The organism is Plantactinospora sp. B6F1 (assembly GCF_040120695.1).
Taxonomy (GTDB): domain Bacteria; phylum Actinomycetota; class Actinomycetes; order Mycobacteriales; family Micromonosporaceae; genus Plantactinospora.
On record NZ_JBEEAC010000019.1, the window covers coordinates 57339 to 147922 of the forward strand.

At 71.2% G+C, this 90584-nt stretch carries 78 protein-coding genes and 1 pseudogene (1 of these 79 only partly in view); 26 read left to right on the plus strand and 53 right to left on the minus strand.

What is annotated here, in order from left to right; genetic code table 11:
• Together ABNF97_RS22735 and ABNF97_RS22740 are read right to left on the minus strand one after the other, a co-directional pair.
• Positions 1-1195 carry the 5' portion of an MFS transporter gene (locus ABNF97_RS22735; RefSeq protein WP_349339721.1) on the minus strand. 278 nt of this gene lie to the left of the window's left edge, so 1195 of the gene's 1473 nt are visible here — the first part of the coding sequence; its start codon is at positions 1193-1195; its stop codon lies beyond the left edge, outside the window.
• A 105-nt stretch (positions 1196-1300) separates the two neighbouring features.
• Entirely contained in the window at positions 1301-2680 is a 1380-nt protein-coding gene (locus tag ABNF97_RS22740; protein ID WP_130464522.1) for an FAD-dependent monooxygenase family protein, read from the minus strand.
• A gap of 213 nt (positions 2681-2893) precedes the next feature.
• Here ABNF97_RS22740 and ABNF97_RS22745 point away from each other — a divergent pair, with 213 nt between their 5' ends.
• Complete coding sequence (locus ABNF97_RS22745; RefSeq protein ID WP_349339722.1) at positions 2894-3235, plus strand: YciI family protein; 342 nt, start codon at positions 2894-2896, stop codon at positions 3233-3235.
• A 93-nt stretch (positions 3236-3328) separates the two neighbouring features.
• On the opposite strand, the gene ABNF97_RS22750 is transcribed toward ABNF97_RS22745, so the two are convergent.
• Positions 3329-4585 (minus strand): RNA polymerase sigma factor, encoded by a 1257-nt coding sequence (locus tag ABNF97_RS22750; RefSeq protein WP_349339723.1) that lies wholly within the window; start codon positions 4583-4585, stop codon positions 3329-3331.
• 245 nt (positions 4586-4830) lie between these two features.
• Here ABNF97_RS22750 and ABNF97_RS22755 point away from each other — a divergent pair, with 245 nt between their 5' ends.
• Positions 4831-6069, plus strand: coding sequence for a cytochrome P450 (locus ABNF97_RS22755; RefSeq protein ID WP_130464524.1), 1239 nt, complete (start codon positions 4831-4833; stop codon positions 6067-6069).
• Entirely contained in the window at positions 6066-7223 is a 1158-nt protein-coding gene (locus ABNF97_RS22760; protein ID WP_349339724.1) for an epoxide hydrolase family protein, read from the plus strand. The genes ABNF97_RS22755 and ABNF97_RS22760 overlap by 4 nt, the downstream gene beginning before the upstream one ends.
• Before the next feature lie 61 nt (positions 7224-7284).
• Here ABNF97_RS22760 and ABNF97_RS22765 read toward each other — a convergent pair whose 3' ends face one another.
• The 10 genes from ABNF97_RS22765 to ABNF97_RS22810 all read right to left on the minus strand — a co-directional run bounded on the left by ABNF97_RS22765 (position 7285) and on the right by ABNF97_RS22810 (position 22962).
• Positions 7285-8349 carry an NAD-dependent epimerase/dehydratase family protein gene (locus tag ABNF97_RS22765; RefSeq protein ID WP_349339725.1) on the minus strand — a complete coding sequence of 355 codons (1065 nt, stop codon included), beginning with the start codon at positions 8347-8349 and terminating at the stop codon, positions 7285-7287.
• A 79-nt stretch (positions 8350-8428) separates the two neighbouring features.
• Positions 8429-9784 carry a cytochrome P450 gene (locus ABNF97_RS22770; protein ID WP_349339726.1) on the minus strand — a complete coding sequence of 452 codons (1356 nt, stop codon included), beginning with the start codon at positions 9782-9784 and terminating at the stop codon, positions 8429-8431.
• Complete coding sequence (locus ABNF97_RS22775; protein ID WP_349339727.1) at positions 9775-10341, minus strand: flavin reductase family protein; 567 nt, start codon at positions 10339-10341, stop codon at positions 9775-9777. The genes ABNF97_RS22770 and ABNF97_RS22775 overlap by 10 nt, the downstream gene beginning before the upstream one ends.
• Positions 10338-10784 carry a thioesterase family protein gene (locus ABNF97_RS22780; RefSeq protein ID WP_130464528.1) on the minus strand — a complete coding sequence of 149 codons (447 nt, stop codon included), beginning with the start codon at positions 10782-10784 and terminating at the stop codon, positions 10338-10340. The genes ABNF97_RS22775 and ABNF97_RS22780 overlap by 4 nt, the downstream gene beginning before the upstream one ends.
• A complete protein-coding gene (locus ABNF97_RS22785; protein ID WP_349339728.1) occupies positions 10784-16555 on the minus strand; it encodes an SDR family NAD(P)-dependent oxidoreductase in 5772 nt (1923 codons plus the stop codon). The genes ABNF97_RS22780 and ABNF97_RS22785 overlap by 1 nt, the downstream gene beginning before the upstream one ends.
• Entirely contained in the window at positions 16552-17568 is a 1017-nt protein-coding gene (locus ABNF97_RS22790; RefSeq protein ID WP_349339729.1) for an enediyne biosynthesis protein, read from the minus strand. The genes ABNF97_RS22785 and ABNF97_RS22790 overlap by 4 nt, the downstream gene beginning before the upstream one ends.
• Before the next feature lie 6 nt (positions 17569-17574).
• A complete protein-coding gene (locus ABNF97_RS22795; protein WP_349339730.1) occupies positions 17575-19686 on the minus strand; it encodes a CRTAC1 family protein in 2112 nt (703 codons plus the stop codon).
• A 3-nt stretch (positions 19687-19689) separates the two neighbouring features.
• Positions 19690-20664: a DUF1702 family protein gene (locus tag ABNF97_RS22800; RefSeq protein WP_349339731.1), complete on the minus strand. Its 975-nt coding sequence runs from the start codon at positions 20662-20664 to the stop codon at positions 19690-19692.
• Positions 20665-20852: 188 nt separating this feature from the next.
• Positions 20853-21917, minus strand: coding sequence for a carboxymuconolactone decarboxylase family protein (locus ABNF97_RS22805; RefSeq protein ID WP_349339732.1), 1065 nt, complete (start codon positions 21915-21917; stop codon positions 20853-20855).
• 49 nt (positions 21918-21966) lie between these two features.
• Positions 21967-22962: a hypothetical protein gene (locus ABNF97_RS22810; RefSeq protein WP_349339733.1), complete on the minus strand. Its 996-nt coding sequence runs from the start codon at positions 22960-22962 to the stop codon at positions 21967-21969.
• Between the two features lie 183 nt (positions 22963-23145).
• On the opposite strand from ABNF97_RS22810, the gene ABNF97_RS22815 reads away from it, so the two are divergent.
• Both ABNF97_RS22815 and ABNF97_RS22820 read left to right on the plus strand, forming a co-directional pair.
• Positions 23146-23733, plus strand: coding sequence for a hypothetical protein (locus tag ABNF97_RS22815; protein WP_165436841.1), 588 nt, complete (start codon positions 23146-23148; stop codon positions 23731-23733).
• Positions 23734-23739: 6 nt separating this feature from the next.
• The gene (locus tag ABNF97_RS22820) at positions 23740-24270 is read left to right on the plus strand and encodes a copper resistance CopC family protein (RefSeq protein ID WP_349339734.1); all 531 of its coding nucleotides are present in this window, start codon (positions 23740-23742) and stop codon (positions 24268-24270) included.
• A 106-nt stretch (positions 24271-24376) separates the two neighbouring features.
• Here the strand turns inward: ABNF97_RS22820 and ABNF97_RS22825 are convergent, their stop codons facing one another.
• The gene (locus tag ABNF97_RS22825) at positions 24377-25369 is read right to left on the minus strand and encodes a DUF1702 family protein (protein ID WP_349339735.1); all 993 of its coding nucleotides are present in this window, start codon (positions 25367-25369) and stop codon (positions 24377-24379) included.
• Positions 25370-25662: 293 nt separating this feature from the next.
• Between ABNF97_RS22825 and ABNF97_RS22830 the strand changes: the two genes are divergently transcribed.
• The 5 genes and pseudogenes from ABNF97_RS22830 to ABNF97_RS34275 all read left to right on the plus strand — a co-directional run bounded on the left by ABNF97_RS22830 (position 25663) and on the right by ABNF97_RS34275 (position 31002).
• On the plus strand, positions 25663-26232 hold the full coding sequence (locus ABNF97_RS22830) for a DUF5987 family protein (protein WP_349339771.1): 570 nt from the start codon (positions 25663-25665) through the stop codon (positions 26230-26232).
• Positions 26229-27869 carry a GMC family oxidoreductase N-terminal domain-containing protein gene (locus tag ABNF97_RS22835; RefSeq protein WP_349339736.1) on the plus strand — a complete coding sequence of 547 codons (1641 nt, stop codon included), beginning with the start codon at positions 26229-26231 and terminating at the stop codon, positions 27867-27869. Before ABNF97_RS22830 ends, ABNF97_RS22835 begins: the two co-directional genes overlap by 4 nt.
• Before the next feature lie 14 nt (positions 27870-27883).
• Complete coding sequence (locus ABNF97_RS22840; protein WP_349339737.1) at positions 27884-28975, plus strand: carboxymuconolactone decarboxylase family protein; 1092 nt, start codon at positions 27884-27886, stop codon at positions 28973-28975.
• Between the two features lie 358 nt (positions 28976-29333).
• Positions 29334-30074 (plus strand): annotated as a pseudogene (locus tag ABNF97_RS22845) (helix-turn-helix domain-containing protein); the annotation flags it as partial.
• A 214-nt stretch (positions 30075-30288) separates the two neighbouring features.
• Positions 30289-31002, plus strand: coding sequence for a MerR family transcriptional regulator (locus ABNF97_RS34275; protein ID WP_502930541.1), 714 nt, complete (start codon positions 30289-30291; stop codon positions 31000-31002).
• Here ABNF97_RS34275 and ABNF97_RS22860 read toward each other — a convergent pair.
• The 12 genes from ABNF97_RS22860 to ABNF97_RS22915 all read right to left on the minus strand — a co-directional run bounded on the left by ABNF97_RS22860 (position 30978) and on the right by ABNF97_RS22915 (position 41270).
• Positions 30978-31778, minus strand: a complete 801-nt coding sequence (locus ABNF97_RS22860; protein WP_349339738.1) for a TIGR03084 family metal-binding protein — start codon at positions 31776-31778, stop codon at positions 30978-30980. The two genes, ABNF97_RS34275 and ABNF97_RS22860, sit on opposite strands and share 25 nt — an antisense overlap.
• Positions 31775-32224, minus strand: coding sequence for an SgcJ/EcaC family oxidoreductase (locus tag ABNF97_RS22865; RefSeq protein ID WP_130464539.1), 450 nt, complete (start codon positions 32222-32224; stop codon positions 31775-31777). Before ABNF97_RS22865 ends, ABNF97_RS22860 begins: the two co-directional genes overlap by 4 nt.
• A 101-nt stretch (positions 32225-32325) precedes the next feature.
• Positions 32326-32775: an SCP2 sterol-binding domain-containing protein gene (locus tag ABNF97_RS22870; protein ID WP_130464540.1), complete on the minus strand. Its 450-nt coding sequence runs from the start codon at positions 32773-32775 to the stop codon at positions 32326-32328.
• Between the two features lie 247 nt (positions 32776-33022).
• On the minus strand, positions 33023-34009 hold the full coding sequence (locus tag ABNF97_RS22875; RefSeq protein WP_349339739.1) for a nitroreductase family protein: 987 nt from the start codon (positions 34007-34009) through the stop codon (positions 33023-33025).
• Positions 34010-35119 carry a GNAT family N-acetyltransferase gene (locus tag ABNF97_RS22880; RefSeq protein ID WP_349339740.1) on the minus strand — a complete coding sequence of 370 codons (1110 nt, stop codon included), beginning with the start codon at positions 35117-35119 and terminating at the stop codon, positions 34010-34012.
• On the minus strand, positions 35116-35556 hold the full coding sequence (locus tag ABNF97_RS22885; protein ID WP_130464543.1) for a DUF4188 domain-containing protein: 441 nt from the start codon (positions 35554-35556) through the stop codon (positions 35116-35118). Before ABNF97_RS22885 ends, ABNF97_RS22880 begins: the two co-directional genes overlap by 4 nt.
• 3 nt (positions 35557-35559) lie before the next feature.
• Positions 35560-37149, minus strand: a complete 1590-nt coding sequence (locus ABNF97_RS22890) for a phenylacetate--CoA ligase family protein (protein ID WP_349339741.1) — start codon at positions 37147-37149, stop codon at positions 35560-35562.
• 97 nt (positions 37150-37246) lie between these two features.
• Entirely contained in the window at positions 37247-39202 is a 1956-nt protein-coding gene (locus ABNF97_RS22895) for an ABC transporter ATP-binding protein (protein ID WP_349339742.1), read from the minus strand.
• A complete protein-coding gene (locus ABNF97_RS22900; RefSeq protein WP_130464546.1) occupies positions 39199-39747 on the minus strand; it encodes a thioredoxin domain-containing protein in 549 nt (182 codons plus the stop codon). Before ABNF97_RS22900 ends, ABNF97_RS22895 begins: the two co-directional genes overlap by 4 nt.
• A 21-nt stretch (positions 39748-39768) precedes the next feature.
• Complete coding sequence (locus tag ABNF97_RS22905) at positions 39769-40272, minus strand: MauE/DoxX family redox-associated membrane protein (RefSeq protein ID WP_349339743.1); 504 nt, start codon at positions 40270-40272, stop codon at positions 39769-39771.
• 149 nt (positions 40273-40421) lie between these two features.
• On the minus strand, positions 40422-40619 hold the full coding sequence (locus ABNF97_RS22910; RefSeq protein ID WP_130464548.1) for a hypothetical protein: 198 nt from the start codon (positions 40617-40619) through the stop codon (positions 40422-40424).
• A gap of 114 nt (positions 40620-40733) precedes the next feature.
• Positions 40734-41270: a S26 family signal peptidase gene (locus tag ABNF97_RS22915; RefSeq protein WP_130464549.1), complete on the minus strand. Its 537-nt coding sequence runs from the start codon at positions 41268-41270 to the stop codon at positions 40734-40736.
• A gap of 150 nt (positions 41271-41420) precedes the next feature.
• Between ABNF97_RS22915 and ABNF97_RS22920 the strand changes: the two genes are divergently transcribed.
• The 5 genes from ABNF97_RS22920 (at position 41421) to ABNF97_RS22940 (ending at position 43762) form a co-directional block, all read left to right on the plus strand.
• A complete protein-coding gene (locus ABNF97_RS22920) occupies positions 41421-42104 on the plus strand; it encodes a metal-dependent phosphohydrolase (protein ID WP_130464550.1) in 684 nt (227 codons plus the stop codon).
• Between the two features lie 144 nt (positions 42105-42248).
• Positions 42249-42419: a hypothetical protein gene (locus ABNF97_RS22925; RefSeq protein ID WP_165436842.1), complete on the plus strand. Its 171-nt coding sequence runs from the start codon at positions 42249-42251 to the stop codon at positions 42417-42419.
• A 2-nt stretch (positions 42420-42421) separates the two neighbouring features.
• The gene (locus ABNF97_RS22930) at positions 42422-42682 is read left to right on the plus strand and encodes a hypothetical protein (RefSeq protein WP_130464551.1); all 261 of its coding nucleotides are present in this window, start codon (positions 42422-42424) and stop codon (positions 42680-42682) included.
• Positions 42679-43383 (plus strand): hypothetical protein, encoded by a 705-nt coding sequence (locus tag ABNF97_RS22935; protein ID WP_130464552.1) that lies wholly within the window; start codon positions 42679-42681, stop codon positions 43381-43383. Before ABNF97_RS22930 ends, ABNF97_RS22935 begins: the two co-directional genes overlap by 4 nt.
• The gene (locus ABNF97_RS22940; RefSeq protein WP_130464553.1) at positions 43334-43762 is read left to right on the plus strand and encodes a hypothetical protein; all 429 of its coding nucleotides are present in this window, start codon (positions 43334-43336) and stop codon (positions 43760-43762) included. Before ABNF97_RS22935 ends, ABNF97_RS22940 begins: the two co-directional genes overlap by 50 nt.
• A gap of 64 nt (positions 43763-43826) precedes the next feature.
• Here the strand turns inward: ABNF97_RS22940 and ABNF97_RS22945 are convergent, their stop codons facing one another.
• On the minus strand, positions 43827-44015 hold the full coding sequence (locus ABNF97_RS22945) for a DUF397 domain-containing protein (protein WP_130464554.1): 189 nt from the start codon (positions 44013-44015) through the stop codon (positions 43827-43829).
• Between the two features lie 20 nt (positions 44016-44035).
• Positions 44036-45403 (minus strand): NsdA family TPR-like regulatory protein, encoded by a 1368-nt coding sequence (locus tag ABNF97_RS22950; protein ID WP_349339744.1) that lies wholly within the window; start codon positions 45401-45403, stop codon positions 44036-44038.
• 237 nt (positions 45404-45640) lie between these two features.
• On the opposite strand from ABNF97_RS22950, the gene ABNF97_RS22955 reads away from it, so the two are divergent.
• Positions 45641-45784 carry a hypothetical protein gene (locus ABNF97_RS22955; RefSeq protein ID WP_349339745.1) on the plus strand — a complete coding sequence of 48 codons (144 nt, stop codon included), beginning with the start codon at positions 45641-45643 and terminating at the stop codon, positions 45782-45784.
• Positions 45781-47013, plus strand: coding sequence for a helix-turn-helix domain-containing protein (locus ABNF97_RS22960; RefSeq protein ID WP_130464556.1), 1233 nt, complete (start codon positions 45781-45783; stop codon positions 47011-47013). Before ABNF97_RS22955 ends, ABNF97_RS22960 begins: the two co-directional genes overlap by 4 nt.
• A gap of 84 nt (positions 47014-47097) precedes the next feature.
• Here the strand turns inward: ABNF97_RS22960 and katG are convergent, their stop codons facing one another.
• The 4 genes from katG to ABNF97_RS22980 all read right to left on the minus strand — a co-directional run bounded on the left by katG (position 47098) and on the right by ABNF97_RS22980 (position 52479).
• Positions 47098-49311, minus strand: coding sequence for a catalase/peroxidase HPI (gene katG / locus ABNF97_RS22965; RefSeq protein WP_349339746.1), 2214 nt, complete (start codon positions 49309-49311; stop codon positions 47098-47100).
• Positions 49312-49424: 113 nt separating this feature from the next.
• Entirely contained in the window at positions 49425-50930 is a 1506-nt protein-coding gene (locus tag ABNF97_RS22970) for a tripartite tricarboxylate transporter permease (RefSeq protein ID WP_349339747.1), read from the minus strand.
• A gap of 63 nt (positions 50931-50993) precedes the next feature.
• Entirely contained in the window at positions 50994-51455 is a 462-nt protein-coding gene (locus ABNF97_RS22975; protein ID WP_349339748.1) for a tripartite tricarboxylate transporter TctB family protein, read from the minus strand.
• Between the two features lies 1 nt (position 51456).
• Positions 51457-52479, minus strand: a complete 1023-nt coding sequence (locus ABNF97_RS22980) for a tripartite tricarboxylate transporter substrate-binding protein (RefSeq protein WP_349339749.1) — start codon at positions 52477-52479, stop codon at positions 51457-51459.
• Between the two features lie 202 nt (positions 52480-52681).
• Here ABNF97_RS22980 and ABNF97_RS22985 point away from each other — a divergent pair, with 202 nt between their 5' ends.
• Both ABNF97_RS22985 and ABNF97_RS22990 read left to right on the plus strand, forming a co-directional pair.
• Positions 52682-53365 carry a response regulator gene (locus tag ABNF97_RS22985; protein ID WP_130464560.1) on the plus strand — a complete coding sequence of 228 codons (684 nt, stop codon included), beginning with the start codon at positions 52682-52684 and terminating at the stop codon, positions 53363-53365.
• A gap of 6 nt (positions 53366-53371) precedes the next feature.
• The gene (locus ABNF97_RS22990; RefSeq protein WP_349339750.1) at positions 53372-54853 is read left to right on the plus strand and encodes a sensor histidine kinase; all 1482 of its coding nucleotides are present in this window, start codon (positions 53372-53374) and stop codon (positions 54851-54853) included.
• Between the two features lie 181 nt (positions 54854-55034).
• On the opposite strand, the gene ABNF97_RS22995 is transcribed toward ABNF97_RS22990, so the two are convergent.
• From ABNF97_RS22995 to ABNF97_RS23080, 18 genes are all read right to left on the minus strand, one after another.
• Positions 55035-55994: a TAXI family TRAP transporter solute-binding subunit gene (locus tag ABNF97_RS22995; RefSeq protein ID WP_349339751.1), complete on the minus strand. Its 960-nt coding sequence runs from the start codon at positions 55992-55994 to the stop codon at positions 55035-55037.
• 65 nt (positions 55995-56059) lie between these two features.
• On the minus strand, positions 56060-56578 hold the full coding sequence (locus ABNF97_RS23000) for a flavin reductase family protein (protein WP_349339752.1): 519 nt from the start codon (positions 56576-56578) through the stop codon (positions 56060-56062).
• An 89-nt stretch (positions 56579-56667) separates the two neighbouring features.
• A complete protein-coding gene (locus ABNF97_RS23005; protein WP_130464563.1) occupies positions 56668-57678 on the minus strand; it encodes a hypothetical protein in 1011 nt (336 codons plus the stop codon).
• Positions 57679-57681: 3 nt separating this feature from the next.
• The gene (locus ABNF97_RS23010; RefSeq protein WP_130464564.1) at positions 57682-58671 is read right to left on the minus strand and encodes a 3-oxoacyl-[acyl-carrier-protein] synthase III C-terminal domain-containing protein; all 990 of its coding nucleotides are present in this window, start codon (positions 58669-58671) and stop codon (positions 57682-57684) included.
• Positions 58671-59717, minus strand: a complete 1047-nt coding sequence (locus ABNF97_RS23015) for a MupA/Atu3671 family FMN-dependent luciferase-like monooxygenase (RefSeq protein ID WP_349339753.1) — start codon at positions 59715-59717, stop codon at positions 58671-58673. The genes ABNF97_RS23010 and ABNF97_RS23015 overlap by 1 nt, the downstream gene beginning before the upstream one ends.
• 26 nt (positions 59718-59743) lie before the next feature.
• Positions 59744-61051 (minus strand): MFS transporter, encoded by a 1308-nt coding sequence (locus tag ABNF97_RS23020; RefSeq protein ID WP_130464566.1) that lies wholly within the window; start codon positions 61049-61051, stop codon positions 59744-59746.
• A 16-nt stretch (positions 61052-61067) separates the two neighbouring features.
• On the minus strand, positions 61068-63716 hold the full coding sequence (locus ABNF97_RS23025) for an amino acid adenylation domain-containing protein (protein ID WP_349339754.1): 2649 nt from the start codon (positions 63714-63716) through the stop codon (positions 61068-61070).
• A 13-nt stretch (positions 63717-63729) separates the two neighbouring features.
• Positions 63730-64737 (minus strand): 3-oxoacyl-[acyl-carrier-protein] synthase III C-terminal domain-containing protein, encoded by a 1008-nt coding sequence (locus ABNF97_RS23030; protein ID WP_349339755.1) that lies wholly within the window; start codon positions 64735-64737, stop codon positions 63730-63732.
• Positions 64734-65846: an acyl-CoA dehydrogenase family protein gene (locus ABNF97_RS23035; protein ID WP_349339756.1), complete on the minus strand. Its 1113-nt coding sequence runs from the start codon at positions 65844-65846 to the stop codon at positions 64734-64736. The genes ABNF97_RS23030 and ABNF97_RS23035 overlap by 4 nt, the downstream gene beginning before the upstream one ends.
• The gene (locus ABNF97_RS23040) at positions 65839-66111 is read right to left on the minus strand and encodes a phosphopantetheine-binding protein (RefSeq protein WP_130464569.1); all 273 of its coding nucleotides are present in this window, start codon (positions 66109-66111) and stop codon (positions 65839-65841) included. The genes ABNF97_RS23035 and ABNF97_RS23040 overlap by 8 nt, the downstream gene beginning before the upstream one ends.
• Positions 66108-66968: a 3-hydroxyacyl-CoA dehydrogenase family protein gene (locus ABNF97_RS23045; protein WP_349339757.1), complete on the minus strand. Its 861-nt coding sequence runs from the start codon at positions 66966-66968 to the stop codon at positions 66108-66110. Before ABNF97_RS23045 ends, ABNF97_RS23040 begins: the two co-directional genes overlap by 4 nt.
• Positions 66965-70510: a thioester reductase domain-containing protein gene (locus ABNF97_RS23050; protein WP_349339758.1), complete on the minus strand. Its 3546-nt coding sequence runs from the start codon at positions 70508-70510 to the stop codon at positions 66965-66967. Before ABNF97_RS23050 ends, ABNF97_RS23045 begins: the two co-directional genes overlap by 4 nt.
• Positions 70507-70860: a phosphopantetheine-binding protein gene (locus ABNF97_RS23055; RefSeq protein ID WP_130464572.1), complete on the minus strand. Its 354-nt coding sequence runs from the start codon at positions 70858-70860 to the stop codon at positions 70507-70509. Before ABNF97_RS23055 ends, ABNF97_RS23050 begins: the two co-directional genes overlap by 4 nt.
• Positions 70857-71759, minus strand: a complete 903-nt coding sequence (locus tag ABNF97_RS23060) for an NAD(P)-dependent oxidoreductase (RefSeq protein ID WP_349339759.1) — start codon at positions 71757-71759, stop codon at positions 70857-70859. The genes ABNF97_RS23055 and ABNF97_RS23060 overlap by 4 nt, the downstream gene beginning before the upstream one ends.
• Positions 71756-72673 (minus strand): class I SAM-dependent methyltransferase, encoded by a 918-nt coding sequence (locus tag ABNF97_RS23065; RefSeq protein ID WP_349339760.1) that lies wholly within the window; start codon positions 72671-72673, stop codon positions 71756-71758. Before ABNF97_RS23065 ends, ABNF97_RS23060 begins: the two co-directional genes overlap by 4 nt.
• A gap of 1 nt (position 72674) precedes the next feature.
• Entirely contained in the window at positions 72675-73097 is a 423-nt protein-coding gene (locus tag ABNF97_RS23070) for a Rid family hydrolase (RefSeq protein WP_130464574.1), read from the minus strand.
• 16 nt (positions 73098-73113) lie between these two features.
• Entirely contained in the window at positions 73114-74364 is a 1251-nt protein-coding gene (locus ABNF97_RS23075) for an ATP-grasp domain-containing protein (RefSeq protein WP_349339761.1), read from the minus strand.
• Between the two features lie 1359 nt (positions 74365-75723).
• Positions 75724-75984 (minus strand): hypothetical protein, encoded by a 261-nt coding sequence (locus tag ABNF97_RS23080; protein WP_349339762.1) that lies wholly within the window; start codon positions 75982-75984, stop codon positions 75724-75726.
• 147 nt (positions 75985-76131) lie between these two features.
• Here ABNF97_RS23080 and ABNF97_RS23085 point away from each other — a divergent pair, with 147 nt between their 5' ends.
• Positions 76132-77493 (plus strand): RICIN domain-containing protein, encoded by a 1362-nt coding sequence (locus tag ABNF97_RS23085; RefSeq protein ID WP_486484803.1) that lies wholly within the window; start codon positions 76132-76134, stop codon positions 77491-77493.
• A 63-nt stretch (positions 77494-77556) separates the two neighbouring features.
• Positions 77557-80250, plus strand: coding sequence for an RICIN domain-containing protein (locus ABNF97_RS23090; protein WP_130464577.1), 2694 nt, complete (start codon positions 77557-77559; stop codon positions 80248-80250).
• 209 nt (positions 80251-80459) lie between these two features.
• Here the strand turns inward: ABNF97_RS23090 and ABNF97_RS23095 are convergent, their stop codons facing one another.
• Together ABNF97_RS23095 and ABNF97_RS23100 are read right to left on the minus strand one after the other, a co-directional pair.
• Complete coding sequence (locus ABNF97_RS23095; RefSeq protein ID WP_349339763.1) at positions 80460-81965, minus strand: RICIN domain-containing protein; 1506 nt, start codon at positions 81963-81965, stop codon at positions 80460-80462.
• Between the two features lies 1 nt (position 81966).
• A complete protein-coding gene (locus ABNF97_RS23100) occupies positions 81967-83298 on the minus strand; it encodes an endo-1,4-beta-xylanase (RefSeq protein WP_486484975.1) in 1332 nt (443 codons plus the stop codon).
• A gap of 812 nt (positions 83299-84110) precedes the next feature.
• Between ABNF97_RS23100 and ABNF97_RS23105 the strand changes: the two genes are divergently transcribed.
• Positions 84111-84767, plus strand: coding sequence for an HAD family hydrolase (locus ABNF97_RS23105; protein WP_349339764.1), 657 nt, complete (start codon positions 84111-84113; stop codon positions 84765-84767).
• On the opposite strand, the gene ABNF97_RS23110 is transcribed toward ABNF97_RS23105, so the two are convergent.
• A complete protein-coding gene (locus ABNF97_RS23110; RefSeq protein ID WP_349339765.1) occupies positions 84764-86095 on the minus strand; it encodes a helix-turn-helix domain-containing protein in 1332 nt (443 codons plus the stop codon). The genes ABNF97_RS23105 and ABNF97_RS23110 overlap by 4 nt on opposite strands.
• A gap of 482 nt (positions 86096-86577) precedes the next feature.
• On the opposite strand from ABNF97_RS23110, the gene amcA reads away from it, so the two are divergent.
• Genes amcA through ABNF97_RS23125 form a run of 4 tightly spaced genes read left to right on the plus strand, consistent with a single transcriptional unit; the run spans position 86578 to position 90494 of the window.
• Positions 86578-86754, plus strand: coding sequence for a multiple cyclophane-containing RiPP AmcA (amcA, locus tag ABNF97_RS34280; RefSeq protein ID WP_502930542.1), 177 nt, complete (start codon positions 86578-86580; stop codon positions 86752-86754).
• 6 nt (positions 86755-86760) lie between these two features.
• Positions 86761-87729, plus strand: coding sequence for an NAD-dependent epimerase/dehydratase family protein (locus ABNF97_RS23115; protein ID WP_349339766.1), 969 nt, complete (start codon positions 86761-86763; stop codon positions 87727-87729).
• 21 nt (positions 87730-87750) lie between these two features.
• The gene (locus tag ABNF97_RS23120) at positions 87751-88731 is read left to right on the plus strand and encodes a thymidylate synthase (protein WP_349339767.1); all 981 of its coding nucleotides are present in this window, start codon (positions 87751-87753) and stop codon (positions 88729-88731) included.
• Positions 88728-90494 carry a carbamoyltransferase family protein gene (locus ABNF97_RS23125; RefSeq protein ID WP_349339768.1) on the plus strand — a complete coding sequence of 589 codons (1767 nt, stop codon included), beginning with the start codon at positions 88728-88730 and terminating at the stop codon, positions 90492-90494. The genes ABNF97_RS23120 and ABNF97_RS23125 overlap by 4 nt, the downstream gene beginning before the upstream one ends.
• The last annotated feature ends 90 nt before the right edge of the window (positions 90495-90584 follow it).

The following is a 90584-nucleotide window of genomic DNA, read 5'->3' on the forward strand; positions in this document are numbered from 1 at the left end:
CGACCCCGGTGAGCGCGACGATCGAGGCGGTGGTGTGCGCGATGCCCAGACCGAGGCCGAAGATCACGAAGGGGAAGAAGAGGTCGCCGAGATAGTCGCCCCGGACACTGATCATGATCAACATCGCGCAGGCGACGCCGAGCATCACCACACCCGGTACGGCGGCCGGCCGGAACCCGCGCCGGGTGACCACCGCCTGCCCGACGTACGCCCCGACGACAGCCATCACCGGCATGATCGAGCCCAGGAAGCCGTACTCGATGGCCGAGTACCCGAGCACCTGCTGTCCGTAGAGGGAGGAGAGGAAGGAGAGCGAGAAGACCAGCATCGCGACCACGACCATCAAGAGGTTGCCCGTCGCGACGCTGCGCATCCGCAGCGTACGCAGCGGCACCAGCGGCGCGCTGGACCGGGCCTCGATCCCGACGAAGACCACCCCGAGCACGACCACCAGGGCGAGCAGGCCGGTGGTCCGCACGCTCGACCAGCCCGCCGCCGGCGCCTCGGAGATCGCGTACACGAGCGCGACCAGCGCCGCCGTACTGGTCAACGCACCGGCCAGGTCGAACGTCCGCCGCCGCCCGTGGTCCCGGCTCTCCCGCAGCACCAGCGGACTGACCAGCAGCAGGACCAGCACCACCGGGACGTTCACCAGGAACACCGACTCCCAGCCGAGGTTGCTGGTGAGCCAGCCACCGACCAGCATCGCGGCGGTGGCGCCGATGCCGCCGACGGCCGACCACGCGGCGATCGCCTTGTTCCGCTCGGCCCCCTCCTCGAAGGTGCTCATCAGGATGGAGAGCGCGCTCGGCACCATCATCGCCGACGACACGCCGTGCACGGCCCGAGCCGCGATCATGACCTCGGCGTTCCAGGCGAAACCGGAGAGCAGCGAGGTGACCAGGAACCCGACCAGGCCCACCATGAAGATCCTGCGCCGGCCCAGCAGGTCCGCCGACCGGCCGCCGAGCAGCAGCAGGCCGCCGAAGGTGATCAGGTTGGCGGTCAGGATCCACTGCGCCGCGCTGGCGTCGAGGGCCAGCGCCGACTGGATCGCCGGCATGCCGACGATGACGATCTGCGAGTCGAGAATCACCATGAAACTGGCGCAGCAGAGTACGACCAGCGCGGTCCAACGACGTGGATCGCGCTCGTCGCGCCCGGCGGATGTTGCGGTTACCCCGGCTGGTTCCATCTCCGCTCCTCCTCGTTACCCCGATGGCGACGTCGCCGCCGCGAGACGACGACGTCCGGCACGGCGGTCGGCGCAGCGACAGTGCTGGCGGACCGTCCGGCCGGGTCAACCTCCGCTCGACCGGCGCCCGACCTCCCGCGCCCGACGGCCGCCGGTCAGGGTCGGAAACAACACCCGCGAGACCATCGCCGGCCGCATCAGCGCCTCCGGCCGGTCGACGAGCCCGGCCACCCGCATGAAGGCGCGGGCAACGACCGGGTCCTCGGTCGCCGCGGCCTGCAACCTCGGCAGGTACGCGTTTCCCAGCCGTACCTTCACGGTGCGGCGGCCGACGACCCCCGGAAAGCCGAGGTCACCGCCGGCCGACATGTCCCAGGGCGGGTCGATCGCCCGGGCCAGGTCGCGGAAGTACCGCCGCGCATCCCGTGCGCCGCCCGCCAGGTGGTCGCGGAGCACGACCGCCCCGATCGCCGCCACCGTCATCCCCTGCGCGTAGATCGGGTTGAACACGCACGCCGCGTCACCCAGCACGAGCAGCCCCTCCGGCAACCGCGCCAGCCGCTCGTACCGGCGGCGGATGCTGCTGGGAAAGCGGAAGGAGACCGGAGTCGTCAACGGCTCCGCCCGGCGGACCGACTCGAAGATCTGCGGTACCGGCAGCGAGCGGACGTACTCCAGGAAGCCGTCCGGGTCGGTGGGAGGCCGGTCGCCGAGGATCCCGTTGAGCGAGACCGAGTAGCGGTCGGGCAGCCGGGCGAAGGTCGCCCCGCGCGGGTTGCCGGGGGTGGCGACCGAGATGATCGCGATGTCGTCGCCGATGGGATCCGTGTCCAGCGGCGCGTGGAAGTCGCACGTCGTGTAGGTCAGGTCCATCCTGACCTCCTCCTCGACGACCCGCGGACAGCCCAGCTCCGTCAGCCAGCGGGGGGTCCGCGAGCCGCGCCCGGTGGCGTCGACGACCAGGTCCGCCGGCAGCGCCCGTGGGCTGCCGAAACCCTGGGCGTCCCGCCGGTGCACCGAGACACCGGTGATCCGGCCACCGTCAGGGCTCGCGTCGAGTCCGACCACGTCCGTCCGGTCCAGAAAGGAGACATTGGACAGCTCGCCGACCCGGGCGCGCATCCGCTCCTCCAGCAGCCAGCGACCGGGCGAGATGCACACCAGGTCGGTCTCCACCTTGCGGATCATCCGGCCGCCGAAGTGCCAGCCCAGGCTGGTACCGAAGTCCCGGGTCGGCACGCCACCGGCGGCCATCTCCTTGGTGAAGCCCGGGAACAGCTCCTCGATGATCTGCTGGCCGCGGGCGAGCAGGCCGTGGATGTGGTGTCCCTGTGGGACGGCCCGGCGAGGCCCGGTCGCGCCGACCAGCGGGTCCCGGTCCACCACCGTCACGGCGCGGTAGAAGTCCGCGAGTACCCGGGCGGCGAAGAGGCCGGCCACACTACCGCCCAGTACCACCGCCCGGTCACCGACATGCTCGTTCAAGGGGACCTCCCGGGCTCCGCCACCGTTCAGGCGACTGTCACACCGCGGCCGGAGGTCGCGCATCTTCACCGTTGCTGTCACGCGGCTGCGGCGGCACCGGGTCCGTCCGGGGAGCGGCTCGGCACCGTCGACGAGGCCGGCGAAATCCACGGCTCCCCGCCGGAAGCTGATAGCCTCCCGGCGGTGACCTGACGCTCACGAAAGGTGGCGACGGTGAAGTACCTGCTGATGGTCTGCGTCGACGAATCCGTCCAGCTCAGTCCGGAGGAATCCGAGGCCGAGGTCAAGGCCGCCACCGCGTGGGCTCAGCAGATGCAGGCGCGCGGCGTGCGGGTACTCGGCGACCGCCTCCGTCCGACCAGGGAGGCCACCACGGTGCGGATGCGCGACGGTGAGCTGCTGATCTCGGACGGTCCGTTCGCCGAGACGAAGGAGCAGCTGGCGGGCTTCGACGTCATCGAGTGCGCCAACCTCGACGAGGCGATCGAGGTGGCATCCGCCCATCCCGGTGCCCAGATCGGCACGGTGGAGCTGCGCCCGTTCTGGCAGGAGTGACGGCGTGATCGAGCCGTCCTGTCCGGGGTGGACGTCGTAGCCGGGCCGCCCGCTCCGGAGTGGACGACGTAGCCGGCCTCCCTCAGCGCGCCGTTACCGGGCCGGCCCGGCCACCAGGCGCGCCGCCCGGTCCTCCAGGTAGCGCCGCTCCAGCAGACTCGCGGTCCGGCCCGCCGCCAGCCGGTAACACGAGTGCGCGGCCGTGTGGTCGCCCGCCATCTCCAGCAGGTGCGCCCGGGTGGCCTCCAACCGGTGGTGCCCGGCCAGCCGGTCGTCGGCGGCGAGCCCGCCGAGCAGCCCGAGCGCCACCTGCGGGCCGTGCACCATCGCCACCGCGACGGTGCGGTTCAACGCCACCACCGGGCTCGGTGAGACCCGCTGCAACAGGTCGTACAGGCCGAGGATCTGTGCCCAGTCGGTCTCCTCGGGCCGGGCCGCCTCGGCGTGCACGGCCGCGATCGCGGCCTGGAGCTGGTACGGCCCGGCCGGTCCCCTCGGCAGGGTGCTGGTCAGCAGCGATATTCCTTCCCGGATGGCGTCCCGGTCCCACCGGCTGCGGTCCTGCTCGCTCAACGGGATCAGCGTGCCGTCCGCACGGGTCCGCGCCGCGCGCCGGGCGTCGGTGAGCAGCATCAGCGCCAGCAGCCCGGCGACCTCACCGGCCGCCGGCCGCCGGCGGTGCACCTCCCGGGTCAGCCGGATCGCCTCCCCGGTCAGCTCGCCGCGCTGCAACCGCGGCCCGGACGTCGCCGTGTAACCCTCGTTGAAGATCAGATAAAGCACGTGCAGTACGACCCGCAGCCGGTCGGGCAGTTCCCGCTCGGGTGGCAGCCGGAACGGGATGCCGCTGGCCCTGATCCGCTGCTTGGCCCGGCGGATCCGCTGCGCCATGGTCGACTCGCTGGTCAGGAACGCGTTGGCGATCTGTCCGGTGGTCAGGCCGCCGACGGCGCGCAGCGTGAGTGCCGCCTGAGCGGGCGGGGAGAGCGACGGGTGGCAGCAGAGGAAGAGCAGCCGCAGGGTGTCGTCCTGGTCCTCCGGGCGTTCGGCCTCCGGGCCGGGTACCCACTGCTCGTCCGCCGGCAGTCGGGCCGCGGTGGTCACCTCCCGGCGTCGGCGGGCGAGTTCGCTGCGGTACTGGTCGGTCAGGCGGCGACTCCCGACCGTGGTCAGCCAGCCGCGCGGGTTGTCCGGCACACCCTCGCCGGGCCACTGCGTCGCGGCCGCCAGCAGCGCGTCCTGGACCGCGTCCTCGCAGGCGTCGAAGTTCCCGTGCCGCCGCACCAGCGTGGCGAGCACCTGGGGGGTCAGCCGGCGCAGCAGATCGGCGAGATCGCCGTCAAACTCCATGGCTCCATCATGCAACGACCGGCCTGGCCACGGGCCCGGGTCTCGTCGTTCCGGCGGGCCACAAGCCCAGCAAGTTGGAAGAATATTCGAAACTGACCGGCGTCTATGGTGATGACGTGATCGAGCGATCCGGGCATCCGGGCACCGATCGAGCGGCGCAGCAGCGACCACCCGCAATTCTGATTCCCGGTGCCCACCTGCCCATATCCGGTTGATTCGCGGATTAGCCACTGGAGGTACCGAGCATGGAGAAGGCTGTCTGCCCATTCGTCCTCGACCCGGAAGGCCGGGACACCCACGCGGAAACCGAGCGGCTGCGCGAGCAGGGCCCGATCGCCCGGGTGGAACTCCCGGGCGGCGTCCTCGCCTGGTCGGTGCACAGCTACGAGTTGGCCAAGCAGATCCTCATCGACGAACGGTTCTCCAAGAATCCGCGCCGGAGCTGGCCGGCGTTCATCAACGGGGAGATCCCGCCGGACTGGCCGCTGATCACCTGGGCGGTGATGGACAACATGGCCACCCACGACGGCGCGGACCACACCCGGCTGCGCGGCCTGCTGCTGAAGGCGTTCACGACGCGCCGGGTCGAGGCGATGGCACCGCAGTTGGAGACGACGGCGAAGGAGCTCCTCGACGACCTGGCCACCGCCGCCCGGGACGAGGTGGTGGACCTGAAGACCCGGTACTGCCAGGCGCTGCCGGCCAGGATGATGTGCGACCTCTTCGGCGTGCCGGACGAGGCCCGGGCCGACGTGCTGCGCGGCGGGCACGTCAACGTGGACACCCGGATCACCCCGGAGGAGGCGGCCGCCAACGTCGACCAGTGGACCAAGGCGATCGCCGATCTCGTGGTGCACAAGCGGCAGCACCCCGGGGACGACCTCACCACCGCACTGATCGCGGCCCGGGACGAGGACGGCTCGCGGCTCACCGACGACGAGTTGATCGGGACGCTGCACCTGATGCTCGGCGCCGGCTCGGAAACGATGGTCAACTCGCTGAGCCACGCCATCATCGCGGTACTCGACGATCCGACACTGCGTGCCCAGGTGATGGCCGGCGAGGTCTCCTGGAACGAGGTGATGGAGGAGACCCTGCGGGTGGAGTCGCCCGTGGCGCACCTACCGTTCCGGTTCGCCACCCAGCGGTTCGAGATCGGCGGCGTGACGATCGAGCAGGGCGACCCCGTGATGATCGACTACGCCGGGCTCGGGCGGGACCCGGAGCTGCACGGCGAGACCGCCTGCGTCTTCGACGCCACCCGGAAGGACAAGACCCACCTCTCCTTCGGCCACGGCGTGCACTACTGCCTCGGGGCGCGGCTGGCCAAGCTGGCAACTTTGATCATGTTGCCGGCGCTCTTCGACCGCTTCCCGCACCTCGAACTCGCGACCCCGAAGGACCAGCTCGCACCGCAGGGCACGTTCATCATGAACGGCCGCCGCGACGTCCCGGTCCACCTGTGGGGCCGGGTGGCCGCATGAAACCCTTCCGGATCGCGATCCCGCAGGCCGACCTGGACGACCTGGACCGGAGACTGGCCGCCACCCGCTGGCCGACCGAGATTCCGGACTGCGGATGGGACCGCGGCGTACCGCTCGGCTATCTCCGGGAACTGGTCGACTACTGGCGGACCAGCTACGACTGGCGGGCGGCCGAGGCGCAGCTGAACTCGTACCCGCAGTTCACCACCGAGATCGACGGCGCGAACCTGCACTTCCTGCACGTCCGCTCGCCGGAACCGGCGGCCGTTCCGCTGCTCATCACGCACGGCTGGCCGGGCTCCGTCGTGGAGTTCCTGGACGTCATCGGCCCGCTCACCGACCCCCGGGCACACGGTGGGGATCCGGCCGACGCCTTCCACGTGGTCGTACCCGCCCTGCCCGGCTTCGGCTTCTCCGGCCCGACCCGGGAGCCGGGCTGGAACGTCCCCCGGATCGCCGCCGCCTGGGCGCAGTTGATGCACCGCCTCGGCTACCAGCGGTACATCCCGCAGGGTGGCGACGTCGGTGCGTGGATCACCCTCACCCTCGCCGGGCTCGACGCCGAGCACGTGCTCGGGGCACACGTGAACTTCCTCTTCACCGCTCCCCCGCCCGATCCGGCGGCGCTGGCGGGCCTCGAACCCGCCGACCGGGAACGCCTCGAACTGCTGGCGAGGTTCCTCGCCGACGGCTCCGGTTACATGCTGCTCCAGGCCACCCGCCCGCAGACGCTGGCGTACGCCCTCACCGACTCGCCGGTCGGGCAGCTCGCCTGGATCGTCGAGAAGTTCCGGGAGTGGAGCGACTCGGCGAAGGTCCCGGAGGACGCGATCGACCGGGACCGGATCCTCACCAACGTCATGCTCTACTGGCTGACCGCGACCGCCGGCTCCTCGGCCCAGTTCTACTTCGAGACCGCCGACCAGCTCCCGACCGCGGCGACGCCGCCGGCCCCGCCACCGCCGCTGCCCGTACCGCTCGGCGTGGCCGTCTTCCCCCGCGACTCGGCCCGGCCGGTCCTGCGCTTCGCCGAGCCGGCGTTCCCGAACATCGTGCAGTGGCACGAGTTCGACCGGGGCGGCCACTTTGCCGCGCTGGAGGAGCCGGACCTGTTCGTCGACGACCTTCGACGGTTCGCCCGCGCCACCCGCTGACGACAGGTGCGGGGAAGGGCCCCCGCTACAGAAAATGCTGTGCGGGGCCCCTCCCCGCATGTCAGTTGTGCGGCGGCGAGAGGTCCGGTACGGCCGCCGCGCCGGCGAGCCGGTCCGAGACGTGTCCGGCACGGTGCAGCCAGCGGACCGTGTCGCGCAGGGTGGTCTCGAAGGTGGTGCCGGCCGGACCGAGGAGCCGGTCGGTGGCGCTGGTGTCGACGGTGCGGCCGACCAGGCAGGTGTAGATGGCGCCGTACTCCGCCGGGATGTGCACCGGCACCAGCCGCTGGACGAGGCTGGCCAGCGCGCCGACCGGCAGCATGGCGGCGGCCGGGAGGTGGACGGCGGGCAGCGTCCGGCCGGTGACCCGGCGCAGCACCCGGACGAATTCGCGGGTGCCGACGTACCGGCCCTGGGCGAGGAACCGGCGTGGTCCACGGCCCGGGCTGAGCACGGCGGCGTGCAGCCGGGCGACGTCCCGGACGTCGCCGACCGGAAAACCGCCCGACGGCCACATCGGCATGAGACCGCGCAGGGCGTTGCGGACCCGGGCGGCCTGGTCGCCGAGCTTCGGGTCGTGCGGGCCGAGGGTGGCCAGCGGGTAGGTGATGACCACCGGGGCACCGGCCCGCTGGGCCCGCCGGGCGACCGTCTCGGCGCGGGCCTTCGTCGCCAGGTACGTCTCGCGCGGCACGCCGACCGGGGAGTCGGTGCCCAGCGGTTCCCGGTCGGTGGGGAGCAGGGCGGCGAAACTCGACACGTACACGATCGGGTCGGCGCCGGCCGCGCGGGCGGCGTCGAGCACCAGTTCGGTGCCGCGGACGTTGACCGCGCGCATGGCGGCACCGGCCCGGCTGTCGAAGCTGTACACCGAGGCGGCGTGCAGTACCGCGTCGCAGCCCCGGACGGCCCCGGCCACCGCGTCCGGGTCGGTCACGTCGCCGGGGCGGAGCTCGACACCGTGGTGTCGGAGACCGCGAACGCTCCCGCTGCCAGGGCCGACGCCGAGCGGCCCGAGCGCGGGGGCGACCCGGGCCGGGTCACGGACCAGCAGGCGCACCCGGTGACCCGCGCGCAGGATCTCCGCCACCGAATGGCAGCCCAGGAAGCCGGTACCCCCGGTCACCAACACCAGCACGTCGCATCGTCCAGTCCCGGCCGGTCGGCCGCTAGGTCGAACATCCTCGATCCAGCAGAGCGTCGCCTCAGCCGGCGTGCACGGTCATCGGCAGTCCGCCACGGATGCGCAGCGAGAGCATCGGCTCGGCCACCACCCGGCGGCCCGGTACCAGACTCAGCCGCAGGTCACGGGCGACCATGGCGACGACGAAGACCGCCTCCATCATCCCGAGATGGTTGCCGACGCAGAACCGCGGCCCGGCCCCGAACGGGATGTACGCGTACCGGGGCCGGTGCCCCGCACCGGCGCGGGCCGGGTCGAACCGCTCCGGGTCGAAGCGCTCCGGGTCGGCCCAGAACCCCGGGTGCCGGTGCAGGGTGTACGGGCAGATCAGCACGTCGGCGCCGGCCGGAACCCGGTAGCCGCCCACCTCGTCGGCCTGTTGGGCGAGCCGGGAGAGCATCCAGACCGGCGGGTAGAGCCGCATCACCTCTTCGACGACCATCGTGGTGTACCGGAGTTCGCGCAGGTCCTCGTACTCCGGCAGCCGGTCCCCGAGCACCCGGCGGGCCTCGGCGCGCACCCGTTCCCGCACCTGGGGGTGCCGGTCGAGCAGGTGGAAGGTCCAGCCGAGCGTGCTGGCGGTGGTCTCGTGGCCGGCGAGCAGCAGCGTGACCAGTTCGTCGCGCATCCGCCGCCGGCCGACGGCCGGGTCGCGTTCCTCCGACGTGGACGTGATCAGCCGGGAGAGCGCGTCGTCGCCGGACGGATCCCGGGTCCGGTCCCGGACCAGGTCGTCGACGATCCGTTGCAGCTCGGCGCGGGCCCGCCGGAACCGGAGCTGGTGCGGCAACGGCACCCACATCGGGACGGCGCTCATCGACACCATCTCGAACATCGCCTGGTCCTGCATCGCCTCGAAGGCCTGCCCGAGCGTTCCGAAGCCGCCCAGGTCGGCGTCGAGCAGGGTCCGGCCGAGTACGCCGAGGGTCAGCCCGGTCATCTCGCGCACCACGTCGACGGGTTCGCCGCCCTGGCGGGCCCGGAGCCGCAACATCAGCTCCGCCGCCTCCTCGGCGATCACCCCGGCCTGCCGGGCGATCCGGCGGTGCTGGAAGACCGGCTGGATCACCGTGCGCTGCTTGCGCCACAGCTCGCCCTCGCTGGTCAGCAGCCCGTCGCCGAGGGCTCGCCGGGCCTGGGCCAGGCCGAGTCCCTTGTGGTAGTTGCCGGGGTTGTCCGCCAGCACGTACTTGGCGTGGTCGGGGTGGTTGAAGAAGTAGAGCACCTTGGGGCCCATGGCGATCCGGACGGCGTCGCCGTACGCCTCGGCGGCCGAGGACATCAGCCCGAGCCGGTCCCGGACCAGTTTCCACAGCAGGCGGGGCGCGGAGCGGGCCGGTGGACCCGGCGGGACCTGGACGGGGGCGGTCAGGGACACGTCGTGGTCACCTCGCTCACGTCGTTGGTGCGGGCGGCCGGGCCGGTCCGGTCGAAGCGGCCGCGCAGGAAGACCAGCGGGTCGGCGCCGTCCGGCTCTGCGACCGGGAGCTGTGCGGCCGAGAGCACGGTGCCGAGGAAGATGGTGTGGTCGCCGCCGTCGTAGCTGCGCCAGACGTCGCACTCGAAGTGCGCCAGCGCGCCGGAGATCAGCGGCGCCCCGGTCACCGGTCCGGGCCGCCAGTCGACGGAGTCGAACTGCGCGGCGCCGAGCGGCCGCCGCCGGTCGGCGAAGTACCGGGCGACGGCCTCCTGGCGGGCGGCGAGCACGGAGACCCCGAACGACGTCGTGCCGTCGAGGCAGCCGTGCATGATCGCCTTCCGGTCGATGCAGACCAGCAACAGCGGCGGCTCCAGCGACACCGAGGCGAACGAGTTGGCCGTCATCCCGTGTGGCACCCCGCCGCCGACGGTCACCACCGTGACGCCGGTGGCGAACGCCCCACACGCCCGGCGCAACGACTGGGCGTCGACCGTGCTGCGCGCCTCCAGGGTCATGGCTGGCTCCCCGCCGGGAGGTACGCGTCGAGCGCCCGGGCCAGCGCCTCCGGCACCCGGGCCGGCGCGGTGGCGCCGTTCGGCCCCCGCATGCAGGCCACCCGCTGCCGGCCCCGGGCGACCAGGGTCTGCCCGCCGCCCGGGTCGAGCCGGAGGTAGTCGAAGCCGAACTCGAGCTGGGTGTGCGCCAGGTCCACCAGCCGCATCCGGACGGCGAGTTCGTCGAAGGCGGTGATCTCGGCGAAGAACTCGCAGTCGACCTTCAGGGTGAACAGCTTCAGGTCGGCCTGGAGGTCCGCCAGGACGTCCGGGGCCCGCTCCTTCAGGAACATCTCCCGGCACCGGCCCTGCCAGCGCAGGTAGTTGACGTAGTAGACGTTCCCGACCAGGTTCGTCTCCTCGAACCCCACGGTGTGCAGGTACTCGTAGTACTTGTCCGTCATCACGACCACCCGTCGGTGAGTACCGCGACCACCACCGGCGCCGAGACGCCGTGCAGCCGGGTCGCGAGCGTGACGATCCGCAGCGTGCCGGAGGCGAGGACCAGCCAGCCGTCCCGGCGTACCGCGCCCAGGGTGAGCGGGGCGTGCGCCGGCAGGCCCGCCTTGGCCAGGCACTCCAGCGCCGTCCAGATCCGGGTGGCGGCGGTGTCCGGGTCCTCGCCCAGTTCGGTGGCGGTCAGCTCGGCCAGCCCGGCGTGCTGGCCGAGCAGCGCCCGCCAGTCCGCCCGGTCCCGTTCGGCGACCGGCTCGACGTCGCAGCCGAGCGTTCCGGTGGCGGCGACGCAGAGCGTCACCCCCGCGCCGTGCGAGACCGAGACGGTCCGGTCCCCGTCGACCTCGGGCCGGCCGTCCGGGCGGTACCGGAGCCGCGTCGGGGCGCCGAGCGCCCGGCCGGCGGCCACCGCGGTGTGCCGGCGGTCCCGGGCCGTCCGGTCCGCCGGCACCGGCTCCACCGCGACCCCGATCCGGGCGCCGACGACCTCCTCCAGCGCCCGTTCCAGGTACGGGCCGAGCAGCGGTGCCACCCACGGGCCCCGGCCGTCCCTCTTCCGTACGGCGCGCAGCCGCAGCCCGTCCCACCGCTCCACGACCGCACCGTCCGGGGTACGCACGGCGATGTCGTAGACGTACGTGTCGCCGTCGCGGCCGCGTTCGGTGGCGCAGAAACGCACCTCGTCGAGGTCGTCCAGCGCCCGGCCGGCCGGGTGTACCCGCTCGACGCCGGCCGGCAGCAGCGTGGCGTGCGGCACGCAGACCTGGTTGCCGTGCATCAGCGCGTCCCGCATCCCGGGGTCGGCGAGCAGCCGCGCGCCGGGGAGGAACGGCGCGATCCAGTCGACGGTCGCCTCGACGGCCAGGTCGGCGTCGACGTGCCGGGCGGCGGCCCGGTGGTACCGCCGTAGCCGGTGGAACCGCTCGCCCTGGAACAGCGTGTCGCCGTAGAGGTCCCGGGCCGGCTCCAGCGGCACCGGCGGCAGCCCGGCACCCGCCCGCTCCGGCGGGCCGTCGGGGACGGCGGCGTCGGTGAAGCGCAGCCGGGCCAGGAAGTGGTCGACGACGAAGTCGGTCTCCGCGCTGCGGATCGCCACCGCCACGGTGTCGTCGTCGACCACGGTCGCGGCGACCCGGATCGTGGTGCTGCCGTCCGGCGGTACCACGATCGGGCGCGGGAACTCGACCTCCTCCAGCACCGGCACGGTGTCCCGCCCGGTGACCGCGACCGCGGCCTGCACCATGGCCTCCATCCCGAAGACCGCCGGGAAGAGAAGGTTGCCGTCGAGAAGGTGGTCGCCGAGGTAGCGGTCGGTGCCGGGGTTCAGCTCCACCTCGCAGACCAGCTCGACGCCGTGGTAGCGGACGAGTGGACGGTCGACGAAGCGCAGCAGCGGCAGCTCGGGGACGTCCCGGCGTACCGTGTCGATCCCGTCGGTGCGGCCGCTGACCACCACGCAGGTCGGCGCGTCCGGGTCGGCGAGCAGCCGCCGCAGCAGGCGTACGCCGTCGTCGGGGGTGATCGGGGTGATGCCGTCCCGGTACAGGCCCTCCAGCACGGAGAGCCGCTCTCCCATCCCGACGCCGGACCAGACCGACCACTCCAGGCAGAGCGCGCGGCAGCCGGGGTGCCGGGCGGCGACCTCGGCGGTGAGGTCGGCGAGCCACTCGTTGGCGGTGGCGTAGTGCGCCTCGCCGCGCAGCCCGGCCCGGCCGATGATGCTGCCGAAGCTGACCAGCAGCCGCAGCCGGTCGGGGTCGACCGCGTCGAGCAGCGCGCGCAGGCCGTCGACCTTCGGCGCGAAGGTGCGGCGGAACGCGTCGGCGTCGAGGCTGGCCAGGGCCGCCGGTTCGTTGCGGCCGGCGCCGTGCAGGACGGCGGTGACCGGTCCGAGCGCGGCGGTCACCTCGGCGACGGCCCGCCGCACCTGGGTCGGGTCGGTCACGTCGGCGCGGGCGTAGTGCAGCCGTACCCCGGCCGCCGCCATCCGGCTCAGGTTCGCCTCCAGTTCCGGGTCGTCGGCCGGGTCGGAGCGGCCGAGTACCGCCATCCTCGCCCCGGTGTCGGTGGCCAGCGCCAGCGCGCACTCCGCGGTGATGCCCTTGCCGCCGCCGGTGACCAGCAGCACGTCCCCGTCGTCGAGCGGCGGGACGACCCGGGTCGGGCGGACCGGCATCGGGCGCAGCGTCGGTACCCGCCGCACCCCGGCGGCGTCGTAGTACGCCTCGGCGAACCGGGTCGTGCCGCGTACCTCGGCCACGACGTGGTCGACGGCGGCCGGCGTCGGCGGCACGTGCGCGATCGTGGTACGCACGTGCGGCGCCTCCAGCCGGAGCGTCTTCGCCAGCCCGGCCGCGCCCCGGCCGTGTTGCACCAGCACGAACCGGTCACCGGTGGTGCCGGCGGCGGCCGCCTTGGCGCCGAGCAGGGCCAGTTCGAGGTGCTGCTCGGTGCAGTCGGGCGGCAGGCAGACCAGGGTGCCGGCGCCGAGGCCGGCGCGTTCCAGGGCGTGCCGCAGCGGCTCGGCGAGCGGGCTGTCGGCGGGCGCGTACACCCGCCACCGGCCGCTGGCCTCGGGCTCGCCGCGCGGGGGCGGCCCGGTCTCGTCGAGGTCGACCCGGAACGCCCGGGACCAGGACGCGGCCCCGGCGACGACGGCGGGCGGCCCGGCGGCGCCGGCCGGCGCGTTCTCGGCCAGCTCCGCGAGCGCGTCGGCCAGTTCGCGTACGGTCGCGGTGGCGAAGTTCGTCGGCCCCTGCGGGGCGGCGACGGCGACCTGCTGGGCCACCTGGTTGACCAGCTGCCCGACGGTGATCGAGCTGAGGTGCAGGTCGTCGAGGAGCCGGCTCTCCTCACGGACCAGTTCCAGCGGCAGCTCCGCGCGCTCCGCCGCCAGCCGGCGGAGGGTGTCCACTATCGACTCGCCGGGATGCTCCGTCGGGTCCGGTGCGGCGGGAGCCTCGACCGGCGCGTTCCGGCGTACGGCGCTGCGCAGCCGCAGCGGCGGGGCCGCCTCGCAGGGACTCTCGAAGAAGGTGAACTCGGCGCCGACCTGGAGCGGGCGGACGAGACGGCCGTGGAAGAGCCCGGCGTGCACCGGGGCCGCGCCGACGACGTACGCGGCCCCGACCACGGCCAGCAGCCCGGCGAGCGACTCGTCGTCGGTGTCCAGCGGTACGGCCGGCACGTCGGTGGCCGCCGCCGCCAGCCCGCTGAGCACCCGGCCCGGGCCGACCTCCACGAACAGGTCGATGTCCTTCGCCACCAGGGTCACCGCCTGGGTGAAGAGCACCGGATCGGTGATCTGGCGGCGCAGCAGCGCCGGGACGTCGGTCTCGGCCGCCAGCGGCTCGCCGGTGACCGTCGAGACGATCCTCCGCCCGACCGGTCCGATCCGCTCCCCGGTCAGCCGGCCCGCGAAGGCTTCGGCGGCGGGCGCGACGAGCGGCGAGTGGAACGCGTGCGACACCGGTAGGCGGCGCCAGCCGATCCCGGCGGCGTCGGCCCGGCGGCCGACGTCGTCGAGCGCCGCGACGGTGCCGGCGACCACCGTCTGCTGTGGTCCGTTGTAGGCGGCGACCACCACCGGTAGCCCGGTCAGCAGCGGCTCCACCACCTCCGGGGACTCGTTGACCCCGAGCATGCTGCCGGAGGCGCTGTGCTCGGCCATCGTCCGGCCCCGGACCGAGGCGATCCGCAGCAGGGTCTCCTCGTCGAGCGCGCCGGCCCAGTGCAGCGCCGAGATCTCGCCGAGACTGTGCCCGACGGCGGCGGCGGCCTCGACCCCGAGCATCGACAGCGCGCGCAGGCCCGCCGCCGATCCGGTGACGATCCTCGGCTGGGCGACCGCGGTCGCCACCATGTCGCCGCTGCCGGGCAGCGCCGCCGAGGCGTACACCTCGGCCACCTCGGCGAAGCGGCGGCGCAGCGCACCGCCGCTGGTGCCCCGGCCGGATCCCTGGCCCGGGAAGAGGAACGCGATCCGGCCCGGCCCGCTGGCGTGGCCGAGGAAGCCCCGCCCGTCCGCGGTGAAGAGCGTGGTCTCGCCGGCGTCCAGCGCCTCGCGGAGGCCGCGCAGCCGCCGCTGCGCGTCGTCCGGCGAGGAGACCACCACGGCCGCCCGGTACGGCCCGCCGCGCAGCTCCCGGTGCAGGGTGGCGGCCAGGTCGGCGAGCTGGGCGTACGACAGGGCCGGCACGAAGTCGAGCACCATCTCCAACCGGGTACGCAGTTCCGCCGGGGTGACCCCGTCGACGACGAGCAGTTCCACGTCCTGCACCGAGGCGGCCAGCGCGCGGGTGCGGGTGTCGAAGGGCACCCGGCGGGCCCGGTCGGTCTGGTCGAGCACGATGTGCGTGTTGATCCCGCCGAACCCCATGGCCGTGACACCGGCCCGCACGGCGGTACCGGTCGGCCACGGCTCGGCCTGGCGCAGTACCCGCAGCGCCGCCGTCTCCTCGTCCAGCAGTTCGTGCGGTTCGACGCAGCCGACGGCCGGCGGGAGCACCTGGTGGTGCACCGCCATCGCCGCCTTGATCAGGCCGGCCACCCCGGCCGCCGCCTTGGTGTGCCCGATCATCCCCTTGATCGAGCTGATCGCGGCCGGCGGCGCCGCGGAGTCCGCCGCGCGCCGGGCCAGGGAGAGCGCCCTGAGTTCGGTCGCGTCCCCCACCGCGGTGCCGGTTCCGTGCCCCTCGAACAGGCCGACGGTCTCGATGCCGAAGCCGGCCCGCTCGTACGCGCGACGCAGCGCGAGTTGATAGCCGCTCACCTCGGGCCGGGTGATGCCGCCCTTGCCGTCCGAGGAGATGCCCCAGCCGGCGATGGTGGCGTAGACCCGGTGCCCGGCCCGCCGCGCCTCCCGCTCGCGCATCAGCACGACCATGCCGCAGCCCTCGCCCGGCCAGAAGCCGTTGGACCTGCGGTCGTAGATCCGCATCTCGTGCCGGGCCAGGGCGCCGGTCTTGGCGAACCCGACGATCTCGAACGGGTCGATCGAGAGGTCCACCCCGCCGGCGACCGCGACGTCGACCTCACCGTCGACGAGTGTCTTGCAGGCGGTGGCCACCGACAGCAGCGAGGAGGAGCAGGCGCCGTCGACGGTGTACCCGCCGCCCTTGAGGTCGAAGTGGTTGCAGATCCGCCCGGCGATGGTGTTGGAGAGCCCGCCGGCCAGACTGTCCTCGTCGATCGCCGGGAACGGGCTCTTGAAGGTCTCCTCGAAGTCGTCCAGGAAGGTGGAGAGCTGGTCGTCGTCCCAGTCCTGGTCCTTCAGCGCGGCGGCGACCATCCGGCGGACGTACGGCCAGCGCAGCCGTAGCTGGTTGGCCCGGGAGAACTCGCCGGTCAAGGTGTTGCCGACGACCACGCCGGTACGCTCGCGCGGCAGCCCCTCGGCCATCGGGAAGCCCGCGTCGGCGAGCGCCCGGGCGGCGGTGTCCAACGCCAGCCAGTGGGTCAGGTCGGTGGAGCGGTAGGTGCTGCCGGCGATCTTGTAGGCGATCCGGTCGAACCGGTACCCCTCGATGACCGCCGCCATCCGGGCGTAGAACCGGTCCGGTGTGGTGGGGTCGGCGTCCCAGTAGTCCTCCAGCCGCATCCGCTGGTCGGGCAGGCGCCGGAACGCGCGCCGGCCGGCCAGGGCGTTCTCCCACAGCTCCTTGGGCGAGGTGGCGTCCGGGTACTGGCACGCCATGCCGACGACGGCGATCCTGGTCATGCGGTCACCACCTCCTTGCCGGCGGGCTCCTCGTCGGCCCGGTCCCGGCCGTTCGGGGAGGCGACCAGGACGGGGGAGACCGCGGCCGCCGCCGCGGCGGTGGCCGCGGCCTCACGCTGCTCGCGGGCCTGGTTGACGAAGTGGATCGACCAGAGGAAGCCGCCCCGGATCAGGCAGACGATCGCGGTGGCGAAGAAGATCCCGTACGCGATGCCGGCGCCGGTGACGATGCCGTAGACGACCGCCACGCCGGCCCCGAACGCGACCTGGGAGGCCGGGCGGGACGGGCTGGTGCCGGGGTCGGTCACCATGTAGTTGGTGAAGAGTACGAACGCGACGCCGGTCATCATCGCCAGGGCGGCCGTGATCGAGGTGTCCAGGACGATCCCCCGGAAGACCGCCTGGAGGGCGAACGCGCCGAGCCAGCCCATGATCAGCCACATCCGGCCGGTGAGCATGCCGTTGATCATCGTCCCGCCGAGGATGATGACGGCCGGGATGATCCAGTCCACCGGACCGCCGACGTGCTCGGTGAAGTGGTACGGCGGCGCGACGCTCGCCCAGGGGAAGAGCAGCAGGATCACCGCGATCCCGAAGTTCGACGGGTTCATGTAGTGCCGCAGCCGACCCCGTACCGGCGCCCGCAGCACCCACTTGGCGCCGATCGCGACGGCGATGCCGAACATCATCGGCAGCACCCGGTCGTTGACGTAGATCAGCATGTTGAGCGCGAGGCTGGTGATGTGCGCCGGGTAGAGGAACTCGACCATGCCGCGTACCCCGCCACCGAGGAACCGCGGGGACCGCCCTTCCGACCGTGCGCCGATGACCTCCAGGAAGATCTCCACGGTGTATCCGGTGAGGATCGCGATGAACGGCCAGGTCCAGGCCTGCTCGAAGCCGAAGAGCGTGTAGCCGAGGATGTTGAACACCGTGATCGAGATGGCGAAGTTGCGCAGTGCCTTGATCACCTTTGGGTCGTGCCGGGGTGGATTCTTGGTCTTCTCGGCCATCTCCGTCTACCTCTCCCGCGCGTGCGTACCGAGCTCGAGCGCGTGCCAGCCCGGCTCCAGTCGAAGATCCTGTTGGTGCAGCTGCCCGGCGCGGTCCCGCCACCGCAGGTGCACCTGCACGGGCCCGCTGACGTCGCGGCCCAGCCCGATGTGCACCTCGTGGCTGCGCTTGCCGGAGTGCCCGCTGCCGCCGTCCACCCGGCCGAGCAGGGTCCGCCCGTCCTCGGTGGTGACCGTCACCTGCGCCCCCACCACCGGGGACCCGGGTCCGGGGGCGGGCTGCGCCGCACCCGGGACGGGCGACGTCTCCGCGCCCGCCGCAGCCGGCGGTGCCGCGTCGGTACCGTCCGGGGCCGGCGGTGCCGCGTCCGTACCGTCCGGGGTTGGCGACGCCGCGTCGGTACCGCTGCCCGGAGCCGGCGGGGTGTCGGCGTCGGCCGACGCGGCCGGGTGGCGCAGCCGCAGGCCCAGGAAGGCGCCCGGGGACGGGCTCTGGTTGTGGTAGAAGACCGGCGCGTCCCACTGCCGGGCGACCGCGAAGTCGAGCCGGCCGTCGCCGTCGGCGTCACCGGTCGCGATCCCCCGGGTCGGCACCGGAATCGCGAGCCCGAGCTGCCCGGCCACGTCGGTGTAGCGCCCGTCCCGGTTCCGGACGAAGAAGTGCAGGCGCTGGGCGCCCCCGATGTCGTCGCCCGCCTCCAGCCTCGGCCAGAACTCCGGGTGCTCCAGCAGGCCGTCGTTCGTCATGGCCAGCTCCTGGAGCTGGGGCCAGCGGTTGACCTCGCCCTTGAGGAACCCGGTGGTCTGGGCCACCTGCAACTCGCCGCTGTTGTCGAAGTCGGCCAGCTTCACGTCCCAGCCCCAGCCCGACCAGGCGAGTCCGAGCGGCGCGCTGCGATCCTCGAAGGGCGCCCGGCCGTCGCCGAACCGCGCGCGCAGGTCGTCGGCGTTCTTCGCGGTGTTCACGAACGCGAAGTGGCTCTCCTCCAGCCCGAACGTGGTGGTGATGTTGCTGACGAACATGTCGTACAGGCCGTCGCCGTCGATGTCGCCGAAGTCGACGCCCATGCCCTTGAAGGAGTCCGCACCCACCCGCTTCGAGTTGGGCACGAACGCCTGCCGCGCGGCCTTGACGACCGAGAACCTGAACCTCCCCGGTGTGGACTGGTTGTAGAGCAGGCGGTCCGGGCCGAAGTCGTGCGCCAGGTAGAGCTCCGGCAGTCCGTCGCCGTCGAAGTCGTTGCCGCCCGAGGCGAGCGCCCAGCCCTTGGAGACATCGGTCGGCAGGGCGTCCGGGACCATCTCGTAGGTCGCGGTGGGCTGCGCCCCCGAGGTGGCCCCGGTCCACCGGAACAGGTAGTCCTCGCCGCCGTTGAACGCGTGCGACATCGACCGGTTCATCGCCACCCCGCCGGCCTTGGTGTCGTCCAGCACCGGGCCGTGCGGGAAGTAGTTGCCGAGGTAGATGTCGAGGTGGCCGTCGCCGTCGAAGTCGTCGACCGCGGCCGTGTTGGAGTTCCACAGCGGACCGTTGTACTCCGCGCCGCTCGTCCCGGGCACCAGCTCGACGGCCCGGTAGGAGGCCGCGCCGAGGGAGGTGGCCCCGGCCCGCGCCAGGTAGAGGACGGGGGTACGTCCCCACAGGTAGACGAGCAGGTCCATCCGGCCGTCCTCGTTGAAGTCGCCGGGGACGCAGCCCATCGGGGCCGACGCCCGGTGCGTCGGCAACGCCGTCAGGTCCACCGCGAACGGCGGGTACCGGTCCGCCCGTGCCCCCGGCACCGGGGTCACCACCACCTGGTCGATGCGCGGGTCGGTGATGCACAGGTCGTTGGCGAACCCGTCACCGTCGAGGTCGTTCATCGCGACACCGGCGCCGACCGAGGAGATCCAGGCGTCGATGTGCCGGTAGTCCTTGTTCACCCGGCGGATCGTCTGCTGCGGGAAGCCGCCCGGCATCGCCACCGAGTACGGCGTGAACTCGAACCGGCTCGCCAGGCCGTCGAGTTCGGCGGAGGAGGCGGTGGGTAGCCGGGCCGCCTGGAAGAACGTGGCCATCAGGGCCAGCGCGACGATTCCGGGCAGCTGCCTGCGCAGCCAGCCAGCTTTCTGAGCCATGTGCTAGCACCTTCCGATAGAGACGAACTCGTGGGCGACGCGCCGGCGCCACACCTCGTAGCCGGGCACGTCGCCGCGAACGGGGCCCTCCGGGCGGTTCCCGTCGCTGCACCGCGCCGCCTCGGCGGTGGACATGCCGCAGAAGACGCGGGTGGCGACCTCGTTGTGCGGCACGACCAGGCCGGCGCGCAGCCGGGCGGCGGCGGCGAACGCCGCGCCCTGGGCCAACTGGGGCCGACAGTCCCCGGCCGCGTCCCACAGGCTCCTCAGCTCGGACTCGTCCGCCCCGCCCGCGTAGGTGGCCGCCAGGCCGGCTCCGGAGTACAGGTCCGGCCACCGGTGCCGGGGGAACGTCTCGATCGTCCTGACCACGAGCGCCGGGGCGGTGCCGCAGACGAACCAGAGCGCCCGGCCGACGCCCTGGTCCAGCACCCGGTCCGCGTACCACCGTGGACCCTCCACCGGCCAGGGGAACCGCTCGGGCCGGTACCGCTGGTGCACGTACCGCCCGGTGTGGAAGTACGCCTGGTGGAAGCCGTACCCGTCGAGCGCGAGCCAGCGCAGGACCGGATCCGTCGGTGCGATCCGGGACCAGCGGGCCCGGGGCAGCCGCGCCATCGCCCAACCGATGCCCACGTAGGCCATGTAGACGTGCGCCCCGCCCGCTCCGGCGAGGAACCGGGGGATATTGCCGCCACGACTCAACGGAAGCGCGTCACGAATGGCGAACCCCATCGCGGCACCCTCGTAAGCGAATCCGCGAAAGCGCACCGGGATCCGTTCGAGTTCCGATTCCGCCTCGTCGGCGGTACGCGCCTGCGCGGCATGCGCGAAGCCGGTCAGAAAGGTGCTACCAATCTTCTCCAGCAATTCCTTGGAGGCCGCATCCTTCTCGTGGAAGCCGCGTACGTCCAGTCTGGTCGCTGAGGTACTCGGGGTCAGAATGCGCCGCCGCAGCCCTCGCCAAACACTAGTCAACTCTCCCCCCAAGGCATTGGATGGCCGTTGGTCGGTGGTTTGCGCCCAGCTTCGCAGAGCAATCCGGACCGCGTCTTCTTCCGCATTGCTGCGGTCTTCTTCGAAGATGCTTTCGTGATTGCGGTAGGCACACCACAAAACAGCCCCGGCAAGTAATGCCGGCACCTAGGAATTAATTGACGGACGAATCAGGAAACGCGGTCGGCCACGTGGAGTGCGCCGATCCGGCGCGCGGCCGCGTAGCTCGCCCACGCCGCCGCCTCGACCAGCGCGGCGTCCCGCGGCTCGGCCAGCCGGAACTCCCGCACGGTGTCCTCGTCCACCTGGTGCGAAGCGAACGCGGTCAGCAGGGCCAGCCGGCCGGCCGGCCGGTCCGGCACCGGAAGGTCGGCGACGAGCCGCTCGCACCACTGGCGACTCAGGCCCGCCTCCTCACCCCGCCAGCCGGCGAGCCGGTCGAGCACGAGGTGCCGCACCGCCGGCGACAGGGCCCGCTGTCCGGCGCGTTCGAAGGCGGCGAAGGACCGGGCCACCGCCTCCGCGATCTCCGGCTGCCCGGCCGCCCAGCCGGCGTCCGCCGGTAGCGGTGCCGCGGGCAGCAGCCCGAGCGAGCGGCCCGCCGGGAGTACCTCCCGCAGGGACGGACTGAGCATCAGGCTGATCCCGTGCTTGACCCGGCGGCGGGCCCGGGGACCCAGCCTCGGCGGGAGGAGGAAGTTCGCCAGGAAGACGTTGACCATCCGGCCGAGGTAGTGGAAGCCGACGACCACACCCACCAGCTCGGCCCGTTCGGCCGGCGAGAGCGGCGGTCGTGGCGACGCCTCGTCCGGCTGGTGCGCGGTCCGGGCCCAGACCGCGAGGTCCCGGATCCGGGGATCGGCGATCTCGTCCACCCGGTCGCCCGCGACCGCCTCCGCGTCGTGCTCGGTGGCGAGGTCGTAGATGCCGATACTGTGCATGTCGACGCAGTACGGGCAGATGTTGGCCACCGAGACGGCCGCCGCGACCGCCTCCTTCCCGAGCCGGTCGACCGCGCCGCCGGCCAGCAGCGACTCCCGCATCAGCATCCAGTACCCGGCCAGGGTCTCCGGGGCGGGTGAGTGCAGCAGGACCGGTGGCACCACCAGCCGCAGCTCCTCCGCGACCTGCCGGTAGACCGCGGCGACCAGCCCGTCGGCCCTGCCGGGTGGGACGGTCCGGACGTACTTCACCTGCCGCTGCACCACCGACGAGATGACCCGACCGGCAACCATTTCTCCTCCTGCGCCTCGACGACCTGGCGTCCGGCTCATGAGCGGGCCGCTACGACCACGGCGCGGTCGGGTACCAGGGGATGATCTCGCGGCGGGCCAGCAGCCGGACGTCCCAGTAGAGGAACGTGAAGACGCCGGCCACCAGGAGCGCGACCGCCGTGATGGTCGCGACCCGGCTCGGCCTGGCGGCCAGCCACCGCCGCAGGCGCGGGCCGCTGACCAGCGTCACGGTGCCGAGGAGCACCGCGATCACCAGGATGTTGCCGAGCGACTGCAACGTGAACGCCAACGCGCCGTAGAGCGGGTTGCCGCTCTCCGCCGCGTCCCGGAACATCTGCCGAAACAGTGCGAAGGGGCGGCCGACGAGGAACCCGCCGATCAGCGCGCCGAGGACGACCATCGGCGCGTTCGGGAACCGTCGGGAGACCCGGGCGAACGGGTCGGGCACGATGCCGAGGGCGGCGAGCCCCAGGTAGGTCATGGCGAGCCCGATCAGGCCGAACACCACCAGCGACTGGACGCTGCGCGCGGAGAGACCGCCGGCGGTGTTCGCCGCCGTCGAGAACTGCGGCATCGCGGTGCCGACCAGCCCGACCACCGCGCCGTAGCTGGCGGAGACCGCGATCATCCCGACCGACAGCCACCCCAGCGGCCCGAACATGTGCCGCAGCCGGCTCCAGCGCCCGCCGGTACCCAGCACCGGGGCCATCGCGCCGAACGCGGCGATGTTGCAGGCCGTGAAGGTGCCCGCGAGTCCGGAGACGAAGGCGAAGGCCACCCCGGCACCGATCCCGGCGATCGGGGTCCCCTTTGCGTCGTGCCCGAGCAGCGTGTCCGCCACGCTGTCTCCGATCGTGCGGTCGACGAACTCCGCGGACCAGACGACGGTGAGCAGGAAGCCACCCAGCACGCTCAGCCCGAGCACCCACCACCGCCGTCGCGGGAAGTGCCCGTTGACCAGCAGGGACGTGGCGCGTGGCGCCGATTTCGACGGGGCGGCCGTCGCCTCCGTCGGTCCGATCTCGACACTCGTCCGGCGTGCCATCGTGCCTCCCCTGCGGTAAGCCGACCTTCCCGTACCCGAAAGCATGCGACGGCCGGCCGCGGCGGTGTTCTCCCAGGATGCGCAGCAGTCGGCGGGCAGTGAGCAACCTGGAAGAACGAACCCGCGACCCGCCACGACTACGGTCGGCCGGGACCGGTAGTTCACCGCGGGAGGGAGACACCCATGGTCAGCGGTTCGGCGCTCACCCCGCCATCTGGTCCGATCGCCCGGTTGAACGGTGGCCAGCACAGGGCGGCGTTGCACCTGTACCTGTTCGTCGTCGTCGCACACTGGGCCGAACACCTGGTGCAGGCGTACCAGATCTGGGTGCTCGGCATGGCGCGGCCGGAGGCCCGCGGGGTACTCGGATGGTATTACCCCTGGTTGGTCACCTCCGAGTGGCTGCACTACGGCTACGCGATCCTCATGCTGGTCGGCCTCTTCCTGCTCCGCCCCGGCTTCGTCGGCCGGGCGCGGACGTGGTGGACGGTGGCGCTGGTCATCCAGTTCTGGCACCACGTCGAGCACCTGCTGCTGCTCGTCCAGGTGCAGGCCGGCGTCAACTTCTTCGGTGCGGCGCAGCCGACGAGCGTCGCCCAGCTCTTCCTCGCCCGGGTCGAGCTGCACCTCTTCTACAACTCCGTGGTCTTCCTCCCGATGGTGATCGCGATGTACCTGCACCTGCGTCCGAACCGGGCCGAGTTGGCCGGCTACACGTGCAACTGCGTCACGCGCTCCCGGGCCGGCCGGCCCGCGACGTCGGCGGCCTGACCGGTCATGCGCTCCCGCGCCGCCGTACCGATGACGCTGGCCCTGCTCGGTGTCGCCGCCGGCATCCTGCTGGCGACGCCGGGCACCGCCAGCGCCCGGGGCAACCTCGTGTCGAGCGATCCGCCGGACCAGGCGGTGCTCGCCACCGGGCCACCCGGCGTACGGCTGACCTTCTCCCGCCCGCCCGTCGCGGCGGGCTCGCACGTCTCCGTGCTGGACCACAGCGGCGGCACCCTGACCACCGGCCCGCTGGCGGCCGTCCGCGGTCGGGCGGTCTGGCAGCCGATCGCCGTCCAGGCGCCCGGTGACGTGGTCGTCGCCTATCACGTCGCGTTCGCCGACGGCGGTGCCGCCGCCGGCGTCCTGCGCTTCAGCGTCGGTACCGGGGAGCCACCCGCGCGGCTGCGTGCCGCCGTACCCACCGGGGACCATCCGCACGGCGTCGATCCGGTGAGCGCGTTCCTGCTCGTGGTCGACGGGCTCGTCGCGCTCGGCGTACTGGCGCTGCTCTGGCTGCGCCGCCCGCTCCCGCCGTGACCGGGAGTCGTCCCGCACACCCCGACGGGCCCGGCGGTCGGGACGGCTACCCCGGTGTGCCCGGCAGTCGGGACGGCTACCCCGGTGTGCCCGGCGGTCGGGACGGCTACCCCGATGTGCCGGGGAGTCGGGACGCCACCCGTGCCTCGACCCGCTGGCGCCAGACCTCGTAGGCGGGTTCGGGGCCGGGACCGAACCCGTCCGCCGCCACGTCGTCGGCGAGCGTCGCCGCGGCCGGGACGGTCATCCCGGCGAGGACGCCGGTGGCCAGCTCGGTGTGCGCGGGCACCAGGCCGGCGAAGTCCCGGGCCTTGGCCGCGAACACCGCGCCCTGGGCCAGGTGCGGGAGCAGGTCACCGGCCGCCCCGCGCAGCACCGTGAGGCCGGCCGCGTCGCTGCCGCCCGCGAAGGTGGCCGCGAGGCCGACCCCACTCCACAGGTCGGGCTGACGCTCGGTGGCGAAGCGGCCCACCGCCGCCGCCACGTCCGGCGACACTCCACCGTGGATGAACCAGAGGGCGCGGCCGATGCCCTGGTCGACGGCGCGGGGAAAGTAGTCGGCCCGGCCCTGCCAGGGGTACGGCGCGGGGCGGCGCTGCCCGGTGACCCAGCGGTCGGTCTCGAAGTAGGCGCGGTCGAAGCCGTACCCGTCGACGGCCAACCAGCTCATGGTCGGGTAGTACGGCACCCCGGTCAGGTCGGGCAGCACGTTGCGCCAGAGGATCCGTGGCAGCCGGGCCATCGCGAAACCGATCCCGATGTACGTGAGGAAGGTGTGCGGCCGGCCCGGTCCGCGCAGCAGGTCCCGCGCCCGCCCACCCCGCCCGCCCGCCATCGCGTCCCGCACCGTGTAGGCCATCGCGGCCCCCTCGTAGGCGAACCCCCGCAGCTCCGGCTCCACCAACTCCAGCCGGCGCTCGACCTCCCACGCGGTCCGCACCTCGATCGCCCACTCGAAGCCGCAGAGCACCGCCTGGGGAACGGCCTCCAGCCGGCGGGTCGCCTCGGTGGCCCGGACCGGAAAGCCGCGCGCCGCGAAGGTCACCTCGGCGAAGGACGGTGTCAACGCCAAACGGCGCAGCGAACCGAGCATCGGCATAGCGCGCTCCCAATCCGAAACGTGGGACATCCCGTCTCATGGTGCCGCGCCCGACACGAAAATCCGTCTCCTGTCGTGCGCTTCCGGCCCCCGGGGGACCGGTTTCCGCCGCACTCGATCCAGCGCAACTCAGAAGATGATTTCCAGCCTCCGCATCGGAAGAATCGTCGTCTGACGGATCGGATTACGCCACTTCCGTGCGCACCTTCTCCGGAACCATTACCGGCCCGGTCGATCGGGTCATTCCGAGCAGGACGCCTCCGACGGGATCCGTCACGAGAGGAGGAAATGCCGTGCAGCCCGACGGACAGGACGCGGGGCCGGCCCGTACCGCCACCATAGAGGCATTCGCCGACACCATCGTCCCGGGAGCGAAGCGGTCACCCGACGACCGGGCCGTCGCGGGCGCCGACCCGACCGGGGGCGCGGTCGCGGCGGGCGCCCTCGAACTGCTCGAACAGCCCGGCGGCGGGTTGGCCGAGGCGTTGGATTCGCTGTACTACACGCTGAACGACCACGCAGTCGGGTACGCCGCGACGCACGGCCTCACGCTCGACGACGACGTACCCGCCTTTGTCGCGCTCTCGTTCGAGCACCGTACGGCGCTGGTGCGTGAACTCACCGCACCCGAACACCCGGAGAAACAGATGTGGGTGGCTCTCGCACTATTCAGCAACATGGCATTTGACAGCGCCGCACACATCAGCACGACGGAGGCGCTCGCGGCAGGGCATCCGGGCCTGTTGGGAATCGGCTATTTCCGGCCGGATGCCGACGGCCTTTCCCGCTTCCCGCAGTACTCGTACGGACGGGCCCTGGCCCCGATCCACCCACAGACGACGGCGGCAGGTGATCCGACATGACAACAGCCACGGAGTCGACAGATATCGTCGTGGTCGGCAGCGGGTTCGGCGGCGCGATCGCCGCCTACCATCTCGCCGCTGGCGGGGCCCGCGTCGTGGTCCTGGAACGCGGACCATGGCTTCGGGCCGAGGAATTCGACCACGACTACAAACTGGGTTCGTCGTACACCCGCGTCTTCGACTTCGTCGTCGGTGACGGGATGAGCGTGCTCGGCGGCAACTGCGTCGGCGGCGGCAGCGTGGTCTACTTCGCCACGATGCCCCGGGCGCCCCGGTTCGTCTTCGAGCGGCAGGGCAGCATCGGCCGCCGGATGTGGCCGGCCAGCATCGGCCGGGACAGCCTCGACCCCTGGTACGACCGGGTTGTCGAGGCGCTGCCGGTGACCCAGCAGTCCTGGGACCGGGTGCCGTACGCGGGCGGTCTCTTCGCGGCGGCCTGCGCGCACGCCGGCCGCACCGCCAACCCGCCGCCGTCCGCGGTGGACGTGGACGAGTGCGTCAACTGCAACTGGATGATGGCCGGCTGCCGGTTCGACGCCAAGCGGTCGCTGTTGCTCAACTACCTGCCCGGCGCGCTCGCGCACGGCGCCGAGATCCGGCCGCTGCACGAGGTGCAGCGGCTGACCAGGAACGACGACGGCGGCTACCGGGTGCACTACCGGGTCGTCGATGCCGAGGACTACCGGATCCTGCACGAGAGCGACGCGATCGACGCCAAGCTCGTCGTCCTCGCCGCGGGTGCGGGCGCGACGCCGGTGATCCTGCAGCGTTCGGCGGCCGCCCTCGGCCCGATGCCGCACGCGGTGGGGCGGTACTTCTCCGGCAACGGCGAGCGGCTCAACACCGCGGTCTTCGACGAGGACCGGGTACGCGAGGTACTGGGACTGTCGCGTCCGGGCGGGCAGGCGTACGCGGCGTACCAGATCGGGCGCGGGCCGACCGTGGCGAGTTGGGACCGGCTGGACGGCCGGCTGCCGGAGTACGAGCGCTTCTCGCTGGAGCAGTTGTACTTCCCGCCCGGGCTCGGCACGATCCTGGCCCAGGTGCCCGGCGCCACCGGTCCGTCCTGGTTCGGTGTGCAGAAGAAGGAGATGCTGCGGCGCTGGCAGTCGTGGCTGACCGTCTTCACGATGTCCGAGGACGACAACGAGGGCGTCTTCGGGCCACCACCGGAGACCGGCAACGCGCACCGGCTCTCGATGCAGATGTTGGGCGACGGGCCGCTGCGGTACCGGCCCACCCCCAACACCTGGCGCGGCTGGTCGCTCGCGGACGCCGAGGTGAAGGAGATCCTGGAGCGCGACGGCCTGGCCCGGGTGGCGCCGTGGACCAACGACCTGGTCGGGGCCTACACGGTGCATCCGCTGGCGTCCTGCCGGATCGGGGACGACCCGGCGACCTCGGCGCTCGACGACCGGCACGAGCTGCGCGGGCATCCCGGCATCTTCGTCACCGACGGCTCGGCGGTGCCGGGGGCGTTGACGGTCAATCCGGCGCTCACCATCGCGGCGCTGGCGGAGCGGGCCATGCCCGGGATGGTCCGCGCCGCCCAGGAGCGGGGCGTCGCCGTGCGGTACGGCGCTCCCGGACCCGGTGCCGGTGCGGCCGCCCGGGTCCCGACGGCCCAGCCGGCCTGAGCCGGGGGTGCGTGGTGGGATCGCTGTTCGCACGGGTCGCCCGCCGGGCGTCCGCGGCGCACGTCCGGCACGTCACCCCGGTCGTGCCCGGGGCCGAGACCGGGCTGGTGGCCCGGGTGTACCGGCAGATGGAGGCCGACTTCGGCATGGTGGCACCACCGGTCGCCCTGCACGCCCCCGCACCGGAGGCGCTGGCGGCGAGCTGGCTGATGCTGCGGGAGTCGCTGCTGGCCGGCGGGGTGGTCGACCGCTCGGTCAAGGAGGCGGTGGCGGCGGCGGTGTCGGTCGGCAACCGGTGCCCGTACTGCGTCGAGGTGCACGGGGCGGCGCTGGCCGGCCTGTCGTCCGGTGCGGAGGCCGCCGCGATCGCCGCCGACCGGTTCGACGCCGTCGGCGACCCTCGGGTGCGGGAGTTGGCCCGCTGGGCCCGGCTGAGCGGGTTGCCGGAGGCCGGTGGGCGAGCGGTTCCGTTCCCGGCCGACCAGGCGCCGGAGATCATCGGGGTGGTGGTGACCTTCCACTACCTCAACCGGATGGTCACCCTGTTCCTCACCGAGTCGCCGCTGCCGCCGGTGCCGGCGCCGGCGCTGGCGGCGGTGCGGCGGGGAGCCAGGTTCGTCATGGGGAGCCTGGCGCGGCGACGCCCCGCGCCGGGCACCTCGCTGGATCTGCTGCCGGACGCGCCGCTGCCGCCCGAGCTGTCCTGGGCCGCCGGTCGGCCGCCGGTCGCGGCGGCCTTCGCCCGGGCCGCCGCCGCCGTCGAGGAGGGCGGCGGACGCGCCGTGACCGCCGAGGTACGAGGGCTGGTGCTGACCGCCCTGGCCGGCCGGGCCGGCGTCGGGCCGGGGCTGCGCGGGCCGGCCTGGCTGGCGGAGGCGACCGCGGCGGTACCGGCGCGGGACCGGCCGGCCGCGCGGCTGGGCCTGCTCACCGCGTTCGCCCCCTACCGGGTGACCGACGAACTGATCGACGAGGTCGGGACCGTGCTCGACGAGGCGGGGCTGGTCCGGCTGACGTCCTGGGCCAGCTTCGCTGCGGCGCGGGCGATCGGTACGCGGTTGTGGCGGGCTGACTCGGCACCGCGCACGGGGCGGCGACACATTTGACGTGGGACGTTTCCGGACGATGACGGGGCGGCTACCCCGGTGAAGTAGTGCGCACCGCTATCCGATTTTAACTTCACGATTGCTCAGCGGATCGACAACTGCAAATCTCAGTGTTGCTGGGAAGGGTCCGCCTAAGTTAACCTCGACGTGGCGGAACACATCGACGGGGACAAGAGGACTGAAGCACCGGGGGCCTGGAGCTTCGAAAACCTTCTGTTATCTACCATTCGACTCGTGCTGCCGGGCGGCCAACGCCGGCAGGGCCCTGCTCGCTACCCTCTCCGCTGGTTCGACCACTACCGACACGTTTTGGTATCCGAATCAAGGCCTACCATTCGATTCCTCGGGAGGAGCAGGAGTGGACGATCCGATCGAACAGGCCGTGGGTCGCGCTATCGCGGCAATGCGCGAAAACCTCGGAGAGCAGCTCACGGTGGATGACATCGCCCGTGCTGCCATGTTCAGCAAGTTTCACTTTACCCGGATATTCCAGCGCGCGACCGGAGTCTCTCCTGGTCGCTTTCTCTCGGCACTGCGATTGCAACGGGCCAAACATCTCCTGGTGTCGACGTCGCTAAATGTAGCAGACATCAGTGTCCGCGTGGGGTACAACAGCGTCGGCACATTCAGTACCCGCTTCAGCAGGAGCGTGGGAATGTCGCCGACGGCGTACCGCAAGCGCTCCGGATTCGCACCGCACATTCCGGTGGACCCGCGCCTCTGCCCGGACGGCCGCTCGTCCGGCCGGGTCTCCGGGCGCGTCTGGCCGGCCCAGACCGAAGAGGACAGCCTCATCTTCGTCGGGCTCTTTCCCGATCGAATTCCGCAGGGGCGGCCGGTACGGTGCGCGATCCTGTCCGGACTGGGCCGGTACCGGTTCGACAGCGTCCCCTCCGGCACCTGGTACCTGCTGGCGCAGGAGGTGACCGGCGATCCGCGCGCGGCGATCGGCGAGCCGGACGGTGCCGACGGTTCGGTCTCGGTCGCCACCAACGGTCCGCTGACGATCGGGCGGGAGACGTTCATCCAGGCCGACCTGGTACTCAAGCCGGCGGGCACACTGGACCCGCCCGTGCTGCTCGCCCTGCTCGACGCCCGGAACACGGCGCTGGCCAGGGCCACGGAACCCGATTCGCCCCGTGCCGTGCCGGCCCGCGCGGCCGTGGACACCGCCCCGGTGAGCATTCTCATGTCAGGCAACACCATAAGAAACGACACAAAGGGGCGTATTGACGTCGCTGATAATCTTGGCGAGCTGAACCAGGTGCGGCGCGGCACCTCTGTAGCCACAAGCAACGCTTGCGGGGAGCTAGATGCGCATATCCGATCTCAGCCGGCGGACCGGGGTTCCCGTTGCCACGATCAAATTCTACCTACGCCGGGGGCTGCTTCCCAAAGGCGTACCGACGCAGCGGAACCAGGCCGAATACGACGAGAGACACCTGCACCTGATCCGTCTCATCAGGGCCTTCACGAACATCGGACAGCTCGATCTATCCACCGTCGGCGAGCTGCTCGCAGCCATCGATGACGGAAGGCTGTCGGTCCCGGACCTGTACGAGGTCGTCAACCGGGCGCGTTTCCCCGAGCGGCCGACGATCGACGACCCCGGCGGCATGCCCGGCGTACGTTCCGACGTGGACGGGTTCATCCAGCGGCTGGGCTGGTGCGTCGACCCGGAGGTGGCCGGCAGGCTGGCGCACGTGGTGCTGACACTGCGCCAGCTCGGCTGCGAGTGCGACATCGACTTCTTCCGACCGTACGCGGCCGCGGCCGAGCGGCTCGTCGTCCAGGAGCTCGACCTGCTCCCGTCGAGCGCAGCCGGCATCGACCGGGCCGCTGCCGTGGTACGGATGGTTCTGCTCGACGCCGCGCTGGCGACGGTACGTCGGATGGCGCAGGAGCACTTCGTGGCCCAGCGGTTCGACGCGGCGCCGCCGGCCAGGGCGAGCCGGGCGGCTTCAGAAGGTGTGCCCGCGACCGGGGAAACGGAGGCCGTCGGTCACCCCACCCGAGTCGCGAACTGACCGGGGCGACGCCCGGCACCGGCCGGCCCCCGGTAGGCCTGCGCGATGTCGAGCCACCGGTCGGCCTCCGCGCCCGTCGCCGTGAGGTCCAGGTCGTCGCGGTGCCGGCGCCGGGTCACCAGCAGGCAGAAGTCGACCGCCGGACCGCTGATCCGGTTGTCGCCCCCGGCCGGCCCGAACGTCCACACGGCGCCGGACGGCGCGGTCAACTCGAAGCGGAACTCGACGTCCGGGGTGGTCAGGCCACGCGCCTGGTAGCCGAAGTCCCAGGTACGCACCGCGAAGGCGACCAGGTGACCGATCCGGTCGGTGTGCTCACGGCGTACCCCGAGCGCGTCGGCGATGTCCTGACCGTGCCCGAACAGCTCCATCAGGCCGGCCGAGGCGAGCACGGCGGCGGGGAGCGGGCGCACCAGCCAGGGCACGACGCGGTCCGGCGGCACGGCCGCGAGGGCCTGCTCCGCCCGAGCGCGTTCGGCCCGCCAGCGGGTCAGCAGCACGTCCGGCGGTTCGGCCAGGAACTCGGCCAACGCGTGCGCCACGTTCGCGTCGAAGTCGGCACCGAGCCGGGCGGTCATCGCGGTGAACCGGTCCGGATCCGCCACCGCCAACGCCGCCATCCGGAAGGTCGCGGCCAGGTGGGCGATCTGGTGGGCGACCGTCCAACCGGGTGCCGGGGTGGGCAGTCGCCACTGTGCCGTGTCCAGCCCGCGTACCAGGCCGTCGACCTCGTCGCCCTCGGCGACCAGGTCCCGGACCACACCCGAGGCGTTCATGCCGCTGCCACCTCTCCCCCGGGTGCGGCGGGATCGCGCGGGCAGTTGTGGTAGATCGCCAGCAGCCACGCGTCAGCGCGCTTCACCAGGATCCAGGAGGCCCGGATGGCCGCCTCGGCGGAGAGTTCCGACTCGCCCGGAGCCAGTACCCCGCCCACGGTCGTCAGCGCGACCGCGCCGGGCGCGAGCGGGATGACGTCGACGGGCTGGCCGGTCACCCGGGTACCCCGGTAGGCGCCGGCGAATTCCGCGGCCATGAACGCACGGATCTGGTCGCGTCCCCTGCGATGGACTCCCGGAAGAATGAGTGTGCCGTCCTCGGTGAAAAGCTCGGCGAATCCGTCGGGATCGTGCTTCGCCCAGGTTTCCACCATCCGCGCCGGGACCGCCGCTATCGCGGCCCGATCGGCGTCGGTGACAGCTGTCGCCGGTCCGGTGATCGTCATGCCTCGCCTCGCCTTCCTGTCGTTTCTACGTGGGTTGCCGAACCCACCGCCGGTGCTCGCCGGAACGGGCCCCGACCCGGATTCGTGCGTGCTCGGTACGCCTATGTCCGGGGAATGTCGAACAGCTGCGGAAATCTCGCGGTCAGCGCGAGGTCGCCCCTGGTCTTCAGCTTTCCCTTCATCGCCAGCGTCACCGGATGGGCGTTCCCGGTGACCATGCGGAGGAAATCGACCGCGCCGACGGTCAGGGTGAGCTTCGGCTGCCGCAGTGGGGCCGCGGAGAGCGCACAGGCACCACCGTCGATCACGATCTCGTAGACGTCGACGGCACCGTCCGGGCCGTCGCCGATCCTCCAGTGCACCACCGCCGACGTGCCGCCGGCCCGGTCGCCCCGGAAGACGTCCGGCATGCGCCCGAGCACCACGTCCAGCACGGCCCGGCGCCGGCTGCCGCACATCAGCTCGCGCAGCTCGGCGGTCGGAGTCGCCTTGACCAGCAGGGCGAACTCGCGGGCGTCCAGCTTTGCCGGATCGAGGTCCTCGATGGGCATCTCATCCTCCCGGTGGCACGGCCGCACGGAGCGTCGCCCGGCCCGGCCACCGGCCGCCACAAAGCCGTGGCCGGGCCACCGGCGGCGGGCGAGCCGAACTGGTGCCCGTCCATCGTGGTCACCGGCAGGGGCGCCACTCATCTCCTGAGATGCTGTCCTCGGTCGGACCTCCCGGGCTGGGCCGCCCGGCGGCCGACCGGGCCGGTGGACCGCGCTACCCGGCGGCCGAGCCGGCCGGCGGACCGCGCTACCCGGCGGCCGAGCCGGCCGGCGGGCCGACCCGGCGGGCCGAGCGGACCGGCGTACCGGCCGGCGCGCCGACCCGGGCGACGTGCAGCAGCCGGTCCGCCGGCACGCCCAGCGTCGCACCCAGCGCGTCGCCGGTCGCCGGCACGTCGATGAGCTGGCTCAGCGGGTGCGCCGCCACTCCGGCCGCGTGCAGGGTCAGCCAGACCCGCATCAGCACCCGCCCGAGGCCGACCCGGGTCGTGCCGTCCGTCCCGGCGGGTCCGACGAGGACCAGCACCGCACCGCCGAGTGCCAGCGGGTTCCCGGCCGCCGCGGCGAGCAGCCGGGGAATCCCCAGCCGGCGCAGCCCGGGGTACCCGGCCAGGGCGGCCCGCAGCCCGGTCGCCTCGGCCCGGGACAGCCCCAGGCAGCGGTCGGTGAGCCCGTCGGCATGGTAGGCCGGATGTCCCGGCGTCAACCGCAGCCACGAGCGCAGCTCGGCGACGACCGCCGGATCGGCGTACAGCCGCCGGTCGGCGAGCCGGAGCAGCCGGGCCAGCAGGTCGGCGTCCGGCACCACCCGGACCGCCCCGCCGGCCTCCCGGGCCACGGCGTCGACGGCCGCGACGAGGCCGGCCGGCGGGCCCGCGGAGAACCGCCCCCGGTGGGTACGCCGTCCGCGCACCTCCGCCGCACCGAACGGACTGCGGTAACGGCTCGCGGACGCCCGCAACCAGCCCACCCGGCGCTCCTCGGCACAGTGGTCCGGCACGAACCGGACCCGCAGCCCGGCGTCGGCCGCGACGACCAGGCAGGTCTCGACGAACGCGCCGAGCGAGAGCCACAGGTCCCGCCCGGACGGGTCGGCCGCCGGCAGCGCGTCCGCCGGGTCCCAGCCCACCCGGACCTCCCTGGCCCGGTAGTCGAGCCGCCACGGTTGGGTGTTGTGCGCGCTCGGCGCCCGCCAGCAGAGCGGTTCCAGCGCGCGGAACGCGGCGACGTCCACCTACAACGCCTTCTCGAAGAAGGTGTACCCGTGCAGCGGCCGGCCGCCCATCCCCCGGAACTGTGCCGCCGACGCCGGGTTGTCCCGCCCGACGTACGTGCTGCGCAGTGTGTGGTAGCCCCCGGCGTGCAGGTTCCGGTGCAGGTGTGCCGAGAGCAGCCGCTGGTAGCCCCGCCCCTGGTACTCCGGGAGCACGCCCTTGACGATCAGCACCGCCTCCCGCCGGTACCGCCGCCGGGTCGCCAGCAGCCGGAGCTGGTTGACCAGGTTCAGGTTGCCCCGTACCCGGATCACGAACTCGCTGATGTCCGGGATGCAGAGAACGAAGGCCACCGGCCGGTCCGCCCGGGTCAGGTAGAGCAGCAGCGACTCGTCCAGCAGGTACGCCAGCCCGTCGGTCTGCTGGCGCAGCTGCGCGATCGAGATCCCGGTGTAGTAGCCGAGCTGGGCGAAGGAGGCGTTCAGCATGTCGCGCAGCAGGTGGAGCTGCTCGTCGAGCCGCCGCAGGTCGCCCCGGTGCACCCGCAGCAGCGGATCGCCGAGAGGTGAGCCGTCGAGGGCCGGATCGGCGAGGGGCGGGTCGGCGTCGGCTCGGGTGACCGGGCAGATCCAGGTGTCCGACTCGAAGCGGCGGGCGAAGCCGGACGACTCGTAGGCGGTCACGTACCTCGGCGGGTTGTAGGCGCTGTCGACGAAGCCCCGGTCGGCGTAGCCGGAGGTGATGACGCCACCGGCCTCGTTGGGCAGCAACGCCACCGGGCCGAAGAGCGCCTCCCGGTCCCCGGCGGCCCGGCCGGCGGCGGTGATCGCCGCGAAGAGCGGCTCCGCCGCCGGCTCGGTGAACTCGGTCAGCCCGAAGAGCTGGTACCGGCGGCCGAGTTTGGCGTCGAAGCCGGCGTCGGTGTGCAGCGTGGTCCGGGCCACCGCCGCACCGGTGGTGACGTCCCGGAGCAGGTACATCGGCACGCCCTCCCGCCACCAGCGCCGGACCTGTGCGCGCATCGGCGGTACGAAGCGCGGCTCGTCCGCGTACACCCGGTCGGTGAGGGTGAGGAAGTCCCGCAGCCCGCGCCGGTCGACGACGCGTTCCAGCGTCGGGGTGGCGGTCATCGCCGCACCGCCGGGCCGGTCGACTCCGCGCCCAGCGGGGTGAAGGTCGGGATGTGCGCCATCTCGGTGGACTCGGCCCGCCACACCCCGTTGGAGTAGCCGTCCGGCTCGGCGGTGTAGAGCCGGATGAAGCCGGCGGTCGCGTTCCGGGTGCCGTCGGTGATCCAGACCATCAGCCGCCGGTGGTGCCGGGAGCGGGCGAACCGCAGCATCGCGTCCCGGTCGGCGAAGAACGCGACGGTGCCGAGGGTGAGCGGGAACTGCCAGTAGACGGTGTGCCAGCGGTATCCGGACATCCGGCGCATGTCCCGGAGCATCCGGCGCCAGGCCGGCCAGAGCCGCAGCAACGTCAGCGGGCTCCGGTAGCGGGTCGCGCCGATGAACATCGCGCCGGCCCGGGCCTGCGCCGGGGCCTGGGAGAAATCTCGGGTACGCATGCCTCAACCTCCCAGCAGGTAGGTGTTCTTGATCTTCTGGTCCCCGGCGAACGGGCCGGTACCCGCCTCGTGCAGTTCCACCCGCAGCTCACCGGCGGTCGGGTCCTCGGTCAGCGACTGCGCGAAGTCCCGGGAGACGGCGGCGAGGTGCCGGCGTACCCCGTCCCGGCAGGCCGCGGCGAGAGCGTCCCGGACCGGTCCGGCCAGCGGGCGGCGCAGTTCCAGGTGCACCACCGGCCGGGTCTCCAGCCCCGCGTCCTCGACCAGGGCCAGCCGGAACCGGCTGATCTCGGCCGCGTACGGGTTGCCGGCGTAGAGGCCGTACTCGACGTCCTGCGGGTAGAGGTTGGCGCCGAGGTAGGAGACGGTCGAGTCGCGCCGGCCGAAGAGCAGCAGCACCGGCAGGTTCATCCGCTCGCCGGCCAGTGCCGCCGCGCAGTCCGCCCAGCGTGCCGGGTCGGCGCGGACCAGGTCGAGGATCCGCCGGTACGGCAGCAGCACCGCCTCGTCGCCGACGTTGTAGCGCAGCCGGGGCTGGAGCACGTCCAGGCTGGTCACCGTGCAGAGCAGTTCCCGCCGGTCGTTCGTCTCCAGATAGGTGGCCATCGGGTTGTACTGGAACGCCATCGGCAGCCGCTGCTCGTCAGCGCCGAGCACCGCGGCCCGGAAGTCTGAGTCGGTCCAGAGTCGACGCCGCAGCCAGACCGTGAACGCGGTCTCCGCGCCGATCCCGATGGTCAGGTCCGAGGCGCCGTACGCGGACCGTACCCGGAGAAATCGCTCCTCCAGGTAGCTCCGCAGCGCCTCGGTCATCCCCTCCCCGCCGCAGCTCGCCGAGATGCGGTAGCCCGACCAGTCGAAGCCGTCCGCGTCGAGCCGGTCCCGCAGGTGCTTCAGGAACGGCGGATACGCGGTCACCAGGTAGTCGAAGTCCGGGCCGAACTCGCGGAGCGTGTCGACGACCTTGCCGAGGTCGGGGCCGGTGTTCTTCACCACCGCGATCCGGGCCATCGCGGCCCCGGTGGTGGTCCCGGTCGCCCAGGCACCCATCGAGTAGGCGTTGATGACGAAGGGCCGGCGCATCGGGAAGATTAGGCTGGTGTAGCCGGCGATGTCGTGGTGCACCGCGCGCAGTTCCCGCTCCCCGCGCGGCCAGTTGAACGGCCGGCCCGACGAGCCGGCCGACTCGTCCACCACCACACCCCGGACCGGCAACCGGCCGCCCCAGCAGCGCCGGGCGGCGGTGTGCGGTACGACGTAGTTCTCCTTGTCGGTCTCCGGGAAGTCGCCGAGCCGGCGGCGGGCCCGTCCGGCGGTCGGCCGGGCCCGCAGGAACGCCCGGTACGCCGGGACGTCCAGGGCGGCCAGCGCACAGACCGCCCGGGCGTTCGCCGCGGCGATCCGGTCGAGGACCGGGTGGTGCCGGCCGGCCAGCCACCGCCAACCGGCCGGATGGCGCAGGGCGAGCCGGAGCACGGCCGTACGGAGCCGCCCGGCGGCGGAGAGGCGGACCCGACGCCAGCGTTCGCGGAGGGTCAGACCCGGCGACGCGAATGTGGACGGAGCGGGGTACCGGCGCAACGTCTCGGTCATCACAGCAGTGTCGGCCGGTCCGGTCCGGAACACCTGAGTCGTGGTGCCCGACCGGCACTGAGTAGCCGTACCCAGCCCCGACCGTCGGTGATACCCGTCAGCCGATCGCCTCGCGCGGCGCGGGTGTGCCGACGACGTCCACCGTCGATGGCTGGTACCCGCTGGCCTGGAGTTGGAAGAGCCGGGCGTACCGGCCGTCCCGGGCCATCAGCGTCTCGTGTGACCCCTGCTCGACGACCCGACCGCCGTCGAGCACCACGATGACGTCCGCGTCACGGACCGTGGCCAGCCGGTGCGAGATGAGCAGGCTGGTACGCCCCTGCCGGAGCTCCCGCAACCGCCGGTGCACCTCGTGTTCGGCCTCGGCGTCCAGCCCGGCGGTCGGCTCGTCCAGGATCAGCAGGTCCCGCCGGTTCCGGAGCAGGGCACGGGCGACCGCCACCCGCTGCCACTGCCCGCCGGAGAGCGTGACCCCGGCCCGGGGATCCGCCGCGTCCGCGTCGTCGAGGAAGATCCGGGACAGCAGGGTGTCGTATCCGGCAGGCAGCGCGGCGAGCGTGTCGTGACAGCCCGCGAGCCGGGCGGCATCGACCACCGCCGCGCGGTCGTCGATCCGACCCAGGTCGCCGAGACCGATGTTCTCCGCCGCCGACAGGTCGTACCCCATGAAGTCCTGGAAGACCACGCTGAGCCGTTCGCGCAGCCCGCGCACGTCGAACTCGCGCAGGTCCGTGCCATCCCAGCGGACGCTGCCCCGGACCGGATCGTAGAACCGGCACAACAACTTGACCAGCGTGCTCTTGCCGGCCCCGTTGAGCCCGACCAGCCCCACCGCAGCGCCGGCCGGGATGACCAGGTCGACGCCGCGCAGCACCCACGGTTGGCCGTCGGCGTACCGGAACCACACGTCGCGCAGTTCGATGGCGTGCTCCAGCGGCCCCGGCCGCACTCCGGGGCGGGACGGTTCCGACAGGTCCGGAGGAGCGGCCAGCACGGCCCGGTAGTGGTCGAAGAGCAGCAGCGCGTGATGTGTGGCTGCGCCCTGCGCCACCATGCCGCCGAGCGCCGTCTGCACCCCGGCCACCGCGGCCACGAAGAGCATGACGTCGCCGACGCCGAGCCGGCCACTGGCCGCCAGCGAGATCACCCAGGCCAGCCCGCCGGCCGCCACCGCCGCCGCCAGCAGCGCCAGACCCAGCTGGCCGAGCATCTCACGCCGGTCCATGGTGTCCTGCTCGCGGTTGACGTGCCGCAGCTCGCGCAGCAGCCGGGCGTTGAAGAAGTCGCCGAGCCCGAAGAGCCGGATCTCCTTGGCCGCTTCGAGACTGGTCAGCAGCCGGGCGTAGAACAGCTCGCGGCGCTGTGCGTGGCCCAGCCGCCAGGCGAGCGCGGCCCGCTGCCGGCTGAGCCGGATCTCCACCCAGGTGGTCGGCGCCGCCGAGACGATGACCACCAGCACCATCGCCGGGGCGACGGCCAGCAGAGAACCGACGAAGCCGAGCAGGGTCAGGACGCCCTGCGCGACGCCGAGGCCACCGCTGACACACTGGGCCGGACCGAGCCGCCCCGCTCCCTCGGCGAGTTGCAGCCGGTCCCGGAGACGCGGATTCTCCAACCGGGCCAACCCGGCGAACGCGTTCACCGCCGTGTAGAGCCGGCCCGTCACCAGCAGTCGGAGCGCCCGGCCGCTCACGCCGTCGACGTACCCGGCCAGGTGTGGTTGGGCAGCCACCGCCGCCCCGACCACGCCGAGCGCGGCGGCCAGCGCCAGCAACTGGCCGGGGTGCCGCCCGGCCTGGCCCGCCGCCAGCCGGTCCACCACCAACTTGGTGAGCCAGGCCAGCACCACCGGGCCGGTTCCGGCCAGGATCGCGAGCAGCAGTTTGGCCACCGTCGCGGCGGGCGCCGCGCGCCAGGCCAGCCCGAGAGCGTCGACCAGGTACCGCCCGGCGGTCCCGGCACCGAGCCGGGGCGCCGACGGTACCGCCTGCCATGCGCCCGAGTCGCGACCCCGGCCGGCATCGGCACGGCTCGGGTCGGCGGCACCGGTCATGTTGCGGGTAGTTCGGGCAGCCGCTCGACCGCGGTGGCGCTGGCCTTGACCCGACCGTCGCCGTCCAGCACGCACATGGCGGGATAGCCCTGGACCGCGAACGCCTGGTGCAGCGGGCCGTCCTCGATCTCCACCACGACCCGGGCGACCGGTTCCAGCAGGGCCACCAGCTCGCGGGTGGCCTCGGGCGTACCGACGGCGACCGCGAGGACCCGGTCCGAGCCGCTCGCCGCTGCGCGTTCGACGAACCGGGGCGCCTGTTCCCGGCAGGGAGCGCAGTTCGGCGAGAAGAAGCCGACCAGCGTACCCCCGGCCGTGAGGTCATCCGGCCCGATCGGCACGCCGACGCTGGTCGTTACCGGCGCGAACGGGCGCGGTTCGGCACCCGCCGACAGAATGAGCTCCGGTTCTGGGCGGCCACCACCGGCCATGGCGTCCAACCGGGCGGTGTGCTCGCGCAGCCGGCGGACGACACCGTAGGTGAAAATCAGATTGGCTCCGGCGAGGAGTCCCAACAGGACGGTCGCCACGACGAGATAGGACACGACGGATTTCCCCCGGGTCGGTCAGGCCCAGAGCTCGACGATGTCGTCGAGGTGGATGACGAAGGTTGCCAGGATCACGGCGGCGCCCGCCGAGAGCAGCACGCCGGCACCGTCGACGGGCCGGGCCGCCCCGGTCGACAGTGCCGCCAGCAGGCCGGTCCCGCCGACCAGGAACAACGACAGATTGCGTACGACGTGCCGCACGCCCAGCCGGGCCGGACCGCCGCCGAAGCACCGGCAGCGCACCTCCAGTCGACGCCGGACGACCAGCGCCACGCCGGTGGCCAGTACGCCGAGCAGCCCGGTGGCCAGCCCGAACCCCCAGGCGGGTGCTGCCAGCAGCAGTGGCGGCACCAGCGCCTCGGCGACGGTGAGCAGCCCCGCCACCGGCCCGGTACGCCGGACCAGTGGGGCGAGGGAGTCGGCGAACTCCCGGAACGCGGCACGGGAACGCAGCCTGCTGCCGGCCGACCAGCCGAAGACCACGGCCAGCAGTACCCCGCAGGAGATCATCAGGTACGCCACTTCCCGCACCTTTCTCGATCCGCGCCACGCCGGCTCAGCCGGGGCAGCTCGACGGCGCCAGCCCGATGGCGCCAACCCGATGGCGCCGGCTCGGCGGTGCCGGCTCGGGCGTTCCCGTTACCGTGTCGGCACCGCCGAGGCGTCGGTCACTAGCAGCCGGTGGGCCCGCTCCGGGCCTGGCAGCTACAGCTGTATCCGCTGCCCTGAGCGCAGCACCGCTCGTAGTAGAGGTAGCTGGACCGGCAGTAGCAGTAGCTGCCCCACCAGCAGGGTTGGGCCTGGGCTTCGACCTTCGGAACGGCCATCGTCACCATTGAGTCGGCGACTCGGCGGATGAAACTCTTCATCCTGTCCTCCTTTCGCACGATCGGCCCCACGCTAGGCGCCGGCCATACACCCGGCCGTACACCCGGCCGTACAACGTCCGCTCACGGCGGCTGGAGCCGCTGGAGAACGACGGCTCAGACCCGGCGGAGCACGACGCCGAGCAGCCGGTCGGCGGTGACGTAACCGTAGTGCCGCGAGTCGTAACTCGACGCCCCGTTGTCGCCGATCGCGACGAGGTGGTCCGGCGGGACGACCTCGTCGGGCAGCGTGGCCAGTGCCGGACCGGCCTCGCGCGGCACCGGATCACCCGCCACCGCCACCGCCCGCTTGACCAGCCACCCGTCCGAGGACCACGGTTTCCGGGCGCCGGGTCCCCGCGATGGTCCCGGACCTGCCTCCGCCCGGCCGGCCACCGTCATGCCGCCTACCGCGATGCCGCTCAGCTGGGTGTCGACTTCGGCGAAAACGACCAGGTCACCGGTGCGCAGCTGCGCGGCCCTGCGGCGGCGGACCAGGACCCGGTCGCCGTCCCGCATCGTCGGCTCCATGCTCGGGCCGCGTACGGTCACCACCACGAACCGCCGACGGAGCAGGGCTACCCCGGCTACGGCCGCGAGCACGCCCGCGACTCCGAGCAGAACCGCGAGCCCGACCGGCCACGCCCCGTCCATGGCTCCATACTGTAGCCACAGCTACGGCCGTGGTCGGGTGCTGATCACTGGACCATCCTTGGCGCACCCTTCCCGATGCTCGTCGGGGCCGTACGCCGGGAGTCGTCGGGGGCCGTACGCCGGGAGTCGTTCGCCGGGAGGAGGTGCGGGATGCGGGATGTCGGCCGCGAGGCACTGCCCCGGCTCGTGACCGGACTGCCGACCCGGTGGCGTACGGCGGTCGTCGCGGCCGGTGCGACCGGGGACGAGGAGACCATCAGCGCCGCCGGTGCGGAGTTGCTCCGACGGTGGCGTGAACCCCACCGGCACTACCACGACGTGTACCACCTGGCGGCCGTACTCGCGGTGGTGGACGCGGCGGCGGACCACGCCGCCCGGCCCGACCTGGTCCGGCTGGCGGCCTGGTGCCACGACGCGGTCTACGACCCCCGGGCCGGCGGCGACGCCAACGAGCGGGCCAGTGCGGAACTCGGCGCCGCCCTGCTGACCGGGCTCGGCGTACCGGCCGAGGCGGTGGCCGAGGTGGTCCGGCTGGTACTGCTCACCGCCGGGCACCGGGCCGCGCCGGAGGACCGGGACGGCGCCCTGCTCTGCGACGCCGACCTGGCGATCCTGGCCTCCCCCGCCGCCGAGTACGACCGCTACGCCGCCGCGATCCGCGCCGAGTACGCACACGTCCCCGAGCCGATGTTCCGGGCCGGCCGGGCGGCGGTGCTGCGGAACCTGCTCGCCCTGCCGGCGCTCTACCACACCCCGGAACTGGCCCGCCGGGCGGAACAGCCGGCCCGGGAGAACCTGCGCCGCGAGCTGACCGCGCTCGACGTCCCGGACTGACCACGCCCGACACCACCATGGCAGCATCCGTCGCCCTGTCCATCAGACGGGCTACGAAAAGGGACTCATGTTGGGTAGTGTCTCCCTCGCTACTGAATGTAAATAACACCGCCACTCCGCCGTGCACTCCAGCGGAAGGACGACATGGCCAGCGTGGACCAGGTCAGAGCCGCACTTGCTGAAGCAGCCGCACAGAGCAACACGAGGACAAGCCGGTTCCCGGCTGAGCAGGGAAACCGACGGCGGATCAAGCCCGCCACCACCTTCCTGGGCTGCGCCGAGGCGACCCGGCAATACATCGGCGTCGTTGGCTGACCGTGAGCGTCGGCGAGGTCAAAGCCGCGCTCGGAGAAGCGAACCGACTGCTTGACCAGGGTAGGACGACGATCGAGGAAATCGGCGACGACCTGCATCAGGCTGCTGCGCTCCTGCTCGCCACCTTGCATGACAGCCGACGGGACGAGGCCGAGAAGGCTCGCAAAGCCACCGCCGATGCCGTACGCGAGGTGAAGCTGACCCTCCGGGCCATCAATGCCGCCCAGCAGAGTGCGAATGAATACCGGAAGAGGCTGGGATGAGCAGCCTCCTCGCCCAGGCCGTGGCCCAGCTCAGATCGGCCATCGATCAACTGGACGGTCTCGCGGTTCGGGCCACACGCGCCGCCGAGGACGTGGCCCAGGGACACGCCCGATACGCGGACGCTAGCAGGGGAACCGATCATCCGAAGCTCCGGGCCGCAGTAGCCGAAAGCCGCATCGGGGTCGACAAAGCCCGCCGGCTCGCCCGGCTGAGCAGCGAGGCCGCTCGGCATGTCGCGGCCTATCTGAACGCGGTCGCCCCTGGCTCGGCTCCCCAGCCGCTCGCTACCGCGTCGGGGCCACCATCCGGCGAGGACTTGTTGGCCGACAGCGGGCGACGGGATCTCGCGCGTTCCCGGGCGCGGGGGTTCCTCAGCCGCTCCGTCCGGAAGGCCGACGAGTTGCAGGAACAGGCGTCCAAGGCCACCGAGATGGTGCAGCAGTCGATCAAGGTCTTCCGCAATCCCAAGGGACCCGGCGGGACACACTCGACCGGAACAGGTACCCCCACGGCCTCGGGCCTCCCAGCACGGCCGAAGATGGATGGGGCAGAGGCCGCCGGGAATCTCGTGGTGGTTGGTTTGCTGGCCGGTGTGGCCGTGCACAGGATCTCATCAGTGATCGGCGAACGAATTGCGAGGTTCAGAGGACGTGAACGTAGACGCGCTGAGCGATCTGATCCGGGCTCTGGCGAACGCTGACTGGGACACCGCCGACGCCCTGGTCCTAGAAATCGACCGTGGCGGCTGGGCTGGCGGCCTACAGGTCATAGGTGCCGCATTTGCTGTCGCGGTCAACCAGCGCTTCGGACCCGACGCCACCCCGAACGACGTAGCGGCCTTCGTGTCGAGCGCCCGCGCCCAGTACCAGGAGGGAGACACTCTGCCAGCTCTAGAGATGGAAGGGCTGATCCGGGCAGCCCTCGGTGAGCCGGAACTCGCCGACAGCATTCCCGCCGAAACGGCGCTCGGTGCCGAGATCTTCATCCTCGGACAGCTGCTTCAAGAGGCAAAGCTGACCCCCGCTGAGTTGGATGAGTTCGTGGCCGAGGCACGGCAACTAGCTGCTGAGCATCTGTAGCACCGGGTGCCGAGGGCGAGCGCCCATCTCGCAGCAGACCCGATCACCGGGTCCCCAGTGCACATCACCTCTGGCTGAGGTCCGTCCTGATGCCGCTGATGAACGCGTCCCAGGCGGCCGGCTCGAAGCTCAGCATTGCCACGGTGGGTGCCTTGGAGTCGCGTACGTCGACCTGGGCGCCTCGGTCGCGCACCTCGACGCACTGGCCGTTGCTGCCGGAGCGGCTCGACTTACGCCAGATGTTACGAAGCATGCTTGCTCAGCTCCTTGCCTTCAGGTGGTGATGAGGTCCCTCGCGTCCTGACAGAATTGGCGAACAGCGGGCGTACGCCGGTAGGGGGTCAAGGTGCCCACCAGGTTGCGCACGTGCTTGATGCACCGTGCGGAGGTGACCTGGCCGGTCAGCGTCCCAACCGCCTGGTCCCCGAGGGCAAGCGCCTTGTCCAGATCGGGCTGGCTCTGCCGAACGTACGTGGTGGCGAGTAGGGCGTTCCGCAGCGCCCCCTCACGGGTGTACTCGTTGCCTTGCATGCGCAACGCTGTGCGTAGGTGCTCTCGGGCGTGTGACCAGTCTTCGAGCTTGACGTAGCAGTAGCCGGCTTGCGCGTGGGCCTGCGCTTGGTTGATCCAGTAGGACCAGTCCGGGTCGCCGTGGTCTGGTCGGTTGCCCGTGAGCCGGCCAAAGGCGCTGTCGATCGCGCGGTGGGCGTTGACGGCCGACCCCTCGTTGGCGTACGCCTCAGCCGCTCGTAGGTCGAGAATCGCCGACACCTTCGGGCTCGCGCCCGGGTAGCCGGCTCGCGCGGTTTCAGCGAGGGTCACGGCTTGCCGGAGCTGACCAAGGTCCTTGGCCTGGCAGGACATGAAGCCGAGAATGTTTGCGCCGAGTCCACGATCGCCTGCCGCGTTCGCCTGGTAGAGACCGGCGATCCAGAATCGTTGTGCCTGACTGTGTTGGCCGCCATCGAAGGCGAGCCAGCCTGCGAGGCGTAGTAGCTCACCGGCCGTGGCGTGCAGGCGCCGGCCGACCGGGTCGGTGTAACGGCGGTTGCGCAACACGTCAATCACGCTGCTCAAGTGCTGGCGGACCAGGCCCAGGGTTTGACCGCTGCCGAGATGGTCGTCCATGCGTCGGAGGCTGGCTGTCACGGCGTCCATGTGATCGACGACCTCGCCGGAGAGCGGACGACCGGCGGTAGACGCGACGCTCTCGGGAGGCTGAGCGAGCATCCACTCGTGCGCTGGTGACGTCAGTGCGGAACCGAGCAGGGTGAGGAACATCCGCCGGTGCAACATGCCTTCAGACTCGCTGACGACATCAGCCGCCTGCAAGGCCCCCGCCGATGACCAGGGCAGATCCAGGCCCGCAGAGGCCGGCGCAGATTCGAATCCGTCGTCGGGCCAGCCTAGTTCGTCAAGCGTGATCGTCCGCTGCAACTGCTCGGACAACAGCGCAGTCGTCAGAGACGGCCAAGGACTGCGGGGCACGTCGCCTTTCTTCCACTTGTATGGCGTCTTGGGGTGCAGCCGTTCGGCGCGGCCATGCCGTTCGGCGGACTCGTTGAGTCGCCTGGCGAGTTGTTCGGGTTGCCAGCCCACCTCGGCCAGCAGACGGGTGATCGAGTCTCCGCTGGTTGGCACCTTCCCCGATCCTTCATGCGTAGCGGCAACTCATACGCACAGTATCGGACTCACCGATGAGCTGGGGTCCCCCGCACTGATCCGCACCGATAGGCACCGCGCGCACCTACCCCGCCCGCTGCCCCGCCCGAGGTCAACTGGCCCATGCGAATCAGCAACTGGTTCGAGTCGCAGGAGCGCTGGAGGCGGGGTGCGGCAACGCCCGGCCTCCGGCCTCGCCAGAAGGTGAGAGTGACCGTGGTTCTCCGCATCTTGTTGATCGCGCTCGGCGGCCTGCTCCCGGGCTTCGCGCTCGGACTCCTCGCGTTCCGGGCCAAGTCCCGCTGGTGTCCGCGCTGCGGCGAGTCCACCCACGCCATCCACCGGACCCAGACCCGATGACCACACCGGATCCGCCCGACCGCACCGACCTCCCCATCGGGCGCCGCGTCGCCCAACTCCGTACCCGACTCGGCATGACCCAACAGGTATTCGCCGACCGACTCGGCAGATCGAAGAGCTGGGTCGACAAGATCGAGCGTGGCGTGCGTACCCTCGATCGGCTCTCCGTCATCGAAGCCGTCGCCGCCGTCCTCGGCGTCGACCCGGAAGTCCTACTCCCCCATCCCACCCACCGCGCACCCGCCACCGGCCTCACCGTCGCCATCGAACGCGTCCGCGCCGCACTCGCCTGCTACCCCACCCCCGCCACCACCACCGACGAACCCCAGCAACCCTCGCCGCCGGCACACCTCGACAGCCGGCTAAGGCACGCCTGGGCCGCCTACCGACACGCCCACCACCCACAGGTGATGCGGCTGCTACCCGATCTGCTCACCGACATCCGGCACGCCGAGACGACCGCCGGCACCGAACACACCGCCGATCTTCTGGTACGCGTCTACCGCCTCGCCGCCCAAACCCTGGTCAAGCTCGACGCCGCCGACCTGGCCTGGCTCGCCGCCGATCGGGCGATGGCCGCCACCGGAGGCGACCCACGGCGTACCGCCGTCGCCGCCGTCCCGCTCGCCCAGGCACTACGCGCGCTGGACCGGGGACGGCTCGCGATGGCCGCCACCATCACCGCCGCCCACCGCCTCCTCCCCGCACACTCCCGCGCCACCACACCGAACGATCTCGCCCTGGCGGGCACCCTGCTCGCCGAGGCCGCCATCGCCGCCGCCAGCTGCGCCGACGCCACCGCCGCACACGACCTCGCCAACCGCGCCACCCGACTCGCCACCGCCCTCGGCGACCATCCCCGCCCCGACAACGGCGATCTCGGATTCGGCCCCACCACCGTCGACCTCGCCCGCGCCCTGATCGCCACCGAACTCGGCGACAGTCAGCAGGCCATCGCCACCCACCAGCACGCCACCGCCAGCGGCGCCTGGAACCGGCTACCCGCCGAACACCGGGCAGCTCACCTGATCGACATCGTCCGCGCCCACCTCGACGCCGGCGACCCGCAGGCAGCCGGACGCGCCCTCGTCACCGCCGACCGCATCGCCCCGGCCGAGACCCGTACCCGCCCCACCGCCCGCGCCGCGCTGACCGCCGTACTCCGCACCGGCCCCACCCCCGCCGACGTCACCCGACTCGCCGCCACCGTCGGCCTGACCCGACGGTGACCGCAGCACGCCACGACACCCACCAGCTCTTCACCGTCATCGGAAGCACCTGACCCAACGTGCGAACCGACCCGGGCATCGGCATCAGCGCAGGTCGTACCGGTCGAGGTTCATCACCCGGTCCCACGCCGACACGAAGTCCCGCACGAACTTCTCGTCCGCGTCGAAGCTCGCGTAGACCTCCGCGTTGGCCCGGAGCTGGGAGTGCGCGCCGAAGACGAGGTCGACGGCGGTGCCGGTCCACCTGATCTCGCCGGTGGACCGGTCCCGGCCCTCGTAGACGTTCTCCGCCGACTCGGCGACCTTCCATTCCGTACGCATGTCGAGCAGGTTGACGAAGAAGTCGTTCGTGAGCGTCCCGGGCCGGTCGGTGAAGACGCCGTGCGGGGACTGCCCGGTGTTGGCGTTCAGCACCCGCATCCCACCGACCAGCACCGTCATCTCGGGTGCGCTCAGGTTCAGCATGAACGCCCGGTCCAGCAGCAGGGTCTCCGGCGACAGCTTCTCCCCGGCCCGCAGGTAGTTGCGGAACCCGTCGGCCTTCGGTTCGAGCACGCCGAACGTCTCCACGTCGGTCTGCTCCTGTGACGCGTCCGTCCGGCCGGGCGTGAACGGGACCGTGATGTGGTGGCCGGCGTTCCTGGCCGCCTGCTCGACGGCCGCGCACCCGGCCAGCACGATCAGGTCGGCCAGCGACACCTTCCGGCCGCCGGACTGTGCCCCGTTGAAGTCCCGCTGGATCCGTTCGAGTGCCGTCAGCACGCCTGCCAGCTCAGCCGGGTCGTTGACCTCCCAGTCCTTCTGCGGGGCGAGGCGGACGCGGGCCCCGTTGGCCCCACCCCGCTTGTCGGTGGCGCGGAAGCTGGCCGCCGAAGCCCAGGCGGTGGCGACCAACTGGGCGACGGAGAGCCCCGACCCGAGGACCGTCTCCTTGAGCGCGGCGATGTCCTCGGCGGTGACCAACTCGTGGTCCACCTCGGGAACCGGGTCCTGCCACAGCTGCGGCTCCGGAACCCACGGGCCGAGATACCGCGAGACCGGTCCCATGTCGCGGTGCAACAGCTTGAACCAGGCCTTGGCGAACGCCTCCTCCAGCTGCTCCGGGTGCTGCCAGAACCGCCGGGCGATCGGCTCGTAGCTCGGGTCGACCTTCAGCGCCAGGTCCGAGGTGAGCATCATCGGGGCGTGCCGCTTCGACGGGTCGTGCGCGTCCGGCACGGTGCCGTCCGCCGAGGCGTCCTTCGGCCTCCACTGCTTCGCCCCGGCGGGGCTGGTCGTCAGCTCCCAGTCGTACCCGAAGAGGTTCTCCAGGTAGTTGTTGTCCCACCGGGTCGGCTCGGTGGTCCAGGCGCCCTCCAACCCGCTGGTCAGCGTGTCGGGGCCCTTGCCGGTGCCGTAGGAGTTCTTCCAGCCGAGACCCTGCTGCTCGACGGGGGCGGCCTCCGGCTCCGGGCCGAGGTACTGCGGTTCGACGGCGCCGTGCGCCTTGCCGACCGTGTGACCGCCGACGAGCAGCGCCACCGTCTCCTCGTCGTTCATCGCCATCCGGGCGAAGGTCTCCCGGATGTCCCGGGCGGACGCCAGCGCGTCCGGGTGGCCGGCCGGCCCCTCCGGGTTCACATAGATCAGACCCATCTGTACGGCGCCGAGCGGAGCCGTGAGTTCCCGGTCGCCGCTGTAGCGCTCGTCACCGAGCCAGGTGTCCTCCGGACCCCAGAAGATCTCCTCCGGCTCCCAGATGTCCTCGCGCCCGAACCCGAACCCGAAGGTCTTGAACCCCATCGACTCGTACGCGCAGTTGCCGGCGAAGACCAGCAGGTCCGCCCAGGAGAGCTTGCGGCCGTACTTCTGCTTGATCGGCCAGAGCAGCCGGCGGGCCTTGTCCAGGCTCGCATTGTCCGGCCAACTGTTCAGCGGTGCGAACCGCTGCGAACCGCTGCCGCCCCCGCCCCGACCGTCGGCGATCCGGTACGTGCCCGCGGCGTGCCAACTCATTCGGATGAAGAACGGCCCGTAGTGGCCGTAGTCGGCGGGCCACCACTCCTGCGAGGTCGTCATCAGCTCGAAGAGGTCCCGCCTGAGCGCGTCGACGTCGAGTTTCTTGAATTCTTCCCGGTAGTTGAAGTCCTCACCCATCGGGCTGGTCCGGGGCGCATGCTGGTGCAGCACCGAGAGGTCCAACTGGTTCGGCCACCAGTCCCGGTTCGTTCTCGGCCGGGTGGCCTTGACGGTGGGCGCGGGGATTGCCGGGTTTTCACTTTCGCTGACGCTCTCGGTCGCGGCCTTCTTGTCAGACACGTCTGTCCTTCCTGTCTCGGTCTGCTAACTGATTCCCCCTCCCATTGGTTGCTTTGGCCTGGCGCGGTGTCCGTCGGTCCGAGCGACCCTGCCTACTCGTCCTCGGCTCGTTCCTACTCGTCCTCGGCGAAGACGACGTCCCGGCGCTTGCGGATCGCCGGCAGGATGGCGAGGACGAGCGCCGCCACGGTCACGGCCAGCAGCACCGCGGAGATCGGCCGGGTCACGAAGACCGACGCGTCGCCGCGGGAGATGATCAGCGCCCGCCGCAGGTTCTCTTCGAGCAGCGGTCCGAGGACGAAGCCGAGCAGCAGCGGCGCCGGCTCACACCCGCACTTGATCAGGACGTAGCCGAGGATCCCGAAGAACACGATCGCGTAGACGTCGTAGGCGTTCAGACTCAGCGAGTACGTGCCGATCGCCGCGAACAGGATGATCATCGGGAACAGCACCTGGTACGGGATGCGCAGCATGCGTACCCAGACACCGATCAGTGGCAGGTTCAGCAGCACGAGCAGCACGTTGCCGATCCACATCGACGCGATCAGTCCCCAGAACAGCGCCGGTTCGTCGGTGATGACGTTCGGGCCGGGAGTGATGCCGTGCACGATGAAGGCGCCGACCATCAGTGCCATCACCGGGTGGGCGGGCAGCCCCAGGGTGAGCAGCGGGATGAACGACGTCTGTGCGGCGGCGTTGTTCGCCGACTCGGGGCCGGCGACGCCTTCGATCGCGCCGCGCCCGAACTCCTGCGGCCGCCCTGACACCCGCTTCTCGACGGCGTACGAGGTGAACGAGGCCAGCACGTGACCCCCGCCGGGCAGTACCCCGAGGGCGGAGCCGAGGCCGGTGCCCCGCAGGATCGGGCCGACGATCCGGCGCCGGTCCTCCGCGGTCGGCCAGAGGTTCGTCACCCTGCCCACCACGGCCGAGCGGGTCTGCTCGTTCTCCAGGTTCCGCAGGATCTCGGCCACCCCGAACATGCCGACGGCGACCGACACGAACTCGATGCCGCCGTACAGTTCGCGCTGGTCGAAGACGAACCGGGGGGTACCGGTGTAGATGTCCTGGCCGACCGTGCCGAGCAGGACGCCGAGGGCGATCATCGCCAGTGCCTTGAGCGCCGAGCCGCGCGCCAGCGCGATCGACACGATCAGGCCGAACAGCACCAGCGAGAAGTACTCGGCCGGGCCGAACCGCAGCGCGACACTGGCCAGCGGCGGGGCGGCGACGGCCAGCGCGACGGTGGCCACCGTACCCGCGAAGAAGGAGCCGATCGCGGCGACGGCCAGCGCCGGCCCGGCCCGGCCCTGTTTGGCCATCTCGTGACCGTCGAGCGCGGTGACCGCCGCCGACGACTCACCGGGCAGGTTGATCAGGATGGCCGTGGTCGAGCCGCCGTACTGCGCGCCGTAGTAGATGCCGGCCAACATGATCAGCGCGGTCACCGGCTCGAAGCTGAAGGTGATCGGCAGCAGCATCGCCACCGTCGCCGTCGGCCCGATGCCGGGCAGCACGCCGACCGCCGTCCCGAGCAGTACCCCCAGGAAGCAGTAGAGGACGTTCTGGACCAGGAAGGCGGTCGAGAAGCCCAGCGCCAGGTTTTCTAGAAGTTCCATGCCTCGTTCCGGTGATGTGTCAGAACCGGATGGTGCGTCGGACCCGGATGGTGCGTCAGTGCGTCAGAACTGGAGCCACGGGCCCCACAGCGGGATCCGCAACTGGAGTCCGACGACGAAGATGAGCGTGCTGGCGACGGTCAGCACGGCGGCCACGGCCACCGCCGTCAGCGGCCGGACGCGCCGGCTCGCCAGGGTGGTGAGCAGGGCGGTCACCGCCGAGGTCGGGACGAACCCGAGCCGCCGGACCGTGAGTCCGAAGAACACGACCGCGAGCACGATCGCGGCCAGCGCACGCCAGGGAACCGTCCCGAACGAGGCCACCTCGCCTGCGACGAACCCCTTGACGACGATCGCCAGCCCCAGGGCGGCCACGATCGCGCCCACCAGCAGCGGAAAGTAGCCGGGGCCCATCCGCAGCAGGGAGCCCAGCTCGTAGCCGCGCGCGCCCACCATGAACGCGGCGCCGATCAGGACGAAGACTCCCCCGGCCAGGATGTCCGGGAGGGAGCGACGACGCTCCACCTCAGGAGACCCCGACCCCGGCGTCAGCGATGATCTTCGACCAGGTGCCGAGCTGCTCCTCGAGGTGCGCCCGGTGCGCCTGCGGAGTCGCGTCCTCGGCCGGCACCGGGGCGGTGCCGAGTTTGGCCATCTGGTCGATCACTGCCTGGTCGGCCAGGGCCGCCTTCAGCGCCTCGGAGAGCTTCTGGACGATCTCCTCCGGGGTGTCGGCCGGCACGTAGAGGCCGTGCCAGACGCTGACCTGGAGCTGCGGCAGCCCGGCCTCGGCCGTGGTGGGCAGGTCGGGCAAACTCTTCACCCGCTCCGGGGTGGTGACCGCGTACGCCTTCACCTTGCCCGCGGAGATCTGGCCGCTGGTGTTCGTGGTCTGGTCGCACATGAAGTCGACCTGGCCGCCGACGAGGTCGGTCAGCGCGGGACCGGTCCCCTCGTACGGGACCTCCTGGAGCTTGACCCCGGCGGCCTCCTGGAACAGCAGCCCGCACAGGTGGGACGCGGCACCGATGCCGGCGTTGGCCAGGGTGACCTTGTCCGCGTTCGCCTTCACGTGGCTGACCAGGTCCGGCAACGTCGCGGGCGCGAAGTCCTTGCGGGCCACGATCGTCATCGGCACCTCGGTGACGAGCCCGACCGTCTCGAAGTCCTCGACCGGCTTGTAGCCGAGGTTCTTGTACAGGGCGGGTGCGGTGGACATTCCGATGTGGTGCATCAGCACCGTGTAGCCGTCGGGCTCGGCCCGCGCGACCTCGCCGGCGCCGACCGTACCGCCGGCACCCTCGACGTTCTGGATGACGATCTTGCCACCGAGTTGCTTGGCCATCGGGTCGGCGATCATGCGGGTGACGGTGTCCGTCGGGCCGCCCGCGCTGAACGGTACGACGATCGTGATGTTCTGGTCCGGATAGTTCCCGGCGTCGCCTCCACCGCCCGCGCCCCCGTTGTCGGCGCAGGCCGCGACGAGCGAGACGACGCCGATCGCGGCGATCGTCCGCGCAACAGCCCGGTGCCTGGTGGTCGTTCCCATATCGCGGCCTCCTCCGTGCAGCGCGCAACCGTCGGCGGGTACGCGGCCCCAGTCTCGGCCGACATGGCCGCGGATGGTGTCAGAGAAATCCCAAGGAATGCGTCGGATGTCAGAGAAATCCCAAGAACTCGGGAGGGGACGTGAATACCTCCCGGAGTTCGAGGCAGACGCGAGCGTCGATCCGGCCGTACAATCCGCCGGTATGCGGATCACCGTCATCGAGGATGACGACCGCGTGGCGCGCGGTCTGGTGACCGTCCTGGCCCAGGCGGGCTTCGAGGTCCACCGCATCGCCACCGCCGCCGAGGCCGGGCGTGCCGCCTCGTCCGACGTCGTCCTCGTCGACCTGGGCCTGCCCGACGGCGACGGACTCGACGTGATCCGCAGGCTGCGCGACCGGCCGGAGACCGCCGTCATCGCGGTGACCGCCCGGTCCGAGGAGCACGAGCGGGTCCGTGGCCTGCGCGCCGGTGCCGACGACTACATCGTGAAGCCGTTCGGCATCCCCGAACTGCTGGCCCGGATCGACGCCGTGCTGCGGCGCACCCGGGCGGCCCGGGCCATGGGCCACCCCGACGAGCCGCTCGTGCGGGGTCCGCTGCGGATCGGCGTCGGCACCCGCGAGGTCACCGTCGGCGGCACGCCGGTGACGCTCACCCGCAAGGAGTTCGAGCTGATCCTGCTGCTGGCCCGGCGGGCGCCGAACGTGGTCAACCGGGACGCGATACTGGACCAGATCTGGGGCGCCACCTGGGAGTCCTCCAGCCGGACCCTGGACACCCACATCGCGGCGCTGCGGCACAAGCTCGGACCGGAGGTACCCATCCGGACGATCCACGGGGTCGGCTATCGGCTCCTGGCCGACCAGCCGGAGCTGATCGGCTGACCCGCCGTGCACCGTCGCCTGCTCGCCGTCCTGGTGCCCCTCGCGGTGCTGCTCGTCACCGCGCTCGGGGTGCCGCTCGGCATCACCGTCGCCGAGCGGGAGATGCAGGAGACCTACGTCGACCGACTGGGCGACGTCGGCCGGTACGCCTCGCTGGCCGAGACCGCGCTCTCGACCGGGCGTACCGAGGCGCTCCAGCAGGAACTGACGCGCTACCACGAGCTGTACGGCATCCCGGTCGCGGTGATCGACACGTCGGGTACGGTGCTGCTCGGGCCGGCCGGCGCGTACCAGGCGGCGGCGCGCTCCGAGCCGGCGCTGCCCCGGATCGTGACCGCGGCGCTGGCCGGGGCGAGGTCCGAACCGTCCGGGGAATGGGCACCGTGGGACGACTCCGCGCTGGTGGTCGCCGAGCCGGTGGGGCGGGACAGCGAGGTCGTCGGCGCCGTCGTGACGATCTCCGACCTCTCGGCGACCCGCGACCACATCCTGATGCGGTGGGCCCAGCTCGCCGGGCTCGGGCTGCTGCCGATGCTGGCGTTGGTCGCCGTCGCCTGGCCGGTGTCGGCGTGGGTACTGCGACCGGTGCGCGGGCTCGACGCCGCGACCTCGCGGATCTCCCAGGGTGACCTCACGATCCGCGCCGACGCCGAGGCCGGCCCGGTCGAGCTGCGACGGCTGGCGCGGTCGTTCAACACGATGATGGACGCGGTCGAGAACGCCGTACAGCGGCAGCGGGCGTTCGTCTCCGACGCGTCGCACCAGTTGCGCAACCCGCTGACCAGCCTCCGGCTCGCCGTGGAGAGCCTGGAACCGCACCTGCGACCGGACGGCGACGGGCGGCAGGTGTACGACGTCGCCGTCGAAGAGCTGAAGGCGATGCAGCGGCTGCTGAACTCGCTCCAGGCCAGTGCACGGATGGAGAGCATGCGACCGGCGTCGCCGGTGGAGCTGGACCCGGTGCTGGCGACCCGGGTGAACCGGTGGCGTGCGTTGACGTCGACAGCGGGGAAGACGCTGGTGGTCGACGTACCGCCGGGGCTGCGTCTGCTGGAACCGCCGGGTGGGCTGGGCAGCATCCTGGACGAGTTGATCAGCAATGCGTTGCGGCTGTCCGACGCGGAGGTGGTCCAGGTCGGCGCCCGGGTCGTCCCCGGCGGTACCGGCGACGGACCCGGCGACGGCGACGCGACCGGCGGGGTGGTCACGATCGCCGTCCGTGACGACGGTCGGGGCATCGAGGCGTCCGAGCGGGCCAAGGCGCTCCGGAGGTTCTGGCGGTCGCCACGACACCAGAACGTGCCCGGCACCGGTCTGGGACTCGCGATCTGCGCCGACCTGGTCGGGGCGGCCGGCGGCGAGCTTCGGCTGGAGGAGGGCCTGCCGCGCCCGGACGGTTCCGGGCATGGATTCGCCGCGGTGGTCGCGCTGCCGGTCGTACCCCGGGCGACGCCGCCGGCTGCCGCCCCGGCGCCACCGCCGGCATGACCGCGCCGCCGACATGACCGCCACCGCCGGCATGACCGCACCGCCGACATGACCGCCACCGCCGGCATGACCGCACCGCAGGCATGACCGCACCGCAGGCATGACCGCCACGGCCGGCATGACCGCCACCGACGACATGACCGCAGGGCCGGCGTGACCGAGGTCCGGGTTTCGTCGGCGGTCAGCGCTTGTGGTCGCGGAACCAGGCCGTCGCGCCCGGGTGCAGCGGGATCGACGCGGTGGAGATCCCGGTACGCACGTTGATCTGCCACACCTGGGGAAGGGCTTCGGCGTCGCCCCGGCCAGCCGACGTGATCGTGCCGGCGTGCACGAAGACCGTGTCGGTGATGGCGTAGACCAGATCCTCGGGCAGGTCGTCACGGACGAGAAGCACGTTCGGCACGGCGACGGTGCGGGTGGCCTGGACCCCGGAGTAGGCGGTCGCGGTGATCATGGCCGGTGCGTAGGGGCCGGGGTATGCCACGACGAGCCCGTCGGCCTGTTCGTCCAACGGGATCAGCCGGATCGGGTGCCGCTGCGCCAGATCCGTTATGGCGGGTGTCGGTACGCCGGTCAGCGAGAACATCGCGTCGATCTCGCCGTCGCGCAGCGCCGCCGCCGACTCGGCCTGGCTGAGGTACCGGCCCTCGGTGTCCGTCGGCCCGAGATCGAGCACCCGCAGGGACGTGAACTCCGTGCCCGAGTCGCGCGCGCCCAGGGAAACCCGTTTGCCCTCGATCTCCCGGAACTCGTCGATCGTCGAGTCGGCCATCACCACGAGATGCAGGTGACTGTCGTAGAGCCGGCAGATCGCCGAGAGCCCCTCCGGCACCCGGCCGTCGGTGGTGATCACCGCGTCCAGGCTGGACAGCCCGAGCTGCACGTCGCCACCGAGCAGCATCCGGATGTTGTCGGTGGACGCCCCGCTCGGCACGGTGCTCACCGTGGCGCCCGGCACCTGCCGGGTGATGCGTTCGGCCAGCGCACCGCCGATGCGCCGGTACACCGCCCCCGCCGGGCCGGTGCCCAGGCGCAGGTGGACCTCGTCGACCTCGGGCTGCCGCGAACAACCGGCGAGCAGCCCTCCGGCGGCCAACAGCGCCGCCCGCCGGCTGAGCCGCAGCTCCGGGATCAGCTCCATGCCGAGATGGTACGGACGGAGGCTCTCCCTGGCTGCTCACCGCGGTCGCCCACGGCGTCGTCCGGCTACCGGATCTGCCGCGCCGCCACGTGGAACTCCCGGCGGTACCACAGCAGTGGTTGGGCCGACGCCTGGGTACGCACCTCGACCGGCTCACCGAGCAACAGATCGTGATCACCGGCCAGGATCCGGTCCACCCGCCGGCACCGGAACGCGGCGTGGGCGTCGGCCAGCAGCGGCACCATGGTATCGGCGCAGACGAGGAAGTCCTGCTCGGCGAAGCGGTCTATCCCCCGGGTCGCGAACCGGCGGGCAACGTGCTGATGCTGCTCGCCGAGGAGGTTCACCACGAACCAGGGTGCCTCGGCGAGCACGTCGAGGCAGCTCGACTCGTGCGCCACCCCGACCAGCACGAGGGGCGGGGTCAGCGACACCGACATGACCGAGCTCGCGGTGAACCCCCACCACCGGCCCTCGTGATCCCGCGTCGTCACCACCGCCACGGGTGCGGCCAGGTACGACATCGCCTCCTTGAAGGCGGCGGGATCGAGACCGGCCTGGCCGCTGTACGCCTGCAACCCCACGACCTGCCTCCGTTTCGTGGATTCCGCGGACTTCCCACTTCCCCCGCCCGTGCCCGAGGTGCCCGGACCTGACCTCGGTGTCCGCACCGTCACCCGGGCGTCCGCAACGCCCTTCCGCATCGGCGGGCCACCGCCTCGGCGCCGCGCAACCGCTTCGGGGTCGCCGTGCCCAGTCCGGCGTGCACCTTCCGCAATCCGTGACTGCGCGCGACCTGCCTCGGCCCGTGGAAGATCAGGCATGCGTAGAGCGCCCGGCGGGCCGGGCTGCTGTGCTCGGGGAGCCCCACCTCGTACACCTCCAGTTCGTCGTGGAAGCGCAGCAGGGTGAGGACGCCCTCCTCGTCCCCGGCCCGGGCGTGCAGCACGAGGACGGAGACCTCCGCGCAGTCGTCCCACTGGTCCATCCGGTACCGGACCAGCGCCGGGTGGTCCGTCGTCTGCATGCGGTTGTTGTGCGCCGCGATCAGGTCGCAGGCGCTCCCCCGGTAGTCCCGCCACGGCACCGCCTCGACCGTGATGCCGTGCTTGGCCATCTGGCGTTCGTCGGCCCGGATAGTGTGCCGCACCTTGCTGGGCAGCGCGTCCGGGGACCCCAGCACGACCTCCTCCGGGTACGCGAGATCCTCGTACTCGGCCAGCCATTCCATCGGGCCGAACAGCGTCTCGGCCAGCCGCTGCTGCCGAGGGTCGAGGTAGCCGAAGTAGAGCGACCGCCCGGCGAGTTCGGTAACGGTGGCCACCGCGTCGGAGACCGCACGGAGCACCTCCGGCTCCTCCCGGCACCGTAAACTCCCCCGGATCTCCAAACGCCCGCCGATCAGGGCGCTCTTCTCCGGGACCGGCGACTCCGCCTGGCCCCAGGCGACCGGCGAGTGGATCTGGTCGGACCACTGTTCGCCCCGGCCCAGATAGATCGGCAGCGCGGCGCACAGCCGCGGCCCGTCGCGGACCACGACGTACCGCGGCTCCCAGCGAGGGTCGTTCGACATCTGTACCAGCCGGCCGTGGCAGCCGAGCGCGCCGACCGCCTCGTCGAGCTGGAGGAACTCCTCCGCCCCGACGTCGTCGAGGTTGTCGGTGACCACCGTAACGAGCGCCATGTCCTACCCCGCCCGGTATTCGAGTGCGGTTACCGACCAGCTGAAGCCCATCCCGCTCGCGGCCAGCAGCACCAGGTCGCCGTCGTCGAGCGCCGCCCGGTCCCACACCTGGCGCAGCGCGATCGCGGTGTCCGCGCAGCCCATGTGCCCCAGCTCCGAATGGTTGAAGACGCTGCGGTCCGGGGACAGGTCGAGCGCCTTCAGCAGGCGGTGCTGCACGTTCCGGTCGTTCTGGTTGACCAGCAGGTAGCGCACGTCCGCCAGCCGCCGCCCGGCCCGCTCCAGGGTCTGCTCGACCAGCGCCACGTAGTTGTCCGTGTACGCCTCCGCGAGCCCCTTCCGGTTGCCCCGGCGCCGCAGCCGGATCCCCCCGTCGTGGTACTCGCCCCCGTAGTGGTCACACCAGCTCGGATCGGTGTGTGCCGACGACGCCAGGTACCCGAAGGAGTGACCGGACCCGCCGACAAGCAGGGCCGCCGCCGCGTCGCCGAAGTTGAACAGCCCCTTCGAGTCCGGATCGGCGCGGTCCACCACCCCGCTGAACCGCTCGCCCACCACCACCAGCGCCCGCTCGTCGCCGCCGGGGGCGATCCCGCCGGCGGCGATCCCGAGCCCGGTCATCAGGGCGTTGCAGAAGTTGACCACCTCGAAGCAGTGCGCCCCGGTGATGCCCAACTCGTCGGCGACCTTGGCCGCGGGTGACCAGAAGGGCATGTCCCAACAGCCGCTCCCGGCGTAGATGACCTTGCCGACGGTCGCCGGGTCCGTGCCGGTACGGTCCAGGATCGTGCTGGCGGCGTCCACCGCCAGCTCCCACGCCTGCTCCTCCGGCGCCAGGACCGGGAACTCCTTGCCGTGCGTGATCTCCAGGATCTCCGGCAGGGAGACGCCGGAGCTCTCGTGCAGCTGGTCGACGGTGATCCGGCCCTCCGGAAACGCGACCTCGACGTCCACGATTCCGGCCCGGGCCGGCGCCCCGGGCTCGATCGGCATCACCGGTCACACGCCTTTCGTAGCTGGTCGAGGCGGGTCAGGCCGGACAGCACCGAATCGACCGGCAGGCCGAAGTCGATGAGGCAGGCGACCTCGTCCACCCCGGCGTCGCGGTACTGGTCGACCACCTGCCGGGCCTTCGTCACGGTGCCCAGCAGGCCATGGTCGAAGTACCGGGTGAAGGCGCGGTCCAGCAGGAACTCGGTGTCCTCGGCCGACAGCTTCGACAGGTCGACCGCGCGCTTGCCGTCCGGCCGGGAGCCCACCATCAGCCCCAGCGAGCTGCGCATGTACCCGGTCAGCGGCTCCCGCACCAGCTCGCGGGCCGCCGCCTCGTCCTCGTCGAGATAGGTGTGGATCATCAGGGCGACGTGTCCCGGCCACCCGTCGGCGTCCGGGCGACCGGCCAGCGCCGCGCGGTACTCCTTGATCTTGACGGAGAGGGTGTCCAGGTCCTGGTCGAGCAGGTGGGTCAGGACCCCGGCGCCGAGTTGGCCGGCCATCCGGAACGTCTCCACCCCGCCCGCGCTGGTGATCCAGACCGGCAGCTCCGGCTGCACCGGGGGCGGGTAGACGCGTACCTCCTGCGTCTCCCCCACGCCGTCGACCACCGAGACCGCCTCGCCCCGCCACAGTCTCCGCACCGTCGCCACGTACTCCCCGAGCAACCGCTTTCGCTCGGCGTAGTTCTCCGGCCGGAGCGCGTAGTCGGTGGCGTGCCAACCGGACGCGAACGAGATGCCCACCCGCCCGTGCGAGAGGTTGTCGACCACCGACCACTCCTCGGCGATCCGCAACGGATGGTGCAGCGGCGCGACGACGCTGCCCGCCCGGATCTTCACCCGCTCGGTGACCGCCGCGATCGCGGCGCTGGTCACCGACGGGTTGGGGTAGAGGCCGCCGAACGGGTGGAAGTGCCGTTCCGGGGTCCAGATCGCGGCGAACCCGAACGCGTCGGCGAACCGGGCGCCCTCGCGCAGGAGCCGGTACCGGTCGCTGTCCTCCTCGTTGCTGTTGTTGGCGAAGTAGAAAAGACTGAAATCCACTGTGACCTCCCCGATCGCAGATTCGGTCAGCTGTCGGTCGCGGCGACAGGGCTCGCCGCGGGAGGAACGGGCTCGGGCGTGCCGGTTGCCGGGTCCGAGGTGGAGCCGCCGGGAGCGGCGACCGGTCGGGTGCGCCGCGCCCACCGGGTCAGCGGTGGCACGACGGAACCGGCGACGAGGAACACGACGGCGAAGACCAGCCAACCGCCGTACCCGAGCGCGGCGAGCGCGCCGGTGATGGCGAGCGGGGCGACCATGGAACCGAGCTGTGTCGACGTCTCGAACAGGCCCTGGTACTGCCCCTGCGCGCCGTCCCGGGCCAGGCCGTAGCTCAACGACCAGGCTCCGGCGCTGTGCCACATCTCACCGAGGACGTGGGCCAGGGTGCCGGCGATCAGGATGATGGCGGCCAGCCACACCCCCTGCCCCTTGGCCAGGGCGAAGATCACGCAGCACAGGGCGAACGCCAGCGAGGCCCGGCGCCAGATCCGGACCCCGCCGGCGACGTCCTCGGCGCCCCGGCTGGCCCGCACCTGGAACAGGATGACGGTCGCGGTGTTGATCAACAGCAGGACGGTGAAGAAGAACGGCGGTGCCGAGGTGTGCTGGCTGATCCAGATCGGCATCGCGACGATCAGCAGCGCGTCACTCATCACCAGCACGCTGTTGACCAGCGACACGGCCGCGTACGGCAGGTCCCGCAGCACCACCCACTTCGGCCCGCCGTCCTCGTCCGAGGCGGTCGGGGTGGCCGGTACCGCGGGCACCCGCAGGAAGGCGAGGCCGGAGAGCACGAACAGCCCACCGGCCGCCACCAGCAGGGCTACGTACGCCGACCGCGAATCGATCAGCAGCGCCGACCCGCCGATCACGGCACCGAGCGACACCCCGATGTTGGCCATCGAGCGCATGTAGGCCCAGGCCCGCACCCGCTCCTCGGGCGCCAGGAGGGCGGCCAGCAGCCCGCCCCGGGCGGCGTTGGAGCCGGACTCGATCGCGAGTACCACCGCCGCGGCCAGCAGCAGGCCGACGAAGTTGGTGACCAACGCGTACCCGCAGGTCACCAGCCCTAGGACGAAGAGCAGGGTGACGGTCACGCCGCGCGCCCCCCGCACGTCCGCCAGCCGACCGGCCGGCACGCTGGACAGCATCCCCGCCCCGGCGCCGACCGTCAACGCGAGGCCCACCCGCTCCGGCGCGATCCCGACGACCCGGGTGAAGTACAGCACGCTGATCGTCATGATGATGCCGTGCGCCGTCGTCTTGGCAAGGTTGCTGATCGCCAGCAGCCGGACGAGCCCGGCGGGGGGAATGATGTCCCGGAGGAATGACATGGTCCGTGCGCTCCCGTCAGCCGTTGCCGGCCAGAACTGTCTCCCGCAACGCGTTGCGGTCGACCTTGCCGTTGACGTTGAGGGGGAAACTGTCGCGGTGGTAGAGCCGCCGCGGCACCAGGTGGATCGGTAGGTAGGTCCGCAACCACCGGGCGAATTCCGGGTACGGCAGGTTGCGGCCGGTGTAGAAGGCCACCAGCTCGGTGGTGTCCGCCTCGCGTACCGTGACCGCCGCCGCCTGGGTGACGTCCGGATGCCGGGTCAGCACCGCCTCGATCTCGCCCAACTCCACCCGGTAGCCACGAATCTTCGTCTGCTGGTCGAGCCGGCCGAGGTGGACCAGCTCGCCGTCCTCCCACCGCACCCGGTCCCCCGTGCGGTAGTAGTGCTCGGGCGCGGGCACGGTCTCGTCCGAGGGCAGGAACCGGTCGCCCTCGGCGGCCAGGAACCGCCCGCGGTTGTCGTCCGGGTCCAGGTATCCACCGAACCGCTGCACCCCCCGGACGCAGAGTTCGCCCTCTGCCGCGGACCGGCCCTCCTCGTCGACGATCACGTGGTCGAGGAACTCGTACACCGGCCCGATCGGCACGGTGTCGTTGGACGTCCGCGGCCACCGGTCCGGATCGGCCGGCAGCCGGTACTCGGTACAGGCCACGGTCAGCTCGGTCGGGCCGTACACGTTGTCCAGGTGGGCCTGCGGGGCGATCGCCCGCCACGCCCTGGCCTGCCGGTATGTCAACTGCTCACCGATGAAGATGCTCTGCCGCAGCACGGTGGGCCGGTCCGTCGGCAGGTTGCCGAGGTTCGCGCTGACCGAGACCACCGACGGCACCGAGAACCAGTGGGTGATCGCCCGGTCGGCCAGGTAGTCCACCGGCGTCAACAGGTCCGTCCGGGTCGGTGGCACGAGCGTCGCCCCGCCGCCCCAGGTGACGAAGAGGTCGAAGACCGACGGATCGAAAGTGAGGTCGAAGGTGTGCGAGACCCGGCAACCGGGCCCCACCTCGTACCGGGCGATGTTGCGGGCCACGTACGGCGACGCGTTGCCGTGGGTGATCGGAACCCCCTTCGGCGTACCGGTGGAGCCGGAGGTGAAGAGCACGTACGCCACGTCCTCCGGACCGGTGCGGTACTCCGGAAGGGCGTCGGGCCGCCCACCGAGCACGTCGGCCTCGGTGAGCCGCAGCACCGCGCCGACGGTCCCGGCGAGGTCGTCCAGCTGTGCCGCGCCGCTCTCGTCGGCGATCAGCACGTCGGCACCGATCGCCTTGCAGATGACCTGGTTGCGGTAGCTCGGGTGGCCCGGGTTCAACGGCACCACGGTGGCGCCGAGGCGCGCCGCGGCCAGGTAACCGGCGAACGCCACCAGGCTGCGGGTGGCCAGCAGCACCACCCGGGCCGGCGGGCCGTTCCGCGCCGCGAGGATCCGGCTGGCGATCACCTCCGCGCACCGGCGCAGCTCCCGATAGCTGAGCACCGGGTCGACGAGGTCGAGCGCGGGCGCGTCCGGCTGCCGCTCCACCGTCCGGGCGAACCACTCGTAAAGGGTGGTGGGAACCCCTTCCGACACCGGCAGCTCCCACCGGACCAGGTCCGTGCCGGCCCGCAGCAGGTCCACCGCGTGCACCCTCATCGTGCTGGGCGGGCACCTGCGCTCCGGCCGGAGGTGCAGCCGCTGCACCCCGTCCGTGGCGTCCGGCACGTCGAGGTGGCAGTCGCACGGATCATCACCGAATCCGGCGAACCGGTAGGCCACCTCCATCATCCGATTGCGGTCGGTCGACCGGAAGTCGGCGACCACATGGCTGCCCGCCGAGGCCGCCCGGTCGGAGATCCAGTTCAGCAGCACCGTTCCCGCACCGAACACGACCACCCGGCACGACGTCGCCAGAAGCTTCAGGTGCCACACCGCCGGATACTTCTCCAGCAGGACGATGCCGACCGCGCCGTGCGGCCCGAAGCGGTCGCTCATCGTCACGACGAGGACCTCGTGCCGAGGATCGGTCAGCAGCGTACGCAGCGTCGCGTCCGAGTAGTGCACGCCGGTCGCGTTCATCTGACTGGTACGCAGGGTGAGCTCCTCCGCCCGGGCGAGGTCCTCCTTGTCCGCCCGCCGGATCCACATCCTCAGGTCGAGCGTGCGCAGGAACTCCTCGTCCGGTCCACCGAACTCGGCCCGGGCCGCGTCACGCGCGAACCCGGCCTGGTACATCACCCGGCGACGCCGGGAGTCCTCGGTGACCGTACTCGGGGTGAACTCGGGCAGGTCGAGCAGCTCGGTCGCCTGTTCGGCCGGATAGCACCGCACCTCGGACAGCCGGTAGGCGACCTCCGCCCGCTCGCTCGGCTGGTCGTCGATGAACGCGATGGTGCGCGGCGCGAAGTTCAGCTCGTCCGCGATCGCGGCGATCGCGTCCGACTTGCGCCCCCAGCCGATCTGCGGCAGGACCAGGTACTCCGCCACGCCGAGCCGCTCCAGCATCGCCCACGCGTGGTCGTGATCGTTTCGACTGGCCACGGACTGCAGGATGCCGCGCTCGTCGAGCCCGACGATGACCCGGCGAATCTCCTCGGAGAGCCGTACCTCGCCGTCTTCCAGCAGCACGCCCTGCCACAGGGTGTTGTCCAGGTCCCACACCAGGCACTTGACCGCTTCGGAACTCACCTCGGGCACCTCCTCACATCTCCCACAGGGTCACCGCCCAGGCCGCCACCGGGCTGTTGTTGAGGACCAGCACGTGATCTCCCGTCGACACGTCTCCGCTGGTCATGAGCCGGTCCAGATTGAGCACGACGTCCATGGCACCGAGATGGCCGTAATCCGCCAGGTGCGTACGGCAGACCGGATGGATGGGGATCCCCAGCAGCGTCTCGTAGAACTCGAACGCCGAGGCGGTGACGTTCTGCATCACCGCGGCGGCGACCTGGCTCCGGTCGAGTCCCGCCTCGGCGAGCACCTCGTCGACCATCCGGCCGAGCCGCATCCGGCTGTGCATCGCCATCTCGAACCGGTACCGGTCCGGCGACTCGCACACCTCCCGCCACTCGTACCAGGGCGCCTGCTTGTAGTCCACCCGGAACAGGTCGTGGAAGCTGCCGTCGGTCTCCATGCGGTGGCCACGCAGCACGGGGCGTCCACCCCGCACCATCGTCATGGCGTAGGCGCCGTCGCCGATCACCGTCACCGGGTAACGGACCCGGTCGACGCCGGTGGGGCGGCTGCCGTGGGTGATCAGCACGCTGGCCCGGCCCGGATCGGCGACCAGCAGGTCCCGGGCGAGCGCCCACGCCGCACTCGAACCCGTGCACCCCAGTCCGTCGATGGTGAACGCGAAGCTGGACTCCAGACCCACCTCCGCCTGTACCCGGCACACGTCCGAGCCGAGCAGCACGTCGGGCGAGCGGGGTGCGACCATCATCAGCAGGTTGGGGTGGCTCGGGGCGGCGGCGAGCAGTTCCCGACAGGCCCGGGCGGCCAACTCGCCGATCTCGGCGTCGGGAAGGACCCCGACGGTGCGGACCCCGGATTCCGCGACGAACCGGGCCTCGTCGTGGCCGAGCAGCTCGACCTCGGGCAGTTCGAGAACCTTGACCTGTTCCTCCGGCAACACACAGTGGATGCGCCCGATACCGATGCCGCCGTTGCCGGTGCCGCCGCTGCCACTGCTGTCCTTGCCGGTGCTCATGTCCACAGCTCCCGCGCGTGCCGGGCCAGCAACAGTTGGCTGATCTCGCTGCTGCCCTCGATGATCTCCATCAACTTCGCGTCCCGGTACGCCCTGGCCACCACGTGCCCGTCCCGGGCGCCGGCCGAGGCGAGGACCTGGACGGCGGCAGCGGCGCCCCGGGCCGCCTGGGTGGCCGCGAAGTGCTTCGCGGCCACGGCGGCAGTGACCTGCTGCGGTGAGCCGTTGTCCCAGCAGCGGCTGGCGTGCTCGCACATCCGGGTCGACGCCTGCTCGGCGACGAGCAGTTCCGCCAGGTGGCGGGCGACCAGTTGATGCTCGGCCAACGGTTTGCCGAACTGCTCCCGGGCCTGCGCGTGTGTGGTCGCGGCGGCCAGGCAGGCCCGCAGGATGCCCACGCAACCCCAGGCCACCGAGAGCCGGCCGTGGGTGAGCACCGACGTGATCAGCCAGTCCAGGGGCAGCCCGGCGGCCAGCAGCACACCGTCGGCCGCGGCGAGCGTGACCCCGTCCAGCTCCACATCGGCGTGCCCGGCCGCCCGGCACCCCATCGGGTCCGCCACCCGGGTCACCCGCACGCCGGGCGCGTCGGCCGGTACCAGCACCGCCGCCGCGCCGTCCGCGTGCTGTCCGAACACCAGGAGCAGGTCGGCGTAGGCGGCCCCGGTCACCCACACCTTGCTCCCGGAGACCTCGACCCGGTCACCGGTGAGGGTGATGCGGGTGGTCATCGCCGCCAGGTCGCTGCCGGCCCGCGGCTCGCTGAACGCCACCGCGGCCAGCGTCCCGGAGGTCAACCGGCGCAGGTACGTCGCCTGCTGGTGCTGCTCCCCGAACCGGCGCACCGCCCACGCCACCATGCCCTGCGACGTCATCAGGCTGCGCAGGGACGAGCACCGGCTGCCCACGTACGCGGTGAACTCGCCCAGCTCGGCGGCGGTGAACCCGAGGCCGCCGAACTCCGCGGAAACACCCGGGCAGAGCACGCCGTGGGCGGCCAGCCGGCGCAGTACGTCGTCGGGGAGACGACCCGCGAGGTCCCACCCGTCCGCGTCCGAGCCGACCGCTTCGGCGACCAGTTCGGCCGCCGCGGCGTACCGGTCAGCCACCGTTGCCCTCGCGCAACCGCAGCACGAGTTCGGTGATCGCCGCCACGCTGCGGAAGTTGGCCAGCTTCAGGTCCGGGCCCTGTACGGCCACCCCGAACGTACTCTCGACGTACGCCACCAGCTGCATCGCGAAGAGCGAGGAGACCAGGCCGGTGCCGAAGAGGTCCACCTCGGCGGTGACGGTCTTCTTGGTCTGTCGCGCGATGAACTCGACGAGGTTGTTACTGATCTCGTGCGCCTCGATCGGTGCGGTCGACGTGCTCATTGCGCTCCCTCGTAGTCGAAGAACCCTCGGCCGGTCTTGCGGCCGAACTCGCCTGCCTTGACCTTGGTCAGCAACAGCTCGCAGGGGCGGTAGCCCTCGTCGCCGGTGCGCTCCAACAGGACATGGAGCGAGTCGACGACGTTGTCCAGGCCGATGAGGTCCCCGGTGGCCAGCGGACCGGACCGATGGCCGAGGCAGCCGGTGAAGACGGCGTCGACCGCCTCGGGAGTGGCGATGCCCTCCTCGACGACCCGGGCCGCCTCGTTGATGGCCCGCTGCAGAATCCGGTTGATCACGAATCCGGGACCGTCGCCGACCAGCACCGAGGCCTGGCCCAGCTCGGCCAGCAACTGTTCCGCCGCCCGGATCGCCGCGTCCCCGGAGCGCGGACCGCGGATCAGCTCCACCGTGCGGATCAGGTACGGGGGGTTCATGAAGTGGATGCCGACGAGGTCCGCCGGCCGCGTCACGTGCTGCGCCAGCTCGTCGATGGGCACGGCCGAGGTGTTGGAGACCACGAGGGTGCCCGGGGCGACGACGGCGCTCGCCCCGGCCAACGCCGCGGCCTTCGCCTCCATCCGTTCGGTGACCGCCTCGATCACGGCGGTGGCACCGGCCACCCGGGCCAGGTCCGTGGTGGTCTCCAGCTCACCGGCGGTGGTCGTCGCCGACAGGTGGCCCAGGAACTGCGCCAGGCGCACCTGCCGCGCGACCTCCGCCCGCGCCTTGGCCAGGCGCTCCTCGTCGATGTCCACGAGCACCACGGGAACACCGCTGCCGACGGCCAGTGCGGCGATGCCGGTACCCATCACGCCCGCGCCGAGGACCGCCACCCGGCTGCTCGTCTGCCTGCTCATCGCCTCTCCTCGTGCGTGTCGGGGATGCTCGGGCCGGAACTGCTCACGGCGGGGCTGCTCGGGCCGGAACTGCTGCCGGCGGAGGTGCTGCTCGGGCCGGGGGTGAGGAGATGCCCCACCAGATCGCCGACCCGGGCGTCCCGCCGGGCCAGGTACTCGATGCCGAGGCGTACCGTCTCGCCGGTCAGCTGCGGATCGAGCCCGTGCCGGCGCAGCCACGGTTGCCAACCGGTCGCCTGCACGCCCAGCTCGTCCTCGTCGTGCCCTTCCAGCTCCAGCAGGGCCGCCGCGGACAGGATCGGGTTGCCCTTGGCCAGCGCCAGGTCGCGGACCCGCTGCTGCCATTCGGCCAGCGGAATCGGCTCGGTCGGCAGACCTGCCGCGCCCAGCATCGCGAAGAGCCCGCGTACGCTCACCGCCCGCTCCGCGATCAGGTGGTAGGCCCGGCCGACCGACCCCGGGGAGAGGGCCAGCTCGACGATCCCCTTCGCCACCAGGTCCACCGGCGCGGCCGGCAGCACCCGGTCGTCCATCGGGTAGGCACCGACGGCGAGGCCACTGACCAGCGCGAAGTAGATGAGATCCCGGTCGTTGCAGGCGCCGGTCCGGGTGGACGACATGATCAGGCCGGGACGGAACACGCGTACCCGCATGCCGTCCTGGTCGGCCCGGTCGAGCAGCCGTTCGCAGACCCACTTGCTGGTGCCGTAGCTGCCCGACCTCGGGTCCAGTGGCTGCGCCCGGGTCTCCAGGTAGCGGCCGGATCCCATGGCCATACCGGTGGCGGCGACCGTCGAGACGTAGCTGAAGTCCCGGATCCCGCAGCCGCGTGCCCAGCTGAGCAGGTCCACCGTCGGCAGGACGTTCTCCTCCCGCAGCGTCCGGTACGGCTCGGTGAAGACCACCTTCGCGGCGCAGTGCACGATGTGGCCGACCCGCTGCTCCAGTTCACCGTCCCGGTACCGCTCGCCGAGCTTGCCCACGTCGCGCAGATCCCCGGGCACCACGTGGACCCGGTCCGGGTCCGGCTCGGGCAGCAGGAACTTCGTTGCCGCCGCCCGCAGGCGGCGCATGCCGGACTCCTCGTCCTCGGCGCGCACCAGGCAGTAGATCCGGCCCTTGGTGTGCTCCAGCATCTCGTGCAGGAGGAAGGCGCCGAGGTACCCGGTCGCACCGGTCAGGAACAGGTCCTTGCCGCGCGAGCGGCGTGCCGACAGGGTGCCCAGGGAGAGCTTCAGGTCCGCGTCGACGAGATCGTCGTCGCCCCGGTCGAGGGCGTCGTCGAGGGCGTCGGGGGTGGCGACCGCGCCGCGCTGCGCCCGGACCAGCTCGGCGAGACGGCTCACCGTGACCTTGCTGCCGCCCGCGCGGTGGACGTTCACGGCGCAGCCGAAGCGATTCTGGATCTCCAACGTCAGCTGTACCGCCAGCAGCGACGTGCCGCCCAACGCCCCGAACTGGTCGGTGGGACCGAGCGTCCGCACGCCGAACAGTCCCCGCCAGATGTCGAGCAGAGCCTCCTCGACGTCGTCCCCGACGGCCGGCGCCGGAGATCCGGACGGCGCGTCGGGCCTCGGCTCGACAGCGGCCGTGACCCGGTCCAACGCCCAGTACCGCTGGCGGGTGAACGGGTAGGTGGGCAGGGTGACCCGGCGTTCGCGGCCCGACCAGAGCGGCGTCCAGTCGACCGCGACGCCGTGCAGCCACGCCTCGACCAGGGCGGCGTCCAGCTCCTCCCGCAGATCCGGCGGGTCCTGCGGTGCCGGCACGTCGGGCCGATCCAGCCGCAGCACGTACCGGCCCTGGCCGGCCTCTCCGACGCCGACGAGGATGACGAACCGGTCAGCCGGCACCGCCGCCAGGTTCGGGAACAGCTCGGTGTCCGCGGGCAGGGCCGCCCGCAGCCGCTCGTGTGCGTCGGCCGGGAAGCGCACCTCCGCCGGTACGACCAGGGCGGCCCGGCGGGGAGAGCTGCGCCGGGTCTGCACCGCCGGCGGGCGGGGCAGGCGCAGCGCCGCGGCCAGCCGACCCGGTTCGGCGACCACCACCCGGCGCTCGTCGAAGTGTCGACGCCCCACCCGCAGGGTGTAGCTGACGTCGTCGATCGGCACCTCGGTCCGGTCGAGAAAGTCGGCGAGCCGGCGGGACAGCGCGTCGAGCTCGGTCCGGTTGCGCGCCGACAGCACGAGCCGAGCCCGCCTACCGGCGCCCGCCGCCGGGCCGGTCGGGGCCGTCCTCCGGGCCCTCGGCGGCGGTGGGCCGAGCACCACCGCGGCGTTGGAACCACCCATGCCCACCGAGTTGACCAGCACGTAGGGCTCGTCCGGGCACCGACCGGGCTCGGTGGAGATGACGAACGGGCTCTCCGCCAGCAGTCCCGGGTCGCGTGCCTGCTCGAAGGCGGGGTGCGGGGGCAGTGCCCCGGTCCGGGCGACGTGGACCGCCTTGATGACACCGGCGATCCCGGCGGTGGGGCCGGTGTGCCCGATGTTCGACATGGCCGAGCCGAGCCGGCAGTAGCCGACGGGTCCACCGGGCGCGCCGACGGCCTCGGTCAGCGCCGCCAGTTCCACGTGGTCGCCCAGGGCGGTGGCCGTGCCGTGCGCCTCCACGTACCGCAGCCGGTCGCCGCCGATCCCGGCGACGCGCAGCGCCGCGCGTACCACCCGGGCTATCCCGGCCGGGCTGGGCGCCGTGTAGCCGATCTTGTCAGCGCCGTCGTTACCCACCGCGCTGCCATGCAGGACGGCCAGTATCTCGTCGCCGCCGGCCAGCGCGTCCGCCAACCGGCGCAGCACCACCACCCCGACCCCGGAGCCGTGGTTCGTGCCGCTGGACCGGTGGTCGAAGGAACGGCACGAGCCGTCCTCGGACAACGCGCCGCCGGGCACGTGCCGGTAGCCCAGCAGCGGTTCCTGCACCGCTGAGCCGCCGGCGAGGGCGATGTCGCACTCGCCGGCCAGCAGGCTCAGCGACGCGTAGTGCAGCGCGTACAGCGACGAGGAACAGCCCGTCTGCAGGCTCACCGCCGGCCCCCGCAGACCCAGCTTGTACGCGGTACGCGAGGGCAGGAAGTCGGCCTCGCCGCCGAGCGTGAGGTCCAGGTCGGCCACGGCCGCGGCGAGCCCGGCCTCCCGCGCCTTCGCCGCGAAGAGCGCGGCCGAGTAGTGCCCCACCCCACTGCCCGCGAACACACCCGTCGTGGGGCCGGCCGCCGTGCCGCCGTGACCGGCCCGCTCCAGCGCCTCCCAGCAGACCTCCAGGAAGACGCGGTGCTGCGGGTCGATCAGCTCGCTCTCCCGGGGCGTGTAGCCGAAGAAGTCCCCCGCGAACTCCGCCACACCCGGCAGTTGGGTACCGACCCGGACGTAGTCGTCCGCCCGCAAGGTCTCCTCGTCGACGCCGGAGGCGCGCAGCACGTCATCCGGGAGCTCGCGCATGGAGACGACGCTGTTGTCGACGTTCGCCCAGAACTGCTCCGGCGTCCACGCGTCCGGAAACCGGCAGGCGACGCCGATCACCGCGATCGCGGTCTCGTTCATACCGCGGCACCGCCTCCGACCGGCGCCGCGGCGGCCCGGCGGCTGGCCAGCAGGGACCGCTGCTCGGGCACCGCCGGTTCGGCGGGCTTCGCCGCGTCGGGGGTACCGACCAGCAGTGCCGCCTGGGCCCGCACCGTGGCGTGCTGGAACAGCTCGGACAGCTTCAGCGGCCGGGAGACCAGGGTCTGCAACTCCTCCCAGAGCATGACCAGCAGCAGCGAGTTGCCGCCCGCCTCGAGAAAGTTCACATCCAGCGGCACGCTCTCGGCCGACGTGCTGCCGAGCACCTCCGCCCAGGCCCGGCGGACCTCCGGCAGCAGATCTTCCTGCGTCCGTTCGCTGGTGTTCACTGGGACCCCCTCGTGTCGTCGGTGCCGCTGCCCGTCCTGCGGGAGCGCACGTCCTCAATCACCGCGCTGATGTCTCGTTCGCCCAGTCCGTCCCGCACCGCCGCCGTGAGACGCTGCCGCGCCGCGCCGATGACTCCGGCCGGGTCGGCGCCGGCGGACAGCGCGAGCGCCAGGTCCTTCTCGGCCAGGCCGAGGGCGAACTGCGTGGGAAAACTCTGGTTGCCGATGCGCTCCCGGATGCGTTCCACGAACGGACCCACCGCGCTTCTGGAGAGCAGTTCCAGCGTCGTGTCCGCCGGAACCCCGAGCCGGTCGCCGAGCGCGTACACCTCGGCGATGACAGCGAAAGACGCGATGTTGACCGCGTTCGCGACCAGCTTCGCCGCGGCTCCGGACCCGAGCGGCCCGAGCCGGGTGACCGGACCGAGCACCGCGAGTACCGCTTCGCAGCGCGACACGTCGGCATCCACGCCGCCCACCAGGATCTGCAACTGACCCGCCGTCGCCTGCGCGACGCTGCCGACCACCGGCGCGTCCACCAGACCGATGTCGGGTCGAAGCCGGCGGCGCAGTTCGGCGAGCGGGTCGGGTCCGATGGTCGACATCTCGATCACGACACCGCCCGGAGCGATCCCGGTCTCGGCCCCGTCGGTGCCGAACAGCACCGACGAGACCGCGGCCGCGTCCCGGACCATGGTGATGACCAGATCGGCGCCCCGGACCGCCTCCGCCGGGGTGTTCGCGGTCCGCGCTCCCGCCTCGGCCGCCACGGCACACTTCCGCGCGGTACGGTTCCAGACCGTCACCTGGTGCCCGGCCGCGACGAGCCGGCAGGCCATCGGTACGCCCATCCGGCCCTGCCCGAGCAGCGCGATGCCGATCGGTCCGTCGGTCCTCATCCGACCCGTCCCTTCTCGGCGGTGACCGCCCCGGCGAGCAGGTCCGCGACGGGGCCGCCGGAATGGGCGGTCGACTGGTGGGGCCCGTCGGGAGCCGCGGCCGCGTGCGCCGCGGCCTGGGTCCGCAGCGGCTCGCCCAGGCTCACCTCCTCGCCCGGTTCGGCATAGCGACGCGGGACGACGCCGCTGGTACGGCGGACGATGGTGATGCTGTTCTGGGTCAGCTTGTGCGGCTCCAGCAGGTTGACGATCTCGAACTCTCCCGGCCGGCTCCGTTGCTGCGCGGCGAGGTACCGCAGGAATCCCTCGCCCTCCGGGTACGTCATCAGGTAATGCATGACCATCAGACCCCCGTCCGGATTGATCAGCTCGAAGAAGTTGTCGAAGAAGTAGAGGCACTCCCAGGCGTCGACCCAGGCGAGGTCGATGGGTTCGAAGCCGGCGGGGAACCGGTCGGCACAGTCCCGCAGGTTCGCGTTCACCACCGTCACCAGGTGGTCGAGCCCGAGATCACGCAGCACCTCCAGGACGCGCCCCGACGACGACTCGGGGATCGACAGGTCGTCCACGGCGACCAGCCGGGGCGCGTACGGCGCGTGGTAGAACTCGGGCGCCAGCAGGGCGGGTGCGGTGTTCAGCCACTCCTCCGTCAGCGGGGCGTCCGCCTGGAGGTAGGGCCGGGTCTTCGCGGCGAGCGCCGGTGACTCGACCCGTACCTCCTCGGCGACCTCGGCGAGCGCCGCGGCCAGGAAGGGCGTGGTGTAGCCCATCCCGACCTCCAACACCCGCCGCGGGCGGACCAGTTTGACCAGCGTGGCGAGGAGCGGGGCCACCGTCTCCGTCCCCATCACGGGCACGTGAAGCTCGGCGACCGCCGCGCGGAACCGCTCGTCCGAGGTACTCAGGACAGCCATGTCACTCCCCGGCGGCGGAACCCTGGAGAACCGCCATCACTTCGATCTCGATCACGGCCTCCGGCAGGAACAGCCGGGAGACCTCGACCGTGGTGCTGGTCGGTGGCTGATCGGTCGGCAGGTACTTCATCCGCACCTCGGCGTACTCGGTCAACGCGCCGAGGTCGGTCAGATAGGTCCGGATGTTGACGATGTCGGCGAACGACGCGCCGTGTGCCTGGAGGATCCTGCCGATGATCTCGAAGATCCGCTCGGACTGCCCCCGCATGTCGCCGGGGGCCACGACGTTCAGGTCGTCGTCGACGGCGACCTGCCCGGACAGGATCAGGATGGCGCCGCCGCCGACCTCCAGCCGGGCGACGTGGGAGTACCGGCCCGGGGGCGGCTTCGGCACTCCGTCAGGGTTGTCGATCGTCTTGATCATTCTTTGTCTCCGTACGTCAGAGGTTGTCGATCAGGTCACGGGCACTGCGTCTGATCTGCCGGCCGCCGATGTCGAACTGATATGAGATCCCGTCCATGATCATTTCTGTGGTGCTCGCCAGAGCCGCATGGTCTGGCACGTCCCCGACCACCAGATCGAGATCGTGGGTCTGGTAGCCGCCGACCCGGACCCCGGGCCGGACGAACGCGTGATAGCCGGTCACTCCGGGCACTCCGTCGAGCGACTCCCGCCCACTGACCGCGCAGACTCGACCCGATTCGGTCGGCGCGGGTGTCGTGAACTGGAAGTAGACCCGATCGGGGTCCGCCGGCGAGAGTTCGACGCGTGCGCCGCGGGAGATCCGCATGGCGATGTCGACCAGATCGATCCCCGCGGCACGCCTCGCGAGCTCCGGGATGTACCCACCGGCACGCCCGTTCACCTCGATGATCCGGGGCCCGTCCGGGGTCAGCTTGAACTCGGTGTGCAGGATCCCCGTCCGGACGTCGAGTGCCTTGACGGCCTGGTCCGCCGAGAGCAGGACGGCCTCCCGGGTGGCCGGGTCGAGCCGGGCCGGCCAGAACTGGCCACATTCCCGGAACGGCGGCGCCAGTCGCAGCTTTCCGGTGATCGCGAGGTGGCACCGCTCGCCCTGGTGCACGACCGTCTCGACGGAGACGTAGTCACCGAACGGGGGGTCCACCTCGACGCCCCGCAGGTACTCCTCGGCGACCACCCGGCCCTCCTCGCGCAGCAGCCGGTCGAGCTGCGCACGGCCGGCCTCCCGCTCTCCGATCAGGACCGTGTTCCGGCTACTCACACCCTGTACCGGCTTCACCACGACGGGGAGGCCGAGATCGCGCACCACGGCGTCCCACTGGGCGACGTCCGACACGACCCTGGAGGCGGTGGAGTCGACGCCGGCCGAGCGCAGCCGCTCCCGCTGGGCGGCCTTGTCCGTCAGGAGCCGCACCGTCGCGGCGTCGTGGAACGGCAAACCGAGGTCGGCGGCGATGAGGGAGGCGGCCAGAAGCATCGGCTCGCTGAAGGTGACCATGCCGGTGACGTCGTGACCGCGCAGCCGAGGGATCAGGTCGACGTCCGCCAGGTCGTACACCGCGGCAGCGGCCTCCAGGAACAGTGGACGGATCCGCTGGGCGTGCTCCGACGGGCCCACGACCACGACGAGAGGGCAGCCCGGATCGGCGGCTTGGACGATCTCCGTCGGCGAGACGGCGCCCTGGTCGTAGACCACAACTATGGACACACTTCACCCCGTTAATCACACGTTCACAAGGATGCTGCATTGTGAAGACACACAGGCGGATCCTCGGATTCGAAGGAGTACCCGAACGAATCCACGGCGCGATACCCGCGCCAAGCTAACAACAAGCTGACTTCATCTCGGCTTCAGCTTGGACATCAATCCGACAACGGAGACATCTTGTAGCGTCAGTGGCGCAGGTGGCCCACGAGCACTTGGTCAGCCACTACCCGCAGCTCACCTACAGGCCACCACAGCGGGCCTGGACATCGCCCCGGGTCCGGAATCGATACAGCGAGAACGGGCTGGTCAAGCCGTTCAGCCGAGGACACAGAAAGATAACCGACGCATCGCCCCCCGAGACGTTGATCAATTTGCATCTTTAACGTACCCGACACCACTGCGACTGTCCAGCAAGAGTTCCCGACATTGGGACGGTGACGCTTCCGTCGAAGTGCAGACGCCGGTAGCAGGCCAAACAGCAAGATTCATTCCGGCGCGGATGCGACGGGGCTGGCCCGATCGACCGGGCGGAGTAAGCTTCCCGACTCCAAGCAATTTCGATCATGATCTGACAGGTCCCGGCCATGCCCTCCCGTGCCCGCCTCGCGGGTGCCCGGACGGGACACCGCGACCCGCGGCGGGCTCCTCCGGGCGACCTCGGTCGTGCTGCGAAGGGTCGACGACCGAGCGCCGTCGACGGGGTCACCGATCCACACCGTCCGAACTGGGCATACGCGGTCCAGCAGGGGTAGGCGGGCGGCGCCGGCGAGGGAGCAGACCCGGTCGCCAGCTGGTCACGCGGCCGATGCGCGCCACGGCCGGTGGGCCGCCGGGGCACCCGCCGAAGACCTCGGCGAGGTGGTGTTCGACCGCCAGGTCAGCCCCCCGGCGCCCAATGTCTCGAACCTTTCGGGACGCGTCCGGAAGATTCACGTTGGAAAATCCGGAAAAGTGGATTCAGGCGGGCTCGTCCGCACTCACGTTGACCCCTCCGACGTGGTCCTTCCGGAATGACGAAAACGACCCCGGCCCGTACGCGGTTGACGAGCTGCCGGTAGGCTGCGCATTTCCTGGCTCATCGCCGAGCGATGGTCAACGGGTCATTGGGCTACCCCGCATGTTCATCCCCGTGCTGGCGGTCCCTGCCGGCGGAGTGTTGCCTTTGGGTCGCACACCCGAATCGGACGGGATGCGGGCAGCGTCGAGGATCGCGTACGCGGCAGCCGGATCCTGGTCAGGGCCGAGGCCAGACCATTACCTGTCTTACCCGGGCCCCTCACTTCACCGGCAGCCGAGCGATTCACGTGCAATTCCCATCTGCGCGGAGACAGCTGCACACCCTCTTCGCTCAACTCGGGGTCATCCGGACGCTCCGTCAGTGGAAATGCCGGTCGGCCAGGGCCGGACCATCGCCAGATCCGACCCCCGCATCGCGCCTCCGAACGCTTCTCCGACGATGATCGAACCTTCGATGATCGAACGTACGATGACCGAACCTTCGATGGCCGAACCTTCGACGCCCCGGTGGCGGAACACGCAGAGCCAGGTCCGGCAGATGGCTGTCGGCCCGAGCCGACAGACACCGAACCGGGCCGAACCATCGCCGTCGACCGTGCCCACCGCCCATGGACGCCCAGGGCCTCGACCCGGCATGGCTCGGTGACGAGGCTTGACTGACGTCTTACGTCATACGACTATGTCCATCAATATAGATGTTGGCGTGCGTCCAACCCGGGAGGGTTGGCTTCCGGAGGAGGAGACCGACCTGTGGTACAGCGCAAACTCTCGGCCCGCCAGATAGGGACGGTCCTGGCTGCCATGGTCGTGGTCGCCGCCGGGGCCTACGTCACCACGACCGTGACGCCGGCGACCGCGGCGACCACCGCCGGCTGCGGTAAGGCCCCGGGACTGAACAGTGGCACCCACACCATCTCCAGCGGCGGCAAGAACCGCAGCTTCATCCTCCGGCTCCCCGACAGTTACGACAACACCTATCCGCACCGGCTGGCGTTCGGGTTCCACTGGTGGGGCGGCACCGCCAACGACGTCGCCTCGGGCGGGACCGACGGCTACGCCTGGGCCTACTACGGCATGCTGTCGCAGTCCAACAACACCACGATCTTCGTAGCACCACAGGGCATCAGCAACGGCTGGGCCAATTCCAACGGTGAGGATGTCACCTTCACCGACGACATGATCCGAGTGATCGAGAACGCGCTCTGCGTCGACACGACACAGCGCTTCTCGGTCGGGTTCAGCTACGGCGGTGCGATGAGCTACTCGCTGGCGTGCTCCCGCCCGACCGTGTTCCGTGCTGTCGCGGCCATCGCCGCCCCCGGGGAGATCAGTGGCTGCAGCGGCGGCACTCAGCCCGTGGCGTACCTGGGGATTCACGGAATCAACGACAACATCCAGAGCGGCCGGTCGCTACGCGACAGGTGGGTCCGGAACAACGGTTGCGCCGCGCAGAACGCCCCCGAGCCCGCACCGGGCAGCCTGACCCACATCATCACGACGTACTCGTGCCGGGCCGGCTACCCGGTGGTCTGGGCCCCGTTCGACGGCGGTCACCAGCAGGGTCCGGTGGATGGATGCGCCGGCTGTGAGAGCGGGGCGCGAAGCTGGGTCAAGCCCGAGGTGTGGCGGTTCTTCACCCGGTTCGGGTCCACCCCGCCGCCCACCAGCACGCCGCCACCATCCAGCACCCCGCCGCCCACCAGCACGCCGCCGCCCGGCCAGCAGAATGTGCTGGTCACCGGTGCCCAGTCGAACCGTTGCATCGACGTGCCGAACTCCAGCACCGGCAACGGAACCCGGGTGCAGCTGTGGGACTGTCACGGCGGCACCAACCAGCGCTGGACGCACACCGCCAACCGCACACTGACCGTCTACGGCAACAAGTGCCTGGACGCCAGCGGATCGGGCAGCAGCAACGGCACAGCCGTGATCATCTGGGACTGCCACGGCGGCGCCAACCAGCAGTGGAGCCTGAACAGCAACGGAACCATCACGGCCGCCCAATCCGGACTCTGCCTCGACGCGGTCGGCAACGGGACGGCCAACGGGACGCAACTTCACCTGTGGACCTGCCACGGCGGCGCCAACCAGCAGTGGAGTACCCGCAGCTGACCGCCCGGCAGGCGCAGAGCCTCGCGTCGCCTCTCTGTTGGCGACGAGTGAAAGGAGCAGTACGTGAAGTCAGCCTTTTCCGCCGCTCGGAGGTCGTTGCCGGCAGTTGCGGTGCTCGTCGCCGCCATGCTGCCAGCCGCGCTCGCACCTCAGCTACCGGCTTCGGCCGCCGCTCAGGAGACCTACTATGTCGCTCCGGATGGCAACGACGCCAATCCTGGAACGATCCAGGCACCATTCAGAACCGTGCAACGCGCGCGGGATGTCGTCCGTACGGTGAACGCGAGTATGTCCGGCGACATCCAGGTGTACCTGCGCGGCGGGCGCTATCCGGTGAGCAGCACGATCGAGTTCGGGCCCGGTGACTCCGGCACGAACGGCCACCGGGTCATCTACGCCGCCTACCCCGGCGAGACGCCGATCCTCGACGGCGGGGTCCAGGTGACCGGATGGAGCCAGCACAGCGGCAACATCTGGAAGGCTCCGCTCGACCGGACCAACAAACTGCGGACGCTCTACGTCAACGACAAGCGGGCGTTCATGGCCTCGAAGACCATCAACTCGGCGGGCTGCCACGGGACGTACAACATCACCGCCGGGCAGGCCGCATGGGCCTGGGAGTCGGGGTCGCAGTGCGACGGTGCCCGGTACAACTCGGCCGACTTTCCTGCCATCGCCCGCAACCAGGACGACATCGAGATCGAGACGGCGACGACCTGGACCACGGCGATCGTGGGGGTCCGCCAGGTGACCACCGACGGCGGAAGCCGGGTCGCGCTGTTCCAGCAGCCGGGCGCGGCCATCGCCCAGGGTGCGTTCAACGGCAACGCCCAGGTCAACGGCAGCCACAAGGTCATGAACGCCTACGAGTTCCTGGACGCGCCGGGCGAGTTCTTCTTCGACAAGAGCAGCCGGACCCTGTACTACTACAGAGCCAGTTCCGAGAACATGTCGACCGCGACGGTCTTCGCGCCGAACAACGTGACCACGCTGCTGCGAATCGCTGGCACGTCGACGAGCGGCCACGTCCGCGATATCACCTTCTCCGGCCTCACGGTCCAGCACTCCGACTGGAACCTTTTCAACGTGGCCGGCTCCTCGTTCAAGCAGGCGCAGCAGGGCAATCTGGGAGCGCAGGCGTACGCGAAGGGGAATTTCCACGTCTACTACTACCGCAACGTCGACGTCACTCCGGGCATGATCCAGATCCAGAACGCCGACGGCATCCTCCTGCAGCGCAACCGGATCCAGCACACCGGCGCCGACGGGATCAGCCTGGTCAACGACGTGCAGAACTCGCAGCTGATCGGCAACCACACCAACGACATCGCCGGTTCGGCCATCTCGGTGGGCCACCCGCAGCACGTCTACATCGGCGACCACACGTCGACCAATCGTGAGAAATACTCCCCGCAGGCCGAAGGACTACCGAAGAACATCGACATCAGGAACAACTACCTCTACGACAGCGCCGTCCTGTTCAACGGGCACAGCCCGATCACGGCGTACTTCGTCGACACCGTCGCGATCCAGCGCAACCGGATCGAGAAGGCCCCCTGGTCGGGCATCACGCTCGGCTGGGGCTGGTGGAACTTCGACGGGTCATCGGGCTCGATCGCACCCAACCGGCCGACCACGACGGCGAGAAACAACAACATCAGCTACAACCACATCATCGACACGGTGCAGCGGCTCAGCGACACCGCCCCCATCTACACCCTGGGCAGCCAGCCGGGGACGACGATCACCAACAACTATCTGCAGGGCGTTCCCGCCGGCCACAAGTACGGGCTTCACCCGGACGAGGGTTCGGCGTTCATGACCTTCCGCGACAACGTGCTGAGCGTGGACAAGAACATCACGTGGCTCATCAACTCCGACGACTTCGGACGCAAGCACGACCTGAGCATCACGCAGATCTACGGTCCGATCAACAAGGTCTCGAACAAGAACCTGCCAAACAGTACGATCCACGACATCCTCGTCTCCACCGACTATGTCTGGCCGGCGCCGGCGTACAGCATCGCCGCCAACTCCGGCCCGGAGGACGCGTTCCGGGACATCATCCCGGCGGCCAACCTCTCCCTGCCGAACTACGTCCTGCCGGCCAGCACGTTCGTCACCAGCCCGACCTCGTCGATCCCGATCCGCAGCACCGGCGACGCGACCCGGACGGTCTGGCTGGCCCCCGCTGGCACGACCGGCTTTGCCGCCGGCCCGACAATGACCCGGGCGGCGGGCAACGCCACCTCGATAGCCGTGCCAACGGCGCAGGGTGAGTACCGGCTCTACGTCCTCGACGCGCAGGGCAACCGGTCCGCCGAGTCGAGTTCGATCGTCCGGCAGCAGGGCACCGGCAGTGGTCCGCAGGGCGGACGGCTCGTGGGTGGACAGTCGGGCCGCTGCGTCGACGTGCCGAACTCCACCACCACCAACGGCACCCAGGTCCAGCTCTGGGACTGCTCCGGTGGCACGAACCAGCAGTGGACCTACACCGCCAGCAAGCAACTGACCGTGTACGGAACCAAGTGCCTGGACGCGAACAACGCCGGCACGACCAACGGCACCACGGTCATCATCTGGGACTGCCACGGCGGACTGAACCAGCAGTGGAACCTCAACGCCAACGGCACCGTCACGAACGTCCAGTCCGGACTCTGCCTCGACGCCAACGGTGCCGCCACCGCCAACGGCACAAAGATCATTCTCTGGTCGTGCAACGGTGGCATGAACCAGCAATGGAGCCTGCGCAACTGACCACCCCCGGGGAGCCGGACCGGACCAAGGCCCGGCCGGGCTCCCCGGGCAACTACCGTCGGTAACAAGCATGCCGACCGAACAGCCACCGTCCGGGTCGTGGCCGTGTCCCGCTCCGGGTTCTACCGCTGGGCGGCCGGCGATCCGCGGATCATGCGGCGGCGGGGATGCCGTCGGTCGGCATCCCCGCCGCGGCAAGCGGAACCGGCTCAGGGATTCTGCACCTGCCACTTCTGGTTGTCGCCGCCCCAGCAGGCCCAGAGCTGAACCTTGGACGTGCTGGTGTTCACGTCCAGGCAGAGGCCGGAGTGGACGCCGCGGATCGTGCCGTCGCCGATGACCGTCCACCGCTGGTTATCGCCGCCGTTACACGCGTACGTGCCGACGACGGTGCCGTTCGTAGTCCCCCGGTTGTACGCGTCCAGGCATCGCTGGCCCCCCAGCGCGGTGAGCTGTCCGCCGGCCGTTACGGTCCACCGCTGGGCGGCGGTGTTGCCGCACGGGTACACCTGCACCTGGATGTTCGCAGTGGTGGCGCCGGGAACGTCCAGGCACTGCCCGGTGCCCACGTTGCGTAGCAGGTTGGCTGCCGGTTCCGGCACACCGCCGTCGTCGAGGCCCCAGGCGTACCTGAGCCGGTCACGACCGCTGGCGTTGGGGGTACTCAGGGTGAGATTGCTGCCGGTGCCGTGCAGCTTCTGCATGGCGTACCAGTCGTCGCTCTGGCCGGCGGTGACCTTGCCACCCAGGCCCGGCCAGTAGATCGAGCCGATCCGCAGCTCCCGCAGCACCGTGGTGGTGGCCCGGAAGTAGCGCACGAAGTTGTCGGCGCTGGCGGCGTCGTGATAGTTCAGCCCGGTGTCCATCGGCGCGCCGAACTCGTCCATGACGGTCCGCTCGGCGCAGGAGCCGATCGCGTCCCGCAGGAACGCCACCCACTGGTCGTAGTTCTTGGCACCGCTGAAGAAGGTGTAGTGGTGCAGCGACAGGAGCGTCCCGTCGAGGCGGCGGTCGGCGCACATCGACTTGATGTCGGTGTTCAGGCCGGCGCCGCTGACGAAGACGCGGTCGCGCGGGATCGACGGACGGGCGTTGAGCCAGCTGTTGACCACGTTGGCCCAGTCGGCGGCGCTGTGCCCGGCAGGCTCGTTCATCGGCTCGAAGTAGACCAGGTCGTTGCCGCCGTACCGGGCGACAACGGTGTTCCACATGTTGTTGAAGGCGGTCATGTTGACGATCCGGCCGCCGCTGGCGGCCACGCCGTCGTCCCAGTACGACAGGACGACCTTGAACCCCTTCGCGGTGGCCGCGTCGATCGCGCCGGTGTACGCGCTCCACCAGTTCGTACCGACCGTGTAGGTGTTGATCGGCAGCCGGACCGTGTTGGCGCCCAGGTTGTCCTGGAAACCGGTGTAGATCGCATTGGCCTTGGCCAGCACCGTCGCATAGCTGTCGGAGCTGCCCAAGCCGTACAGGACCAGCGGTCCGGCATGGAAATTGTCGCCCAGCCGGGCCCAGTTGACACCGCGGAACCCGGTGGTGTCCGCGGCTGCCGGCGAGACACCGAACACGGTGACCGGCATCGCGCCGAGCGCGACCAGGGCGCAGCCGAGTACCCGCGCCAGGTACCGCCCCGAGCGGGACCGTGCCCAGCGAGATGGGGCCGAGCGGGAGCGGTCCGGCTCGGCCCGGTCCGCTGGCGTGTCCTCCGCCATCTCAGGCCCTCGCCCAGCGTTGGTTGGCGTTGCCGTGGCAGCTCCACACGATCACCCCGGTGCCGTTGGCGGTGTTGTTGCCGTTGACGTCCAGGCACAGCCCGGTCTGAGCGTTGCTGATCGTGCCGTTGCTGTTGAAGACCCACTGCTGGTTCGCGGCGCCGGTGCAGTCCCAGATCTGCGCCCGGGTACCGGCGGCGGCATTGTTCGGCACGTCCAGGCACTTGCCCATCACCTGCAGCGCCCGCCCGTTCTGGGTGAACTGCTGGTTGGCCCCACTGTGGCAGTCCCAGATGAGCATCTGGGTGCCGTTGGCCGAGCTGGCGCCGTTGACGTCCAGGCACCGGCCGGACGCCTCGTTGCGCAGCCTGTTGCCAGTCGGATTCGGGGGGTTCGTGCCGCCGTTGAGTGCGTCGAGGACCGCCGTGTACGCGGCCTTCTTGTTGCCGGCGCAGTCGAACAGCAGGGCATTGTCGCTGCCGCGCCAGGAGTCGCAGTCCCGTACCCCCCAGACGGTGATGCCGGTGCAGCGGGAGACCGCCAGGCAGGCCCGGGTGACGGTGGCGTAGATGTTGGCCTGGTTGCCTCCCTGGGTGACGTCCAGCTCGGTAATCTGCACGTCGACCCCGAGGTCGGCGAAGCGTTGCAGGTTGGCCTGGTAGTCGCCGGGGATCGAGGTGCCCAGGTGCGACTGGAACCCGACGCAGTCGATCGGTACGCCCCGGGCCTTGAAGTCCCGGACCATGTTGTAGACACCCGTCGACTTCGCGTTGATCCCGTCGGTGTTGTAGTCGTTGTAGCAGAGCTTGGCGTTCGGGTCGGCGGCGTCGGCGGCCCGGAACGCCGCCTCGATCCAGTCGTTGCCGGTGCGCTGCAGGTTCGAGTCACGCCGGCCGCCGCTACCGCCGTCGGCGAACGCCTCGTTCACCACGTCCCAGGAGTGGATCTGCCCCCGGAAGTGGGTGGCCACCTGGGTGACATGGTTGATGGCGGCGTTGCGCAGGTCACTGCCGGAGAGGTTCTGCGCCCAGCCGGGCTGCTGGGCGTGCCACAACAGGGTGTGCCCGCGTACCGTCATGCCCTGCGATCGGGCGTGGCTGACGATGCGGTCGCCGGCGCCGTAGTTGAACCCGCCCCGCTGCGGCTCGGTCGCGTCCCACTTCATCTCGTTCTCGGCGACCAGGCTGTTGAACTCACGGTTCAACACGGACATGTACGTGTTGTCGGAGAACTTGTACGTACCGACCGCGGCGCCGAAGTAGCGGCCCTTCTCTGCCGCCGAGGCACCCAAGGTGGTGGCCGCGTGGGCGGCGCCGACGGGCACCAGCACCATGCCGGCGGTCAGCAACCCGGTCGCCAGCGTCGACAGCACCGTCTTGGTCCGCCGTGATCGCTGCGGAGAACCGCTCGAACGTACGAGGTCTTTCATCTGCGTCAGCCCTTCGGAGACGAACCAGGTACGGCGTGTTAGCGCTAACATCAAGGCCCAGGCGGATGCCCAGCAAGCGGTACGGGAGGCGAGCGAACACTACACGTCGATGGACCCGAGATTGCCACAAAATTTGATGGCATTCAAGTACATCATTGCGATGCGGGATAGCAGCTGGTCAACGGGGGTAGCAGCGCACGGACGTCCCCGCCGACCAGGCCGCGAGCGTCCCGCAAGCCCGATGGCGCGATGCCTGCGACGGCGGATCCTTCATCTCAGCCCTCCTGTAGCTCGCTCGACACCCGTCGCCGACCTGCTCACACGGACTCAGCACGAAAGCAAGCGCTCCCACGTAGCGCCCACCCATCGACCTCTGAAGCCCGGCGATCAAGGCCGTCGCACGAGGAACGTCCATCCAGTACCTCTCGGCCGAGCTTCCTTGTCAAGGCCATTCAGCTGCTGCGATACAGCTCACGAGCCTCGTCGGCAACGTTGATCGTGCAGGGCCGCATCGATCCGTCCGGGCGAGTACGCGATGGTCCGACGGCGGTGCCCAGAATCCGGGGAAACCAGATGTGCCAACTATTCCGCGATGCTCCGTCCGCTTGTCCTTCCGTCGTCGCGGGACGCCCGGCCATCTCGTCTGCGAACCGGTAACCTTCGCGCACCCCAGACCCCCGTAGATCACTCTGCGTGTCCAGGGGCACAATCGAGATGTGATCGCGAGCGTGTTCTTCGATGTGGGCGAGACGATCGTCGACGAGTCCCGGGAGTACGGAACCTGGGCGGACTGGCTCGGTGTACCGCGCCACACCTTCTCCGCTGTCTTCGGGGCGGTGATCGCTCGGGGCCTCGACTACCGGGAGACGTTCCAGGTGTTCCGGCCAGGGTTCGACCTGGCCGTGGAGCGGGAGCGCCGCACGGCGGCGGGACAGCCGGAGTCGTTCACCGAGGAGGACCTGTACCCGGATGCCCGACCCTGCCTCGCCGCGCTGGGCGAGTCGGGGCTGCTGGTCGGCCTGGCCGGCAACCAGACCGCGCGGGCGGAGACGATCCTGCGTGCCCTGGACCTGCCGGTCGACGTCATCGGCACCTCGGACGGCTGGGGCGTGGAGAAGCCGTCCGCAGCGTTCTTCGAACGCGTGGTGGCCGAGGCGGGCTGCCCCGCGGGTCAGGTGCTCTACGTCGGCGACCGGTTGGACAACGACATCCGGCCAGCGCAGGAGGCGGGGATCGCGACCGCCCTGGTCCGTCGCGGCCCGTGGGGGTACATCCTCGACGACAGGACGGTCAGCGACCGCTGCCTGTTCCAGCTCGACTCGCTGGCCGAGCTGCCCGACCTCGTCCGCAAGCACAATGAGTCGGCCGGCTAACCAGGAAGAGCCGCTCGGCCGGCGGCGAGAGCGGCGATGCGTTCGTCGAGCTGGGCGCCGTGTCGGCTGTCGCCGAGTAGGGGCCGGACGGCTCGGACCCGGTCGAGGCCGGTGCCGTACCAGTCGGTGTGCAGGGCGTCGACGGCCTGGTTGAGGTAGTCGGCGGCCTGGTCGCCGTCACTACCGTGTGCGGTGGCGAGGTCGGCGAGGACGACGCTGCGCTGCTTCGCGCTGATGCCGGTGAGCCCGGCGAGCGCCTGATCGAGTTGGCCGGCGGCTTCTCGATGGTCGCCGCTGGCGAGAGCGGAGTACCCGGCGAAGGAGTGCAAGCGGCCGTTGTCGTAGAAGTCGAGCCATTCGGGCGGGGTGGAGTCGCCGTCGATCGCCCCTGCCGCCAGGTCAATGTGACGGCGGCTTGCAGCTGCCGCTCCGGCCCGCGCCTCCACCTCCGAGGCGACGCAGTGCAGCCAGGAGCGGACCATGGGGCTGACTCCGTGCCAGGTGTGTTGGATGGCTGCGTCGATCAGCGGGCGGGCGCCGGCTGGGTCGTGGCCGAATGCGGGAATGAAGGCGGTGTGGCCGAGAACAGCCGCAGCCAGGGCGTGGTCGCCGGCTTCGCGGGTGGCGGCGAGGGCGACGTCGTAGCAGCGCTCGGCGATGGCGGGCTGGCTGAGATCGAAGAAGGCGAGCCGGGCGGTGAGCAGCGCGGATTCCGCGAGGGCGCTGGCGAGGCTGGCGCGGCTGGTGCCGGTGGCTGCGCGCAGGAGCCCGATGCCGAGCTGGGTGTGGGCATAGGCGGCCTCGTAGAGCGGCCGGGCCGGGCTGGTCCAGTACAGCTCCCGCTGGCAGCGCACGATCTGCCGGTACCCGTCCGGGTCGACGGTCTTGCCGTCGGCGTGCGCGGCGTCGGGGTCGAGGGACAGCAGTGGCGCGACCAGGGGCAGCATGCTGGCGCCGACGAGGGCGCGTAGTACGGACGCGCGATCCCAGCCGTTGCCGTTGTCGTCTCCGGTGAGCATGTCCCACAACCTCCTGAACTCGTGCAGGGTTTCCGCCTCCGGGCGTACGGCCAGCTCGTCGGGGGTGAGCAGGCCGAGGTCGCTCGCTGGCTTGCCGAGGATCGCGACGAGGTGTTTGCGGTAGCGCGGGTCCGGCCACCGCTCGCCGATCTCCCAGCGTCGGACGGTGTTGGCGTTCAGCCCGGTGTCGGTCTCGCCGGCGCGGCTCATCTCACTACGGATTCGTTCGGTGATCTCCTCGTACGACCACCCGCGCTGGAGTCTCTCCCACGCGAGCCGCCGGTTCGGGGGATAGCGCCGCTCCGCCATCGGACACCTCCGGGCATCGCCAATCGACGTAGATCACGCTAGCCAGTCCGGCTACGGCTCGTCACTACCTGGTTGCGATTGGACGGGCAGTGGACGGTACCGGCCGATGGCCACAGACGGTTCGCTATTGCCGAGCCTCGAACTGTTCCGCCCGACGGCGGCTAACCGGCCAATCCGAATCGCCTATAGCTCAGGGGGTAAATCGTGGACACGTTGATCGGTCTCGACAGGACGATCTCGGGCCCGCGCCTGGTTGCGGCGGTGGTTCATGGCTCCAATGTCGTGAGGCTGTCTCCTCGCCTGCGTACTGCCATCCGGGCTGCGCGGGCGAGTGACCGGCGGGGTGCGCCCACCCGCAGCCTTGCGGTGGCGGACCCGCTGTCCCCCCGGCGGGTCCGCCACATCGGCCACGAGCGAACCGTCTCTGGCAAGCACCGCCGGCACACCCCGTACCACCGAGCCTGCACGAAGGCGGCACGGCGATGACTGTCTACCTCTCCCGCAACGCCGCCACGACGGCTACCAACGACGCCGACGGACAGGAGTGCAGGAGCCGCCGGACCGCGATCGGTCGGGCATGCGTTCCGGCGGTCGATCCTCCCCTGCTCACTCACGCCTGGCGGCTGATCTTCGAACGCAGCACGCGAAAGGAGGCGTGACGATCCATGTTCCGAGTCCTGGTGACCGGGGCGGCTGGGTTCATCGGCTCGCATCTGGTCGACGCGCTACTGGCCCGAGGCGTGACGGTGATCGGCCTGGACCGTCGCCGACTCGGCAAGCACGCCCTCGCGGACGAGAACCTCGCCGCTGCGGTCTCCAACCCGTCGTTCACGCCATGCCACCTGGACCTGGCCACCGATCAACTCGATGAGGTGGTGAAGGGCTGTGACACTGTCTTCCACCTCGCCGCCCGGCCGGGCGTCCGTCAGTCCTGGGGCAGCGACTTCCTCGACTACGCCCAGACCAATGTCCTCGGCACCCATCGACTCCTCGACGCGTGCGTCCGGCAGGGCGTAGGACGGCTGGTCTTCGCATCGTCGTCCAGCGTCTACGGCCCGACGAACCGGCCGAGCCGGGAGGGCGACCCGACCTGTCCGATCTCCCCGTACGGCGTGAGCAAGCTTGCCGCCGAGCACCTCTGCCTGGCCTACGCCCGCCGCCCCGACAGCCAACTCAGCGTCGTCGCACTCCGCTACTTCACCGTGTACGGGCCTCGACAGCGACCCGACATGGTGATCGGTCGGATCCTGTTCTCCGCATACACCGGATTTCCGATGACCCTCTTCGGCGACGGCAGTCAGCATCGTGAGTTCACCTACATCAGCGACGTCGTCACCGCGACCATCGCCGCAGCTCATCTCGACGTCCGAGCCGCAGTCGTCAACGTCGGCGGTGGCGCGAGCGTGTCCATGCGCGGCGTCATCGACGAGGCGTCGAAGGTCACCGGCCGGCAGGTACCGATCAAGGTCATGAACGCCCAGCCGGGCGATGTTCCGGCGACCGCAGCCGACCTGACCCGCGCCGGCCGGCTGCTCGGCTACTGGCCCACCGTCGGCCTGCACGAGGGACTCGCCCGGCAGTCCGCCTGGCTGATCGACCTGTCCCGCGACCGGCTCGCCACCTTCACCTCCTGAACCCCACAACGGAGCCCACCCATGATCGTTCTCACCGCCGACTCAGCCAGCGAACTCTTCACCGCCGCCTGCCAGGCCGTACTACTCAACGGTCGCGCCGCATCCCCACGCGACCACGCCACCACCGAGGTCATCGGCGCCCACCTCTGCCTGACGAATCCCCGACGACGGATCGTCCACGTACCACCAGCCCGCGTGATCAACCCGGCCTTCGCCGTTGCCGAGGCGCTCTGGATCCTCTCCGGCTCGGACGCCCCATGGATCTTCGACTACAACGACAACCTCCGCCAGTACGCCGACGACGGCGTGCTCCGCGGCGCCTACGGCCCGCGGCTGCGCCGGTGGGGCGGCCGGATCGATCAGCTCGACGCCATGGTCGACCAACTCGACGCCGTACGACGCCAACTGCACGCCGACCGGGACACCCGGCGAGCCGTGATCCAGCTCTACGACCCGTCCCGCGACCACCGGGGATACCGGGACGTGCCCTGCACTCTCGGCTACCGCTTCTTCATCCGCCAGAGCCGGCTCGTAATGCACACCAGCATGCGCAGCCAGGACCTGTGGCTCGGCTTCCCGTACGACATCTTCACCACGACCTTGATTCAGGAGCTGATGGCCGGCTGGCTCGGCGTCGATCTGGGCGAGTACCACCACCACGTCGACTCCCTGCACCTCTATGCCGACAACACCGAACCGGCCGCCGCCTGCCTGCACGGTCTGCCCGGCGACGCCGAACTGGCGCCGGTCACCGTGCCCTGGGCGGACCTCGACGCCCTTCTCCAACGCGTGATCTCCGGCGCCACCGACTCAGCAGACGGGCCGGTCTGGGACGCGTTCGGCCGGACCCTCAGCAGCTACCGATCCTGGAAGGCAGGCGACCGGGACCAGGCGCGGAAGCTGGCCGCAGCCACTCCCGGCCCGCTCGGCCAGGCCCTTTCAAGCTGGTACGACCACCTCGCCCCGGCCGTCGCCACAGCCGCGCAGGGCGCACGAGGATGAGGGCGCAACCGGACAGCCGCCACGCCGACGTCGTGCTGGGCCTGTGCGCGTACACGCACGATTCGGCCGCCGCGCTCCTGGTCAACGGACACCTGATCGGCTTCGCCGAAGAGGAGCGCCTCGACGGAGTCAAGCACAGCAAGGCATACCCAGCCAACGCCGTCGCCTGGCTCCTGGCCGAGGCCGGGCTGACCGCAGACCAGGTGACAACAGTCGCGTACAACTTCGACGGCCGCCGATACCTGTCCGCGCTCGGTCAACTGCCCGCACACCTGGCCGCCTCCGTGACGCGCGCCCGGGCGGTGCCCCGTGCTCGCAGCTTCCTCACCGTCCGCCGCCGCTACCAGGCCAGGATCCGGGACCTGTCCCGACGGTTCCCACACGCCCGACTCCGGCCGATACAGCACCATCGCGCACACGCCCTCTACGCGTTCCTCGCCGCCGGGGTGGACGACGCGGCCGTCTTGATCGTGGACAGCCTCGGCGAACTCCAGACCACCACCATCTGGCACGCCGCACAGCACGACACCCGACCCTTCCGACTCGCCCTGCACGACGCGGTCGACGACCCCTCATCGCTCGGCTACGCCTACGGCGCCGTCACCGAGCACCTGGGCTGGCGTCGAGGCGACGAGGAAGGCACGGTGATGGCACTCGCCGCGCTCGGCAACCCGGAACGCTTCCACGATCTGATGAGCCGAGCGATCCGCCTCACCCAGAGCGGCTTCACCCTCGATCCGACCCTGCTGCCGCTGCGGGTGCTCTCCAGCCGGTACGGCCGGATCACACCGGCATTCGCTGCCGCCACCTGCCCGCCCCGCCTGCCCGGCGCACCGGTCGAACTCGTGCACGCCGACCTGGCCGCCGCACTCCAGGATCGGACCGAGCAGGTGATGCTGCACCTGGCCCGGCGAGCCACCCGGCTCACCGGATCCGGCCTGCTCTGCCTCGGCGGCGGAGTGGCGATGAACTGCGTCGCCGCCGGACTCATCACCCGAGCCGGCATCGTCGACGAGGTGCACGTACCGCCCGCGCCCGGAGACTCCGGCACCGCGATCGGCGCCGCAGCAGCCGCCTGGCTCGACACCACCGGCCGGCCACCCACCGGCATGGAGCAGCGCTGCTACCTCGGCCCGGCGTACCCGAAGCTGACCCTGCACACCGAACCGCGCCCCGGCCTGGCCGCCGAGCGCCTGGACGATCCGGTCCACCACCTTGCCCAGCGGCTCGCCAGTGGGGCGATCGTCGGGGTCTTCGCCGGCCCGCTGGAGGCCGGGCCACGCGCGCTGGGCAACCGGTCCATCCTCGCCTCACCCCTCTCGCCCGGCGTCGTGGACCGGCTCAACGCCACCGTGAAGTTCCGCGAACCGTTCCGGCCGTTCGCCCCGGTCATCCTCGCTGACAAGGCGGCCGACTACGTCCAGCTGCGTCAACCCTCGCCGTACATGTCCATCGCAGCCCCCGTCACCGACCTGACCCGCACCCGCCTACCCGCGATCGTCCACGCCAACGGCACCGCCCGGGTGCAGACCGTCACCCACGCACAGCATCCGTTACTCGCCGACGTCCTGACCGCCTTCGGCGCGATCACCGGACACCCCGTCCTGATCAACACTTCGCTGAACGTCAAGGGCAAACCAATCTGCGGTACTCCGGACATGGCGCTAGCCTGCCTCACCGCAACCGGCCTGGACGCTCTGCTCATGGAAGGCTGGTGGGTGACCAAGGGGTCTGTCAAGTTAACGGCTGATCTTGGTTGTTGAGGTGGTCAGTCGTTGGCCGGGGTGAGCCGGCCATCGAAGGCGAGCTGGAAGGCGTTCAACGGTGCCTTCCAGCGCATGGTCCACCGCCGG

What these genes read in the sequence shown, in the direction of transcription:
- ABNF97_RS22750 (WP_349339723.1), bottom strand. Translation starts at nt 4,585, where the DNA reads ATGGAGTTTGACGGCGATCTCGCCGATCTGCTGCGCCGGCTGACCCCC.
- ABNF97_RS22755 (WP_130464524.1), top strand. Translation starts at nt 4,831, where the DNA reads ATGGAGAAGGCTGTCTGCCCATTCGTCCTCGACCCGGAAGGCCGGGAC.
- ABNF97_RS22760 (WP_349339724.1), top strand. Translation starts at nt 6,066, where the DNA reads ATGAAACCCTTCCGGATCGCGATCCCGCAGGCCGACCTGGACGACCTG.
- ABNF97_RS22775 (WP_349339727.1), bottom strand. Translation starts at nt 10,341, where the DNA reads ATGACCCTGGAGGCGCGCAGCACGGTCGACGCCCAGTCGTTGCGCCGG.
- ABNF97_RS22780 (WP_130464528.1), bottom strand. Translation starts at nt 10,784, where the DNA reads ATGACGGACAAGTACTACGAGTACCTGCACACCGTGGGGTTCGAGGAG.
- ABNF97_RS22785 (WP_349339728.1), bottom strand. Translation starts at nt 16,555, where the DNA reads ATGACCAGGATCGCCGTCGTCGGCATGGCGTGCCAGTACCCGGACGCC.
- ABNF97_RS22790 (WP_349339729.1), bottom strand. Translation starts at nt 17,568, where the DNA reads ATGGCCGAGAAGACCAAGAATCCACCCCGGCACGACCCAAAGGTGATC.
- ABNF97_RS22795 (WP_349339730.1), bottom strand. Translation starts at nt 19,686, where the DNA reads ATGGCTCAGAAAGCTGGCTGGCTGCGCAGGCAGCTGCCCGGAATCGTC.
- ABNF97_RS22805 (WP_349339732.1), bottom strand. Translation starts at nt 21,917, where the DNA reads ATGGTTGCCGGTCGGGTCATCTCGTCGGTGGTGCAGCGGCAGGTGAAG.
- ABNF97_RS22810 (WP_349339733.1), bottom strand. Translation starts at nt 22,962, where the DNA reads ATGGCACGCCGGACGAGTGTCGAGATCGGACCGACGGAGGCGACGGCC.
- ABNF97_RS22815 (WP_165436841.1), top strand. Translation starts at nt 23,146, where the DNA reads ATGGTCAGCGGTTCGGCGCTCACCCCGCCATCTGGTCCGATCGCCCGG.
- ABNF97_RS22820 (WP_349339734.1), top strand. Translation starts at nt 23,740, where the DNA reads ATGCGCTCCCGCGCCGCCGTACCGATGACGCTGGCCCTGCTCGGTGTC.
- ABNF97_RS22825 (WP_349339735.1), bottom strand. Translation starts at nt 25,369, where the DNA reads ATGCCGATGCTCGGTTCGCTGCGCCGTTTGGCGTTGACACCGTCCTTC.
- ABNF97_RS22835 (WP_349339736.1), top strand. Translation starts at nt 26,229, where the DNA reads ATGACAACAGCCACGGAGTCGACAGATATCGTCGTGGTCGGCAGCGGG.
- ABNF97_RS34275 (WP_502930541.1), top strand. Translation starts at nt 30,289, where the DNA reads ATGCGCATATCCGATCTCAGCCGGCGGACCGGGGTTCCCGTTGCCACG.
- ABNF97_RS22860 (WP_349339738.1), bottom strand. Translation starts at nt 31,778, where the DNA reads ATGAACGCCTCGGGTGTGGTCCGGGACCTGGTCGCCGAGGGCGACGAG.
- ABNF97_RS22865 (WP_130464539.1), bottom strand. Translation starts at nt 32,224, where the DNA reads ATGACGATCACCGGACCGGCGACAGCTGTCACCGACGCCGATCGGGCC.
- ABNF97_RS22870 (WP_130464540.1), bottom strand. Translation starts at nt 32,775, where the DNA reads ATGCCCATCGAGGACCTCGATCCGGCAAAGCTGGACGCCCGCGAGTTC.
- ABNF97_RS22880 (WP_349339740.1), bottom strand. Translation starts at nt 35,119, where the DNA reads ATGACCGCCACCCCGACGCTGGAACGCGTCGTCGACCGGCGCGGGCTG.
- ABNF97_RS22885 (WP_130464543.1), bottom strand. Translation starts at nt 35,556, where the DNA reads ATGCGTACCCGAGATTTCTCCCAGGCCCCGGCGCAGGCCCGGGCCGGC.
- ABNF97_RS22890 (WP_349339741.1), bottom strand. Translation starts at nt 37,149, where the DNA reads ATGACCGAGACGTTGCGCCGGTACCCCGCTCCGTCCACATTCGCGTCG.
- ABNF97_RS22895 (WP_349339742.1), bottom strand. Translation starts at nt 39,202, where the DNA reads ATGACCGGTGCCGCCGACCCGAGCCGTGCCGATGCCGGCCGGGGTCGC.
- ABNF97_RS22910 (WP_130464548.1), bottom strand. Translation starts at nt 40,619, where the DNA reads ATGAAGAGTTTCATCCGCCGAGTCGCCGACTCAATGGTGACGATGGCC.
- ABNF97_RS22915 (WP_130464549.1), bottom strand. Translation starts at nt 41,270, where the DNA reads ATGGACGGGGCGTGGCCGGTCGGGCTCGCGGTTCTGCTCGGAGTCGCG.
- ABNF97_RS22920 (WP_130464550.1), top strand. Translation starts at nt 41,421, where the DNA reads ATGCGGGATGTCGGCCGCGAGGCACTGCCCCGGCTCGTGACCGGACTG.
- ABNF97_RS22925 (WP_165436842.1), top strand. Translation starts at nt 42,249, where the DNA reads ATGGCCAGCGTGGACCAGGTCAGAGCCGCACTTGCTGAAGCAGCCGCA.
- ABNF97_RS22935 (WP_130464552.1), top strand. Translation starts at nt 42,679, where the DNA reads ATGAGCAGCCTCCTCGCCCAGGCCGTGGCCCAGCTCAGATCGGCCATC.
- ABNF97_RS22945 (WP_130464554.1), bottom strand. Translation starts at nt 44,015, where the DNA reads ATGCTTCGTAACATCTGGCGTAAGTCGAGCCGCTCCGGCAGCAACGGC.
- ABNF97_RS22960 (WP_130464556.1), top strand. Translation starts at nt 45,781, where the DNA reads ATGACCACACCGGATCCGCCCGACCGCACCGACCTCCCCATCGGGCGC.
- ABNF97_RS22970 (WP_349339747.1), bottom strand. Translation starts at nt 50,930, where the DNA reads ATGGAACTTCTAGAAAACCTGGCGCTGGGCTTCTCGACCGCCTTCCTG.
- ABNF97_RS22980 (WP_349339749.1), bottom strand. Translation starts at nt 52,479, where the DNA reads ATGGGAACGACCACCAGGCACCGGGCTGTTGCGCGGACGATCGCCGCG.
- ABNF97_RS22985 (WP_130464560.1), top strand. Translation starts at nt 52,682, where the DNA reads ATGCGGATCACCGTCATCGAGGATGACGACCGCGTGGCGCGCGGTCTG.
- ABNF97_RS22995 (WP_349339751.1), bottom strand. Translation starts at nt 55,994, where the DNA reads ATGGAGCTGATCCCGGAGCTGCGGCTCAGCCGGCGGGCGGCGCTGTTG.
- ABNF97_RS23005 (WP_130464563.1), bottom strand. Translation starts at nt 57,678, where the DNA reads ATGGCGCTCGTTACGGTGGTCACCGACAACCTCGACGACGTCGGGGCG.
- ABNF97_RS23010 (WP_130464564.1), bottom strand. Translation starts at nt 58,671, where the DNA reads ATGCCGATCGAGCCCGGGGCGCCGGCCCGGGCCGGAATCGTGGACGTC.
- ABNF97_RS23020 (WP_130464566.1), bottom strand. Translation starts at nt 61,051, where the DNA reads ATGTCATTCCTCCGGGACATCATTCCCCCCGCCGGGCTCGTCCGGCTG.
- ABNF97_RS23030 (WP_349339755.1), bottom strand. Translation starts at nt 64,737, where the DNA reads ATGAGCACCGGCAAGGACAGCAGTGGCAGCGGCGGCACCGGCAACGGC.
- ABNF97_RS23040 (WP_130464569.1), bottom strand. Translation starts at nt 66,111, where the DNA reads ATGAGCACGTCGACCGCACCGATCGAGGCGCACGAGATCAGTAACAAC.
- ABNF97_RS23045 (WP_349339757.1), bottom strand. Translation starts at nt 66,968, where the DNA reads ATGAGCAGGCAGACGAGCAGCCGGGTGGCGGTCCTCGGCGCGGGCGTG.
- ABNF97_RS23050 (WP_349339758.1), bottom strand. Translation starts at nt 70,510, where the DNA reads ATGAACGAGACCGCGATCGCGGTGATCGGCGTCGCCTGCCGGTTTCCG.
- ABNF97_RS23060 (WP_349339759.1), bottom strand. Translation starts at nt 71,759, where the DNA reads ATGAGGACCGACGGACCGATCGGCATCGCGCTGCTCGGGCAGGGCCGG.
- ABNF97_RS23065 (WP_349339760.1), bottom strand. Translation starts at nt 72,673, where the DNA reads ATGGCTGTCCTGAGTACCTCGGACGAGCGGTTCCGCGCGGCGGTCGCC.
- ABNF97_RS23070 (WP_130464574.1), bottom strand. Translation starts at nt 73,097, where the DNA reads ATGATCAAGACGATCGACAACCCTGACGGAGTGCCGAAGCCGCCCCCG.
- ABNF97_RS23095 (WP_349339763.1), bottom strand. Translation starts at nt 81,965, where the DNA reads ATGGCGGAGGACACGCCAGCGGACCGGGCCGAGCCGGACCGCTCCCGC.
- ABNF97_RS23100 (WP_486484975.1), bottom strand. Translation starts at nt 83,298, where the DNA reads ATGGTGCTGGTGCCCGTCGGCGCCGCCCACGCGGCCACCACCTTGGGT.
- ABNF97_RS23110 (WP_349339765.1), bottom strand. Translation starts at nt 86,095, where the DNA reads ATGGCGGAGCGGCGCTATCCCCCGAACCGGCGGCTCGCGTGGGAGAGA.
- amcA (WP_502930542.1), top strand. Translation starts at nt 86,578, where the DNA reads ATGACTGTCTACCTCTCCCGCAACGCCGCCACGACGGCTACCAACGAC.
- ABNF97_RS23115 (WP_349339766.1), top strand. Translation starts at nt 86,761, where the DNA reads ATGTTCCGAGTCCTGGTGACCGGGGCGGCTGGGTTCATCGGCTCGCAT.
- ABNF97_RS23120 (WP_349339767.1), top strand. Translation starts at nt 87,751, where the DNA reads ATGATCGTTCTCACCGCCGACTCAGCCAGCGAACTCTTCACCGCCGCC.
- ABNF97_RS23125 (WP_349339768.1), top strand. Translation starts at nt 88,728, where the DNA reads ATGAGGGCGCAACCGGACAGCCGCCACGCCGACGTCGTGCTGGGCCTG.